Raw genomic sequence first — 115,343 nt, forward strand, 5'->3', positions numbered from 1 at the left:
GCCATGGTCATAAGAACTGGTGATCAATGCTTGCGGTAGCCGTGACAAATCCGGTTGTTGCATCGAACTTGTCACCCTGTCGCCGTACATCAAGCATGTAGATGCCTTGATCTTCGACGAGAATCGGAAGATCGTGAATTGCCTCCGCCCGGTCGCTGTCCTCTGAATAATATGGGACTGATATCCGGAGTGATTTCGTTTTGTCAATCAAATCGCGGAGTGTTTCGTAGTCATACTGTGCCTGTGCTTCCCGGATCTCTTCGAGTAATTTCCGTTCATCGTGCGTGCGAGCAATCACAATCTCTGCGGAACGCCGTTGATCGATCAGCGAGAGGTCACCAAGCTCTGCCGCCATTGCATCGTCTACAAAGTCTGCATATTCTTGTTTCCCGACGTCTTTGTCTTCTTGCAGTCGTTCAAAGTACTGGCGAACGGATCGTCGAGCAACATCCGTCTCCGAGAGGCCGTCAGTTTCGTCGCGGACACATTGGAGCGTTGCTGCTGCGACCGGAAGCAGTGTAGTTCCGCGGTTGTAGACTGCTTCTGCTGGCGTCCTTGTCTGGCCACCAGGAGCATCAAGCCACCACACTGTCACTGTGCCCCGATCAGACTCGAATGACCGATTGCATCGCCCTGCTGCCTGAACAATACTATCGATCGGAGCGAGATCACGGTAAACGCGGTCGAAGCTGATATCGACACCCGCTTCGACCAGCTGCGTTGAAACGACTAGAACCGGCACCCTCCGTTCAGTGAGTAGTTTTATTGTCTCAATCAGAGTCAGTCGGTCAACAGGCCGAAGCCGGGTCGACAGGTGAACGAGTGGTCTACCGTCAGCTGTCTCGATTCGATCCGCCAGATCGGAAGCTGAGATATCTTCGGCCTGGCCGCGGCGCTCGAGTTCATCTGCGTATAGAGCGCCCACATCCAGCATCGTTGGACTAAAAACCTGCTCAGTGAGCTCGCGAGCGCTTTCGATAGTATTACACACTGCAAGTGCTGAATCATCACCCTCGACCGTATCCTGCAGTTCATGACCAGCAGTTGCGTACGATTTTGGATTACTCTGTTCCGCAATGTACCGCTCTGTAGAGGCGTCGAGTTCGTAAGCAACTCGGCTGATGGCAGAGAAATATGTGTCTGGTTTATCAATAAGTTTATATTCGTCCTCAAAGAGATGTGGCTGTGTTGCAGTCATCGCGATTACAGTCGCATTGTACTGTTCGGTTAGCATCTTCACTAGTCTGGGAACAAGTTTCCACCAGTCAAGTGGCAGACTCTGCGGTTCATCGAGAACAATAACTGCGTTTCGCAATGCAGGGAGTTTCATTCCCTGCCGATTGGCGGGACCGGCGAGACTCTCGAAGAGTTGTACAAAGGTAGTGACAGTTACTCCAGCACGCCAGCTTTCTGCGAGCATTGTCCCCACGTCGTCTGAAAGATCTGCCGCATCATCATCTTCGAAGTCCTGCATTGTTGTTTCCGCTAGATGGTGGTGAGCAGTCAGGAGGTTTCCAGTAATGTCAGTCTGATATATGTTCTCGAGTTCATTTACAACTTGGTCAATCACGCTTGTGAACGGGAGAGCATATACGACTCGATCGCCATCGGTTTGATCACGTATTTCAAGCGCGGCTGAAAGCCCGGTGAGCGTTTTTCCCATTCCAGTTGGGAGTGTCAGTGTCGCAACCTGCTGGTCTGCCTCCACAAATTCTTGGACAGAGTCAAGGACGGCTGTTCTAGCCTGTGATCGGTAGTAATTAAACTGCTCAGATCGAGATCCATCCACATCCCGAGTGACTTTCGACTCGATCTTGCTCACATACTCGTCCAAGCGGTCACCCGATGGATAATCGGGGGCGTATGTTGCTTCATTGTGTGGGGCTCCAGCGGCACTCAGTTTATCGGCCAAAATAAGACTGCTCCAGCACTGTAGGGCACGTCCGTAGCAAGTTTCGGAAAGTGCGTCTTCTCGAGGTTCAGGTATGTTTCCGCTCGCAGCGACAGTCTCTTCAATCTCCTTCAGAAGATCGTTTCGCTCGTTGGCATCAATAAATCCTTCTCGAAATTCTTGCCAAGATCCATGACCCTCTGTAGCGCGCTGTACGATGTCCTGACCAACGGCTCGATTGTTCTCATCAATGTCCTTGATTTGGTATGCAACAGCTGTTTGTCTTCGTTCATTAGCGTTCTGGTCTCCCGCAGTGACTCCCTCGCGTCGGTGGGATCGGTTGAAGACATAGTCTGCAACATCCGGCAGAGATCCATGGTGCTTGGCTACTGCCACAAATCCCGCAAGACAGGTTTCGGTCTTGAAATCTCTTGCGCTGAGAGCATAGTAAGCAAGGAAAGACCCAAGTGGGGCGTGATGGCGAAGCAACTTGTTGTCAGGAGTTCGATCCGCGAGTAGGTACTCCTGGAAGTACGACGTTGCTTTCCCGATGTCGTGAACGTATGCCAGTGTCTCAACGATCGGTTTGAGCGACTCACCGTCAGGCGTTGTCATGTCAGGGTGGACGACATAGCTGACACGCTCGGCGACATCCACGAGATGATTGAGGAGGAGTGTCCCCTCACTGCCATTTTCCGGGGGATGGGCATACAGCGGAGGCACGTCAGACGAACACCACCGTTCGATTGCCCACAGTCGATGCCGTAGCGTCGGTTACTGTGAGCATGCCTCCATCTGGATTGAATGCGTAGGTTGTAAACGCTGTTGTTGACCGACCATTTTTATCACGTTCCATGAAAGAAGGGGATTGCTCAATTTGACACCGACGGTCTGTGTTCATAATAACGTTATCAAAGCCACCAGGGACTGTCGAATCAATGTCTAGAGTACCGTCATCAGAAGTGGTCACTGGTTCGACATCAAACTCGCCGTGGTAGTCGATTTCGGCGAGGTGCTCCGACAGGCCTAAACTTGGAACATAGTGGGACTTCCCAGCAGCGAGCATCTCCCGTAGTTTCTCGTAGCGTTCCTGGTCTGCCAAGGCAACATCGATCCGATACGCAGGGTTGACGAGTACTTCGTAATTATGTTGCTGCCGAGGATTTGTTGGATCAGGAAGTTTCATACTAATCTTTCCGCGGGCGTTAAGAGACGTGAGATCTTCGTCCGCTGTTGAAAGCGTATTCATTGGCATATTCACGGTTCGAAGGTCCTGAACGGGTTCAATTGCAATCCAAGAGTACTCAAATCCAAACAGTTCATAGTACTCATCTCGTCCAATACCGAGAACAGCAGCTAAGAGACCGGCAACAGTCGTGCGCGGGATAACTCTATATGTCTGCTTGACGACGTTGCCTTCGACACGTCGGAAATGTCCCCATGGTCCCCTAACAGTAAGTGAAAGACACTGCTTTGGCCGTGTAGGCACATCATCTGGCGATGCCGGGTCCGGTGTCGCGTTCATTGTTACGCGTCCGCGAGAGTTTCGGGGTATTCGTCGTACACGTTGATACGATCGATAGACGCATCTCCGAGTATGTCCTCAAGCGTCTCGTAGAGGAGTTCGGGGCCGCCGATATCACCCTGGTAGGAGAACTCCATAGAGTTGCTGGCGACAACACGGACACGCTTGATATGCTCGCTGGCAGCAGCAAGTCGATCGACGAACGCATCGATCTCAATAGCTAGATCTCGGATGTTTCGGAGCTCTTCGGCCGGTTTAGATACGTCGTCGTCGATTGTTAGATCCTTGTCGATCCCACCGATATGGAAACTCTCTTCAGCGTACTCAACCCGACAGTACAGTCGCGGTTCTTGTCCAACTTTGCTCCGACTAATCGTTTGGTTTTTGATCGCCCGCCAGCAGAGCGTATCGAGCCGTTCAACATCTCCATGTGTCAACTTTGTATCAGCAGCTCCATGTTCGTCAACAAGACCGTGGAACCTGATGAGCCCATACTGGATCCGGTGGTCATCAAGATCGAATCCACCCTGTTCTTTACCTTCTTGAGTTGCGATGACGCTTGTTAAACTGTTGTACTCCTCATTTTCATTAACTGGATGTATCGTTTTTCCAGGTGAAAACTGAACAGGACCAGTGAAGTTATCCGGCAGATAATCCTCATACTCATCAGCGTCAGTAGCCATCGTGGCCCCGAAGTAGCGGACATCAGCGCTATTCTCTAGGAACATCCCAAAGATGGCATCACGAAATTGTTCAGCTTCATCTTCGTCGTCAAGATTATAATCGTCAGGATCAATCTCCTTTATCCGATCTTCGAGCAGTTGTTCACGGGTGTACTGATTCCCTTCTTCTTGCACATTACGAATGTAGACGCCGTGTCCGTCATCATCAAGCTGATCACGCAAATACCGTTTCAGGCGGACATCGGTAACAATCGCCTGCTGAGTTTGTGGGTCGATACGTGGCCGATTGGCCCCACTTAGTGGGTTGCCGTTCGGGTTCGCGTCAACGGCGTCGTACAGAAAAACTATTTCAGAGCGGTTCTGGACGGTGTCAGTAGTTTCAGTCATTGTTAGATATTCTCCTTAGTATTGGTTTTGAGTTGATCCCAGTCAGGATGATCGTTCATGCCATACGTCACGCCAAGTGCGTAGTAGAACCGGAGATCGTCAGTTCCGATTTCCCAGCTATCGGGGTCTGGCTGCAAGATCGTCTCCCGAAGCTGATCGACAACGTGTTCGAACAGCGTGATCGTACGATCTTCATTCCGGGTGTAGGTGATAGTCGTTCCAATAGCTTCTTGCGTGATCTTCTTTATTCGAGCTCCAGTGATCGATTTTACTGGGTACTGATCGATTAGTGTTGTCGACCGATCTTCGCTGTAGTTCTGGTACGCGCCAACTTCTCCAATAAGAACGCCAAGTAAGAACGCACCACGGCGTTGGTCATTAATCGGTGCTTCCGGATCGTGAGCGAGTGCGGGGGTATCCTCGATAAAGGTTTCAAGCTTCTCGGCGGATGTATTGCCCCCGTCCGCAAGAATGTCTTCAGCTGTTTGCATACTGTATTCCTCATAGTCTGGTTCCTGTGTGATCGGTTCTTTACCGGTGTCAGCCGTCGAGAGTAAATCAAGTTCTTCATCAGCCAGCGCACACAGTTGTGCAAACTGGCTGGCAACGCGCCACGAAGGGAACTTGTCGATGTTTTCATCATTTTCATCGGCGTCAATTCGATCGACATACTCCTTAAGCAACGTCTCGACGGCAATCGATCCACCACTCAGTACAGAAACAAGTGCCTTGATCCGGGGGTCATCAGCACTGGCATCTGTATCGTCGCGGTCAACGAATGTCTGGCTGAAGTACCATCCCGTCGAGACAGATCTGAGCCTGTTATCATTTTTTGTCAATAAATCCCATGAGTCGTTTGTTGGCATCGGGGCACTCCAATCCGTTTGAGAGTTGTAAGCTGACGAATTTTCGATAATATTCTCGTGCCGCTTCGCAAGACTCAATGGGTATAGTAACCGGCCATTCAACGTCTCGCCGAACACATCATACCGAGACATCTGGTGTGGCATCACTGCTGACACATAAAACCGTAATTCATGTTCCCGATCGAATTTGAACTCCCTATAAGCCCGCTCGACTGGCGTCATATCCTCTTCGGTGGTTGCGGCCCTGTAGAGTAGGTCGTACAGTTGCCGTGCATGATCAGCTTGGGGTTCTCCCCGGAAATAGGGGAGGTAATAGACCTTAGCGCCGAAAGTCCGATAAGTACACGCTTCAACAAAAGGATCTGCGTTCATCACCGTCACAGCCGCGTCCTCAGAAATCGGATGCGTTCGCCAAGCTTCCTCGATATCCAAGCCTGGGAATTTCTCCCGTTGCTTACCCAAAAAGTAGTTTTGTGGATCTTCAGCTGTTCCTACAACTCTCGATATTTGTCCGGTGACAATATCTGTCGCTTCGCCGGAGGAATTGTTTGCTTTGTTTTTCGTGACGAGCTTCGAGAGTTTCCGCTGACGCATTGCCTCCATGAAACCATCAATTTCCCCGGGCCAGCGGTATCCCTCATCAACGGCTGTTTTCACCTGCACTGTGAGCAGTGCCGTCGTAGATTCACCCCCGAGGGCGGTTTTGACTCCTTCTTCGATTTGAACCAGTAGGTCTTCATCTTTGCCTACTGTGGCTAGTCCATTAATTACCCATCCTTCATCGTGTTCCTCGGCGACTGTCTGCACCACATCGTCAGTTGGCCACTTGGTTAACCGCTCTTTCGCATAGCGAGCGAGCTTCTCCGGGCCACTGTTTCGTCCGGCCTGGTGAGTGACGCTATGATCGATTCCACGAGCTGGTGGATACTTACAGTGTGCAGCTTTTTCAACTAGATTGTCACTGTATCGAGTCACCCAGACTGGGCCACGCTCGTCATCAGCAAGCGATGGCTCTTCACCGCTGAGATCCACTCGAACAACAATCAGGCTGTCCTCGGTATCGACAATATCGTCTGCCGCATCGGGGGTGAGATACGGCGCATACTTTCCACCTCCAAGTGTCCCAAGCGTGTACAACTTACCATAGAAGAATTGGATGCTTCGGAGCGTTGACACTGGAGAGTTAGGCAGCTCTGCCGACAGTTCTTCGTCGTCGTATTTCTCGCGAAACTCCTCAGGCGAAAGCATCTGTCCCCTCCAGATCTGATTCGCCCGGACTAGTCTTCTCGGTGATATTGCAGAATCCGAATCCTATCGAATTCCGTTCGCCGATTCCGACATCCAGAGCAAGGTTAAGATGTCTCCGATGTTCGTCATCACGAACGGTATAATCAAACCGCCACTTACTCGCCATCCATGTCTCTTTCATACCTGTTGTCGGTGTGACCGGCAGGGCAAATGTCTTGATCAACTCGTAGCCATCGAACAACTGCCCGCTAACGTCAGATGGTCCGGGCAAATAGTCCGGACAGTAGAGCTCATGCTTTTTATCCAGATTTGCGTGGATCTGATTTTTGAACGGTTCCATTGTGTGTTCGGGCCGCCAGAACTCTGCCTGATCATGATCGATGTCAAGATCGTACTCATCGAAGCGCCACGGAGGAATCCGGACGACAATTCCCGTTCCGGTTTCAATCGTCCCGGTCGTTCCTGGCTCACCAACGTCAGGCGACAACGGAGTTATTCTCTCAACTGTGAACGGCATCTCCCCAATATTCAACTCAGGATCGTCTTTCAGATCAGCTGCGATGTGGGCGAGTAATTCTTCCTCAGGGGAGGCGACGATCAGGTTTCGCTCGTCTCCTTCCTCCATGTTTCTTGGAGGGAAGGGGTTTGAATACGTAAACGGCATCGGCTGGTTCTCGTCATGAAGACCGCCGTACTCTGATTCGTCAAGCGCATTCCAGATTCGACCCTGTAACTTATGGTGATATGCATTATCGTATGCGGCATCGTGCCGCGCCTGTAAGCGCACAAGAATCCGCATGTTCTATCTTGCCTCGTATGACTGGCTTATTGCCATCATTTGATATATCAATGTAATAGGTTAAAAACTTCAATGTACCAAGGTGAAAGTATAATACAAGTATCCATTAGATTCATCTTCACCCGCCGTCGCTGGACCGATATTATAAGCTTTCCAAACGGTGAAAGTTTTGCCAGTTGCCGTCGCTATCTCAAAGCCAAACATCGTTCTAAACGCACAAATACTCCTCTGAAACTTGCACACGCCGCTGTAAACGAAGCCATGCCCAGATGCTTCATGCCCACAAATGTTCATCTGAAACACCCCATCCATTCGTCGGGGTCCGACCACAAAACGGGACTTCAACCCCACAAGGATCCGTCTGAAACAATCATGCCAATCCAGACCAACACGACGCGATCAGCACTTCAACCCCACAAGGGTCCATCTGAAACAAAAGCCTAACCATGAACGCTCGAACACATATCTCGACTTCAACCCCACAAGGGTCCATCTGAAACGCAGAGCAGTATATTGGTGTTCGTGGCACACTAGAACACTTCAACCCCACAAGGGTCCATCTGAAACTGATGATGACCGGGAGGAAATGACCTTCTCTGACGGAACTTCAACCCCACAAGGGTCCATCTGAAACACTGTATGGCTTCACTTTCGATGAAATGCGCTCTGGTACTTCAACCCCACAAGGGTCCATCTGAAACCATCTGTTGACTGGAGTTCGTCATCGACCATCAATCCACTTCAACCCCACAAGGGTCCATCTGAAACCGTCTGGACGTGGGCCAGCTCCTCCCCGTCGCCGTCACTTCAACCCCACAAGGGTCCATCTGAAACGGGATCTGACCCCGGTGGTTAATCCCGGTGATGAGACTTCAACCCCACAAGGGTCCATCTGAAACGACGGTTGTGCCGACTTGCTGACCTCGACATTCCCACTTCAACCCCACAAGGGTCCATCTGAAACCAATTAACACAGCAACAAGGTAACTATGAAATGACTTCAACCCCACAAGGGTCCATCTGAAACACAGACTGTATCATCTCATTGGTGGCTGTGGACGTACTTCAACCCCACAAGGGTCCATCTGAAACGCGACCACGCGCTTGAGCTATCGCAACGGCTCGCGCACTTCAACCCCACAAGGGTCCATCTGAAACTTGTCTCAGGGAATGAGGAAGAGATGCCAAACAAGTGACTTCAACCCCACAAGGGTCCATCTGAAACGGATTTAGAAAATAGCTACATGGAGAGTTATTCTAAACTTCAACCCCACAAGGGTCCATCTGAAACCGGGGCGTCGCTGAAGTTGATCCGGGCGTTCCGCGAGACTTCAACCCCACAAGGGTCCATCTGAAACTGGATGGTTGCTACTGTAGCCAGTCCTGTCGCAAGACTTCAACCCCACAAGGGTCCATCTGAAACGCAGTCACTCCGGTTTGCAGACTATAACCGAGACACACTTCAACCCCACAAGGGTCCATCTGAAACTTGGCAGTGAAACCATCTCGCAATTCCTTTTTCCCACTTCAACCCCACAAGGGTCCATCTGAAACGGTTCAAAGACCGGTTCGAAGATCAGCGCGACCACAAAACTTCAACCCCACAAGGGTCCATCTGAAACCCGCGCTGACGTTGAGATGTTGATGACGCAGCTTACTTCAACCCCACAAGGGTCCATCTGAAACCATGCCCAGATCACGGGCTATAGCTATTCTATTTCCCGGTTGGAATAAAGTCTTTTCGTCGACCTCTAATAGACCTCAAACCCCCGGGGGTCGATGAATCAGCCTACGTCTCGTCGCCTCAACTACCACCTTTGCTCTGCTTGGAACACTATTACAACAACAAAGTAAGAATTAGCTAGTTGAAAGAAATGGGCACCGAAATAATATACCATAGTTTTGGTGACAATGATGAATTACCTCCGTCTCAGCGAATAGTTGAGGAACTGTCCGCCAGTGAATCTCTGTCTATCGCATGTTATATTAATTTAGACATCCCCCAAAACCTCATAGAGAACGCCGAGGCTTGAGAGCTTACGGACTTTCATACAGATCACCAGCCAATGGTAACCTGAACAATTCGGGACAGATTGGTTAGATACTCCACAAGTTGACGATCGGCATTCTGTAGCCGGTGCTGCATCCCTATCGGTGTGAAATGCTACCGCCCGTTCTCAGTCTTAATACTAACCCGAGACGGCGAAGCGTTCGAAAATCAACTACCCTGTGAACGGTTCTATGATGCCTTGAGATAGATACTAAATGTAGTGTCCGGGAACCATGGGAAAGTCGGTCAAAATCAGCCCGATTTCAGTGCTGATCAAGGGCTGAACCCTGCCTAATCGACACGTTTTTGTCCGGTTGACCAGTTTCCGGTCACGATGAATTTACAGGAACACAAGAATAGTAGCGACATGATGGTCTGGTTGTCTACGGACGAGCTGAAGCAACTGGTCGACTGTCCCGATGACGTACAACGCCAACTGGCACTGAAGCTCGGAGGATACTGTGGGCTCCGAAGTGCTGAAGTAGTTAACGTCAAACCAGCACATGTTCGAGATACCCAAATCGGTAAAGTGCTTGAAGTGCCGGCAGGCAAGGGTGACAAGTATCGGGAAACACCAATCCCCGATGGATTAGCTGGACAGATCCGGACCATCGGCCAGTACGAAGGTGAAGAGACGATTGTGGTGGGGACCGAAAGCACGCGAACGCTCCGACGCTGGATCAACACTGCTGCCAATGAGTTGGCCGAACAAACGGAGAACAACCGCTGGGAATTTCTCTCATTTCACGATCTCCGTCGAACGTGGGCGACACTACTGGCATCAGCTGACGTTGATCCAATGGTTGCAATTGAGTGGGGTGGGTGGAATGATCTCCAGACGTTTCTTGATCACTACCAAGGTAAACACTCTCCCGAAGCGCAGCAGCGAGAGCGAAATAAAGTACGTTGGTTATAACTATCAGAGTCATTGTCGACTGCACTTGATTACCCTTTGTTCTTGTATTTACCTCCGTTTCATTTGTTTCATGTGGAGTCTGCGAAGCAGACTCCTGTATTTGTTTAGTTGTTTCCTTAGAAACACTCCCTAAGGGGGGCTTTCCCAGATCCTGAAAATACTGTCTGGAGACAGCCACAATATCTACTAAACAGATTGTAATGTTGGATTCAAAGCAATAGAATTAGGCAGAAATCTACCTATTTAGCGGTAATAATTTCAGGAAAATAGAGTGAATGATAGTGATGCCTCTGGCCAGTCACCCGCTACCAGATCTGGAAGCCACCAACTTTGATTGCGTCACCGTGCTTGGCACCTGCGACGATCTCCTGCTCCTTGCCGCGCCGATCGGTGAACTTGACGGCCGTCTTTCGCAGCTCCTGGAGAATACCGTTATCAGTTTCCAGCGCTGCCAGCCCTCCGGCTCGTAAAATCCGCGTAATCTCGTCTTTTGTTCCTTGGACGTTCAGAACCAACTCCGTCCATCCCTCAGCATGCTGCATCGAGCCGACACCAGGAGACTCCTGTGGCGTTAGATCACGCATCGACCCAACGTAGGTTTTAATCCACTTAGCGAATGGCGAGCCTTCTGGAGCGTGAATGGCATTATTAACAATATCTTCAGCAGTTTGACCGACCTTGTCAGACCAGTTTGCAATTGCTGTGTAAAAGTCCTGAATACGGTCTTTGATATACTCATCAGCAAGCCCGATCTTCCCGTCGACTTGCTCAATAATGGTATCAATTTTCTCAATAGCTCGGTAAACCGTCGACTTCGATACATCTGCCGCTTCTGCTAGCTTTTCATAATGCATCTGGCCGCCGTCTGATAACGTCTTTACAACACGTTCCTCACTGTCGCTGAGATCAGCCTGCGCCAGCTGCAGCGTCGCGATGTTCTCTTCATGTTCTTGGACTTGCTCCATTGGATCCGCCAAGAGGTCAAGATCTTCGTCGCGATCATTCTCCTGTGGATCAAAATAGGCATCTCCAACAAACGACTCGTTTGCTGGATCTAAGTTGACATCCGCCCACTGCAGACAATTGAGCAGTGTTTCCTCAAGTTGTTTCTTCAGCTGGTCGACGTCTTCCCAACTAACGTATTCATCAGTATACTCATTATCGGTCGTATACTGCAGTTCTAACTTTGGATGTGCAGTCGACTCTCGCGTTGCTTTTTCTGGATTCTTCATATGATAGGACTTCAAACGCATCCCAGCCATTCTTCCAGGAATGAGTTTGCTCCAAGAGCTCTGACAGAGCGTCACGGCATTGTAATGACCCATGATTTCTTCGTTATTCCATTTAAATTGGCCTCTCGATCCCTTGCGAGAACGACCAAATGCAGTCAGTCGGTCCAGAAGCTTTCCAGCACCGACAATTTTCTCTTCACTAATTTCACGGAGCAACCGGACGTAGACTGCAAACGAGTAGACCCGGCTCCACTCGTGAATCTTTCTAGGAGCGAAGTAATGCTGCTGCAATCCAAGCCGATCGGCGACTGCCCTGATCAGCGTCGTGATTTCATCGACACGAATATTTGAGGAATTCACTTGAACACGAATTCCGTACGGGAGATCTTCGGGCATGCTCTGGATCCGGGAGCCGTCTGGTTTTGTGGCATCAGGCACAGAAGGCCGGAACTGTAGTGTCGCCTTCCGTGTTTTTTCTTCGGCCATGTCATCATCGGCGTAGATGGCTATTTGATACTCGTCGTATGTATCGTATCCCTCGCCTTCTGCTGCAATGCCACCACTCCAATATGCTTTCTTTGAGTCGTTGATAATCCAGTCATCACCGCAGACATCCTTCATCCAGATTTCATCTTCCTCGTCGTACCAGTACTCGAAGTACTCATCATTAAACTGCCGACGAAGACCATGATAGGGACTTAACTCGTCTTCTGGATCTGCAAAGAGGAGATGAGCTCGAAATTCGTGAGTTTGTGTGCCAGTCAATTCGCGGTCTTCGAGGTGTTTTTCTATCGACTGCTCGCGAAGGCCATCATGATCGATATCGATCTCCTCGTCGTCAAGTTTTTCCTGTTGTTTCTCTTCGTATTCTTCGCGTTTGTCTTCGATAGCAGCGTCGTACTGCTCCCAGAACTCGTCGGTACTCATCGGTTCACCTCCGATGGTTCGATAAATTGAGACCAAGCAAACTGCTTAAACGGCGCTCGATCTTCGACAATCACCCACGCATCAATCATCTCATCAACGACTGCAGCAGGTACAAGCCGCATCGCCAATGGCTCGATCTCGTGCGGAGGCGCGACCGTGAATAGATACCAACCGCCTTTCTCGAGCAATGCCTCGTGTTGTTGTTCTCGAAGATAGAACCGGCCACAACGGTCGCCTGAAATAACAACGGCAGCAGACTTAATCTCGATTTCAGTATCGCAGTCAACGTCGAGGTCTTGGAACGTCTCAATATCGTGGACCGCTGCCGTCGTAATTGCGTCCCAGTGGTCTGCAGTAGTATGCGTGAGTTCTGGGACCTTTTGGATGATTGCGCCCTCGACAGCGCTACCTCGTTGCTTTGGACTGCGCGAACTCACGCAGTCTCACCTCCACAGGTTACCTCTTGGACGTTCCGCGTTAGATGATCGCAGTTAGGGCAATGGTAGCCGTGTTTACGGTCTTCGACAGTTGTGTTGCAGGTGCCACACAAATACTCGGAGTCGTTTTCTTCTTGATCGTCCCGATCGGGCACAGTCCGTCGAGGCTGGCTGGCCATTCGCTCGTCTCGTTCTCCATGCTCTTCCAGGAACTCACGGCGTTCCTCGATCCATGCAAGAACCGTAACCCGAGGCCCGCGGTCAAGTCTTCGCTCAACTTCCTCCCATGTGTCAAGGACATCGAAGTAGTCAATCCCGCGAATGCGGGCCCGCGCCTGTAGCAGCGGACTGTGTCGATCAGTGCTGGGAGGAACCAGTGGTTTGTCAAGAGCTTCCGCTGGGTCTTCCCCGAGCTCTTTGTGAATCTCCCGACGCCACGCAGGCTTCTCTTCGGTAAGCGACGTTGTCCGCTTATACATCGCCACCACCTCTTAATCCGCCATCAGTCGCTACCGGCTGTCCGCTATCAGAAGCGCCATCTGATGTAGAAAGCAGAACTGGGTGATCGAACGATCCAGCAGGTCGATCAATCAGTATTACTTTCGTTTGCTCCTGAACGAGGGTTTCGATGGTCTCTGAAATTCCACTCTCAGTTGGTTGGCAGGATGTCTGCCTTGGCTCCTGCTCGGGAATTGGCTCAGGTTCAAACGTAACACACCGACAGGTATCGTTTGGACAGGTGAAGTGGCCTTTTTCATCTGACCGTTTAGCTACCGCTTGACAATTGGGACAGGTAGCAACAACTCTGTGGGTGCCACCGTCAGTAACTGGGCCTTTACCATAGTCGATGTGGTCGTCATCGACTCGATATCCACGGTTGCGATTAGGGTGGTCTTTTGGATCAGGCAGGTTGATCTCTTTACCAGCTGCTGAACCCTTTTGGAGGCGATTTTTGCAATCACAGGCAGGACAGCGATGAACTGTATCATTCTGATCCCCGAAGACTCGTCCATAATGTTCGGAAACCTGTGCCCCGCAGTGTTGGCACTGCGAGGTCATCGGCGATCACCCGTTATTTTCAATAGCAATGAAGAAGAAATTTGACGGTATGGCCCGTCTACACCCCCCGTCAATGATCGATGAAAGACTGGGAGATGGGACCGCCGAGAATTGAACTCGGGTCCAACGCACCCCATGCGCTGAGGATACCACTACCCCACGGTCCCGCATGTGCAACCAGACACGGCCCTCAATTAAGCGCTTCGTTTGCTCCTTTATCGAGTCATTTGTTGTTGAATAGCCGTCGATGTTCGACACGGATACAGCGATCTTGTACTACCGTAATCCCATGTTCTCGAGCCCGGTCTGCCGCCTCGTCGTGCTCAATGCCCTGTTGTAGCCACAATACACATACATCGTCCCGATCAAGCACTGCATCTACAATCTGAGGGATTTCATTAGGAGGGCGAAAAACGTTAACGATGTCAATTGATTCCTCGACATTTGCAAGAGAGTCGTATGCTGGTTTTCCTAGAACTTCGTCGACTGTTGGATTGATTGGAATAATTTCAAAGCCGTTCGCCATCATGTACTTCGGTACAGTTCGTGCAGCCTTCCCCGGAGTGGTTGAGCAGCCAACCACAGCGATAGTATCGAGTGAGAGGATTTCTCGCAGTTGCGCGCTACTTTCGTGTGTCATACATGGACTCCACATAATGAGATAAAACACGATACTCTTGAATATTCCGTGACACTGCTTCTAAGATGGTAAATCAATACTATCAATGATGGCAATCATGGGTCTACAGAGAAAGCAAACAGAGTGCCTCGGGGTCGCTCGAAAATCGAAGAGTTCCATGATAACGAGATGTTTTGCGTCTCGAAATACTTGACCCTAAGGTACTCCACTCAAGAGGTATTTTTGAGTTATTGGCGTATCCGAAGACTATTTGAAGAAAATAATAGCTTCTCGCCATCAACGAACAGGACATGCAACAGGGAAAAGCAAGAGATGAACGTCACGAATTCACCGAGTTGGAAGTCCGGAACTACGGACGGTTTTCTTACCATCTTGCTCATCAACCTCAATCATACCATCGAAGAGCTGCTTGAGTGTATTCACTTCCTGCTCATCATGTGTTGTAGGATCAATGACATAAATTCCTAACGCGTCAGCACTCGAAATTCGGCCGGTGAATACGTGGAGAAATCGAAAAACCGTCTGTAGATCAGAGTACATAAGTAATGTTGAAATTGAGTGCAGCAAGACTCGATTGCGTTTAATTCCCTGATTTTCATAGAAATCTTCCAGTAATTCGGAGAGATTGATTCCAATTCCGGTCATATCAACAGGAGAAGATGCGTATTTGATATGCCGCGTATCTTCAGTATTACTCATCCCCTGCTGTCGACTTACGCAGTCGACTACTGCGACAGGAACATCATCAACAGATCGATTGATTCGATCCTCGTATTTTGAAAGCGTCTTCTTGGAATTATCTTTTGTTGTAACAATGATTGCCCCTTCATCATTGCGGGTTCCTTGGGCAAGAATGTCATATGCAAGAGATTGTTTGCCGGTCATAGGTGGGCCAGATATGAGAATATTCGACCCTGGCGCGATAACCGTATCCTCAAGCACATCTCCGATATCGTACATAAATACTATACCCCACATCCCTTCGCTGGGTTGGCTCTACGTAGAAGTACTTTTGATGGGCACATAGTATTTTTGATCCATTGGACGGCATGCTCGCACATTTTCTCCGACATAAGTACATTATATCTGCGCATAATGAGCGTATCGCTTTTGTCTGTTTTATGAAAGCACAACGGTGAGTCTGCCAACAATGAATGCTACTGCGGCAGCAAACATTGCGTACTTCATGTATATTTGTCCGATGGTTGGATCGTCATAACTCCGATAGCCAGCATATCCGAGCAAAGCGACAGCTGGAACCAGCACAACTAGATAGCCGATCTCCAATGCACCCTGTAGATACGGCATTGGACTCGCAAGAATAGCTATTGCAAGCAATCCGTTGCTAAGGTGTATTGCCTTTCGTTCACCGATTGCCATCGGGAGCGTGTAGAGATCCTCTTCACGATCCCCTTCGATATCTTCAACATCTTTTACGATCTCACGAGAAAGCGTCGCAAGTGCAGCGAGTAAGAACAATGCACCGACTGTCCAGTTGATCTGACCGATAGCCCCCGCCCCAAAGAGAAAAGTGCTTCCCCCAAGCCCGGCGACAATAACGTTTCCAGCACCTGGTAATCCTTTAAATACTGAGGTATATGTGAGTAGTGCAATAAGATTGATGCCCGCAATAATGAGTGCTGGTAGCGGCAGCGTTAGGGCTAACAGAACAGCAATAATCATTAGCGCAATGCTGAATACCAGCGCTTGTGTCGGTGATACTGCACCACGAGGAATTGGACGATCGGGTGCATTGATCTCATCAATCTCACGATCAAAGTAGTCGTTGACTCCATTTCCTGCACCGGTGGCCAGTACTGTTGCGCCAACCGCTGCTCCGACGGCAGCGATATCCGCTGGAACACCAGCGGCAACAAATGCGCCAATGAACGTCAGTACGCCAGCAACAAGCGCATTCACTGGACGTGTAATCTCGACCAGCCCGCGAATAGTCTCCATGTGTCTGGTAGGAATGCCCTCGGAGTAAAAAGCGACCGATTTGTTTTGCTGAATGTAAACACGTGATAAAGCATGGTGTACTGCTCCGGAGGTAATCCCCGAGACAGTTTGCCTGCTATCTCTGTAGGCGAGAATAGCTGATACTGAGACACTACGTTGATGCTATCAAAGAGGCCTGGGCTACGTTATGTATGAGTCTGCTAATCGAAACCAGACGTAGCGTTGAATCAGCACGTTTAAACCAATCCCCTGTTACTTTACATATGCGGGCGCTTAGCTCAGCTTGGACAGAGCGAGTGGCTTCGGACCACTAGGTCGCGGGTTCAAATCCTGCAGCGCCCATCCAGCGAACACTTCTTTCGGATTCACTGTACGGCGCTCCGATTGTACCCTGTATCTCGTCTGAACCCGTCAGATCCAGTGGTCCGTTTTGAGGACGAAGCCCCATTACGACGACGGGATACGTTGCTGCACGAACGCAAGGTGTTTGCTTTCGTCCGATAGCTGATGAGGCGAGTGGTATCCACGAGAATTCGCGTACAGCCAAACAGGTGGCCATTCAGAAAATTAATCGGCCATTGAGCTAGCGTGTGTCGAACAAGTCAATCACATCACTTGTCGAGTACGTCTCAACCAGATCCTGCTCCACGAAGTCGGAATCATCGCTCCAGATGGCCGCATCGCAGGCAATCGCGCAAGCCAGATAGAGCACATCGTCCGGATCGGTGTCCCCAATTGCTCTGTCCGCACTCTCGATGGCTGGATAAAACTCGCTGGCGGGGACAACATCGATATACTGGAATAAAAGATTGATGAACTGTGCCACTCGATCCGGTTCCATCCCGGATTTCTCGACGATCAGGTCCTGATAGTTCTCGATTTCGTCATGGACGAATGCGGGTGTCAACAGGTCTGGTTCGAGCGTGACGATGAGTTCTCGCGTTTTCGAATCAGCAATGAGTGCGGAGATGACGACATTGGCGTCGATGACTAGCTTCATTTGTTGTCTCTACGCTGATTTCTCGTCAACGCGCTTGCGTCCGCTCTCGTTGATTTTCTGAGCAATCTCCTCCACATCGCTCTCTGTGAGTTCGCTCTCATTAGTGAGTTCTTCCATCACTTCTAGGGTCTCAATCTTCTCTTGGATGGCCTGCCGCGTGACCTCACTCCAGTTGATTTCCGGATGCTTTTCCATGCGCTCTTTGAGGTCGTTATCCACGTTGACGGTAATGCTCGGCATACAGAAATCTATGAGCACACAGATTACTGTACTTTTCGGTGTATCTCAAATCCCTCCAATTCGAACGCCCCACGCCTCGGAGTTGATTCGTTCGACAGTCAATCCGGATCCTGCAGCGCCCACTTAGCCTCATGTTGCTCCGGATACGCAAGATGGCGTAGGAGTTTTTTTGAAATTTTGGGTGGAAAGGGGTAGAGTTTCAGGTTCGCAGTCTGGTCGGCATGACCAGACCGCTGGCGGGGTCGTCCGAAAATCAAAGATTTTCGTGATGACGAGACTCTTCGATTCTCGAACCACCAAGCCGCCGTCTCCGATCCCGGCATGTGATTCAGCGGTACCGGGCTGATCGGAATCCACAACCAGCGGCCCGAAGGGATGCAAGAGCGTAGCGAGCCGTTCCTCGACACAGATCGACTGACGGTCCAGCTGGTCAGCAACGAAGATATCTTCTTGTTCAAGACGATCGCAGGCCGCGACGACGACATCGAGGACATGAATATGCTCGTGCAAACCGGCCTCGATTACCTATCTCGATGTGGTATCTTCGAGCGAGATCCGGTCATCAGTAACATCGTCAAACGACTTATCGGATGAGATGATCGGATCACCGTTAGCGTAGGCGACGTGATAGGCATCAAAGGCGGTGAGACCATGCTGCTCCATGTAGTCTGCTGCCTGAAACAAAACTCTTTCATCTTCGGGCACAGACGCGATTTCGAGGGCATAGCTGAGCGCCTCCACCCTATCGAATTCGAATCGATCTGAGATCATCAGCAACTCCAGCAGTGTCCTTCGCGAGGTGTAAATCTCGCCGGCGTTTTCCCTTGCGATCGTCTCTGCTCGTTCTTGGAGCCAGTCGTCGTCCTTTACGAGTGCGATGAAAAAATCCGTGTCAGCGTAGATCATCAATGCTCCGGCTCAGCAACTTCCTCGATGGCATCCTTACGAGCAGCGTTGCGTGCTTCTTGTTTAATCTCCGCGATAGATTTTCCTTCGAAGGCATCGCCAACGGCGTCACGGAGTCCTTCTATTGGATCTTCTTTCAGGGGGATCAACTCAACCCGATCGTTGAGTTCGACGATGCGATAGCGATCTCCGTACTTTTCGCGGATCTCGTGTGGTATGACGATTCGTCCACGACCGTCAGCCTCGGCTGTTTTGCTCATGATGCTATTATCTAATTTGGGAGGATATAAAAACCTTCCCACGTATCAGTTTTAGTTCCCCAGAGTTCATGTCTGTCAACAACTCGATCCGGTTTCGTCCCGGATTTCTCGACGATCAGGTCCTGATGTTCTCGATTTCCGGATGGGAACGAGTAAGATGGACAAAGATACGGCGGACGAGTTCGGGACTAGCCTTCGGGACCGCGGCGCAACCGTCGAAGACCACAGCATCACCGCGCCGCTGAGTGCGTACACCAATCAGGTCAAGGAATCGACCGCCATCCCGACGATGTCAGTTCTTCCAGAGGCTGAGCAGGTCGTGATCGGTGAAGACGACGAGATGATTCTCGTTGCCACTGACGAACCCACACCAGAGGTTCTGGACCACTGTCTTGAAACGATCGAGGACTACATCGAGACTGTCAAGAACCACGGACATATCCAGTCGGAGACCGCAGTGATGGCGCAGATGTACGAGGCGTTCCTCTACAGGTTCTGGGGCCCCGTTCGCCAACCAGTACGCGGAGGCGATGTCGTCGCCATCGCGGACGCTTGAAAACGTCTTGCAGCACCTCTACATCGAAGGCAAAAGCGACGCCAGGAAGGACAAGCTCACCGAGTACATCCTTCGACTCATCTCTGACAACACCGTTATCTCAGGGATAGACGCAGACGAGGTCGGGGTTAAAGAGGTACGCGGTATCCGCGAGTGGGACACGTGCTTCCCGTACGCCATCATCGATGCAGAGAAGGAGAAGATTCAGCGGTGGAGCCCAATTCGGAACTACTGGGGCGACTGGACACCGACCAGCGTCGATCAGCCATGCTTGATCTTCACAACGAACGACGCGCTTCCGAAGTCGGAGTTCCGAAATCGGATGAAGATTCTGAGTATGGACGTTTCGTTCCCGTCTAACCCGGAGGATCCGGGGTTCCGCGAGGCACAAGAAGATCTCGCGGAGGTGCTGGAACGGCAAAACCCGATCTTCAGTTACATCGCTCGTCGGATGCTCACCGAACAGCCATGGACTGACGGCAATGGTACGGTAGAGGACGTTCGCCGTATCTTCCGAAAATTCTACGAGGAAGCCGACCGACTCCAGCCAGAATACTTCCCCGCTGAGGAACCGGCAGAGAAAACATACGACACGGGACGGATCAAGTGGCAGCGAGACATTCGGGGCGGTCGTGTCACGTTCAAGTCTGAACCAGATGCCATCACAGCTGAATTCGACCGCGAAGAGTACGAGGTGTACGACTACGAAAAACGTTTGCCCAAGCGGTTCATGTCTGAGAGGTCCTCCACAAGTGTCTACATCGGCGCACCAGAGGAATTCGCCGAGTGGATCGGATACTCCGTTGACGAGTTACTAAATGGTGCTACTGAGACGAACACTGATGTCTCCCAGCAGAATAGAGGATCGAGAGACGGCGAGGCTAAGGCTGAATCAACCGGCTTCCTCACACGATTGCTTGGCAGGTGACCGATCCTATAGTTACCGGTATAATTGCGGTTGTGACGCGAAGGTACCAATCGTGAGCTGACCACAGTTCCTCGATGGCTTCGTCGATACAGTAAACACAATGCATTCAGCGAGTGAATTCATGAATCATCGACCGACATTCTCTCTTGGTGAAGTACCTCGGGGGCAAGCCCCGAGGCTTCCGTGTTTGGGTCTGCACCGCACTGCACCGGCAACGGAATTCAATTCCTCCCGACCTTCCCTGACGGGTCGGCTGGAATTCACACCCGAACACTCGATATGTCCGTGGGAGTCGGCGGCTCCACCACCACCCGACAACTCCCGTCTCACGCCCAATGGACGGTGTTGAGAGGCGTCGCAGTTCCAATCCAACGACCAGCGAAGGAATTGAGGTCTTCCACTCCATACTTTGAGAGGTCGTTTTCTGGCCGTTGTCTGTGTATTACCACTCGAAATACGTAAATTTGTGTAAGATCGTGACGGCATTCATCCTCGGGGTCAAGTGGTTCGAGACGCAAAGCGTCTCGTCATCATGGAAATCTCCGATTTCCAAACAACCCCGAGGCACTCTGCCTAATTCTCTGGTAGATTTCTCGAATCTAGCAGTCGAGAGGCTACTTCCTGGATTATCCATTTGCCCCGTGCTATGCATTCTTTTCAGTGACTGTTTGGCAGAGTGTTAATCTGCTGTTAGCGTATTATATGCCTCATCAACTGCGGTCCGTCCGAACCCGATTTTTGTGTTGTTTTGACTTGGTTCTTCGACATCGGGGTCCTCAATTCCTGCTCCTGTCTCAAAGAGACTGCTTTTGACCTCTTCCCGGTCCAGATTTCTTGAGAGATTAAATGTGATGGAAAATGTGCTTGACCGCTGACCTGTGTTTGTAACAAGCACTGAAACGTCAAACTCTTGTTCGGTGGTGATGGTCGCGGTGGATCCTTGCCCGTCGATATCTAAGTTTGAAAGGAGAGCTGTCGCTTCCCCTGTGTCAACTTCAACATCGGCAACAATCTTAATTTCGCCCTCTACCAGCAGCTCATCTTGGTTAGCATTGACTGTTTCTGCGTTTGTGATAGAACTACCAGCGCCGGTATCAATGAGCAGGCCAACGTCAATACACTGGCCTAACTCAAGTTCGACAGGCTCAAACTGATCAACACCTGCAGCCTCGGTAATAGATGTGATGCCAGTGTCATCTGTGCTTGTTCCCGATCCAGCATAGAAAACAACTTCACTATCGCCAGTATCGAGATTAGTAGCATCAATGAATAAGGCAGTACCTTCTTTGCCTTGATTGCATACGTTGATCAGGCTATCAAAGAACGTTAACGAGTTTGAATTGACTCCCTCCCCACTGTTTGGATTCTCATCGATATCGATTTCAATATGTCCGTTGTCATCTTTCTCTACATAATTATCTCCATTTGGTGAGTCGCCCGGTGAGAGCCCAAGATACGCGTTCTCATCGTCTACGACCTGAACGTTTGCTACTCTGTGTGATTCAACTTGTGTGAATGCTCCAGAACCAACAATTGTAGCTCCACCAATAGTTGCACTGCCTGTACCTATCAAGAACTTGCGCCGTTTCATAATTATGGGTTTTTTATTCTGGAAACTCTCCCTCAGAGATCCATACCAGTATAAAATACTTAGTACCACTTCTGTAATTGCTGATTATAAGCGGATAACCAGTCCATACTGTGCGTTTCTCCTACTGACGGGGAGATCAATGTTGAGACAACCAGCGCTTAATTAAGTGGACAAAGTGTCTATCTGATCAACGATGAGCAAAGAAGGCGAACGTTCTTCGATTGGTGTCTCAGTCGAGCGAAAGCTTCCTGACCCCATAGAAACCCAAGTCACCGAGCGGATGCGTTTGCAAGTACATACGGAGCCAGATTCACAGGATGCTGCAATTGCAGCCATTCAGAATGCTGGGGGAAAAGTGCTGGCTAGTTACGACACGCTGGTAATAGCAGACGTACCTGTAGCCAACATCAGAGAGATGGCGGGGTCAGATGCGATCCGGCTGGTAAACGAGTTTGTTTCTCCGGAACCACACGGTAATCCAAAGCCTAATATTAGGCATACAGATGTCGATCTCAAAATACAGGAAAGCAGCATACCAGAAAGAAATAATCTTCCCCAAACCGAAGGACGAGAAATTATCGGTGCAGATGTGCTTCAGGAACAAGGGATAACTGGGGCAGGAACGACAGTAGCAGTGCTTGATGTTGCTCCATTTAATGTTGACAATGAACAGTATTCTGAACAAGTCATCGCAACGATCGGGGCTGAAGAGGGGGACTCTCTTTTTGATTTTGCTTATCGACAACCTGGCGGACATGGAGACGCCTGTGCGGATATTCTTTCGGTGATTGCTCCCGATGCAGAGCTTATTCTTGTAGACCACAGGCTCCTAGATGGTGGAGTGATAGAAGCCTTGGATATCCTCGAAACTGAGTTCCCCGAGGTGGATGTAGTGAGCTATTCAGTTGGTTTTCTTCCAGATTTTCGCATTGATGGACTGGATCCAATTAGTCTTCGAATAGCTGAGTTCACAGAGAACACAAATGCCGTTTTCGTCAATTCTGCTGGCAACTCCGCTGCAGTAGAAGAGGCATTCTTGTTCGATCCCGAGTTGGGTCCGATTTCACTACCACAGGAGAATGGTGACGCATATGACTCAAAAGGGGATGCTGTGTTCAATGAAAATAATCTTCTGGAATTTGATGCTAATTTTACGGAGAACTTGGATTTCCCTACACGACTACCAGTCGAGACGTTTGCTGACGTGACATCAACCGCAGCTAATGGGTCAACAAGTAATATCGGCTGGATAATTGTTCACTGGGACGCGGAACCGGAAATTGACGATCAGGTATATGAAGCACGGGTATATCAAACTCCAGAAGCAGATAACCCAGTTGAGACTTCCCGAACTGCCAATCCCTGGGAAACAATTGTTGTCAGATCCGAGTGGTTCGAAGGTGAAACAACAGTCACCATGGATGTTGAGGAAGATACATGGGTCGTCAAGGAGGTTGTCGGAGAGGCAGATATTGCGCCAACAAATGAGCCCAATCCCAGGTTGAGTTTTCCAGACGGGCAGCGGATTACAATCAGAAACGAGGCGTGGGATGAACATCCACTTGAATTTCAGGATAGAAACGGAGAAACACTACTGAGTCAAGAAACGGAAGGTAGGCTCGAAACTGTTGATCTCATTGACTGGCAGCAAGACAATGAAGAGGTAGCGTTCACCATTACCAGTGACCTCTCAGCTGAGCTTGCTAGTTATGTCTCCACCAAGGACGAAGGAAGAATAGCCGGATCTGCAGAGTCTGCACAAGCACTTCCCATATATGTCGAAGTTGAAGAAATCGATGCTGATGAGAATCACCATTTCGATGTCTGGGGGCAGTTCGATAATGTCAATATTCCGACCCCATTTGCGACTGATGAGCGAACTGTAGGAATTCCGGCCCTGAGCCAGGACTCAAGTCTGCTATCAGTTGGTGCTGTTCAGGCGGTTGACTTAGGTGATGCTGAAGGACAGGCAAACACGGCTTTTAACCTGACAAGCGGCGAGTTGAAAAGCTATTCTTCACAGGGCCCCACACAAGATGGCCGACGTGGTATCGATCTAGCTGGCCCTTCAAATGTATCAACAAACGCACGTGGTGCTGTAGACAAAATCCCGCTTGGGGCTTTAGCCTTTAACGGGACTTCGGCTGCTGCCCCACACATTGCTGGGGCTGCTTCATTGCTATATCAGGCTGCCTCTGAGACACTCTTCACCCAGGAGACGGAAAGTGAGCTACTTTCTCCCGGTGAAGCTGATGAGGTAACTGCCACAGTTGGTGCAGAGGTAATAACAAGTCCAGGTGAGTATGTGATCAATGTAATCACTAACGACGATGAGATCCAGGGCCATTTGACAGTTAACGAGTAATAGCCTACAATTAACTCTTGTCTCAAAACAAATACGACGAGAGAGTAGATAGCTACTCTCAATAGGTATTTTGCTGACTCAAATCTAGACGAATAAGAAAAACATGGCAGCAAGTAAGATTAGTGTCACTGCCGCAACCCCTGTTTTGTTGATGCTGAGTTTCTCAACGATGCCTTTCTCTGCAACTTCGTTCTCATATTGTTGACGAGTTTCTTCGGATCTGAAGTGCTTTTTTGCTCCAACAAAACGATCACCAACCGAGCACTCAACACAGACGGGGTCTCCAGTCACCTCATCGTGACGCATGTGTCGCTCAGCAACGATTGTTTTACACTCTGGACAGAAAGCATAGGTCGGACTACCAAGCGACTCTCGAATTGCAGTTGCAGCTGCTGGAATGGTGTCGATTCCACCTCTCCCTTCTTCGGCAAACCTGCATTTTTCGATTGTATTATCCATAATCCACGCATCATCGTCGGTGGCAAACCAGTCAATCGCATATGTTCGTCTGTTCATTTTGATGCTTGCGTCTACCCTGGAAACGTAGAATGGTTGCAACATCTCGACAGTAACATCATCAGCCGAGGGAACGCATTCTTTGCTATAGGTCTGATTGTTGTCTCCAGTGTATGTTACCGTTTCAGTCAACCGGTCTACTTCCTGTTGTTTGACCCACTCTCGAAACTCTTGATCCGTCCCCTCAAACCGACGCCGGTTAATATTATCCACAACATCTTCATATCGGTCTTCATTTATTTCGTGAATGTCCGAGTTTAGCTCATATTCAGAGACGATCTCATTGAGCTCATCAGGAAGTCCTTTGAGATTTGAGCTTGTCCCGTCGATAACAAACTGATTTGTATCATTAACCGTATGGATGACACCAGCGCCTGTCTCAAATACTCGGGTCGTATTTGTCACAACGGCATTCACCGGGTGAAGTGAAATCGTGGTAAATGGCTCAGGGACATCATCAGGGGATAGGTACTTGATCCGGTCAATTGCTTTGTAAAATTCATCTAATAGATCCTGAGAATGTGGCGGCTGTAACACATTGTCTGTAACAATTTCTACGCGGCCATTGTAGAGGTCCATCCCAACGTTGTCTGCGACTTCTCGGAGTCGCTGCCCATCGAAAATCTCAATTCCGACCTTCTCAGCATATTTGATTGCTGGATTTGTTAACCGACCAGTTGTAGCAATCATTCCTCGCTTCGGGCCATCATAGTCGTATGTGCGAACTGCTGAGTCGAGTTTCTGTATAACTGGTCGGCCCACAGTATCCGTGTGCTTGCACTCGACCACAACTGCCGTGTTTTGTCCGTTAGATGATGAATCGATCATCGTGATGTCCCGGCCCTTGTCAGCAGTTCGACGTGATCTCTCAACATCTTCGTATCCAAGGTTTCTGAAAACATTACACATCACCTCTTCAAATTCGAACCCGCCGACTTCATCGAGTATTGGCATGTATTATTCTATGATTCTGCGTCTGGTATAAAATGGTTGACTATTCAGTTGAACGAAATCCTCTTGGTAAATGTTCATCGGAAACCATGGTCTTTTCCGGAGTCAGTGTTCTTTATCCAGAATAGCTCATAAGACGCTTACTTTGTCAGTTTCGTTTGGAATCACGGCGGTTAGCCTCATGGCACTGCTGTTCTTCTTTGCAGCAATTGTCGAAGGGAGTTCTGGGTTTGGCTTTCCAGTTATCAGTACAGTTACTCTCGCATTGTTTATTGACCTGCAGCTTGCAGTTATCCTTGCGATTCCTGGGATCGTTGCTGCGAATATCAAACTCGCTCGCAGTCTTTCTCCCCGACAAAAGGAGGAAGCTGCGACACGCTTCTGGCCACTGATCGGATCAATATTAGTATTCTCCGTGCTTGGACTATTCGTGATTGATGATATTCCAGTCAATGCGATTGAGTTTGGGCTCGGGATAATTACGCTTGGATTTGCAATTTATAAACAGCCCTTCTTTGAGATTCCTATCAGCGATGAGCCATCTGACAATCCTCCATTTGGGGGAACTGGATCGATGATTGTACTGGGCGGAATATTCGGGCTCATCTTTGGGATGACAAACGTCGGAGTGCAAATTGTTGCGTACCTGAAAACGCGTCCACTAAGCCACTTGTTTTTTATTGGAGTTGTTGGAATCGTATTCTTCGGGGTGAACATTATTCGATTTATTGGGGCAGCTGTAGGAGGTCTATATCCAACGTTGACAGTTATCGGCATTGCCCTATTATTGATGATTCCTGCATACATTGGTGCGCTTATTGGAATCCGATACGGTCGTCAACTGTCACTATATCGAATCCGAGCACTCGTTGCAGTTGTGTTGACGATCGTTTCACTGCGTCTCATTGGTTTTCCAATACTTCAGTTTATCTGAGTAACTTCATCGATTACTGCCGCACTAAAAACAATAATTAAGCAACCAGCCGATGTGCAGTGACTAGCGTAGTTGCGCTGATTGTCATACGAGGAATCACTATTGGAGGGCAGCGTATGATAGGCTGTCTATCCTACGGGCTTTGGAAACTCATTGTTGTCATTGTCCCCCTTCTACAGGCGGAGCAGGCCGAGTGCCTCAGGGCTTGACAAAAGGTGGCTTACAATACTGACTAAAGATTACGTCTTGCTATCGCTAAGCTAACCAGATACCCGGGTACTATATAATCAGAAGATAAATAGCACCAGTCACGATCAGGAGTGCTAATCCATAAACTGCCACACTGACAATAAACGATGCGATTCTAAACGGCAGCAGAATAAGTTTTAGAGGGAGCGTTATGATCGTCCAAAGTACGCTGATAAGCTTTCCAATCATATTTACATGTTATTTGGCTAGCCTCATCAGCTTTGGTGCATTTCAACATAGTTGTTCAGGGATACAGCCAGTGTTATCATAACTATATGATGGTTATTATTCTCAAACAACCAAATTGCTGGTCTTCACTCTGGTGTTGGGGTTAGTCGTGTTGCTGTTGCCTTCCATGATAGTGTTACGTCACACCCTTTAGCTAAATTAAGTCGATTTGTGCTCTCCGCTGTGATCATGGCTTGAAATGTGATGCTCTCAACATCAATCTCTACTGTATGCACTGTCTCGCCTTCCTGAATCGCTGTAACAGTTCCAGATAGACGATTTCTTGCACTTGTTGTATTAGGGTTTGGATCTGCGACCGGATCAAAAACAGTTAGTGAATCTGCTCCCACCCGAACCTGAACGGCATCACCAATATTTACGCCATCGTGTAGCCCGCGTACGGTGCCGAGATCTGTTCTTACATCTGCCAATTCGCCAGAGATTGATGATACTGTCCCCTCAAGAACTGTTTCAGGAACTTGTGCGGTTGCAGTGAGGGCTGCCTGCAGTCGTTCATATTGATTTAGCAATTGTGTAGCTGTGTCAGTTAACTTGCTCCCGCCCCCGTCTTTTCCACCACGCTGTCGTTTGACGAGCTTGCCAAATACGTCTTCAAGCTCGTCAATTCGAGAGAGTTCACGTGCCCGTGACCGCCCGAGATTTGTCGATGCCTTAGCTATTGATCCGGTCTGGTCTATTTCCTTGAGTAATATAGCATCCCGCTTGTCGAATTCAATCCCCTTCCGCACAAGCGTGGCACTTCCCTGTCCGCTTATTTGTTCCATTGTTAGAACCTATTTGTTGGCTAAACTTAATATACAAGCTCTCCATCAATGAACTTGCGTGCTCGAGGGTCATTGGGGTTCGTAAAGACACGCTCAGTGGGACCAGTTTCGATAAGTTGCCCCTCAAGCATTACTGCGACCCGATCAGCAATGCGCTTTGCTTGATTCATGTCATGTGTAGCAATTGCAACACCCATTCCGCGCGTACGTGCGGTATTGATTGCATCTTCGATCACGGCAGTATTTCTTGGATCTAGATCTGAGGTAGGCTCATCAAGAAGTAGAAAGTCAGGATCATATGCAAGTGCACGAGCAAATGCCACCCGCTGAGCTTCCCCGCCTGAGAGTGATTCAGCTGATCGGGTCTCTGCGTTTGCAAGACCAACAATATTGAGTGCCTCAGTAACCTCGTGACTAGTCTTCTCGCCGGTCATTCGCGAAACCCATCGTCTAAGCCGATCACGCCAGCTCTGTCGAATATGCCGTCCATAGTTCACATTCCGACGAACAGTTGTATCAAAGAGATTTGGTTCTTGAAACACCATCCCAATACGCCGTCTAACCCTGAGCCGTTCACGTTTCGATAGCTCCCACACGTTGGTGTTATCTATTTTAACTGATCCTGTGTCTGGACGATGAAAACATGCCAAAAGTCGTAGGAGGGTTGTCTTTCCGGTTCCAGAAGGACCGATAACTGCTACTGTTTTCCCTGGCTCAATGGTGAGGGTTACGTCATTAAGGACATCAGAATCACCGAAACCACAACGAACATTTTCGACTCCAAGTCCATCAGCTATCGTTCGTTTGTTGTTTTGACGCTGCTGTTGTTGGATCATGTACGACCACCGCCCAGTCGGAGAACGATACCATTGATTATCAGCACAAGTATCACAAGCACCGCACCGAGGATCATTGCTAGCTCAAAGCGACCTTGTCTGGCCTCAAGCTGGATTGCAGTAGTTAACGTTCGTGTCACGGAGGTCCCATCAGCACGCACAATGTTGCCACCGACGATGAGAACTGATCCAACTTCGCTAATTGCCCTTCCCAGTCCAGCTAAAATCCCAGTCGCTATGCCATAACGGGCTTCTTTGATCGTTGCCAGTGCAACATCAAGACGTGTTCCCCCCATCGCATACGCAGCATCTCGAACACCATCGTCAACGCTGGTGACAGCAGCAAGACTAATGCCAGTGATAACCGGAGCAGCTAAAATAATCTGCGATAAGATCATTGCCTCTTTTGTAAACATCAGATCAAATGTCCCGAGCGGTCCTTGGTTTGAGACGGCAAACAATACAATGAGACCAACAACCACACTTGGGAATCCCATCCCTGTGTTAATGACAGCAACGACAAGCTGCTTACCATGGAAATCTGAAAAACCAACGAACATTGCAATTGGTAAGCTCACAAGGGTGCTAATCAGGACAGCGGTAAGGCTCACGTACAATGAAACGTAGATAATACTTTGAATGTAGTTCCAGTCAAATGGGAAATTGATAAACAACGGCGTAATGTGTCCTACGATAGGGACGACCTGTGGCACTGTTTCAATCATGTGTGATCATTCTTCGTCTGGCTTCCATTCTTTGGGAACATATTGCTGGAATTTCGGCTGCTCTGAAATTGATTCTGGAAAAAACAGTCGCTCGCCATCAACCGTATATTCCTCAATAATCTCTTGACCCTTCGGGGATGTGATAAATCCGATGTACGACATTGCGAGGTCGTACTTGACGTCCTTGTGGAGAGTGGGATTTACAGCGACGATACCATACGGGTTTGCAAGGATGTCTGGACCATTTTCAATTGGGCCTTCAACATGAATTGAAAGGGTGTCAAGCTCAGACCGCTGCGATAAGTAAGTTCCTCGATCAGACAGTGTATATCCAGAGTCAATATGCGCTTGATTTAGTGCTTCCCCCATTCCGCTTCCAATCTCACGGTACCATTCGCCGCCGCGTTTACCTTGACTTTTGTCCCAGATTTCACATTCCTTTGTATGTGTTCCAGAATTATCGCCACGTGAAATAAAGATAGCTTTATTCTCAGCGATCTCCTCAAATGCTTTCGTCACTTGATTCATATCATGTATGCCGGCCGGATCGTCTTCTGGGCCGACAACAATGAAGTCATTAAACATAAGATCACGACGATTAACCCCATCCCCGTCTTTGAGAAACTTATCCTCAAGCGAGCGGGCATGGACCATCACAACATCTACGTCACCTGACCGTGCGGTTTCAAGTGCTTGGCCAGTTCCTTGCGGAATAGCATCAACTGTGGTGCCGAATCGCTCCGCAAATGCAGCATTCAGCTCATGCAATAGCCCCGTGTTGTATGTGCTTGTTGTTGTAGAAAGAGTAAGTGTCTGGTCAAGAATTTCGGCGTCACTTTCTTCGCCACCCCCGATGCAGCCTGCCATTGTTGCTGTTATCCCGCCAGCAGTGGTGGCGAGAAACTGGCGCCGTTGAATCATTAATGATACAATGGTTTTACACAGCACTACTTACCATTTTCGGAGGATGAGTAACAACGTCTACTTAATATTCAGGGATGAATAACCAATATTGTAAACACCACGGCATACGGGCTGGGTAGGCAGTTTGCTCACTACTTCGAGGTCAAAGCCCTGTGATATTCGGCTCAATCGCGTATAAAAGCTGTAACTGTTACAGATTGACTTCTTCCACACGGCTAAAGCTGATGGGCCATTCGCCTTGGACTTCTGTAAGTTCCCATAGTGAAGTAGCGTCCGACGAGAGAGAAGGATGGAGTTAGTTTACTCTGGAATGGATTGCTCTCTTCTCCACCGCTTGTGCAGTTCTGCAACTACCACTACGGTGGGTGCAATCAGCAGAATTCGGGCCCACGTCTCAGCCCTGATTGGCTCGACTCCGAGTAGGAGTTGGGTCGGGGCAGCGTGAATAACAATTAAGTGCACTACTAACGCTGTGATTGTTCCTACAAGAAGAAGTGGATTTGAGAAGGGACTTTTCTTAAAAATTGAGCGTGTTTCGGATCGAGCCGTACCAAGAAACAATGCCATTGAAACAACCATCACTGTAAGAGTCGCTGTCTGGGCGTATCCGAGCGTAGCCCCTCCTGTAAACACATACCAAAAGACAGCAACAGCAAGAACTGCAAGCCATATCCCGACGATAACAGTTCTCTCAAGGATTTCTCTCGAAAGTACTCCGGCATCAGGCTGGAGAGGAGGCCGCTCATACTGCTCTTGCTCTCCAGGCTCGAATGCCATCGCAACATCTTGAATACCGTTATTGACAACATTTAGCCACAACGCCTGTGCCGGAAGCAAAAGCAATGGAAAAAGACCAACATCATCTCGAGGAAGTACGCCTACGATAGCGAGCAGAAATGCCGCAAGGATTGCTAGTACAAGTGCAACACCGGTTGCAAGAAGGAACATCGTTGCTTTACGAATATTAGAGAATACAGTGCGGCCCTCCTCAACAGCAGCGTAGATTGTAGCAAAATTATCATCGGTAAGGACCATCTCACTTGCTTCTTTTGCAACATCTGTTCCGGTAATTCCCATTGCTGCGCCAATGTGTGCTGCTTTTAGTGCCGGGGCATCATTCACGCCATCTCCGGTGACTGCTACGGTCTCCCCATCCGCCTGAAGTAACGTAACGATCCGGTGCTTTTGCGCGGGACTGATACGGGCAAAAACGGCTGTATCTCTGAGACGCGCAGTTAGTTCTTGATCAGAGAGTTGGGACACTTCCTCTCCTGTAAGGACTTTATCTGACTTAATTCCAACCCGTTCTGAAATTGCCTGTGCTGTTTTCGCATGGTCACCAGTAATCATCTTAACATCAATGCCAGCACGGTAACACGAGTCGATTGCCTCTGATACCCCTGATCGGGGTGGATCAATCATTCCTGCAAGTCCAAGAAATGTTAGTCCTTTGGGTTGTTCAGTGTTTGTTACATCCCCTTTAGCCCGAGCCATCCCGATAACACGCAGTCCGTCACCAGCAAGCTCTTCTGCCTTTGTAAGTACCTCCTTGGAATTAAGCGAGGATTCTCCGCTTGATGTCAGCATTGTATCACACATTCCGATAACCCGCTCAGGGGCACCCTTAACATATGTAACCACATCATCCTCCACTCGATGTGCAGACGCAGTGTATTGGCGGTCTGATTCAAATGGTATATAGCTGATTTGTGGATACCTCTGTGTCAATTCATGTTGCTTGAGACCTGCCTTTCGACCGGCAACAAGCAGTGCAGTTTCTGTAGGATCACCTACTGGATCGAATGACCCGTCGTCCTGTTCCTCAAGCGAGGCTTCATTTGCTAGCGTGGCAGCAAGTAGAGTTTCATACGCCGGTGTCCCCTGCTTTATTGTAATCTCTGTCTCATTACAGAAGAATTCACTTTCCCCTGAGCTGTCTCCATTAGTCACGTTGATAAGATTACCAGCAGTCCACAGCTGCTGAACCGTCATGCTATTTTCAGTAATCGTTCCGGTTTTATCCGAAACAATAACACTACAGGATCCGAGCGTTTCAACCGCTGGAAGTCGTCGGATAATAGCGTTACGCCCAGCCATTCGGCGGACACTGACCGCCAGTGCTACCGTCATTACGACTGGCAAGCCTTCTGGTATCGCTGAAACTGCTGTAGCGACGGCAAGTAAGAATACATCTGCAACCGGTATACCCTGCCAGAATCCAATCCCGAATAGGAGAACAGCAATGACAAGAATAGCAACGCTGATCCGATTAGCAAACCGATGCATTCGTGTTTGGAGAGGTGTTGCGACACGCTCGGTTTCACGAACTTTTCCCGCAATTGTTCCAATCTGGGTCTCTGCACCAGTTGCCACCACGACCCCAACACCGCGCCCTGAAGCAACTGAAGTCCCCATGTAAGCCATATTCTCTCGGTCAGCGACTGTGTATTCTGATTTGATAGGATCTATCGACCGAGAGACAGGAACTGACTCACCGGTTAACACCGCAGTATTGAGATGTAGTTCATTTGCTGCAATCAGGCGAAGGTCTGCTGGAACAATATCGCCCGATTCCAGTAACACAATGTCCCCAGGGACCAATTCCGTGCTATCTACTTCGGTTACGTCGCCGTCTCTACGGACCCGTGCTTTCGGTGAAATGAGCGATGCCAAGGCTGCCATCGCGTTTTCTGCTCGATATTCCTGAATGAACCCAATGACGGCGTTGATAACAAGCACGAGCCCGATGACAGCTGCATCAGCATAGTGATCGATTATGATTGTGATGATAAAGGCGATAATCAAAATGTAAATGAGGGGGCTAGTGAACTGATGGAGAAGAATTTTAATAAGGCTAATCTCTTCACCTTCACCAATGGTATTCGGTCCATATTGTTCAAGACGTTGTGTTGCCTTCTCACTGCTTAACCCGTCTTGAGTTGACTCGATTTCATCGAGTGTTTCATCAACAGTTGCAGCATGCCATTTGGTCTCACCCATTCCCATACATTAATTACAAAAAAGTAACTAAAAGTCTATGGTTCCTTTATCTCTTACAGGCTAAGTCCCTGCCATACTCGCCCCTGCCGTTCATTCATTGAGAACGGGAACGTAGCCTGGAGATGTTGAAAATAACAGCACACATAAATATGATAATTTTTAACATATATTAGATTAGCGTAGCAGTAATAACCTCATTCAGAGACAGACAAACACTAACTCAAGAATAAATATGCCTTTACAATCGCTTGGTCAGCTAGCAGCGGTTTTGCTGGGGTTGGTTCTTTGTTTGATTGTATCAAAGCAGAACCGTCGTACATACTTCGCGTTCTTGTTCATATTAGTTTACGTTATAGCTCATGTAGCAAACAGATTATCTCAATTTTTTAACGTATATTCGGTATTAGATCTTGGATTATCCTATAACTGGATAGGTCATCTGTTAATGATCTTGGTGGTACTACTCTTTCTGTGGTACGGTCCATTATCAGCAAAAGATATAGGTCTGACATTAGACCAACGCTCTGATACCGTCGTATCTGCTGTAATTGCAACGCTTGGCGTTATTATATTTAAGGGTAGTATAGCAGTTTCAGTTAACGGGGGACCTACCTATGATGGACCTCCATTTGACAGTGTAGCAGCAGAAGAGTTGCTTTTTCAGACGATCATGGCACCAGTAGCACAAGAGTTGCTATATACAGGAGTATTACTTTCGTTACTGATAGTTGCATTAGGGGAGCAAAAAGAAGACCAGACATTTAGTTGGAATCACGTAATTGTGTTAGCTATTGCGCTCACTGCATTTAGCCATGGTATAAGATTCGGACTTATCTATGATGGAGGATTTCAGTTCACTGTCGAATCATTTCTCTTTCCATTTATCGGGAAACTAGTGTACGCTTGGTTGCGACTCTCCACTGGTAGCTTGCTATTCCCGGTCATAGCATTTAGTCTAAGTAACTTAGCCACGTGGGCGCTCCCATATCTACTATCCTGAAAGTACACGTTTTTAGCTACGACAGATAGCAACAGCCATGCTTGTTGACAGCCTTGTGATTAAGTAGTTCGAGAAACCTCATCTCTCGCCATCAGGGAAGACACAGCTTCTATACGACTTGAAGCTCGTCGGGAGACTTCTACTCTATCCAGAGTGAACTATCCTGTCTACTCACGTACCGCTGAGGGAAGAGATTCTTGATTCCACGACGCACTTTGTGGACACAACCACAGTGTCCACAGAGAACGCAGTCTCCACAGGCGTCGATTCGGCCATGTCCTGCCCTACCTGCTGGTGACGGAAGCATGGAGTCCGACCATAGGTATGATTCCGTTCGAAGTCAGCTGCATGAGTAGAATCCGTCACAGTGTACAATTTGGCTTGGCACCATGTATGAATAGTTCACAGAGAAAGCAGGCAGATTGCCTCGGGGTCGTCGAAAAACCTTTGATTTTCGTGATCACGAGAATTTCCGATTCTCGAACGACTTGCCCCCGAGACACTTCACAGAAATTCAAGGCGGAAGCATCAGGGCTTGACCCCAAGGTACTTTATCCACGTGTTACTCCTTGAGAACAGGAACGTAGCCTGCAAAACTTAATTGTAGTAAAGTATATACTAGAATTATAATGCTTTCAGGAAAAACTGCAATCGTCACCGGGGGGTCGGCTGGCATTGGAAAAGCTATTGCGGCAGAGTTTATCGATCAAGGTGCTTCCGTTGTTATCGCGAGTCGAACGAAAGAAACAGGAAAAAAGACGGCTAACGAGCTCGGCTGTTCGTTTGTTCAGTGTGATGTCTCTTCGTACGAAGCAGTGGAATCATTAGTTGAACAGACAGTGGATGAACACGGTGGATTAGACATTTTAGTAAACAACGCCGGGATAGGAATAACGGGAACCGTCGAGAGCACAACGCTCGAAGACTGGCACAAACTGATGGAAATAAACCTGAATGGGGTCGTGTATGGAACGAGGGTTGCGATGCCACATCTTCTGGAGTCCTCGGGGAATGTGCTTAATGTTGCCTCGGTGTTTGGACTTGTTGGTGGGCCTCAAGCAGCAGCGTATGCTACTGCTAAAGGCGCAGTTGTCAATTTTACCAGAACTACTGCTGTTGACTATGCGGAAGAAGGTGTTCGTGTCAACAGTATCTGTCCAGGATTTGTGACAACAGAGATGACAAAGTCGGGATTAGAAGACGAGTCATTTTATGAGTTCGTTCTCAATCAGACACCGATTAACCGGATTGCTAAGCCAGAAGAAATCGCTGAACCGGCAGCCTTCCTTGTATCAGAAAAAGCCTCCTATATCACTGGAGTTAATCTGCCAATTGACGGAGGATGGACAACCCACTGACACAGGAGACTATAGATTGCTCAGACACAATCATACACAAACGCTTTACTGGAACTGATGATTATCTTCTATTATGTCTGCTGAAGACGACACAGATTTAATTGACTCATTTCGATCTCTCTATCAAGAATATTATGATGAACAAATAAGAACGCTTGCTGACAAGCACCCAGATCGACGATCGCTGTATGTCGACTGGCACGATATCGAAGAGTTTGACGCAGAAATTGCTGAGGGGTATGTTAATAATCCAGATCAATATCGGCAACGCGCTGAAAAGGCTCTTCAGTTATTTGGACATTCGGTTGAGGCAGATCTTGAACAGGCGAATGTTCGACTGCAAAACCCTCCAGAGCGGACAGAAATCAACATTCGTGAGATTCAATCGGATGACAAAAGTAAGCTAATTACAACACGCGGAATCGTGCGTGAGGCAACAGAGGTCCGGACCATATTACAGCACGCTGCGTTTGAATGCCAGCGCTGTGGGACGCTAACGTACGTTGACCAACATAATAACGCACCACAGAAGCCATATGAGTGTCGTGGCTGTGAACAACAAGGGCCATTCGTGCTAGTCGAAGATGAATCCGAGTTCGTTGACTCACGACGGTTTACAATCGCCGAGGATCCCAATACACTGCCTGAGGATGCGAAAATAGGGATAATTGATGTTTCCCTTGAAGATGACATTGTAGACGAAGCAAACGCTGGGGACGTGATTCAGCTCACTGGAGTGATTCATCTTGAGCAAACGGAGAAAGATGGAATGCCGGTGTTTGAGCCATATGTCGAAGCTCACTCAGTGGACAGACTAACCGATGCATCTGAACGAGAGATGCTTTCGATGCCGCCAAATAATATTCCAGACCCTGACATAGAAGTGTACGTCGGCACGGCAGTACAGGTCGAAGCAACGACATCCAAGGAACTACACCCCCCATTCGATGAAGCAGCAACAAAAGTGAAGTTGGTCACACCATTTGTAGAGGCTCTTGGATGGAATATAGTGGATAATAACTATGTTCAGCTCGGGTACACGACTGACCGGACAGACAAGAAAGCTGACTATGCGCTTTTTAGCGGCGGGAGAGAGCCACCAGATGTAATAATCGAAGTGGAGGAATTTGGAGAGCCCCTTGATTCTGGAAGTAGGCATTCAGATCGAGAATATTCAGAGCCAAAAAGACGACTCTTCGAAAAGCTCCAGGTATTTTCAGCTGAATGGGGAGTGCTTACTGATGGGTTTGAGTTTCGAGTATTCCGAAACAGGAGAGACAACATTGACGATATAGCATCATTCGGCATGAATGACCTACCAAATAGCGTTATTGAGCATTTGCAACCATCGAATCTCCTTGACACGACGCTTGATGGAGTTGACGAGGCGCTTACAAAAAAGCCTCCGGAGAACACAGAACCGCAGGCGACAAGTGGAAGAGTCATACAAACGGGGAAAGATGAAACCAGCAATAAAATACGAGATATTATTCGATCAAAACAAGATTCATTCCCAAATGGAGTTCCAGTCGAGAAAGCAGTTGATTATGGGAGTTGGAAAACTGAGGCAAGTCGAAAAGAAGTTCGAGAGTATATCGAGCGACTCAAAAAAAGGGGCAGCGTTTACGAGCCAGCAGATGGCCGTCTGAGGGTGCCATAGTTTGGTCTGAACATAGGTTCAAATTTTATAGCATTTGCTACATTTCTGGACTAGCGATTACTGTTAGCGTTCACGTACATATTCTTCCGGATCTCTGACGTCAGTGTTTCCAAAGTCATCATCACGGTCATCAAGAAGATTCTCAAGGCGTCGCTCAAACTCAATTTCATCAATCTCTCCTCTAGCATATCGTTGCTTGAGCGTGTCGACGGGATCATCTTCTGTATCGGAGCTGGTGGTTGCTTCCGGAGATCGGCCACGTGATCTATCAGCAGGCTCGACAGAATGATTTTCTTCGTTGTAATGACCACCGAGAAACCCACCAAGGGCACCGGCACCGCCAATGATTGCCACAAAAAACATGTACGGTAAGACAGCCATCGTCAGTGCTCCTCCCATTCCAGCGCCTACACTAAATCCAGCCAGAAGTGCAAGCGGGACAAGTGCAAGTGGAATAATAGCACCTGCGATTCCTCCGATCTTTGCTCCTTCATGTGCGTTGGCGCGGCTGATATATGCCGCAACTGCACCGCCGATTAGCGGGGCTAGAATGTTGACTACCGGGATGACGGCCGCAACCAACATCGCGGCAATAGCGATCCCAACAGTGGGCCAGAAGTCGTATTCCATGATATAGATTTAATACGGGAGCCAGCAATAAACCGGTTCTGCTGAAGAACCTGATAGAATCGCTTGTTAGACAACACTAATAGATTATATCAACAATTGCTCGCGACATAGCTAACTTCTCTGCGCCCATGCTATAATGTAGTTACGGTACCTGCTGTTGGTACACCTGAGAAAGAAATATCAAAATGACAACAAACCGAGACTCATCCAAGCAAGACTACATTGCTGTTATTGACCAAGATAAGGTAACAGAAGAAGTCAAAGATATTGCAGTGAAATATGATCCACTAAACCGATCAGGACATGAAGGATTTCATGTCACCGAAGATGGGAAATTACACATTGATGATGCACTGGTCATGGCGGAACACAGACTAATCGAGAAAAAGATCCCAAATGACGCGATAAAGATTATTCCATTACCGACCGCAACAGGAGAACTTGCACATCAGTATGGAGAAAATGGGTTTCGCTTGTACAATCTTCCTGCACCAGAAGACGGAAGCGTAATTGGGTTACTCGGCCGGAATGGGATTGGAAAAAGTACTGCATTACAAATCTTATCTGGCAACCAGATTCCGAACTTCGGGAACACAGAGCAGGCGTCCAGCTGGGAGGAAGCAATCAATACCTTTCGAGGAACCACACTGCAAAACCATCTTGAGTCACTGCAGAATGGAGAGATCACAACAGCATATAAGCCACAGCAGATCACGAACTTCCGAAGTGAAGAATCAAGAACCGTTGCAGATGTGATGTCTGAACCCACACTTGCTTCTGCTTCACTTCTTGAAATGCTTGACTTATCGGGGCTAGAAGACCGACAAATACGTAATCTGTCAGGAGGGGAATTACAGCGACTCGCTATCGCGGTGACACTACTCTCAGAGGCAGACTTATACATATTTGACGAGCCGTCATCATTCCTTGATATTGAGCAGCGGTTAATTGTTGGCCGAGCCATTCGGGAGTGGACTGCTTCGAACGATGCTGCAGCGATGGTCGTTGAGCACGACTTAGCGATGCTTGATTTACTGGCGGATAGTATTCATGTCGTTTATGGCGAACCTAGTGGATTTGGTGTAATCTCACAGCGACTGTCGACTCGAGAAGGAATTAACCAGTTTTTAGAAGGAAGATTACAGCAGGAGAACGTACAGATCCGACAGCGACGTATCGAGTTTCCAGCGCCGGGGGAAAGATCAGTTCCACAGGAGGCAAAACTACTGGGATATCCAACATTGACGCACCAATATGATTCGTTCTCATTATCAGTTAACCCCGGAGAGATCCACGCTGGGGAATCACTTGGGATCATCGGAGCAAACGCGTTAGGAAAAACAACATTTGCAAAGCTACTTGCTGGAGCTATCGATCCACAGCAGGCAGCAATTCCTGAGGACGTTACCGTATCATACAAACCGCAGTATCTATCTGCGGATAACAAAGAAACAGTACAGACACGACTTAGACAAGCCACAGACATTACATCTCAGCGATTTATTACTCAGATTCGTGACCCGTTTGAACTTGAAGAATTATATGATAGGCATCTTGATACACTATCAGGCGGAGAGCTACAACGGGTTGGCATTGCGTTGTGCTTCGCTCGAGATGCAGATGTATACGTTCTCGATGAGCCGTCAGCGTTTCTCGATGTTGACCGCCGAGCGGCATTTGCAAAGCAAATTCGACGGTTTGCACGGCGACGAAGCAAAGCTGTACTCGTTATTGACCATGATCTGCTGTTGATAAATCACATTGCTGATCGGCTTATCGTGTTTGAAGGAACATCTGGAGAAAATGGAGTCGCTAGCTCGCCACAATCTGTTCAATCAGGGATGAATCAATTCCTTTCATCGATTGGAATTACATTTCGGCGAGATGAGCGAACAGACAGACCTCGTGTTAACAAACCAGACAGTAAACTCGATAGAGAGCAGAAACGTAACAACGAGTACTATTCTACCTAAGATCCGGATGGATCACTGATGTTGATCAGAGAGAGTTGTCTTTGCACTGCCACAGTTTGGGCACTTTGTAAACTCATAGGTTCCATATGGATTTTCGACATCAACCTCAAAGAGATGATCGCACTCATGGCACTGATATTTGATCATGGACAAAACTTGTTCTGAGTTACAATATATGTTGTTACAACGCTACACAGGGAGAAATGCCGGGTCAACCTCCCGCAGTCGATTCGTATCGCGGAGATAGGAGAATAGTTCCGCGTAGTGATCCACTGATTCAGCCTGTTCCGACGCCTCTCGCAGCGTTGCCCAGTCCCCGATAAGAGCACATAGGCGCTGTGCTCGGGTCATTGCAACATTTAAACGACGTGGTCCGTCACTCGGTCTGGCAAGAAAGCCAATCTCCCCATCAGCATTGCTTCGGACAAATGAAATAAGAATAACTGTCCGTTCGCTTCCTTGGAAAGCATCAATCGTGTCTACCGTTATTGAATTGTGAGCGTCAATCTGATCGGCATCTGCCAATATGTCTTGAATATGTGTCGCTTGAGCTGCATATGGTGTGATGACGCCAATCTCTTTTGCTGGGATCCCATCATCACGAATTCTGCTGACAAGCGTAGCAACCAAGCTTGCCTCTTCAGAGTTGATAAACGAGGTTCCGGCGGGCTGCTCGGTACCACCAATGTTGTACCCAACTATTGGCTCTCGATCTGCGATAGACTGTATACTGACACCTGTCTGAAGCGATCGATCGTAAAATTCCCGATTCGGGAAGTATGAGATATCCCGGTGCATGCGGTATTGTGTTCGCAACTGAAGTCCAATATCCTCGAATACACCACCGTCAGTATAGATGTGTTCAAATAGCGATAGTCCGGTGCTTGTTGCTGGTGGAGATTCTGTCTTGCTGAATGGCGGGAGCTGTTGATGATCACCAGCCAAGATTATCCACATGGGCTAATGACTCATACTGACCGGCAAATCGGTAGACGGTTTCAAGCGAAAAATCAATTGGATCGGCGTCTATGAGATCCATTTTACTTGGCGCTGCCAGTGTAGCATCCGCTAAACTAAATTCATGAATCGCACTTTCCAAGATTAGTGTCACGTCTGCAATTAGTAGGTGGAAAAACCATCCTAATAAAACACTTGTATGTTATCCGGTATGGAGGGAGGAACGAGGTCCAACCGAAATAAATAGTGCGGTTGCAGCCAACAACACACTAAAGATGACATCCCCATTACATAGTGAAACATGAAAGAGGAGGTTGTCACGTGGCCGATGGTGGGCTTGTATCTTGCACTTGGTGTTGACTCTATGGTTTTATCCGGTATTCTTTCAATCACTGGGCTCGCTTCGTGGACAATCACTGCTATGCAAGTCATTGTTGTCCACGCAGTGTTTATTGGCTATGCCGGATATCGGTGGAGACAGCGACAGAAAAAACGACGACAGAGTTGGGGATGGATGTCAGATACTGTAGCAGAAGCCCAATGGCAATACGCAAACGGGAAAATTACTGAGTCAGAGCTCAGACAGATTCGTGAACAAGCGGGGGAACCTTCAAGAAATATATCTGAAGAGAAGTAAACTTACCCCGCTCTACTCCGCTCGGGTTGCGCCCTCGCTTTGTTGGGGGCGGGGCTTTCTGCCTTTCGGGCAGGGTTCTGGTTCCACGACGGCACTGTCCCGTGCTGGGACAGGCTCACAGCGGTGTTAGTCTCCACAGGCGTTGCTTTGGATTGTCCCAACCCTACTCGATGATGATGGGAGATAGAGTCTGACCGTGGGTATGATCCCACTCGAAGCCAGCCTCATGAGTAAAGTCCGTCACAATTTCACACCCCTGCAGGGACGATTTCTAATATCGGACTACGAATGATTATGGCCACAGCCCCCGCATGTCATGAGCTTTCGCCACACGTGATAGGGCTAATTTGTATGTTGCATCCCGCCACGTCATAGATTTATTCTCATCATAATGATCACAAACATCGGCCCATGCGTTTATCATCGCTTCATCTAGCTTTTCATGAACTTTTTCCAGTGACCAAGGTTTACGGTTGATATTTTGTAACCATTCAAAATAACTAACTGTCACGCCTCCAGCATTCGCAAGGATATCCGGGATCACCGCAATGTCGCGCTCCTCGAGAATACGATCAGCCCCCGTTGTTGTCGGTCCATTTGCTCCCTCAATCACTATATCGGCCTGAATATTGTCTGCATTCTGTTCTGTTATCACATTGCCCACTGCCGCTGGAATAAGCAGATCAACATCGAGACTGAACAGGCTACTGTTTGAGATGATATCACTCGCGTATGCGGTTACTGCATTTGGCTCTTCATTGTATGAAGGAATCGTTGCTGGATCAATCCCATCAGGATCATACGCTGCTCCGTTGATATCGCTGACAGCAACGATTGTTGCTCCCCATTCGTCAAGTAGACGGGCTGCATTGGCTCCCACACTGCCGTATCCTTGGATAGCAATTGTTGTTCTATCCAGTGGTTGATCGTAATATTCACAGACAGCTCGCGTAACGAGTGCCACACTCCTTCCTGGAGCAGCTGCTCGGCCCCGGCTACCGCCAAGCACTGTTGGTTTTCCGGTTACAATTCCTGGTGTTGTCTCTCCTTTGTCTTGGGAATATGCGTCCATGAACCATGCCATCGTCTGTGCGTCTGTTCCCATGTCTGGTCCGGGGACATCCTGCATTGGACCGATTACATCGTGAATTTCATTTGCAAACCGACGAGTAATGCGTTCTTTCTCTCGCCGGCTACATTTTGCTGGATCAACCTGTATACCACCTTTTGCACCACCGAAAGGCAGGTCCATAACGGCGCACTTCCAGGTCATCCACATGGCAAGCCCAGCAGATTCTTCACGATCGGTATCTGGATGATAACGTAATCCTCCTTTATACGGGCCTCGGACGTCGGTATGTTGTGCTCGAAAGCCAGTGTAGGTTTTCACACTTCCGTCGTCCATCTCTACAGGGACTTTTACCTCATGTATCTTCGATGGATGGTATAACTGCTCTAAGATATGCTCATCAACATCAAGGTGCTGTGCTGCACGCTTAAACTGATATCGTGCTGTCTGCAATGCTGATTCATGAGCACTGCCGCTACCTTGATCAGGCACTTTGTTTTGAGAATCTATTGACATAAATTGCTATTCGAGTGGGACAGTTTGATTTCGTGTTGGGCTATTGCACTTTGGACAGGTGCCTGGATGGGTTTCAGCAATCATAATGTGTCCACATCGAAAGCACTCGTATCTGACTGCATCGTTTTGCCGGTACTCAATATCAAACATGGCGTAGCAGTATGTATGACTGTATTCGAATTATAAATTGGACAACATTTTCGCATATTGAATATTTGAGATAAATTTATAACGATCATTTGTTATAATAATTGAATAGAGATTACAGCAACATTATTAGCAATCAAGATTGGTATGATGCTTTTTTGCAACGACTTTAGATATCAAACTTATGTGTGAATTCACATAGTAGGAGATATGTCTGATTTTGGGGCACTGTCGGTCCTGCCGCCGCTTATCGCGGTGATACTTGCAATTGTTACTCGCAAAGCAGTGCTGTCTCTGTTTTTGGGTGTATGGTCAGGTGCAATCATATATACTGGAAGTGTAGGAATCAGTCAAACATTTGACTGGATAATCGGCGCTATTGCCGATGATTTCCATGCACAGATTATTGTGTTCACGCTGTTGCTTGGTTCCGGGACAGCGCTGATCTGGAGAATGGGAGGATCATATGCCGTTCGGTCATGGGCACTAAAGCGACTGGACAACAAACGAAAGGTCGGACTTGCCACATGGATCCTTGGAATTGCGATGTTTTTCGATGATTACGCGAATACAGCAATTGTCGGAAGTACAATGAAAGATGTCTCAGATGAGTTGCGCATTTCCCGTGAAAAACTATCGTATATTGTTGATTCAACAGCAGCACCGATTGCAACGTTATTTATCTCGTCATGGGTTGCGTTCCAGCTCGGGATGATTGAAGACGGATATGAGGAGGCAGGTGTTAGCGATCCTCCGGGCGCTGTAGAGGTATTCATCCAGTCAATCCCGTTCAACATGTATGCAATCCTTGCATTGGTCATGGTTGGAATCATTGTCATTTCAGGCCGTGATTATGGAGAAATGTTAACAGCAGAAAAACGGGCGTCAACAACCGGAAAAGTAAATCGAGATGATGCTCGTCCAATGCAGGATGTTTCAGCAGAGTTAGGAGATCCATACGCGGACACGCCACGGCTTCTCGCATTTGTCGTTCCAATTGTTGTGCTTATTGTTGTGACAATTGGATCAGCACTATGGACAGGATACGAACCTGGTGCATCAGCTACGGATATGGTTATTGAAGCGGACTATGCAATCGCTCTCGTCTTCGGTTCGTTTGCGATGGTCGTATCCAGCTTTGTGATTGGGTTTGTGTATGATATATTATCGCTTGATGAGAGTGTGGATACAACCATTGCCGGCTTCGGAATTATGCTTACTGCGGTGTCAATTCTTGTGCTTGCTTGGTCGATTGGAAGTGTTGTAAGTGCTCTCGGAACGGGAGACTATATTGCTGGCTTTGCAGAAGGGACGGTACCAGCGGAATTACTGCCTGTAATTGTGTTTTTGCTTGCTGGTGCTATTGCATTTTCAACTGGAAGTGCTTGGAGCACGATGGGAATCGTAACGCCGATTGCGATCCCTGTTGCATGGAGCCTAACCGGAGACCATACAATGGTCGCTGCGATGATCGGTACAATCTTCTCTGGATCTGTGTTCGGGGACCACTCTTCACCTATCTCAGACACCTCAGTGATGTCTGCTACATTTACTGGGGCAGATCTGATTGATCACGTCCGAACACAGATTTACTATGCATTTACCGTTGGTTTTGTAGTCAGTTTCCTGTTGATCATGTGGGGGTATACAGAAGTTACACCGCTTCTTTTGCTACCAGTCGGTGTAGTGATGCTTGCTGTGCTTGTTTATGTTCTCTCAGGATACGATAGTTACCGACGGGGGATCAGCCCAGAACAAGAATACACTGAATTCTCTGAAGATTAGGAAACCAGTTGTATCGGATCAAAACGATATCGCAATCCTGTTGCGGTATTTCTACATATATATTCCTTTTGCAGGAGAGTTTATGCCGTTCTAACCCTTGTATAATCCATGGGTTTTCTAGCTGATCAAGCAGGAATTAGCGGTGACACACCCGAATACACGCAAATTGATATCGGCGTTCTTATTATTGGAGCCGGTGCAGCAGGCGCCAGAACAGCAATTGAATTATCACAACAAGGTGTTGAAGACCTCCTTGTAATTGGAAAGCGGAGTCATGGCGATGCGCATACAACGTGGGCCCGAGGAGGCGTCAACGGAGCACTCGGAACACACGATCCCGAGGATGACTGGACAATTCACGCAGCAGACACACTGAATGAAGGACATTTTATCAATGATTCAGATAAGGTCGAGGCAGTCGCAAAGCAAATGCCCGACCGACTCCGAGAGCTTGATGAGTGGGGGATGGAGTTTTCTCGGACAGAAGATGGAAATATAGATCAGCGATACTTTGGTGCTCAGTCATTTAGACGGACAGCGTTTGCAGGCGATCATACAGGCGAGTCAATGCTCAACACGCTAGTTGAGCGAGCACAGGATCTCAACGTGCCATATCGTGAGAACGTAATGATTACGAAGCTATTGACTGACGCAAATCAAATTTACGGGGCCGTCGGATTTGACATGGATACTGGTGATTTCCTTCTGTTCAACACAGGAGCTATCGTGCTTGCTGCTGGTGGATATTCAGCAATCTATAATCGACATAGCTCACGAGATGACGAGAATAACGGTGACGGACCTGCGTTAGCGTATGATGCAGGTGCCTCATTGATGGATATGGAATTTGTCCAGTTCCATCCGACTGGCATGGCAGTTGATGAAACTGATTCTGAATGGAGTCAATGGAGTGGACGACTTGTTACTGAAGCGGTACGTGGCGAAGGAGGAAGACTGTATAATGCCAATGGGGAGCGGTTTATGGAGCGATACTCACCAAAACAGATGGAACTCGATGCCCGAGATGTTGTTGCCCGAGCTATTGCTAAAGAAATTGAAGAGGGAAGAGGCACTGAAAATGGAGGTGTCTATCTCGATATCTCACACAAGGAAGAGGAATTTATTCAGGAGCGTCTTCCAAGAATGTACGAACGGTTCGCCTCATTGGGTGTTAATTTAGCTAAGGAGCCTGTCGAGGTTGCCCCAACATCCCATTATGGAATGGGGGGTGTAGTTGTCGATAATAGCGGTGAGACTGAAATCGATGGTCTCTACGCAATTGGTGAGACGATGGCAGGTGTACACGGAGCCAACCGACTTGGAGGAAATTCTCTTGCAGAAACACTTGCTTTTGGCACAATCACAGGAGCTCATCTCGCTGAAAATGAACCAACCCCCGGGATAGTACCCTCAGAGATTCGACAGTCCGAAGCGAAGTCACACTTCAATGAACTGAATACACTCGCTGATCAATCTGGACAGCATTCTGTGATGGATGTCTACGAAGAGATTCAAGAAGCGATGTGGGAACACGGCGGATTGCTCAGGGAAGGTGAATCAATTGAACGTGGACTCTCAAAGCTATCTGCAATCGAAGAGAAATTCGGACAGATGGATATTGGAAAAATAACGAGTCGAACATTTGAATTTGCTGTCGATGTCGCATTTATGCTGACAAGCGCAAAGGCGGTACTAATAAGCGCACAAGAACGAACAGAATCTCGAGGAGCACACCACCGACTCGACTACACAGATACTGCCCCTAAATGGCAGCAGAATATCTGTATCCAACAGGAAAATGGCGGAATGCAGGTAGACACATCCTCCGTGTCACCTCCAAGTAAGTCGGTACAAGAAGCGCTTGATGCTGGCTACGAACTAGACTACCATCAACTGGAGTAACAGAGAGATACAAACCTCAGATATAACTATTATGAGTCTCTGATCGCGTAACTACTGTGTTCTTCTTTTCCTGCAAGCACAATTAATGTTGTAATCGGCTCCCGGATATCAAAGAAATCGTGTTCAGTGCCTCGCTCCACAAAGACCATATCTCCTGCTTTGACGTCATGTACTGTGTCGCCAACTCGAATTTTCCCTTCCCCTTCTATGATGTAGTATATTTCGTCTTCTGTATGAGGATTGCGAAGTTCTGTAGTGTCTCCCGGGTACTTCCCGATCTCGACTGTCATTGAGTCCCGGTCAACGATCACCTCATGCTCACGTTCTCCATCCGCCATCTCCAATGCAAGTTCCAATACAGATTCGTGTACCATGGTAACATCTAGCTTTGGATTGTACTGCGTGAATAAATATTCAGTGCATATCTTACGGAAAAGTAACCATATGTGGTTTCGTCTGTCTCGCTCGTTAACAAATATATGAATTATAGAGTCAGCAGAGGAGGACTTACGATTTCAGACGTTATGAGGGAGTCAAACCTTGTGATGTCGCTTATTCGAATACTCCTTCCCTGAGTCACTCACGAATGCACGGGAAAAGCACATTACTCTTCACCTCATGAATACACCCATGCAAGAGAATAGCTCACAATTATTTTCGGCAACGATGTTTGGAGTTGCGCTTATCATCATTGGGCTAGGGACCTATATTGGTCTATCAGTCCTTGCCTTTGCAGGAGCATTTATTGGCATGTTCCTCGCCAGTCTTGTGTTTGGACTTGCTGTCAAAGGCCGGCCTATTGTAGAGGGAGCAACTGCTGCTGGTGTATCCAAGCTGGCGCTTCTTCTTTCTGGTGGAGTGATTGGAAATTCGATTGGAGGAGCAGCTGTGGCAATTAGCTCTGTATCGCCGACAACGTTACTTATATCGGTTCTACTGGGCGTTGCTGTTGGAGCGTTTGGTACACACTTTGGAGATGATCTGCGGGAAGGACTAACCACGCCAGTTGAGGAAGCTTCAGCAGGGACACCAGTTGACAGAGGACCGAACACCCATCCAGAAGTACGCTCAGCAAATCAAGAGACAACATCCGCTGAGTCTGGATCGAATAAAACGCCACGCAGCTCAGAAGCAACCAATGACAATGAGCAGGAGTTATCGGACGACGTTGAACTAAACACAAATTAACCTGCTAACGGCCGTTACAGTAGGCAGCTACAAGTTTATACTTCTCCACGACTATTGTGATCATATGCCAAGTAGGAAGTTCTCAAGGCGGGATTTGCTGAAAAGCGCTGGCGTTGGCGTTGTTGGATTAGGTGTCGGTGCGGCAATTTACGAGCGAATGAACCGATACATTATCGGTACAAAATCCAATGATGCAGTTTCGGCGATCTCGACGATGTCGGAGAGTAGTCCTCTAACAATTGATCTGACGGATCACACATCGTTGCAGTTGGTAAGTGGAACGTTCTCCGATGCCCGTCTTGAGACACTACTTTCTCGCCGTGATGTTGACTTTGCACAACCTGACCGATACTTAGACATGCCGCCTGTCGATGTTGAGGAAACACCAGAGGATCAAACTGTTCCATGGGGCATCGACCGAATTGGAGCTCCAGCCGTTCATGAGTCAGGAGAGTCCGGATCCGGAATTGAGGTAGGTGTAATCGATAGTGGGATTAACAATACTCATCCAGATCTTGAGGAAAACATAGCGGACCCATCAGATGAGGAGAACCACAATGCATGGTCGTCATGCGGGGGCGGAGACTGTGAATACCCGTGGACTGACGACAGCGGCCATGGAACGCATGTTTCAGGAACGATCGCTGCGGAAGAAAGTTCGGAGGGCGTCCTTGGAGTTGCTCCGGACGCGACACTCCACGCTCTGAAAGTATGCAATTCCTCTGGCCGATGCCGGACATCTGCGATTGCGGAAGCAATTCGGCATTCAGCTGATCAGGGTTGGGATGTAATTAACCTCAGTCTGGGGTCACCACGATCAGCTCCAGCTCTTGAGGCAGCGGGTGAATACGCGCTTGAGGCTGGTGTATTACCTATTGCTGCAGCTGGTAATCGTGGTCGAAGCGATTCAATTGGCTATCCTGCTGCATATGATGAGTTTGTCGCAGTTACTGCAACAACCGAGAACGACAGCCTGGCTGGGTTTTCCAGCAGGGGCCCAGAAGCGGATATCGCAGCACCGGGAGCAGAAGTCTATTCCGCTGATCTGGATGGATATAGTACACAGAGCGGAACATCAATGGCAGCACCGCACGTCACGGGGGCGGCCGCTCACGTAATCAATAACACTGAGTCTGTTGATGAAGCACGGCAACAGTTGTTGTCAAGCGCTGAGGACATTGGATTAGACGATAACGAGCAAGGTGCTGGACTCGTTGATGTTGCGGCCGCTTTGGAGGTACCACGGTAACATAAAGTGAAGTACCTCGGGGTCAGGCCCCGAGGCACTCTGTCTATATCTTTGTAGATCTCAATCTTCCGTATATTGATTTTCTCACAGGATAATCTGAGCACCAAGTGTCTATGTTGTCGCCAAGATTTTGCCTAATCAGCACAATGTACTCGTATGGCAGACTCACATTGGAAAACGTTTACAATTGACGCTAGCCAGAGTAGTCCTGAATGGTTCAATCACGGGGATACACATGCTCACGCGGAGCTTGCTGTATCTCAGGAGGATATCAAGGACCTAAGTGACGGTGAAGTAAGCAATGTCAATGGTGTCGATTTTTCGACTGACTGCTTGCTGTATATCGCTAGTGTTGGTCCTGATGCTGGATGTGATAATCTCGTGGTTGATGATGTTACAACGGAAGGAGAGCGGCTAACGGTAGATGCACACGTCGAGTGCGAAGCTGGTATGGTCGCGCAGGTGATTACCTATCCGGCAACATTCCTTCATGTTGAGGATGCAAATATCGACCAAGCAACTGTATCAGTGACCGACGGCTGGCAGGACACACACACTATCACGATAACACCAGATAACTAAATTGACTGGACTGCTTCTGCGACTGTTCGATTTCCTCCCACAAATAAATCCAAGAGATTTGACTCAGTATCAACGTAAGTATCCTGTAGGTGGTAATTTTTAGCTCTATATTTGCGATTTAGCTGAATGCAGGCGCTAAGCCCCGTGCTCAAGGAGCGACCAACGGCGGCGAGTAGCCAGGGATAGTTCACAAAGGTCAGGGGTTGACTATGAGAGGATCACGGTAAGCTTCATTACCATGGAATACTTTGTTGTATTGTAACACGGTGGTTGTTATGAATTGGCTGATCAAAGCAATACTCAAAGCGGCCGCGGGTAAAGTAGCAAAAGAAGTCGTTATGGAACTCATTAAGCGGTTGAAAAAGGCAGTTCGTGAACAGAATGCACAAATAACGCTATCGTCCAGTCAGCAGTCTGGGACGAGTAGCGCCTAAGCTGGCTGTACGACATGTCTCCTGCGCACTGTACTTTCCAAACCATGAGCCACGGCTGAACTGTATGTCTAACATTATTCCATAGGCCAGTCTGTGGCATTCGCTCCGCTATTATTATAACAATTCTAATTGGACAGCGAGAGTATTAAGCTCCACCAACGGTGGGACGAGGAACTCGCGCTACTTTTCATTCAGAACTCACTGTCTAACTTGTCATCAAGCATCCCTGCAATCTTATCGACGCGGTCAAAGCCGGAAGTTCCGGACAGAAGCGGGATTTGATAAATAGCTGGAGCAAACTCTGATTCAGCAATGCTAATCTGCTCTTGTTGGTCCTGATATCGGGGCCAACAGGTCGAACAATCAGGGGATGCGTCTTGTAAAACACGATTCATGATTACACAACCGACTGAAATTTCATCTTCATCTAGCTGTGATAATAATCGTCTTGTTTCTGCGATTGCCATTGACTCAGGGAGCGTTACAGCTCGAAATTCTGTCCGATCACCATTTCGTAATCTGTCACCAACATTTTCGGTGATGGATTCAAGCCGATCAACCCGATCACTATAGGTAATTGAGTTATCTTCTCTTCCGAAGAGTTTTCCAACGGTTCCTGCCACCGATGTTAGTCGGCCACGAAGCGAAAGAAGTCGTCCGAGTGTCGTGTTCATCACATCTGGTAGATTCAATAGTCGTAGTGTATGGCCGGTCGGTGCTGTATCAAAAATTACGACTTCATATTCAGGATGGTCATCGTACTCGACAAATAGATCAAGAACTGCAACTTCATCGGCACCTGGAATTAACCCGCGCTCGGTGATTGCGTCAATATCCCTATCTTGGACATCAACTCCTAGCGATTTGACATCGTTCAGTATTTGATTAAAGTCATCTCCATATCGTTCTCGAAACCGGTGCTTTGGGTCAATCTCAATCGCATCAAGTAATGGGTTTGACTTGATCTGTGTCGGTGTATCGTCAACATCCGTGTCCAGCGCATCAGAAAGGCTGTGGGCTGGATCCGTGCTAATAACTAGTGTCTTATAACCGTTGTTGGAAGCAAGCAATCCAGTCGCCCCTGCCATTGTACTCTTGCCTACTCCCCCTTTTCCTCCGTATAAAACAAATTGTGTCATGAGTAAATTGTATACCGAGTACAAATACAACGGTCTATAGCTTCATGACAACTGCGGTAGGAGCAACCTATGTCAGCGTATAACACAAAATCATATAGACGGCTGACCGCTAATAGAGAATCTGTTCATTTATTTCCATCCACGGCTAAAAATCGGCAGGAATCCCCCGGTACTGCACCGCTTGGTTGGAAGGATCAGAGTTGCAGTCGGTTCGACATAACCAGACCACTGGCGAAGTCAAGCCGCCATCTTCGACCTCGACATAGAATGCAAAGGTATCGTGTGTGTCGGAATCCACGGCCAGCGGCTCAACCGGGAATTTCTTCAGATGTAGTGTGGCCCAAATCCCAATATTGTCCGGGGTCTTGGGCAGTTGAGCCGCATGGAGACAGCTATGCCTACGTCTCAGTTACGAACAACACTCTAGATTGACGACCTCATGTTGGTCGGATCCTAATTGTCGACTTCATTCACACTCCTGAACAAATGAAATTTCGCCTCCTACCGCTGTAAATCGTGCGTATGCGCAGATCAGGTTTCAAATATTACGATATATGCCTTTGACGTCAAATGAGTACTAGGCTCGTAGTCGTTCCAAATCTTGTGCTGTAGGGAGACTCCAGCCATATGAGACTGCGATCAACCGAGTCATGACTGTTATCGTCGCGCATGCAGCCGCAGCCATTCCTTCAAGACCCCCAACCGGACCGACCAGCCAATATGAAATTCCTCCTAGGACAGCACAACTCGCATAAAAGTCTTCAAACAGAATGAACGGAGAGCGGTCAAGAAGGATGTCAGCAAATGCTCCGCCCCCAGCAGCATTAATCATTGCAACTGCGATAATTCCGAGCGCAGAGATCCCGGCTTCGGTCGCGACAATTGCACCAGTTGTTGCGAACGCAGCAAGCCCGATTGCATCGGAAATAACCGTAACTGGATGACGCTCTGGTGAAGACAAAGCGATGCTCAATAAGATTGCAAGAAGAATACCAAGTAGACCTAAGCCAATCTCAATCGGTGATTGGAGTGCTAACGGAACTCGCATGACAAGAAGATCACGAGTCACACCGCCTGCAAACGCCATTGCTAACCCAACAATAGCAATGCCAAACAGGTCAAACTCTTCATCAATACCCTTTGAAGCCCCTACGAATGCGAATGCGACCAGCCCGATGGTATTCATAACGGCGAATGGATCACCAAGTAACACCGTGGCAACATCTTGAGACACTGCCTCAGGCTATGGAAAACGTGCGTTTTAGCATTTCGTATTAGGAACAGAGCGCCGGTCGACATGTTCGACGAATAAAAGAGAATTCAGGAAAGCTGTTTAGCCTGCCGAAGTAAATCGGGGCTAGCAATCAGATACAAGGTATCTTGAGCTTGAATTAGCCGGGAAGTGTCTGGGAGAACCGTCGTTGTTCCATCTTCTGAGCGAATTGCAATCGTTGTCCCAGTTAACGCTGAAACTGGCTGACCGATTAGCGTACTTTCTTCGGTTATCGTCACCTTTTCCATTGTCTCTGGTGCAGATCGGAGGAGGGAGGCAAATTCGCGGTCTGCGGATGAACCATCAGGAAGTGTAGCCAGCCGATACTGATTGGTTGCTGACAGAGCATTGACTGCACTGGAATCAACAGCAAGTGTTACAACGTCTCCGTGTTTCCCACGGAATTCACCATCTGTAACAACCGTTGGACTGTCTGTCACATCCCAGACTTGTACAGTATCGCCAGTACTTGCGGCAGCAGGAGGGTCTGCACGAATTGCAACTGCCACGGTTCCCGGAGCAAGTGTCGGTCCAAGGCCAGATGTTCGTCCGCCGACAGCTAGATATTCAACAGATCCGTCGGTCGTTAGTTCAATATCGACGTGCCCGACAGAATAATCCGTTTTGATTCGCTCTATGATTCGGGTTTTGAGCTCAGTCGTGGTGATCGGACGTGGGAGCAATAGGACAGTGTCTGAGATTTCTGCTTTGACTTCCTCAGAAACCGTATCATATCCTGAGATGTCATCGATTTCTTTTGGAAGGCGAACGCGAAGAATTCGTCCCTTTGATCGAACAAGTTCACCAACATTTCCGTCAATATTCGGAAGATGAGCCATGTCTACGATGTTGACTCCAATCCGATCACCGAGTCGACGTCCAAGATCCGCGCCGATGCCTCCAGCAGCAAAGGACAGCAGGGTTAATACTGCCGGCTGGAGTCCAACAGCAATGTCTGTTCCGCCAATGGCTAATCCAAGTGTGGCTGTCGTATTGAGCCAGAGGGCCACGGCACTTAATCCAAGTAAAACAGCAATACCCTCTGGGAGAGGCATGCCAGAATACCACCTGAATAAACTGGCTGCAACTGCTCCGACAACGGTACTGAGTACTCCGAGTCCGAGGATTCGAACTGCACCATCAAGTACAAGTTCAACATTTTCAATCATTGAATAGTCCCCCCAGTGATTACGGTTTCAAAGTCCTGAAGCTGTGATTGAGACCCGACAGCAAAGAGTTCATCTCCAGCAGAGAGGATAATTTCACCATCGGTGGCAAATTCCCATCCTTTTCGTGCTGTTTGTCTGGATCCAGTCTGGCGGAATGCTACAATAGCAATACCATGTTCGTCGCGTATCTTTGGAAGAGATATTGACCGTCCATCAAACGTACTTTCTTTGCGAATCGTAAGTTTTTGGAACTGGTTCCCAGCTTCACGCAATACAGACAAGACCTCAAACTCACGTCGGACACCCTGTGAAGGAATTGCTACTCGAACATCATTCGCTTCAAGCAATGAGCTTACCCGATTCTCGTGAACAACAACAGTTAGACGGGATTGCCCCTGCTGATCAGTCAGGTTCAGACGTTCTCTTTCGGTATCCACATCAGGAGTACGAGCAGATTCGCCAACACTGATTACCTTTCCGCTGATCGTTTGTGAAGGAGTCTTCAAAATAGCTCGATCACCGCGTGAGACACCATCTGGAATAAGTCCAGTTATCGATACGGCCCGACGATTGTGAGGAACAAGCTGTGAAAGACTTCCTAGTGGAGGAGCAACTGTGAGATGTGCATTCCCTTGCTCATCGACTGAAGCGGAAATGTCAGTTAGTTCATGTTCAACTTTTAGTCGGTCTTCTAATCGTGCCTCCAATTCCGGAATTGGAAGATCAGCAGGCAGTGTAACTGCTTCTTCCTGTAGCTTCGTGCGAAGTTCATCGTTAACCGGCGGATATCCTTCCATGTCGGTCACAGACACTGGCCGAATTGTAACTTCGCCAAACCCACCTACAACACGGATTACATCTGCAGAAAGTGTTTGACGTCGAATTGATCGAAGCGAGAATCTACGAGGAAGTTCAGCGCCAAGCTTGTCTCCTTGGCTATGTGCATAAATAGCAAGCATCATTACAATCAAGATTGCCACGATGAACCGTGGAGCACGTGCGACACTCTCATCAAGAAGTCCCATAAGGCCACCGTTAACACCAGCAACAGCAGCGGCGAGAACAATTACTGCAAATGCCGGTATTGATACTCCTGTTGCATATCGAAATAGGAATCCAAGAAACCCAGCAATAAACGCAGGAATAATCCCAGCAAGGAGACCCAAATATACACCTAATAACACCTCCGTCGTGAGGCTCATAATAAAGAATTATTGCTATTATACATACGGTTGTTGGGTATTGACCTACTCCCCCCGTGAGCGGGGTGGGATTCCCACGGCATCACACCGCCTAGTTGGCAGTTTCAGGTTCGCAGTCTCGTTGACATGACCAGATTACTAGCAGGACAAAGCTGCTGTTTGTGATCCTGGCATGGTATTCAGCGGTACCGTGGTTTGTCGGAATCCACAGCCAGCGGTCCGAAGGTAGACAAACCCCCGATATCATCCGTTCAACAGGGCGGCGAAACCGCCTCGGTGTGGCCATGTCTACGATCCGATTGAATACAAGACTTCAGGACGGCTTAACCCCGTGGAGAGATTCTCAGTTGGTGGCTTCATCCACCCCACCCGTAAACGGGTGAGTGTTCGCCTCGATACCGCCGTAAAGCGGTTGATGAATCAGACCCCCGGCGTTTAAACTTGTGGTAATCAACGCAAAATTAATAACTAAACATTATAAATTAAAATTGATATTTGGTTCTACGTTAGTGACGATGGACCGACGAGGATGCCACTGGAACAACTGGAACCTCTTGATGTCAACGACAAGACGGAGCAAGCTATCGAAGACTAGCACTACTGGCTCAACCGCTGATCGTCCTTCGCCAGCGGGAATCCCTGCGTGGGTCGTATCGGAACACACAATCTGGCGGGTACCGGAGCCCCCAATATGCTCAACAGTCTCCCTAACCGACCAATCTCTAAGACGGAGGCTGACACGCTCCCTACTGGGGAAGAGGTAGAGGTAGTGTTTCCACCGACGTCCGAAAGTATCACCGAGGACACCGACGGAGAACTGCGAATTCACGATCTGCTAGTGTTCACTGGCAAGCGAGTTGTAGCGATTGCATACTTCGAAGCTGAGACTGAGTGAACAGTTATTGCCGATCTGGATAACCTGTAGCTGAAATAGGCTCCTCTCTTCTCTTTTTCTCACGTCAAGAAAGAAATCCTTCTTTCCATAATCGTGATTTCCAAAATCCAAAGTTCTAATGTAGCGCGGATTCGATGACCCATATGACACAGTTCGTTGATCGGGAGTACGAACTTGATCACCTGACGGGCTGTTATGAGTCCGATTCCGCCGAGTTCGTCGTCATCTACGGCCGCCGCCGCCTCGGGAAGAGTGAACTCGTCCGTCAGTCCATCTCTGACCGAGACGACGCCATCTACTACCAGGCAGTCGAATCGACCGCACAGAACCAGCTGGAACAGTTCGTCGACGCTGCCACTGCGCAGTTCCCATCGATACAGAACGTCCGACGTGACTGGGAAGTGGTCCTCGAATCTCTCGGCGAAGAAGACGCGATCGTCATCATCGACGAGTTCCCGTTTCTCATCGAGGAAGACGACTCACTCCCATCACGAATTCAGCGCGTCTGGGATCTGCACCTACAAAACACCGAGACGACGCTCGTCCTCGTCGGTTCCTCGATTAGCGTTATGGAGAACAAGGTTCTCTCCGGAAGCGCTCCGCTGTACGGACGCCGAACGGCGACGTTCGATCTCGAGCCACTCTCATTAACTGATTCTCGGCACTTCTTCCCGGGCTACGACCCCGAAACTACGGTCACAGCGTGGTCAATCTACGGTGGGACGCCGTACTACCTGCAGACAATCGATCCTGATCGGTCACTGGCAGCGAACGTCCAACAGTCGATTCTCTCGGAACGTGGGTTACTGTACTCAGAGCCGGAGTTTCTGCTCCGGACTGAACTCCGCCAGCCCAACACGTATTTCAGTATACTCCGGGCGCTTGCTCACGGCCGGCGAACACCGAACGAGATCGCGGGGATGGCCGGTGTCGAGTCACAGTCGCTCAGTACGTATCTGCAGAAACTCCGTCGACTCCGTCTCGTCGAACGACATATTCCGGTGACAGAGTCGCCAACAGCATCGAAACGAGGTCGGTATCGAATCGCTGCACCACTCTTTCGCTTCTGGTTCCGATTCGTCCATGGAAACCAAGATCAACTTCGCATCCTTGGAGATGACGCGTACGAAGAGCTCGTCGCCCCTGAACTCGCGGATTACGTGAGCCCGCTTTTCGAACGGCTGTGTCAGCGGGCGCTCCGAACACTCATCGACCGGCAGTTCCGTGATGTTGGTCAGTGGTGGTTCAAAGAACACGAACTAGACGTACTCGGGCTTACCGATGAGGGCCTCGTTGCTGGTGAGTGCAAGTTCACGTCATCGCCCGTGAGCGAGGGCGTGCTCTCCGATCTCGAAAGAACCACAGCAGAAGTTCAGTGGTCTGGGTCACCCGCGAACGCAGAACCGCTCTACGTATTCTTCAGTCGCTCTGGATACACAGACGATCTTACCGATGTCGCAGACTCTCGGGACGATGTTCGCCTCTTTGGCCTGAGCGACCTCGTTGACCAACACAAGTAAACAAACTTGAGGAGAAGAGCTTTATCGGCGTCGAATCGTGCCGTCTTCAATCTTGAGCAGATTCACACTTCGCGGTTCTTCTTCGCTGAGACTACAGCGTTCGGTCGATCCAGCTTACCAAACCGGAACGCTGTCGACGACATCCTCCTCCGGCTTGTGGTAGTCCCCGAGGGCAAGCGCATCCAAGTCAATCCCGACGCGATCGAGCACTTCTTCAGCTGAGTGGTCGGCCATGAAATCATCCGAGTCGGGAATCGGCGGCGCGAGCAACTGGTGCATACAGAGAAGCGTAAACGTGTCCGAGTCCTCGGTGTCACACGCTCTTCCCGTTTCCGAGGAACACGAGGTGAATACTAATGTCCACGACAGGGCCTTCGACGCCCGGCGGCTGTCCGTTCTGTGGTGCCGACTTGACCTTCTTCCACCCATAACGGGGTGGGACTCCCACGGCACCACACCGTTGGGTTGGGAGTTTTAGGTATGCAGTCTCGTCGACATGACCAGATTACTGCAGGGTCGTTCGAAACTCTTTGATTTTCGTGATGACAAGAATCTTCGATTCTCGAACCACCAAGCCGCCGTCTCTGATCCCGGCATGGGATTCAGCGTTACCGTATTTGTCGGTATCCACAGTCAGCGGTCCAAAGGGGAGGCCTTCAGACGTAGCGTGGGGCGAATCCCGATGTTATCCGGTTACGATGGCGGAAAAGCCGCCTTGGCACAGTCATATCTCCGCCTTATCTAATCCGGCTGAGCTGTGTAGGCTGGTTGTTGTTCTTCAGATATGCTGTTTGAATTATCTATCAAGTTTTGTACGTCTTGGGTGTCGTATTCCCAGATATAGCCTTCAAGTGCCTCAACTTCGTTATGTTCATCAAATACAGCCCTTCCCTGTTCACGGACTTTCTTCACGATGTCATCCGAGGTCTGAATTCGGTAAATAATATCATAGCTGTCACGCTCTTCCACTGCGGCATCAACAGCCTGCTGAACAGCTTCCTGATCATTCGGATGGATTATATCTTCTCCAAGTGAAATGCGGCCCTCAATCAACGCTTCAGGTGGATAGCCAGTGAGTGATTCAGTGTTTGCAGATGCGAACAATGTCGGCCAGCCTGGTTCGTTTTCAAGCCGGTATGCCATTCCTTCAAGACCATTGATAAACTCACTTGCGTGGGTTGCAATTTCAACCTGCCTGCCAGCTAACTCTTTACTTGTCGTCATACGCTGATCGACAGATTCAGACTGATCATACAGATCATCCGTGCGTTGTGCAAGACGGTCAATGCTTTCAGCTTGGGAATCGTTTGCCTCTGCGATTTCTGCTGCCCCTTCGGCAGCAGCGTCAATGCTTTCGGCAAGGTCCTCAAAGGCATCACGAGCGTCGGTAATACGCTTGCTATTTTTTCGCACCGAGTCACGGGTTGCTTCAGCTGCGTTTAAACCGGTCTCGGTGCTACTTTGTAACGCATTGATAGCAGATCGGATCTCATCAGCATGATTGCTTGTTTCTTCTGCCAATTCCTTAATCTCATCAGCAACAACGGTAAATCCTTCAGCACCAGAATCAACGCGAGCCGCTTCGATGTTTGCATTCAGCGCAAGCAGATTTGTTTGGTCAGCAATGTCCGCGATGAGATCTGTGACCTCATCAATACGATCCATCTGCTCTCCAATGCTTTCCATCGCTTCAACTAACTGTCCGACATCGTCTTCCATCACATCACTTGCATCGGTTGCCTCTTGAGCCGTAGACACCCCTCTGTCAGCAATCTCAGCTGCCTCCTCGGCAGCCTGAGCTGCCTGCGTTGCTCCAGCAGCGACCTCTTCCATTGTTGCTCCGACGTCTTCGATTTCTCCACTAATTTCCTCAGCAAGTTGCAATTGCTGATCAGCGGTTTCCGCAGTTTCACGAATATGCTCAGCGATTTCTTGTGAGTGAGTGATTAGTTGTCGTAGTTCGTCGGTTTGGCTCATGCTAGAGATATAGTTTATAAAACCAAGTTACTTTGGGTTCTACTTGAAGTGCTCTACCTCGCTCAATGGTAATCTGCACTTCCTACGCTGCTGATTTAGCTAATCACAGACAGATTCTCTTCATAGAGTCTCAAGCCAGATATCAGGGAACTTGCCTCCGTGGGAGGAACCCGACACTTGCTGACGCAAACACCGAGGTCAAGCCTTGAGATGGTTGCCTTGTACCGCCTCTATACTCGAAGTTACAGATTCTCAGCGGAACGGATCCGAGCAGTCATACACAACTCCGTGCACTGGACAAACGATTTTGCAGTGCTGTTTTCGAACCTGTCGATCGCACTGTGGACATCCTATGCTGTTCATTAGTTGGACAAGTGTCTGCACTATTGACCGAGCAATTATAAGCGGTTCTCCGAAACAAAACGTCTGCTGTACAGGCGGTCAAGGCGACTGTACCGAGGCTTGCCCCCGAGGCAGTTGACATCCTCAGTCCGGTTAACATACATGTTAATAAGCAAATGAATGGCAGAGTTTCCGTGCTATGCCCTTACAGTGTTCATTACAATTGCTACCGGACGGGACGAATAATGTAGTTTGAGGTACTAGCTGGTCATTGTGAAGAACAGGATCATTAAGACGCTTCGACAGCCAGAGTATACAGGCGAAAACCGTTGTGAGCCATGTACGATAGCTAACATCGGCATTGCAGCAGTTGTGTCAGGTGTCATTGCCCGACGGTCAAAGCCAGCTGCGTTGGTCGCGTTCGCTGGATCAGTGGTACTGATATACCTACGAGGATATCTGATTCCAAAAACACCGGAACTAACCAAGCAATATCTCCCAGCACCGATCCTTCGACTCTTTGGGAAAGACCCGTATCCAGATATGCAGTCTGGTATTCAAACTACTCCAACCCAACCACAAGAAGAGAATACGGAAGGGCAGTCAACTCCGAGCCGTGAAGGTGATGAAGGTGAACAAATCCTTGTCAAAGAGATGGACAAAGAGACATATTTCCGAGAAATCGGAGTCATAGAGGAGTGCGAAGATATCAATGACCTGTGTCTCACTGAAGAATTTAACACGGAATGGATAAATAAGATGGAGGCAACTGATGCAGACACGATAACCAGTGCTGATATTATCAACACAATGGGCATTGATGACGAACCGGTTGGTGAATTTGAGTTGATCTCCGATGGTGATGCCTATAGACTACAGCGAGAAGAGCGAATTATTGGACAGTGGCCTTCGGCCGCTGCAATGCTTGCAGACGTTACAGGTGCTCAAGTACTTGATGACTGGCATCCATCTTGGACACGCATAGACGCAGCACAAAAGGGAGAACTCCTTAATGGACTCCGATTATTCTTGGAGACATGCCCAACCACCGGTGGTAACATCGTTGCTGGTGAAGAAGTCGTTGAGTCGTGCTGCCACTCCTATGAAGTAATTGCCATCTCATGCGAAGAGACAGGGGAGCGAATATTTGAGCATCCCGTGAGTGGAATTGACAAGTAGTCTCCTTAGATATCCAAGTTTTATATTCATTATCGTATATGTTGCCAAAACAATAATATAGCTTGTAGTGTTAGATATTAACTGTCATGAATTACAATGAGTTCATCGGTCAAGTTCAGCATCGATTAGAACTTCCTGGCCCAGGGCAGGCAGTTAGAGCAACCCGGGCAGTGCTGACGACGCTTGGAGAGCGACTACACGAAGGGGAAGCAACGGATTTAGCTTCGCCACTACCGATGGAGATTGACCGGTTTTTGAACACCGCTGAGTCAGGACAACGATTCGACTACACTGAGTTTTTAGAACGGGTTAGTGAACGAGGGAACGTTGATAAGTCGACGGCCAATCGACAAGCACAAGAAGTTCTTGGCGTTGTGTCAGAGGTTGTGCCACCAGGGAACATTGAAAAGGCAAGAAATCAGCTCCCAGAAGACTATGAACGATTGTTCGAACTCACTGATATCGAAGCCGATGACATCGAAGAGGATGCCTAAGCGTCAATTGTTGAACTACTCCTACCTACTTGCCGCCGTTGGCGACTCCTTGGGGATGGGAACGTAGCCTGTAAAAGTTAACTGCTTATTGGATACGCAAATACTGTATGGATTGACTTTTGATAGCCGCGGTAATATAGTGTTGATGTGGAAGGAATATTACTTGTCATTGGATTTGTTGTTGCCATCTTTGTAGGCTATAATATCGGAGGGGCAACAACAGGCCCAGCATTTGGTCCAGCGGTCGGGGCCGGGGTTATCTCAAAGACCGTTGCCGCCGCACTGATGTCGATATTTTTCTTTGTGGGAGCATGGACAATCGGAACACGAGTTGTTGAGACGCTTGGATCTGATATTGTTGGTGGTGCGGATGTATTTACGCTGCAAACGGCAGCAATTGTACTGTTGTTTATTGGAATTGCACTGTCATTGGCAATTACTTTGGTGTACCAGCATCGACGTCAATGACTGCAGTAGGAGCAATCGCTGCACTCGGAGCGGCCTCTGGTGAACTTAATTGGGAGGTAATGGGTGAAATTCTTATCTGGTGGATTGTTGCCCCAATTATTGGGTTTTGGGTCTCTGGTGTGATTGGTCGGTACTTTTACTCGCATATCAACCAGTGGATTGCATTACAGCAAAGTGACGGTCCTCTCGTTGAGATTGACCGGTCTGGAAAAATACCCCGGATCAACCGCGGACCAGGAACGACTGACAAGGAATTGTATGGCGCAGGGATTGTCGTGCTGATTGGCTGTCTGATGGCTTTCTCTTCGGGAACATCAAATATCGCCAATGCAATCGCACCACTGTATGGAGCCGGAGCTGGCGGAGTGAGTATGGCGACACTCGTCATTATTGGGTCCCTTGCGGTGACTATTGGAGCATTTACAATTGCTCGTCGGACAATGGAGACGCTGGGGAACGATATTACGGATTTGCCGTTAACAGCAGCGATTGTGGTAGCAACCGTTGCATCGATTTTGACAACGGGGCTGTCTGCAATCGGTATTCCGGCTTCATTTGTGATTATTGCAACAATGTCGATTATCGGCCTTGGCTGGGGACGAGCAACCCGATCAGCAGAGTCGTTACAAGAGACTGTTAAGAGTGATACAGATGCTGGTGTCTCTGTCGGTGCACTAGCGGCCGATGAACCAGGTGAAGAAATGCCGGAAATCGGAGAAGAAGATCCTGAAGAACTTCCTGGGAGAGCAGACCTGTTCGACCCTGGAACAACTGCACGAGTTATTGTCATGCAAAATATTGTGCCGGTAATCTCAACCGTTGGTGCGTATCTAACATTTGTATTCGTTCCTGTCGGCGGAATTTGAGTTAATTATAATATACCGTGTCCACAATTTTAGTATGAGGATTAAATGCACAAACGTAAACCATGAAGGTGCGAAACGCCGACGTGGTTTTATATATTTTTGTTGTCGGACTACTGGCATCTGAGATTATTTTTGAGATGTCAGATCGGCTTCCCGGAGATTGGTTTTATTTTATACTGGGGATGTCACTGTTCATCAGCTCGATTGTGTTGTTCGTTAATCGGGCACATTGATCGGAGTAGTATTTAGAGAATTGCCTTTGTTGGATTTGCTCATTGCTCTATTATTGGAGAAGATCAGTAATTGCTGGACTAAGCAGTGTTTCGATCCATCCAGACAACACACCGATTGAGATTGCAAGCAATGCCGCAATTACTATACCAATAACCATCTTGCGGGAAACGGGTTTCATTGGGACGGTTGGGCCATCAAAGTCCACAAAGTATACTCGATTGATAAATGGAAGAACATATGCAAGGGTCGACAAGGTGCTCACAATAACAAGAAACGCAACTATACTCAGCCCTTCAGCGATAGCTCCGGTCGCAATGTACCACTTTCCGATGAAACCAACAGTTGGTGGGAGTCCGATCATAGCAATTCCTAAGATACCAAACGTCAACGCAGAAGCCGGCATTCTATCAGCGAGTCCAGCATACTCTGTCATTGTTCTGGCCCCATACTGTAATGCAAACATTCCAGCCACTAGACAGAGTGCACCCTTGATAATACCATGCCCGAAAATGTGCAAGATGGCTCCAAATACTGCTCGTTCGTTGGCAATTACCAGGCCAGTCATTACAAGTCCAACCTGTGAAATCGTTGAATAGGCCAATAGAAGCTTCATTTTCTCCTGTAGTAGGGCAAAAAGGTTTCCAGCCAACATCGTCACAATAGCGGTAATAAGCAGTACTGTTGTCAGCGTGGCATTCACCTCAAGGAATTCTGCGCCAAAAATGGTGTATGCAACACGGGTAAACGCATAAATCCCTACTGCTGGAACAACACCCGAAACTAATGCACTAACCGCATCTGGTGCATCAGCGTGGGCACGAGCAAGCCACGTATGGACCGGAAACAGGGCAATGTTAACACCCAATCCAACGAACATTAGGATAAATACTGTTACTGTGTACGGATCTTGGTATCCAACTGAGCTGATCGCCTCAGCTGCTGACCCGAAGCTGAATGATCCTGCAGTTCGAACCAAGAGTAAGACACCGAACAGATAGATTGTTGCTCCAATTGCACCCATGACAACGAGTTTAAAAGCAGCATATGTTGCCCCTCGCCGCTTTCCGGCGTCAACAAGAATGCCGGTGGCAATGCTTACACCAAGGATGAAGAGATAGATCATAAACAAATCGCCAATGACCGCAACGCCAATGACACAGGCGACAAGAAAAAGATAGGCCATATAAAAGAGAGAACCACGTGGACCAACCGTTCGTGTATACACCAAAATCCCGACAGCTAGTAAGACATCCAGAAAGATCACAACTGCAGAGAATGCATCAGCACTGATGATGACTGGAGGAGTAAGCATGCTCGGGTCAATGCTATACTCAATTGGTCCATGTACGACAATTACGGTAGTCAGTACTACAGATAATACAAAGGTCACCGTCGTCGTAATGGCTGCAATCGGCCATCCAATTCGAGAGAGGTGTTTTGTTGACGACAGTCTCGCAAGTAACCCAATAAGTAGTGAGCCAAACAATGGAATAACAAGGACGGCTAATGCGAGAGATTCTGGTCCGATCATTTCCACTTCAAGCTGAGATATTGTTGAATACATTGTTATGTGATCAATATTCCAAACACCAGCCCTGTGATGAGTACTGCCAACACAACAGCAATGCTCATGCCTAACCCAATCCGGAGTCCGGTCGTTCCTGGCACCTCATATTTGCGGCTATGATACTTCGTTGCTAACGGTTCTGGCAACGCCCGTTCGATTGTCTGTGTTGGATTCCGAACCAACAAAACACATCTCCATGAAAGCTCAGAGACAGTGGCATCTATATTCTGAAACGCGGTCTTAACCGTTCCTGTAATCCATTGCATACCGTAAAATGTCGCCGGATCACGCACTCGATTTATGTCAATACCGCCGCTGAAATTCTGAATGATTGACTTTCCAGCAACAAAGAGGAATAATCCAACACCAGCGAGTATGGCTGTTTCAGCAATTCCGTCGAACGTGTAAATAGCTACATCGATCGATTCGGCATGTGGCAAGATTGAAAATAGTAGCTCATACCAAATTCCAAAAAGAACACAAATTCCAGCGATGACAATCATGACACTGGACCGTATGGATGGGATCGATTCGGTTTGCTGTGGTTCGCCGGACAGAAATGCATAATATCCAAATTTGATAAAGGAGAGAAATGTACCAACAGCTCCGATTGTAAGAAGGAGCCATACACCGGTAAGATCAGCACTTGACGCCGCATCTAACACTAGTTTTTTGCTCACGTATCCGTTGAAGCCAGGAACAGCGGTAATTGATAACGCAGCTATGACGAATGTAGCCAGCAGTATGATCGATTGGGCGCCAAGCGCACCGAATTTATCCAGTTTCTCTTTACCTGTTTGAAGCACAATCGCACCAGCAACCATGAACAGCAATCCTTTGAACAATACATTGTTCAATAGATGTGCAAACCCACCGGCAATACCAAGACTAGTTCCAATACCAACGCCAGCAAGCATGTACCCAATTTGTGCTTGTATATGGTAAGCGAGGAGACGGCGCATGTCTTTCTGTGCCACAGCATAAGTAGCTCCAAATACAGCCATGATACCGCCAATATATGCAATTAGCACATTACCGTCCGGAAACGCACGATAGGTTGCATACACTGCTGCTTTTGTTGTATATGCGGATAGAAAAACTGAGGTAGCAACGTGTGGGCGCGAATATGCATCCGGTAGCCAAATATGAAATCCAATTATCGCGGCATTAATCAAAATCCCGACTGCGACGAGAATAGTGGCAAAACCTTCTGTAATTCCGTCACCAGTAAAATGGAATGTTTCTGGCGTGATTCCAACAGTAGCTCCGTGGGCAGCCAGTCCAATCAAAAGTAGCGATCCACCGACTGCATGCACGACAGCGTATCGAAACCCAGATCGTACAGCATCTCCTTTAGATAGCCAGATAAGAACGGTGCTGGCGATTGCCATCATTTCCCAGCCAATCGCTAGAGAAACCCAGTCGCCAGACAGAACCGTAAATAGACTGCCACTGACATAACACAGTGCAACGAGTAAGTGTGTTCTCCCAACATCAGTTGACATTGCATATCCAACCGCTGCGACGCCAAATCCAGCGAATGTTACGCCCATCAGTCGTGTGACATCGTTAATTTCGACGACAAGCTCAAACCCGACAAACGAAACGAGTTCATACATACCAGATGGAACAACCGCAATATACAGAAACACTCCAGTGAGTCCGGCCAAGCCAACAACATAGCTAAGCCGTCGAGGTAACCGCCACGCAAAAAATCCAAGCGCAACAATAACGAAGGCCGGGTGGATCAGCTCAATCATATTTGTCCCTCCACAGATTGCTCAATCGCCAACACAGCGATCTCATATATTGATGTTGTATCCGCAAGAAGACCAAACGCAATGACCACTGCTGCAGTGATGGCTGTCGGCCACAGTAAAGTTGCTCTTGTTTGTTCACCAGTCCATTGAACTGCGTCAGATTTGTTATTTGATGCGAGTGAGATCCCTCCAAATGGTCCATCAAGAAGTGGCTTTGTGTCGTGGTGTTCTGGAGTTTCAAAGAATGCTGTGTAAACAACCGGCCAGAGATATGCGACCGAAAGAACACCAGCTAAAAAGAATACAACGAGAGCAGGGATACTTTCAGTTCCGCTTCCAAGCATTAGATTCCATTTGCTGACAAAGCCAGCGAATAGGGGGATTCCAGCGAGACTGAAACTACCGATTGCAAATCCTGTCATTACAATCGGCATCTCCCGGGCTACACCTGCCATATTATCAATGTCCTCAAGTCCTCGCTCGGCGTACAATGCCCCAGCACAGAAAAATAGCGTCAGCTTAGCTGCTGCATGCGCAATGATATGTAAAAGTCCGCCCAGCACAGAGAGTGGAGTTAATATTGCAAATCCAAGCACAATGTAAGACAACTGTGCGATTGTCGAGTACGCGAGTCGACGCTTAAGATTGTTCTGTCGTAATGCGAGGAGTCCAGCTAAGAGAATCGTGATGCCAGCGATGACCGCAAGAGGAGTAAGCAATCCGGTTGCTACCGCGGCTGCCGGACCAAATACATCAAGAATAACTCTACCAATGCCAAATACACCAGATTTTACCACTGCAACAGCATGTAACAGCCCAGAAACCGGTGTTGGGGCGACCATCGCACTTGGAAGCCATGAGTGAAGTGGCATAATTGCTGCTTTAACACCAAATCCGAAAATTAAGGATGCAAATGCAACACTAGCAAGAAGAGATGACTGGGTTACCGCCGCCAGTTCTGGAATACCGCCAGCCACAAATTCAACCGTTCCAGCCAGATAAAAGACGAACACAGTTCCAAGGACAGCTGCTGTTCCCCCAATCAAAACATATGCAACATATTTGTATCCCACGCGACGGGCCTTCTGTGTCTGGTCATGTGCGACAAGTGGATACGTTCCAATCGTCATGAACTCATAAAAGAGCACAAGAATGAGCAAGTTACCAGCGAATGCAACGCCGACAGCAGCTGCCAGACTCAGTGCAAGTGCAGCAAGAAACCGTGGACGTCGTGTAGAGTGTGTTGCTTCAAGATATCCAACAGCATAGATAACCGTCACGACATAGAGTCCACTGGCAACCAGTGCATAAATCATTCCAAGCGGATCGGCACGGAGTACAAAGTCAATATCAGCAACAAGGACACCCAGTGCTGTCTCATATTCTACACCGGAGGCAGCTCCCGGAATCATACTCGCGACAATTAAAAATTGGCCAATTGCCGCAAGCAGAATACAACCAATGCGAAGTCGTCGTCGCTCAGAAAACACCATGACGAGGATCATTCCGACAAGAGAGATAGTGACAGCAGCCAGCGGTCGAAACGAGTCAATAACAGTTGGGTCACTCATCGTCTGCTAGATCACTCCGTATCGCTGCTTCCTCAGTGGTATCGAACGTCGTTGATAACTGTCGTAGTAGATAGACTGCTGTCCCGATGACCAAAGCAAATACAATGAGTGTAATCAAAAAATAAGATCCAATTAAGGATCCGGGCATTCCAATATCAGCCACCTGTGTATCTACGACCGTTGTCGACACAAGCCAGATGATTACTGCGATCTGAATTCCAATCACGCCTAAGATATTCCATTCATACGAGATATTTGCAATAACAATTGCTACTGCCAACAAAAACACCAGCACAGTAAACACATCAATCAGGCCAATGGACATGATCAAGTCGCCGTGCTTTGATTTATATTTTCCGTGAGATCCACATAAGTTATTCTGTGTGACACGGTATGATTCCTCAGAGTACTGTCTAATATCATCTTTTATTTATCGTTTTCTGGAGTATTAAGAAGACAAGGCTTGCTCGACAATTATCAATCACATGGAGAGGGAAAGAGAGTGACGTGTTGGTTAATTTCGCTCACAGAATAGAAGAATTATGTACGTGAATCCGATGTATGAACATATGTCACAGCCAGATATCCCCGGTGATGTTGATTTTGTTCGGATGTTTTATGTTGGCAACGATGGGGTAGTTCGTGGATACATTGTCCCTGCAGACCGGATCAAAAGTGTTGCAGAAAATGGAATGAACCTAGCGAATGCGATGCAGTCGTTTATGTCACTTGATGATTTATCCCCAACAAGTTACTATGGCCCGGACGGGGCAGTCCGGCTGATGCCGGATATGTCCACATTCAAGTCACTTCCATACGAGCCTCGGACGGGATCAGTGATGTGTAATATCGAGAACCATGAACAGGAACCATGGAGTGCAGATCCCCGGTCGACTGCACAGACATTTCTCGCAGAGCTAGACGTTAACGTTAATGCGGCGTTCGAGAGCGAATTTTATTTGCTTGAGCAGGGCGACGATCCAGATCCAATTGATGACTCTGTTTGCTTTGATCCGGCAGGGATGCAGCATGCCAGCAATGTCGTGTACGAAATTGTCGATGCGCTTGAAGCACAGGGAATGGATTTCGTAACTTATTATCCAGAATATGGCCCTGGACAACAAGAAGTAGTTGTTAGTCATGATGAGGGAATTACAGCTGCTGACAACCTTATTCGACTGAAGAATACTGTCAAAGGTGTCGCAATAAATAACGAGTTAGATACAACATTTCTCCCGATTCCATTCGAAGGTGCAGCTGGAAGCGGTTGTCATATTCATCTCTCACTTTGGGATGACGGGGAAAACCTGTTCCATGATCCACAGGAAGACGAACCATATCAGATTTCTAGAACAGCGCGGCATTTTATTGGCGGCATCCTAGAACATGCTCCTGCACTTGTTGCGCTCACTGCCCCGTCAGTAAGCTCATACCGTCGACTTCGACCGCACATGTGGGCTTCCTCACACACATGCTGGGGCTTTGACAACCGAGAGGCACTTGTTCGGGTTCCATTTGCTGAACATTCCGACCCGGAAGACACGACCAGAATTGAATTCAAAGCTGGTGACAACACTGCGAATCCATACTTAGCATTACTTGGCGTCGTCGCAGCTGGCATGGATGGCATTGATCGTGAGTTAGATCCCGGAAAGCCGGTTAAAACAGATCCAATGGAGCTCTCAGAATCGGAGCGAGAAAACCGAGATATCACACGATTGCCTAAAACGCTTGGTGAAGCCGTGAATGAACTTGAATCAAGCACGTTCTTTGCTGAAGTGTTCGGGGAAGATCTCTTTGAATCCTATGTTGATGTGAAACAGGCACAGTGGAACGAGTTTACGGGCGAAACGACCGAATGGGAGCTGACAAACTTGCGACGATCATTCTAATGACTGAAAGCATACCACCACAATTTCCGGCTGGAGAATTGTCTGTGACAATCGGACCAGGATTCCCGTCTATCCATGAGGAATATCGATCTCTCCGGGATCAACGGGACATGGTATGTGGAGCATATACGCTCACGTATTTGCTTCGGGCATATGGAATCACCCATTATGATAACAATCAGTTGACGGTTGATGATGTTGCAGCGTTAGCGGGTACCGGCTTAGAGGAACGAAACCAGCGTCGACAGAACGCAATTCGTGACCAGATTGAAGACGGGAAGATTCCAGCATCGCGAGCAAAGCAATGGTATCCAAGCGAGTATCTTGAACGACGGTTACAGACGGTTGAAACAGGCGGAACAAGTGTAAAAGGAGTCGTTAAAGCCTGTGAAAGAGCTTCGGATGGATTGGTGTCAGCTATTCCAGTGCCAAGTATCATCGACGGGGAAGTGCAATTAACTCGTGATCGATTCGAGACCATTGTGCGAGCGTTTCTTGCTGATAAGATTCCAGGACAGTTGATGGCGAACTATAATATGTCACACACATTTGCTCCAGCATCGTTACTGGGACATAAATACAATTTCACCAGCCTATTCACACAGTGGGACAATATTGACTATTTCAGGACGATGGACTGGGATATTGGTCACTTTACCTCAATTGCTGGGATCATCTCTCGAGAAGGATATGAACAGCAGTATCTTGTGATTCGTGACTCATATAAGACATTTGGCTGGAATGGATATCACTTACAACCGCTTTCGTTGATTTGTGATGGTGTTGTACGAGAGGAAGATCACCGGGATGGAGGACTTATTATCGTTGTGCCAAATAGTGCAACAGACACCGTCATGGAGTTTCTTGAGGAGATCAACATGAAAACTGGACTGTGGGATAACGGGAGTCCATACGCACCATTACAAGACAATGAATAAGACAAGCTTGACGCCAGCGGAACAACGATTCATCGAAGCAGGAAATAACTGGATTGACCAACACCGCGATGGGATCCTCGAGCTACTGACTGAACTAGTTAATAGGCAGAGTCTCTCTGGCTCTGAAGGAACGGCAGACGATCCAACGTCTGTCGTTGGGCATCTCTGGAATCGACTCCAAGCAGAAACAACATACACAGCGCTTGAAAGACAGCAAATTCCGCAGAATGTTGATTACGCTGAGCACCCCCGAGAGAATATTTATGCCACGATTGAAGGTTCGTCTGATGATACGGTTATTTTGACGACACATACAGATATTGTCGCTGAAGGGCGGGTCGACGCATGGCCGAATAATACGCCATTTGAGCCAACTGAAGGAATTGCAGAATACGTTGATGACAACGAAATCAGGTTGCAGACAGGATCTGTAACCAAGCACGGTTCAATTCGAGACCAGATGGACCGTGTCTGGAAGATGCGCGATCAGGACACCAAGCCTGTGCTAATTGGACGTGGTGTATATGACAACAAAGCCTCCATCGCATGCTTGTTTGGGATGCTATGCGGCATTGAAGCGGGACTATCCAGCCATGGCCTGCAACTGAATGGGAATGTGGTTCATGGCCACCTTGTCGATGAGGAGATTGGTCAACTTGGAATCAAAGCGATGGTTGGATGGGATACAATGGATGGCTGGCTTGACACAACGCCGTTTGCTGACACAGTTGGTGTTGTACTTGAGGGTTCGTATGGATTTGTTCCGGTAATTGCTCATCGAGGGTTAGCATGGATTACGCTACGAGCGGAAGGGGAATCCACTCACGCCGCAACTCCGCACCTTGGACATAATCCGGTTGTCGCAATGGGCAAAGCACTGGCAGAGTTGGAATCTAATTCATTCAAACAAGAGTTTAGTACACTATTTTACGATGATCCGATCCTTGGCACCCCGACAGTTGCTCCAGGAACAACGATTGCCAGTGAGGGGATTCACTCAGTACAAGGAGATACAATAGATCGATCTGATCTTAATACAGTTCCAAGTTGGTGCGAAGCAACGCTTGATGTAAGAGTACCACGCTGGAAAGGGTTTCCAGAAGAACGCGCAGACATCTTAACGCAGATGGCAAACAAAGTAGAAATAGCTGCCAACCGGATGTCAGATGATGTTGAGTTTACTGCAACAGCCGCAACTGAGGACTTTTTTCCACCAATTGCAATTGCAGAAACCAATGAAAAAGCACAATCTCACCCTCTGGTCGATGTCGCACGGGAGAGCACTAACCATACACTCGGCTACTCACCAGAAACTGAAATCGCTCCGGGCGTAACTGATGCGACCTTTTTGTATCACGGGACACGAGCACCGACACTCGTGGAGTATGGACCGGCAGGAGCGTGGTCTCACGAACCATGGGAATTTGTCGAGACAGAGCAAGTGATTGATGGTGCCAAAACACTCCTTGAGCTATCAGTTAGACGGCTAGGAGTGACAGCGACAGAATGAAGTGTCCCTGCCTACTCGCCGTCGTTGACGGATCATTAAGAAAGGGGAACCACTGCCTGCGTTCAGCTAAGGACAAATCAATTAACAGTTCTCAGTAATCCGATTATCTTTACTACAGTCTCAATTGGACGAACAATGGTCTCGCGCTGAATACATCCTCTGATCCTCTCTATTTTGTATCAACAATACTAACGCAATAGTGAAATTTACCCGCAAAAGCGGTAGAGAACTCAATAATTATCGAGAGGGTGCTATAATTTCCCACAGCGCCAACCAACGAATACAACCGCAAATTGTCCGACTTAACTTCATTAGACTAATTAAAAATCATCTTGGATTACCGAGGACTCTTAAATGATACTGTTCAGATCACAGACGAGTGTTATACCTTTGCACACTAACATATGTATATGAGTACGGTTGTAGCGATTCAGACTGATCATGGGGTGGTCATTGCTGGTGATAGCCACGTGACACAGGCTGGAACAATTACCAGCACATCTGCTAATCGAGTGATTGAGTATGACCAGATCGGCGCTGGCGTCGTTGGCCAAAGTGGAGCAGTCAATTCGTTTGAACGCAGGTTCGAGTCCGAGCTCAAAAAGTACGAGCTTGAGGCCAGCGGAGAACTTGCAATTGATGCTGCTAGCCAAATTGCTGTAGCGTGTGCAGAAAACACAGGCATCGAAGCTGTTGTTGGAGGTTACGACGAAAACAAAATTGCACAACTCCGACAAATCGACGACGATGAGTCCATTTTGCCAGAGCAACAGATAGCGCTTGGAAGTGGCGCACAGCTCGCGCTTGGACAGCTTGGAGCAGTTAACAATTCACAAAGTATAGCCTCAGCCGAAGAAACAGCTCGATCTATTCTCAAAACCGCTGCACAACGGGATCCAAGCACTGGCGGTGAAATCGATATTTGGTCACTTGCCAACAATACAGAAAATCGATAGCTGTGTGTTCAGAGATGCAGGGTAATACACTTCAAAATTTTAGTGTTTTCCCGAGACTAAACGAGGCAACAGTAGCGGGTTTATTATTTATCTCATGAGATATATACGTTCTGAATGACTATTCAGTCAACGAATGGCAGTTATACAAGTTGAGGGACTGCGGAGAGAGTTTGATGATGTTGTTGCTGTTGAGGACATCTCTTTTAGTGTTGGTGATGGTGAGATATTTGGGTTGCTTGGTCCAAACGGTGCTGGAAAGTCAACGCTGATCAATTTGCTGGTGACACTGCTGAAGCCAAGCTCTGGTACGGCAACCGTTGCAGGCCATGACATCGTCACTGACCGAAGTGCGGTTCGAGACAATATTGGCATTGTATTTCAGGAACCAGCACTGGATGAGGAACTAACTGGTGCTGAGAATCTGGCTTTTCATGCCCGTCTGTACGGAATGAAAAATCCACATCGAAAGCAGCGTGTTGATGATATTCTTGAGATTGTTGGGCTAGAAAATGAGCGGGATAACCGTGTCTCGACATATTCTGGTGGTATGGCTCGTCGTCTTGAAATCGGTCGAGGGCTTCTGCATGAGCCGAAAGTGTTGTTTTTAGATGAGCCTACGGTCGGCCTCGATCCGGGAACCCGACGGGACCTCTGGGAATATATCCAACGACTTAACGAAGAGGAAGGAATCTCAATTATCATAACAACGCACTATATTGAAGAGGCAGAGTTTCTCTGTGATCAGGTCGCAATTGTCGATGACGGAAACGTTGTGGCTGATGATACCCCAGATGCGCTGAAGAAGACCGTCGGGGGCGATGTCGTTCAACTCCGTGTCGATGGTGAGACCGGACACCTTATCGATCGACTCCGTACACAACCGTGGATCAGTGAAGTGACAATGGATGATTCGACAGTACAGATTGTTCTTGAAGAGAGTGAGGAGCGAATTGCTGATATTGTTCATCTTGCAGATGCAGAGGATGTTACAATCAGCGCGATTACACGACAAGAACGCAGTCTTGAGGCTGCATTCTTATCACTTACTGATAGCTCCATGTCAGCTGAAGATAATAATGTCGTCTCAGACCAAGTTGTTGCAGAACAAGGAGGGCATCAGTAATGTCTCGCATTAATCCACTTGCCATCTATGCACTCTGGGTCCGTGATGTTAAGCGATTCACTCGTACACCATCTCGCATTGTCGGGGCAATTGGATTGCCACTTCTATTTCTCTTGTTCTTAGGGACTGGATTCAGTGGAGCCGCAATTCCTGGTCTTCCAGAGGACGTGAATTATCTTGAGTTTCTCGTCCCGGGAATGATTGGATTCACAATGTTGTTTGGAGCCTCCTTTGCTGGGCTGACGATCCTCTCTGATCGCGACACTGGATTTCTGAAAGAGATCCTTGTCGCTCCAGTGAGCCGAACATCAATTGTTCTCGGACGGATCGCCGGGGGATCAACAACAGCAATCATTCAGGCAGTGTTGATTCTCGTACTTTCGGTGCCGCTTGGATTCGTTCCCCAGAGCTTGCTTGGTGTGATAGCAGCGGTTGGGTTTATGTTGCTCATTGCGATCACCTTTGTTGGATTTGGTCTTACATTGGCCTCGCAGTTTCGCGATAGCGAAGGATTCGGCCTTGTCATCAACTTTGTTATTTTCCCGATATTCTTCCTGTCTGGAGCGTTATTCCCACTATCTGGTCTACCGAGTATCATCGAACCACTGGCATATCTTAATCCATTGACATACGGTGTAGATGGCCTCCGTGCAGTGCTTGTTGGAGCAAGCGCACACTCGGTCAGTGTAAATGCAGTTGCACTGCTGATTTCATCCATTATCATGGTTAATATTGGGGCTGCCCTATTTAGCCGTGTGGAGACTGTCTGATCCGAATTGCAGATTTCTTAGATATACTAACCGTGGTGATACACAATCGGTAATAAGTGAACATGAATAGATGACAGGGGTGACTACTACAGTTGGTACGTTGATGTCATTCCGCCGTCGAAGAGAAGATCTCCGCCATTAAGATGCGACGCAAGATCAGAAAATCCAATGACAAATAGATTTCCAACATCAATTGGATCCATCATATCCGTGTTTCGTGACTGTCCAAGCATTACGTCTTCAACTACCTCTTGTTCGGTTATGTCCCGGCTTTTTGCCGTGTCTGGTATTTGATCTACAACTAATGGTGTTGAAACATATCCAGTACTGATAGAAAACGACCGAATATCACCATTTCCTTCTGCAGCAATCGACTGCGTTAATCCTCGGATTGCAAACTTTGAGGTGTTATATCCAACCTTATCAGATGTTACATAGTGACCGTGCACAGAGGACATGTTCCCAATACATCCCTTGCCAGTGTCGCTTTCTGCAATGTGTGGAATTACTAACTGGGATAGGTAGAATGGAGCTCTAACCATCACTTGGTACATGAGATCAAACTTTTCGGGAGGAAACTCATCTATTGGATCAATGTGCTGTAGACCTGCAATGTTAGCCAAGTACTTGATCTGTCCGCTCGAATTAGCTGTTTTAACGATTTCTCTCAGCTCATCATCGACAGTGAGATCAGCTTGTACAGTTTCGACAGAACCATCGAGATCTAGCTCAGTGGCTTTTTGTTTCATTTCACGAAGGCCGTTCGTATCAACATCCGTCCCGACTACTGTCAATCCGTTTGCTGCTAGTGCAATTGCCGTTGCTCTTCCAATACCGGACGCTGCACCAGTAACGATTGCGCAGTTTTCTTCAGTAAATGAATTGTCGTTCACCGTCTCAATGTCATCCATCTCAATTTTTGGAACGCGCACATCCGAGCTTTTCATCAATAGAAACTACCGACTAAGATCACCTAACATCAAGTGTTAATATATAAACTAAGCCATGTGCTGAAATCCTATGTAAATTACTCCATAGTTGAGTGAATGTGACGACTAGGAGAATGACTGCATACAACTCAGTTATTAGAAGGAGTCAGTAAAGTGTCAGATTCCACATTTGCAGGCTCTGGATAAGAGTCATCCTGCTGCATCTCAATTTGCTCTTCTAAATCATTCAGAATCGTGACCACCTGTGAGAGCACTTTCCGTTGCCCTCGGCGAAGGTTCTTTGAGGCGCCCGCTTTAGAGATCTCAAATTCTTCAGCAAGATCCTCAAGCGAGGTATCTCGGGGAGAGGAAAAATATCCGTCTTCAATTGCTGTTTCAAGAGTATCTCGTTCTTTGTCCGTAAGGTTCTGTAGTTCCCTCAGTAAGCCACTTATTGATTCAATATTCTGCAGGACATCTAGGAAGTCATCAACATGAATTGATGTGTCATCCTTAACCTGATATTCATTATTTCTCTCAAGCTCGGAAAGAGCATCATCAGAATCAGTCCCCCTGTCAAATCCAATGTTCCAGACCTCACTTCCTCCACGAATGACAAATGGGCCTGTCACATATCCGTTGTGGCCGCGGATGACGCTCATTGCATTCGTTTCATCAATCCGTGATCGAATGACAGCAGTGTTTTGTTGTTGTGCGAGCAGTTCAAATTCATGGAACATTTCATCATTATTCAAACTCTTAAGCCCCTGATGTAGTTCCTGCCGGTCTGCGCCAATTGCCACCATTCGTGTATCGAGTACATTACTAGCATGATTGAAGTCCCAATGGCGAGCATGAAATGCGATATCGTGTTGGCGCGTCGTCCGAATATATGGACAGTCGTACTGGATCATGTCCAGCTTTAGCGATTCCATGGTACTGATAATCATACACTCTATTTACTTATGCCTGTGGGAGGCCTCTAACAAGAGATTAAACAGGTCATAGACGAGGGTTAACATATCAACGTCCACTGTTTTAGAGTAAAGTTACTAAATTATGTTCTATGCTACTTCGTTTGAACAGCAATCTTACGCTAGACATTTCCGGCGGGCAAAGAATATTAAATAAAATCATTCCCAAGGTGAGTCGGGCTGTAGATTGTCTTTCGCAGGGGGGAGGAGAATAACATGAAGCGTGGGGTCATGGGCTTGACAGCGATTGCCGCAATATGTGCAATCATAACAGCAAGTTTGGGCTGGTTTAGAGTGTTTTCATTTGTGAGTGCCCTGTTGATATTACTCGTTATCGGTATTCCAGTAGCTGGCAATTCTCGTGGAAGCCTATTTGAACCGTATACAGGGTTAATTGTGATTTTAGGGCTATCATTTGCTGCTGGATTAGGTGGGATTTGGCTAACGTGGGATCCATCCGTTACGGAGTATAATTATGTGCTTGGGATTCCAGTACCAACGTTAATCTATTTTGCCTTTATTTGGTTGATTCCCACATTCTCTGCACTATACTATGCATTTGTATTCGATAAGGTAGCTAGCGAAGAGATGGTTGATGATATTATCGAAGCTGCACGAGAGCATCAGCGGGAGCAGAATTTCCCTCTGGCCGTTGATCAACCGGAGCAAGAGACAGTAGCAAAAGGACAATCTATTCCGGGGGGTGATGACGATGACTAATGTGCGGTTTATACCACTTCAGCAGGAAGGGATACCCGTAGCTGATGATCCAGTCATTTTAGCTCTTGGTACAATCTATCTCATCTTGGTTTTGCTGATCGGTGTCTGGGGCTGGATTCGCACGGATACGACCGCAGACTTTCTCATCACCGGAAAATCAATTGGGACGTGGGTGTTGGCACTTACTGCATTTTCCGTCATTCAATCTGGATTCGGATTTATTGGCGGCCCAGAGCTTGTGTATCTATTCGGATCGACAGCACTCTGGATCTTTTTCAGTGCTCCACTCGGATTTCTCATTACATGGATCGTATTGGCTAAACGAATGCGTATCTTAGCCGAGATCCGACATGTTCTGACGTTAGGCGACGCAACATTTGTTCGATATAACAGTAACCTTGTTAGAGGATTGACCGGCCTTGCTGTCGTTCTCGGGGTTATTGCATATCTTGCAGTGAACTTAGCAGCAATTCAATTTGTCATGCGGGCAATTTTTGGAATCCCAGTTATTTGGGGTTTGATCGCAGGCGCAGTTATTTTGCTACTGTATAGTGCCTTTGGTGGAATGATTGCCGGGGTATGGACGGACTTTATGCAGGCAATCACGATGGCTGTCGGAGCTGTCTTTGTATTTGTCTATGCAATTTCGTTTGGTGGAGGCATGGAAAATATTATGCGGAACCTGGCCGAAGCCGATCCAGCACTCGCTTCACCATTCGGAACATTAGGTGGGACTGAAACAGCAATTCTAGTCGGACTTGCTTGGTGGACGCTGTTTGCAATTGGGGCTGCTGGCCAACCCCACCTGATTACGAAGTTCTACATGAGTCGAGATATGAACGTACTCAAGTGGGGTGCTCCGATTGCTGCCCTGACATATGCTATTTCAAGCTTAATTGCATTTTCTGCTGGACTTGCCATGCGTGCAATGGTTGAAGCGGGACAAATTGATGAAACTTTTGCCGCTTCTGAGGTAGGGCCGGTCTTTGTGCTTGAACATACTGGAAGTGTAGTTGCAGGGTTAATTTTGGCAGCTTTATTGGCAGCAATCATGTCAACAAGTGATTCGTTCCTTAATATCGGAGCCGCAGCAATAACTCGCGATATTCCGCGAGCATTAGGTCGGCCAATCAAACGGAACAAAACTGAGTTGAGACTGACACAGGTTTCGCTGGCAGTGTTGACGGTCCTTGCAACACTGGTTGTCATGTTCTCCGATGCACTTGTTGGAATCCTTGGCGCAATCAGCTGGGGCTTCTTTGCAGCTTCATTTGTCCCGGTGGTCGTATTAGGGCTCAATTGGACTGGGGCAACAAGGGAGGGAGCGATTGCTGCTCTTGTTGTTGGTATGAGCTATAATATCATCTATAACGTAATCCCAGAAACAGCCGGAATTGTCGATCATAGCGCTGTAAGCTGGGTTAATGAAAATATTGTGATGACAACATATCCATTTCCAGAAGCGGTTCCCGCTGAAGCAATCTCACTGTTAATAACGATGGCAGTGTTTATTATTGTCTCAATAGCATCACAAGATGACACACCTGCAGACATCAAGGCACTTATTGAGCGATAATTATGGATAAAACAACACAGATTGGACAGTTTACACACTGGATCAACCAACGTCCGAATACAATCGAGTTCTGGGAAATCAGCGTCACGCCCAAGCATCTTATCTGGTGTTTTGCTGGTGAGTCCTATCGGTCAATGCTTCTGCGAGCGGATACAGCTAAGCAACGACGTAGTAGGATTAAAGAGGCAACACCAACTGAGTTAATTGATCTTCACGAGAAGAATTTTCAAATTCCTGTCACAGCTATCAAGAAGATCTCGTACGCAAAAGGCACCCGGCTGCGGCGTGGAACTCTGGACATTACTTGTCATCAAAATGAAAAACGCTCGGAGTTCTCTTTGGTGAGTACAAGTAAAAACGTCTCACATCACAGCACACTGGAAAAATTACGACACCATCCTCAATTCAAACACGTAGAGATTACCACCAACTCGAAAGGAATTCTTAATCGGTGAGCTCAGACCGGCGTATTTTTCCAGTGACAGTTTTTGGTAGTTCATCCCGGAACTCAATTTCTCTCGGATATTCATAGTCCGCGAGCTGGGTTCGAACCAGATTACGTATTTCATTTTTAAGCGTATTACTCGTGTCTGCGTCGTCTGTGAGCTCTACAAAAGCTTTGATAATCTCACCCCGAGTTTTGTCTGAGACCCCCGTAACACCAACCTGTGCAACATCATTATGTTGAAGAATTATTTCTTCTACTTCCCGCGGGGCAACTCGATAGCCGCTTGTGATTATCAAATCATCATTACGGGATACAAACCAAATATATCCGTCTTCATCACGTCGAGCAATATCTCCTGTTCGGTGCCACTGCTCACCGTTGATCTCAATGGTTGCATCAACTGTCTTCTCCGGAGCATTCCAGTATTCTTCAAAGATTACAGGATCATCATCTCGTCGTACAACAATTTCTCCTATTTCGTCAGTCTCAACTAAAGAGCGCGTATCTACGTCTGCAATCTTAACCTCATGACCCGGAACTGGCTTTCCCATACTTCCCGGCTTGGGTTGGAACCAATGGCTGCAGTTTGCGACTAGTAAGTTGGCCTCTGTTTGTCCGTATAATTCATTTACATTTACATTATTAAGTGCCGTATCTGCCCAGTTTAGAATGTCTTGGGTGAGAGGCTCGCCACCGGAGCAGATTGCCTGTAGAGCAAGATCATATTTGTTGGTTGGTTGATCTACCGACATGAGCATCCGGACCGCCGTGGGGGGAAGAAATGTGTGCGTTACCGCAAACTCTTCCATTAGTTCGAACGCCGTGTGCGGATTAAACCCTTCCATCGGGTGACCAACAACGGGTCGACCATAATGCCATGCAGGGAAGACTAAATCGCCAAGTGCGCCAATCCATGCCCAATCTGCGGGTGTCCAGAAAATTCCATCTTCAATGTTATGTTCAAAATACATCTGAAATGCCGGGCAGTGTCCAAGCCAGACATCATGTGTATGTAATACACCCTTGGGATCGCCGGTACTTCCACTGGTGTAAATAATAACAGCAGGAGTGTCTTGATCTGTATCTGCAATGTTTACAGAGTCTTGTTCCCACCGAATAGCGGTATCAAACCACTGGTATACTGTATTTTCATCTTCTGGGAGAGTAGCTTTCGATTGATCTCCGACGACGAGTATATATTTAAGATTGGGACAATCTGAAGCAATCTGCTGGACTGTATCTAGTTGCTTCACATCAATCACAGCGAGCTTTGCTCCACTATCTTGCAGTCGATATTTTACAGCCTCAGTACCAAACAAAATCGAGAGAGGCATTGAGATAGCTCCAATTTTCCAAGACGCTAAGTGAGCTAAGATATTCTCTGGTTTTTGCGGCAGCATCACTGCAACTCGGTCACCGAACTGAACGCCAACATTACGCCAAGAGTTCCCAACAGCACTTGATTTGCGGTCTATCTCACCAAACGTATAATTTGAGGTAGCTCCATTCTCATCCAAATAATATAGTGCCGAGTCTGACCTTGAGTTATGCTTTCCAACAAGGTCATACGCAGCATTGTACCCCTCTGGAATATCCCAGCTAAAGTCTTCGCGAGTTTCTGTGTATGAATCTGAGTTAACTCTGAGTGTGTATGTCACAGGCATACGTGATTAGCTTGTGAAGCATAAATCATTCTCTTATTTTGGCGTCTGCTACAATGACTGGTCTTTTTAAGGTTATACTTGAAATGAGCAAGACAGATTAGCTTACGTCTGATTTTTCAAACGCAACATATCCGAGCAGAAGCGGCACGCCAGCCCAGAGGATGAATAATGGTATTGCAAGCCACTCCTGTAGGTATAGTGGAACGTCAGAGATTCCAGAACCGTACAGCAGATCGACCGTCGTTTCTGCTGCTGTCTTTGGAGAAAGACTTTCATAGAATTGATACCAGTTAGCCTCGGTATCTGGCAACTCACGAAATAAAACCAGATACCCGGCAGTGGGGACTAATGACCAGACAGATTCTGCTGTAATGATGTAAACAAGAATAGCCATGATAACTGCCTGCGTGGAGTTTCGGACACTAGCCGATAAGCCTAGACCGATGGCAATATAGGGCAACGCAAGTGCGATACTCAGTGTTACTGCCTGTAATGTATCCGTCCCAGCGATATCTCCAAACCAGTACCAGGAAAGCGGAACACTGACAGCAAACGCGATAATGATCGGTAGCAATAATACAGCAATGCGGCCGATGAACTTTCCAGCAAGGACTTCCCATCGTAGAATTGGAAGCGACAAAAGCATCCGTAGGCTTCCGGTTTCACGTTCTGCAACAATGGATTTATAGCTAATTATGAGTCCCAGAATCGGGATAATAAGTAAGATTGGATCATTGAATGCAGAGATTGCCTGGCTTGCATCTGCCTCAGGGAGTGTAGTTGCGCCGTACAGGCCAAGAACTGCCAATCCAACCATGAAAAATGACAGAAACCACAGTGCCTTTGACCGAATTGCATCATTAATATCCTTTCGTAAAACAGGCATGACTCTCATGCCTCAACACCCCCGGTCGTGTATTCCGCAAATACGTCCTCAAGACTAGTCTCACGGAACGAGAAGTCGATTGGGTCAACACCTGATTCTACCAGATGATGGATAACGTCTGCCTTTCCAGTAGTGTTTGATAACGTTACAACAATTGCTTCCTCGTTCTCAGCAGTAGCCTCAATAACAGCGTCAATTGTCTCAAGTTGATCAATTGTTGTATCTGGCACCTCATCAACAATAACCTCCATGCGAATTGTTGCGGAAGCTGCTTTTCGAAGCGATCCAACATCATCCTCAGCAACGAGTTCACCCTGTCGTAGAATGCCAACGCGATCACAGACAGCTTCAACCTGCTCCATGATGTGACTTGAGAAGAATACGGTTGCGCCACGCTCGTTCTCTTCAAGGATGATGCGGCGAACTTCTCTGGCGGCATTTGGATCCAATCCGGCCGTTGGCTCATCTAAAATAATCAAATCAGGGTTATCAACAAGTGCCATTGCAAGTCTAAGCCGCTGGGCCATTCCGGTCGAAAACCCGCCAGCTGGTCGATCAGCAACTTCGGTCAGTCCAACTCGATCAAGTAACACATCCGGGTCGTCATCTGCTTCTTTTGTCTCAATGACAAATTCAAGATGATCTCTTGGAGAGAGTCGATCCCACAGACTTGTTTGATCGGGCAACACCCCGACGTTGTCATGGATTGATCGAATGTCGTCAGCAATATCATAACCAAGAACAGTGGCTGATCCAGCAGTTGGTTGAACCAGCGACAGAAGCATATTGATTGTTGTCGATTTGCCAGCTCCATTCGGGCCTAGGAATCCGTATATTTCGCCTTCTTGTACTGTAAGATTAAGATTATCCACGGCGCGTAAGCTACCAAATCGCTTAGTCAACCCATTTGTCTCAATCGCTGCCATGTCTTTTGTTACAGGCCCGGGTTTATTTGAACCTTTGATCAGTAAAATTTCATTTTAACCAGCCGTCATGCGAATGTACTCGGGGGGCAGGCACAATAACTACAATTTTGGCTGAACATACCTGTAGCTTTATCTGTCCGATTACTATACACTCAACGTATGCCGGCATGTCCCGAATGCAATGCAGACGTTAGCGATGAGCGGCGGTTTTGTCCTCGATGTGGTACTGAACTCTCGGTGTACGCTACTAATACATCGGATGAACAGGGTGATCGAGAGTACATGGATCTTAACGACCCACAATCTGAAAACAACGATGATTACGCTGGCTCTGATCCAGACCCAGAACCACAATTACAGCGGCAATCGGAGGGCGGATTAATTGCCTTCCCAATTGAGTATCCATCTAGAGCTGGGTGGTTTACGATCGTCGGCGGGGGGATCTTGTTTTTACTGTCATTCTTGATTATTCCGCTGTTTATGATACTGGGTTATCTCGTTCGTGTCGCCAATGCCGCTGCACAAGGGCGTCCAGAACCGCCAACGCTTGATGATTGGCTCGGACTGATTAAAGATGGAATTGTCGTCACAGCAGTTCTTATTCCACCGGGAATAGTTTACTCGCTCCTTGTTGTTATTGGGATGGAAATAAACATCATACTCTATGTAATATTAGCAGTCGTAGGAGCATACGCTCTGCCTGCAATCTTTGTAAGCTACGCAGCCGAGAAAGATTGGCGCGCTGCGTATGACATATCATCACTTGTTGAGTTGATGAGTACGCGAACGTATCTTTTTGGATATTTGATCTACCTGTTCATATTCCAGTTGATCGGCTCTGTTGTTGTTGGGATATTAGCAATCCTGTCCCTGCTGACAATTGTTGGATGGATCATCATTATTCCGATGCTGTACTTTTACTGGGTTGCCATTGATGCAGCACTCTGGGGACAAGTGTACAATAAGGTCAACACCTAAGGTCAGTATATACGGCTAATCTCTTCTTCATTTTGCTCACAGATATATCCGTAACAACCGTCAACTGACTCCGGGACTATGCCCCGTGGCATCCGCCCCGATTATTCTGTGAATCTGACTGTCTGACTCAAAGCTTAGTTTGAGTATTCAGAAGGATAAATAATATACAAAACAACAATTCAACCATGAGCACAAACCTTTCCGGACAAAATGGCCCATCTCGACGACAGGTTCTAGTTGGAGGATCTGCCGTGCTTGGTACTGCATCCCTGAGTGGATGTTCAGAGCTATTTGAACTAATTGAAGACTTCGTTCTGGATGACGTGCATATCTTTAATGAGACTGATGATCAGCGCTCTGGCGAGATCATGATTAAGGATGCCGATGGTGAAGAAATTATTGATGAACCACTGACATTTGACCTAGAGGAGCAGGATGATGACGATGATGATAATGGTGAGGCATTCGGTGAAGTCTACGAGGACATTTGGGAAGAAGATGGAGAGTACACAGTGACTGTTACGCTTGATGAGGAATCAGCAATCAATGGTACAACGGAAGTTGAGGAGGAGATTGAACTGACTGACATCGAAGAAGAGCATCTGATGATTTACTTGTTCGATCAAGAGACTGTTGATGAAGAAGACCAGCTTGACTCAGTTATTGAAATGCTCGTTGTCGAAGGATTTGCGGGTGTTGAAGATGAGCTGGGCGACGTTGCGCAACCGGAGGAAGACGAATGACCTCGGATCAACACAACGGTTGAACGGACTGTCCTTTAGAAGGGTGCCGATGACGAGATGAAATTGAGTAGGCTAGTACGTTGAGACTCACTATGCTGTATTTCGCAACCTGCTCGCAACAGAGCGTAATGAGTTGACTGTTTCAGCAGGATGCGGTAATCCGAGCCGGTATCGGATTTGATCCTGTTTTTTGAACGGCTCGAAAACACGAGGCTCTTCAAGACTCCAGATACTGGCTGTGGCATCGTGTCCATGTCGCTTAAGTATTGCATTGGCTGCTCGTCGTCCAGCCTCATTTGCTGATTCCATCGAAGCCAAATCCGAATTTGTGTGTACGTAGTCGCTGGCAAGAGTGAGATTTGCAATATCTGGGTTAGCTGGTGGCCGGTGTTTAAGTGACCCGACTGTGTTAATCAACAGTGGGGCATTGTTTTTGACACCTGTCTCTGTTTCATGAAGCTCGGGATCAAGGAACCAGTCAACAAGAATATCATCAGTAAGTTGTGGCTCAACGTCATCGAGGTGTGCCTTCAATTGTGCCCACACTTCTTCGACGATCTCCTCTCTAGTGCAGTCTCTGGCTGGCTTATCATGAATCATACCCGGCGTTTCCCAGTCTGATGCAATGACTGAAAGTACCCCGGTGGCTGCTTCGGGGACTGCCGCATCAATGTCGTATGATGACCAGAACTGTCGCTGAGAAATTGATGTCAGTGCCCACGGAGAATCGGCATACACCTGGTGGCCTTTGGTGATTGAAACATCCTCACTAAGATAGAACTGTATGCCGTTCATCCAGGCTGTATCTAACTGGTCGACACCGTCAAGTTCTGGAGCAGCTGCTGTCATCTCTGGAGTGAGTAATTGTGGTGTTCCTTCTACCGGAGTAGCCAGAACATATTCGTCGGCTGTGACTGTCTCGCCGTTGGCAAGTTCAATTCCAGTAATTGTCTCAGTTTGTGTATCAAATAGAATATCCGAAACGGTCGTGTTAAGCGACAGTGTCACACCTTGATCTTGCAGGTATTCTGTCCATGGATCGATCCATGTGATGTTTGTTGGGCCAGAAAGGATGCGTTCTGCTGGCTTGGTTGGGTTAAGCTGTCCAAAAAGTAATTGTAGGTATATCGTGCCAACAGTTCGGGCGCTACCGCGCTGTGGTTGTAGTGCAACGAGCGACTGAACGGCGAAGGCAAGGCGGTCCTGAAACTCCTGTGATCGATTATCTGCGTCAATAAAATCCCACCACGAGATGTTATCAAGCTGTTCCTCCCGGCGGCGATCACAGGAAGTGAGCAAGTACAGCAGCCGTTCGATCAAAAACCGAACATCCCGTCGCGGCAGGTCCTCCGCAAACGCAGGCTGCAATGTATCGACCCAGTCCTGTAATGTCTGAGGCTGGGTTGTTTCAACGACCCGTCCAGGCGTATCAATCTCGGCAATCAGCGTTGCCTCTGTTTCCACGAGATTGTCTGCCACCGTTCCATTGCTATCTGGAATTCGATTCATCGTGTCCAGCACGTGCTGATAATAGGCTGGAAAAAACCGAAATCCGTGTTCACCGTGGACGGCATCTGGATCATCCATAATTGGCATCGAGCGGGCTTTCCCACCAAATCGATCATTTCGTTCAAATACTGTAACATCAATACCCCGTTCTGTCAGTTCTTGAGCTGCCGTTAGCCCTCCAACACCACCGCCAATAACGACTGTGTTGACCATTACCACAATCAATAGGGCTTGGGGTGCTAAGACTTGTTGGCTCCGTACACTCTTGCAGGGACTATGAAGGTGTCAGAAGATGGATCGAACTAATCAATAGGAGCAAGTCTCAGGAAAGTTGTGTCAGATCAGCAGGTTGTTCTCGGGTTGACTAGCTGGGGTCAAGCCCTGTGGTCTCCGCCTCAATATTTCTGTGAAGCTTATTTGTATTTTCGGAAGCCAATATCTCGGGCTTTTTCACGAAATGATTGGCGACAAAGCCAGATGTCGTATTTTCCAATCAGACCTTGCTTTCGGCCAGTATCACGACAGACACGCTGGATTTGGGTGCGATCACTGTCGTTATCCTCGGCAGGTTTTTCAGTCATTATTATACGGACTGCTTGGCGCGCTTTCGTAGCAGAGGTTCAACTGATGAATCTGTGCTAATGTCATCAAGCTCATCTGTTGCATTACAGTCGACTAAACCTCGCAGGGCGTGGTGGCAAAATTCACCGCGGAGGTTCATTCTGACCAATACCGCTAAGTTTGTCGTATCTCGCGAGCGTATCAATTCGTCAATTGCTTCATGTCGTTTCTCTTCTGAAACGTTCTTTTTGAGTACTGTTTGCATATTTTGTGACATCGATTTGCCTCCGGTTGCACAATCATACTGAAATTGTTGGAGGCACGGGAAAGTCGCAGGGCAGCTGAGAGGGGAAGTCTCAGCAATACTAATTAATAGTCCAAAAGTATTAATTCTTATTACTTGATTTTGTTTTTTATTAATATTCTTCGGCTTTGGTTCGGTCATGCCGACAGCGATCCGTTACTTCAGCGATCCAGATCTCGGGAACAGTTGACGGTGGCCCACTTGATGGAAGAGAATCGGTCCTTGGCCTCAACGGCGGCCCGTACGCCCTTTATAGCTATCTGAATCCTACATCAAGCTACCCATTCCGATGGCTTCCTGAACAGTGTTGAACTCCTTCATTCCCTACTCGCTCGCCTATGGTTCACTCCCGAGGAAGACGACTCCACCTCGAAGATGTTGGACTAAGTTGATCCAATGTTCTGTCTGAGTACAGTTATCGACCCGAGAATCACACAACGAGCCTATACCTGCTACCACCATTGCAAATCCAATCAACTCAGGCGACGGAATGGACGCACTGTAGTCTAACTTATACAGAATCTATAACAGTAGTTGGCAATATGACTATAGTTTATATTCGAATTCGCACTAATCGGGACTGGAACAACAACTTGCATGTTCCAACTCGAATACAGTAAATCTCATTGCCAACAACTGGTAAAGAATGGCGTACAAGATACAGAGGATCTATGAAACCTCATAGAAACATAGTCCGGACGCGATGGATCCCGTCAAAGCTTTTGAGTCGATAAACGAGATTACGAACGGAGGCTGCCGGGCCGTCTACAAACAGTGTTTCGAGGCACCATTCTCCATGGTGGGCATGTGATGTGGAGATAATTGTGTCCGCATGCTCGTGCTGAACAGTGTGTAGTTCAGTAACGACATGCTCATACTCATAGTCAAATACAATCACGCCGGTAATGTCTCCAGTTACTGATTCTAACCGCTGGTGGCGCTCAATGTACTCTGCCATTGCTTCTCGAATGGCCCGAGATCGAGACTCGATTCCTTCCTTCTCTCTGACTGCATCAAACTCATCGAGCATTTCCTCAGATACCGCCAAACTTGTGCGCATATTGTAACCTATCTGCCTGATAGCTTTATCCGTGATTGTTAGATTATAGTTAAGTACTTATTCTGATATTAACTGCGAGTTAAAAATATTATTTATTCACTTCTATCCGGTCATAAACATTAATAATTCTATCATAGACTACTATTTTTGGGTATTATTACAAATTTTGATTTTTGTAGTAATAAACTGCTTATTATCGCAGGCCTCAGGTTTGAGCATGGATTTGTGGCTTATTGGTGGTGTGATCGCACTTGGTGTTGTGCATGGTGTGTTGCCAGATCATGGTTGGCCGATTGCAGCAACGTATGCACTTGAGCGGCCACGTAAGCTTATTTCGGGATCAATCGCAGCGCTGGTCATTGGGATTGGGCACTTGTTCAGTAGTATTGTACTGGTCATTGCCTACTATCTATCTTCATACAGCGAGAGAATCCCGCCCTTCCCGTGAGTGGCGAGTGTTCCGACACCAGTCGGAACCGAGGAACGAACAGGGCGGGAGTGACTCGATGGAAACGCTGCTACTCCCCGAGAGCGTGAAACAAGATGTGGGGCGCAAGAGACCGAACGCGATTCCGTGCCTCAGAGCACGTGGGAGTGACTGGTCCGTGTGCGAAAGAAGCCGAGTCATGGGCGTTACAGCCCGGATGCCGCGCGGCGCGGCATCCGGGAAAGCCCGAATAGGTGAATCTCTGCTTCACGCACTGGCGTCCCAGGTGAACAAACCATGTACCTCGGAATCGACGTCCACAAACGGTACGCACAGGTGGCAGTAATGGATGAGTCTGGAGAAATCGTCGAAGAGGTTCGCGTCGAGAACGCGAACCTCGATGACCTTGCACAGCGGTACGCTGGCGCACAAGCCGCGATAGAGGCGACCAGCAATTACTACCACATCCACGATACGCTGTCGGAGCATTTGGATGTGACTGTTGCTCACCCGAAGGAACTGAACCAGATCGCTGATACTGATAAGAAAACTGATCGTGTTGACGCCAAAGAACTCGCGCGGATGGTTCGGTTGAACTCCGTGCCTGAGAGTTATGTTCCGACCGACGAAATCAGGACGCCCGCGCACTCGTGCGCGGGCGACAGTCGTTAGTCGAACACAGGACAGAGTATGCCAACAAGGTTCACGGCCTCCTCTCTGATCACGGCATCAGCGAAGATGTGAAGCCGTTGACCCAAGAGGGACGAGAGTTCCTGCGGGAACTCTCGCTCCCGACGCCATGGAAATCGGTGTTGGAGTCATACCTCGAAGTGATTGAGACGCTCACTGATGAGATACAGAATCTCGAAGACAATCGAAGAACGCGCTGGGTCTCTGGAGGAGACCCAGCTGCTGATGACGATTCCTGGTGTGAGTTACTATACGGCGTTGACGATCTACGCTGAATTAGGCGAGATTGATCGGTTTGACGGTGACAAAGAAGTCATCAGCTACGTCGGGTTGAACCCGGTGATCCGCGAGTCCGGCGACTCGCGGATCGAAGGTGAACTCTCGAAACGTGGTTCAGGGAGAGTCCGGTGGCTGCTCGTTCAGGCCGCTCATACTGCTGTCCACACCTGTAACGACGAGTATCTGAGTCGGTTCTACGAGCGGTTAGCTAGTCGGAAGAACTCACAGAAAGCAATCGTGGCAACAGCTCGAAAGATGCTGGTGTCGATGTACCACATGCTTGACCGAGGCGAAGTGTACGACCCACCTGGTGTAAGCGCGTAGACGAGGGATCTGAGGGCCGCCGGTCGGGCGGCCCTCAGTGGCTGGTCGAGGCCCTTCGTGAGCGACTGCTATCGCCAGACAGCGACCGCACCGCATCACGATTGGGACCGCATATCGACTGGGAGAGCAGCAGCCTCCGAGACGGCGTAACTATTTTATCGAAAACGGTGGTTTGTGTAGGTAGCAGCGTTTCCATAGGTGAATCGCGTCCGTTCTGGGGGAACACCTGACAGCGATGCTGCAATCCCGAGATTTAATATTCTGTGACCCGTTACATGGATACACCGAGGCGGTTCGCCGCCGTCGTAAACGGATAATATCGGATTCGGGACTCTACGTCTGAAGGAATCCCCTTCAGGCCGCTGGATTCCCGCAACCACGGTAACTCCGAATCCCACACGGGATAGGAGTAACGGCGGCATGGCCCCGCCAGGGGACTCGTCATGCCGACGGGTCTGCAAACCAGTAAATCTCCCACCGCTGCGGTACGGGAAGCCGCGTCCTTCAGGACGCGGAGGAGGTCACTTAGCAGTTTTGCGGGGTTTGCTGAGGGACCGTGGATGGGTGTTGTAGCTGGAGGGTTGTTCATCCTTCTGGGAGTATACGAGTATTATCAATTCCATCAACACAAATCAACCAGCAGTAAGCCAGTCCATCAAGAGGAAACTGATCATGCCAATTACAGTCAACAATCACCGATTAACCCGGAAGCGACTGCCGCAGATGAAGTAACACCACACAGAGTGGAAGACGGAGCAGCCAAGATAAGTCAGCCTAGAGGAGATCGTCACGCTGGACATACACATGATCATAAGCACCATCACGACGGCAGCGGCCATGACCACGGTCATCAACACTTGACTGAAGAACACGCTCGACAGGGACTTCAGTCATTGGGCGTGACGGCACTAGTTCTGGGATTTGCACACGAGGAGCCAATCCAGATATTGGCGATCTGTGCGGGCACTAACGCCTGTTTTGAGCTCATGCTGTTATATTCGTTTGCTGTAATTATCGCAATCTTAATTCCTACTTTGTTGTTGATTGTCGGATACAAGCGGCATCGGGAACGTATCGAACAGTATACGCCATACCTACCGCTGGTTACAGCATTGGTACTTGTCACCGTCGGAGCAGGATTTATTCTTGGATCAGCCGGGATTTGAACTCAGTAGATATTCTAATGTGGTGGTGATGATTGTATTCTGCTGTGAAGTACCTCGGGGTTGAGCCCCGAGGCACTCTGCCTGCTATCTCTGTAGAAGCGGACGTTCCGAGGCAAACCACATGAGGAGTATTATCAAACACCTTATTCAGCATACACGATTCGTCACATAGTGACACTTAATTATAGATACAAGGTGTCATAGAGCGGTTACCATTCCCCCACCAATCGCTCAATACAGAGAACTCACATACTAGCGAGGGCGACGATCTGACCGAAATCTGCCAAGAACGGCGTGCAAGATACAGAGATTTATTCAGCATTGTAGACTTCTACCCAGAGATAAGCGATTCCGGATAGCAGGTGAAGTACCTCGGTGTCAAGCCCCGAGGCTTCACCGTCTTGGGGCCGCACCGCACCCGCAGGCAAATTTAATTCCTCCCGACCTTCTCCATGAGGAGTCAGCTGGAATTAACACCCGAACACTCGTTGTGTCCGTGGGAGTCGGCGGCTCCACCACCGCCCGACAACTCCCGTCTCACGCCCACTGGACGGTGTTGAGAGGAGTCGCATTTCCAAACTATCCAACGACCAGCAAAGGAAATGAGGTCTTCATTTCCATACTTTGAGAGGTCGTTTTCTGGTTGTTGTCAGTGTATTATAGCTTGAAAATCTTAAATTTGTATAATATTTCGACGGCATTCACCCTCGGGGGCAAGTGGTTCGAGACGCAAAGCGTCTCGTCATCATGGAAATCTCCGATTTCCAAACGACCCCGAGACACTCTGCCTGCTTCTCTGTAGATTGCGCCCAAAGAGGTAGGAATCCATTCAGTCTGCACGGCGTAGAGAGTGACCTGTATTAACCCGATCCCCACCATTATCACCCCAATAATAGTCTTTAGTCGTCCAGACATCGTAGTACGTACATTTCGAACGCCACCTAATTATCCTCTGCTTCCAGTGCGAGTGCAAAAACGCGGTTTGGCCGATATGCGCCTTCTGTCCTACATACCATTCGTATTTGTTACTTTTTCACCGCACAGTTCGTAGACTAACTGACTGGGTGATTCATTAGGGAGTTCTGAAACCAACCACTTTGTGGACTGTTCTATGACACCCTAATAGATAACGTTTATCGCAGGCAGACGTCTCGCGATTGATGGGCTACCAGTCGAATGCCCCCAGGTCAGGGACGGTGAATGCGACTGGTCAGGCCAGACCCCCCGTGTTCAATGGGGAAAACAGGGGTCCGCTGGCAAGCATCGAAGGGCCCCAAGCAGTTGACGCAGAACATCCACGTGTCAATGATAGCAGATCGTGTATAATTACCTTATATTGTAATTGTACATTTGCATACCTATGAAAGTCTGAATATATATCCACAAAAGCATTTTATACCATAAGTCAGACTAACTGATGTCGTCAATGAATGGACAAACGGTATCTGTTAATAGTTTAGTTTGTACAAATGGTCAAAAGTTTTCTGTAGTCGTAGCTTCTGCTGGGGGTGTCTCCTCTTATGTCTGATTTTACTCGACGTTCGTTCGTTGCAGGAGTTGGGGGCGCAAGTATTGCAGGCGCGAGTGGGTGTCTTGGTGTTCTCGGAGGCGATGACGGCCCAACGGTTGGAGTTCTTGAGGATCGAACTGGTGAATTCCAACTCAATGGAACGCCAAAATGGCAGGCAACGTTATTGGCAATTGAAGAGATTAACGAGAACGGTGGCATATTAGGTGAGGAAATCAATGTTGAAGACCCAGATCCACAGTCAGATAACAATCGATACCGAGATTTGACTGAACGGCTCATCTACCAAGATGAAGTTGATGCGCTGTGGGCAGGATACTCAAGTGCAAGTCGAGAGGCAATTCGGGATATCATCAACGATGAAGATCAACTGTATTTCTACACGACTCAATATGAAGGCGGAGTAGCGGACGATACCATCTTTCCTGTCGGAGCTACAGCTCGTCAACAACTTGGAGCCGTGACGCCGTATATGGCAGACGAGTTCGGTGATGATATTTACATCATCGCTGCTGACTACAACTTCGGTCAGCTTTCCGGAGATTGGGTAAACGTCTACGCCAAGGAAAATGGCTACAATATTGTCGGTGAGGAATACATCCCACTCGGTGAAACTGAGTTTTCATCTGTGATTAATAATATTCAGGATGCTGATCCAGACTTCATCATGTCGATGCTGGTGGGGAACAACCATGAATCATTCTACGAACAGCGAGACGAAGCAGGACTTGACATTCCAATTGGCAGCTCTACGACGCTCGCTCAGGGGCATGAGCACCTTCGATATGATCCAACTGCGCTGACAGATGTATACGTTGGAGTGAATTACATGGAAGAACTCCCATCAGATCGAAATGAAGACTTCGTCGATCGGTTCTACGATGAGTATCCAGATGCAGATTACTTGAACCAAGAGGCACAGAACAATTACTTCTCGGTGTACATGTGGAAAGAGGCAGTCGAAGAAGCCGGCACATTTGATCAAGACGATGTAATCGAAGTGCTTGAGGATGGTATGGAGGTTGAAGCGCCGGAAGGCGACATTGAACTTGATGGTGCAACCCACCACATGACCCATCGCATGCGGGTAGCACATTGCGATGAGAATCATGACATCTCATTTGACGCAGAACAGCTAATTGAGCCAACCTTCCTCCGCGAAGAGATTGGTGTTGACCTGCGTGAAGAGTCGCTAACAACCCAGTACGAACCAACTGATGTGTACGACATAGACGATGTGTAACAGTAATATTCGACATAATAGAGGTGAAAAACAATGTATGGGTCAACAATACTTGTAATCGACGGGGTTTCAGAACTCGTCGCTTTCGTATTCCAATATCTCAACCGATTTGCCTTTATTGCACTTGCAGCAGTTGGACTCGCCATTATTTTTGGTATGATGGGTGTGATTAATCTTGCACATGGCGAGTTCATTATAATTGGTATGTATGGAACGGCTCTTACCTATCACTCTGGAGTACCCTTACCGCTGGCAATGGTTGCTGGTGTGATTGTAACTGCTGTCTTTGGAGTTATTATTGAACGAACTGTAATTCGGCACCTATATGACCGACTGCTTGATTCCATGGTTGCGACATGGGGTCTTGGACTGGTGATCAGTCAGTTACTGTTGATTATCTTTGGATCAAGTCTATCGAGTATTTCAATGCCAATGGGTGGAATCTCATACGGTGGTTATTCCGCAACCACCTATGAGACTGTATTTCTGCCAGCGATGGTCATTGCGATTCTGATCGTGCTGTATGTCATATTCACGCGAACAGAGTTTGGCGTCAAGGCCAGAGCGACAATCGACGACCCTGAGACAGCCCGGGCGATGGGTGTCGATACTGATCGAATGTATGCTATTACATTCGGAATTGGAGCTGGGCTTGCCGGAGCGGCTGGGGCACTTGCTGCCCCAACACTGTCAATTACGCCAGATCAAGGGAGTGTGTTCCTGCTTGAGGCGTTCGTTGCTGTAGTTGTTGGAGGGCCGTCTGTGATCATTGGAACCCTGTCTGCCGCAGGTGTGCTCGGATTCTTCCATGCTCTGTTCACCAATATGTATGGGACCTTCATAGGACAGATGGCAATGCTCATTGTTGCGATTATCGCCCTGCGAGTACTTCCTGACGGAATCACTGGATACGTCGAAAAACTACGTGAGCGACGGAGTGAATCATCATGACCAAGACACAATCGATCACAGGCAAAATCAAACACGCACTGTCGTTGATTACCGGCCCCAATACCTACGGGAATACGAAGTTGTTCTGGGGAGCATTTGCCATTGCAGTAGCAATGTTGCTGCTGTACCCACAGTTTACAAACCCATGGGCAGTCAACAACATGGCCCGGTACTTTACGCTCGCATTTCTGGCATTGAGCCTTGCTGTTATCTGGGGATTCAGCGGAATTTTGAGTTTCGGACAGGTAGCGTTCTTTGGGATTGCGGGATACGCGTTTGGCGTTGTCACGTTCAATTATGGATCTGCGACGGGAATTACGGCTGCAATATTTGTTGCTGTCTTCGTCGGAACGCTGTTCTCGTTAATTCTTGGATATTTCATGTTCTACGGCGGTGTTCGCGATGTGTACGTAACGATTATCACACTCGTTGTTGCAATAGTGCTGTACACATTCATGTCACAGACGGCCGGCAGTGAGTGGGCTATCGGTGATGCCAGACTCGGAGGATACAATGGAATGCCAGGAATTACAGATATTACACTTGGCATCGGCGAAGCCGGCTTTGTACTTGAGGGTAACCGGTTCTACTATGCGACACTGTTGACGTTAATCGGAGTGTATCTCTTGCTCCGTATCCTTGTGAATAGTTCATACGGGATGACAATGGTTGCAATTCGAGAGGATGAGCAACGAACAGCAACATTTGGATACAATGTCACGTTCATCAAGCTCATGGTATTTACTCTCGGAGGTGCAATTGCATCACTTGGCGGTGTTTTCTATGTTAGCTGGGGGAACTACATCGATCCCAGTGTGTTCTCGATAACATTTGCTGCCTTACCTGTTGTATGGGTCACAGTTGGTGGACGAGATTCACTCATCGGAGCCATTGCAGCAACGATTATTATTGAGCGCATCTCAACCGAGTTGGCAGCAACAGGGACGGAGTGGGCACTAGTGCTTGTTGGTGGACTGATGATGTTCGTGATTCTGGTGATGCCAGCTGGTGCTGCACAATATGTCGATCGTGCTGTTGGGTATATCACACGTTCAATATCAGACGATTCCGGCTCAATTCGAAATATTCGAGAGGAGATCAATGATGACTAACAGCAATTCAGTACAACAAAATGTAGCACCGGGTTATCAACCGCATGCCATCTTAGGAGGTGTTATCCGATGAGTTCCGCTAGCGACATCTCTGTCAAGAAGAAACCAGCCGTTGCAGCGACTGGTGAATCTCGTGATACATTATTAGCAACCGATGGGCTGACAAAACATTTTGGAGGACTAACAGCCGTTGATGATGTTGATTTTACGATTGATGAAGGTGAGCTTCGGTGCTTGATCGGGCCGAACGGTGCTGGTAAAAGCACATTCATGAATCTGATTGTCGGAGAGCTCACACCGAGTGATGGACGAATATTCTTTGACGGCCGGGATTTAACCGACCAGTCAACCCACGAGCGCATTGACGCTGGCATTAGTGTCAAGTTTCAGTCTCCACACGTGTACTCTGACCTTACGGTAAAACAGAATTTACAGATCCCGCTGCAGCGACTTGATCGTGATACTTCAACAACGATAGAACAAACGCTTGATCAGATTGATCTCGCTGATGTAGCTGATACAGCTGCAGGAGATCTCTCACATGGACAACAACAGCGACTGGAGATTGGAATGGCCACAACGCTTGATCCAAAGCTGCTTTTACTTGACGAACCAGTTGCTGGAATGTCAATTGAAGAAACACAACAGGTTGGGGATTTACTACTGACACTGAACGAACAGGGAATTGCACTCCTCGTTATCGAGCATGACATGGAGTTTGTGAGTCAAGTATCAGATAAGGTCACGGTATTAAATGAGGGTGCAATCTTCCGACAAGGGCCGATCGAAGAAATTGAATCTGATCCCGATGTGCAACGCATTTATCTGGGTGATGACGCATGAGCCTTGCTGTCTCAAATCTTGCTGCAGGCTACGGAGAAACCCCGATTATTCGGGAGGTGAATTGTACAATTGAGTCGGGAGAAATCGTCGGTATTATCGGGAAAAACGGTGTCGGAAAAACCACGCTGCTGAAGACGATTATGGGACTTCTGTCACCAGACCAAGGATCTGTTTTGCTCCATGACGAGGAGATAACCAGTATGTCGGCAGATGATATTGCCAAACGAGGCGTAGGATATGTCCCACAAGGCAGAGATGTTTTTTCTGGGCTATCTGTTGAAGAAAACCTCCTGATTGGAACTTCGGTCGGGGCTGGTGATACGACGCTCTATGATCGGGTGTACGAATACTTCCCGATCCTCGAGGAACGCGCGGATCAAGACGCTGAAACGCTCAGTGGTGGACAACAACAGATGCTCGCGATTGGTCGAGCGCTCGTTGGCAATCCTGACATTATGATTGTTGATGAACCATCTGAAGGTGTCCAGCCGTCGATTGTTCAATCTATCAGTGATAACCTTCGGCAGATCAATACTGAGATCGACACGACCATCTTGTTTGTCGAACAAAACTTGTCTGTCATTCAGACACTCGCAGATCGATGTTACGCGATGGAGAAGGGAACAATTGTAGAAGAGATTCCACGAGCTGAGCTTGATAATACTGATCGGCTTAGGCAGCACCTTGTTGTCTAAGTTCGCTTAGTCTGTCAGGCTCTTTTTTATCTGATTGTTGACGGAGAGAATCAATTGAGCTCTGCGTAACACTGCTTATGCATCTCTCAATTTTGCTCGATCTTGACATATGTGTATCAATTACAACATACAATATATTTTGCTTGCATTCGAGCAGAACCCAATGAGAAAATACGACAAGTATCCGGTTTTATTCCCGCACCAAACAAAATTTTCGTGCAACTTTACCCTTATTTCTGGACCAGCGAATTAACTCAACATGTATCGAAATTCCATGACTGTAGTTTCTTGTGGTGATCTTCTGTGACTAATTTTATACCTGGTGAAGTGATCCTTGCAGATGATCCTATAGAGATCAATGCAGGGAGAAAAACAATTACACTGACTGTTGAGAATACCGGTGACCGCCCTATTCAGGTCGGGTCACACTTTCATTTCTTTGAGGTCAATCCTGCACTAGCGTTTGATCGTACGAAGGCACTGGGATATCGACTTAATATACCGGCAGGCACAGCAGTTCGGTTTGAGCCGGGACAACAGCAAGACGTGACACTGGTTTCTATTGGCGGAAATCGGATAATCAGAGGCATGGCAGGGCTGGTCGACGGACCGGTTGATGACCCAGATGTTCGAGAACAAGCAATTGAACGGGCACGTGAACAGGGCTATTTTGCACACCATCGTGATCAGGAGGCTGAGAAATGAGTCGTCGTCTCAATCGATCAGAATACACGGACTTGTATGGAGCAACAGTTGGCGACCAAATCCGTCTTGGTGACACAGCACTGCTCGCTGAGATTGAAGCAGACCACACTGTACCAGGTGAGGAAGCTGTCTTTGGCGGAGGGAAGACAATGCGCGACGGGATGGGTATGCAACCGACGACAACACAGAGTGATGGCGCGCTTGACTGGGTATTTACCAATGTTGTCGTGATTGATCCAGTGCTGGGCATCGAAAAGGGAGACCTAGGTGTTCGTGATGGACAGATTGTCGGATTTGGAAAGGCAGGCAATCCTGACACAATGGATGACGTCGACATGGTTATCGGGCCCAGCACAGACACCGTACCTGCTGATGGATTAATTGCAACAGCCGGTGCCCTCGACATCCATGTGCATTTTAATAGTCCACAATTGGTCGATCATGCACTATCCAGTGGTATTACAACGATGTTTGGTGGTGGCTTTGGTGGCGGAGCAACAACCTGTACGCCAGGGCCGCGGAATATCCGTCGGTTTTACCAGGCAACAGATGACTGGCCAGTCAACGTTGGATTCTATGGTAAGGGCAACTCCAGCGCAAAACCAGCGATCACTGAACAAATTGAGGCGGGCGTTGTCGGACTGAAATTGCATGAGGACTGGGGATCAACACCAGCCGCGATTGATACCTGTCTTGAGGTTGCCGACGAGATGGACGTGCAAGTAGCAATTCATACTGATACACTGAACGAGTCCGGGTTTGTTGAAGAAACATTTGACGCAATTGACGGCCGGACAATTCACACGTTCCATATCGAAGGGGCTGGTGGGGGACATGCTCCAGATGTAATGGAACTAATCAAGTATGACCACATGCTGCCATCCTCGACAAACCCATCGATGCCGTATACCACAAACACGTTTGATGAGCATCTTGACATGGTGATGGTCTGTCATCACCTTGATCCAAATATTCCTGAAGATGTTGCGTTTGCTGAATCACGAATTCGATCTGAGACGATTGCAGCAGAAGATGTTCTCCATGATATGGGCGCAATTTCGATGATGACTTCAGACTCCCAAGCAATGGGACGGCAGGGCGAAGTAATCAGTCGGACTTGGCAGACAGCAAGCAAAATGAAACAACAGCGTGGTGAACTCGATTCCGATGGAGCTGGTGATAATCACCGAATTAAGCGGTATGTTGCAAAGTACACGATTAATCCAGCTCGCGTTGCTGGAATTGACACATACGTTGGCTCGCTTGAACCCGGAAAGCTTGCAGACATCGTACTCTGGGATCCGGGATTTTTCGGTATTAAACCAGACACAGTGTTCAAAGGTGGATTCCCAGTCCATAGCGAGATGGGTGAAGCAAACGGATCACTAATGACATGCGAACCAATCATGCAACGAAAACGTGCTGGTGCATATGGGCGTGCACGCAATGCCCTCTCGATGGCGTTTGTCAGCCAGCGCGCGCACGACCGAGGAATTGGAGATGTATATCAATTAGAATCGATGGTGATGCCGGTCAACGGGACTCGAGACGTGTCCAAAGACGACATGGCGTACAATGACTTCCAGCCAGAAAACATCGATATTGATCCACAGACGTTTGAAGTTGCGGTAGATGGAGAACCAGTGACGTGTGAGCCAGCCGATGATATTCCGCTTGCACAACGATATTTCCTCTGAGGTGATTACTACATGAAACTTACTCCAAAAGATCAGGAACGACTCACGATATTTACTGCAGCAGAGATGGCACGACGACGAAAAGCACGAGGGGTTCCGTTAAACCATCCTGAGGCAGTCGCATACATCTCTGACTGGGTATGTGAAGGCGCACGAGAAGGAAAGTCAGTTGCCACACTCCGGGAAGAAGCAACGCAGTTGTTGTCGCGTGAAGATGTCATGGATGGTGTTCCAGAGATGATCAACACAGTGCAGGTTGAGCCAGTGTTTCCGGATGGAACAAAGCTTGTGACAGTACACGATCCAATTCGGGCTGAGAACCCCGACCAGCTTGATGATGTTCCGACATACGACGTAACAGAACGTGGAGGTATTCAGTCATGAGCCCCGACCACCGGGACGTTGCGACAATCGGTATTGGCGGTCCTGTCGGATCGGGTAAGACCGCGCTTGTACAGGAACTTGTGCCAATTCTTGATCAACGGGGATACGATGTAGGTGTAATTGCCAACGATATTATGACACAGGAGGATGCTGATCGGCTACAGGAGTCATTTTCTGATCTCCTTCCCGAGGAACTCATTTCTGGGGTCGAAACCGGTGCATGTCCACACACAGGAATTCGGGAGGATCCATCGATGAATATTGCTGCAGTGAATGACTTTGTCGATCACGCCCCTGATCTTGATGCTGTAATCATCGAGTCCGGTGGCGATAACTTAGCCGCAACGTTTGATCCGGAACTGGCTGATTACTTTATATTTGTAATCTCGGTTGCCGAAGGAGACGACATCCCAAGAAAACGTGGGCCAGGTGTTGTTGAAGGAGACTTGCTTGTAATCAACAAAGTGGATCTTGCGGAGTATGTCGATGCGGATGTCGACCAAATGCTTGCTGATGCTGAAACAGTTCGAGATGGACCAACAGTCCTAACAAATTGTCGTGCCAGCGACGGAATCACAGCTGTAGCCGATCACATTGAAGAGTCTGCACTCTTTGGCCTTACTGGAACACAGGAGACGATTTAGCGCAAAAGATGTCATCGCCACATCAGTCTGAGATTGATCCTGAACTCGAAGATGAGGATACAGACGCAAGCATTCCAGCAGCATTTGAGGCGTACGCTGAAGAATCGCTGCCGAACGCGACCCCTCGCGGGCACGGGAAAGATGGAACACTCTTTGCGCGGTTTGCACGAACCGGATCCAAGACAAGACTTGTTCGTGATCGGTTTTCAGTTCCATTACACCTGACAGGCACACTGAGCCACGATCCGCTCGGACCAACGGCCTGCATTCAGGAACCAACCGGTGGCGTCACACATGGAGACCGACACGAGATTACAATCGATGCGATCGACGGGGCAACTGCTGTGGTCACAACACAATCAGCAACAAAAATCCACAGCATGCACAGCGATTATGCACACCTTGATACGACGATCACGGTTGATGAATCGTCATATCTTGAGTATTTACCCGGTGCAGTAATAGTGAACGAGGATGCCCGCTTACTACAGACAACAGAAATCAATTTGGCATCGACAAGTGTGTTGCTGACAACGGACATTTTCGCTCCAGATGGACTGTCAGCACATACACCATTTAGCTTCGAGCATTACCGGTCACAGATTGATGTTTATCAGGAGAACGCGCTTACATACACAGACGTTACGAATATTGAGCCTGACACAGCATCTGAGAATAACTACCCGCCTGCCCAATTTACTGCGGATAACCGGATTGGTACACTCTATATCTTTGCTCCAGATCCACTATCGGCAGCTCCAGTTGTTTCGGATCGGTGTAATTGCACGCTTGCTGATCTTGTCGAGCAAATTAGATCCTGTATACAGGATGGTAGTGATGATAACCCGGGGCTGACTGCTGGTGTTACGCGACTGCCAGCTGATGCTGGCATATGTGTGCGAGCCATTGGGGAGACAACTGATATGCTTCAGGGACTGTTCAGCGAAGTTCGGGAGTCATTCCGGCAGATAGCATTTGACATTTCGACGCCTACAGATCGGTGGTACTAATGCAAATCATCGAATCAATTAAAGGCAATATCCACGACGACCCAGAGCTTGCATCGACGTATGAACAACACCAGGAGGCTGGAACGGTTGACTATGCTGTCATTGACCCAGACGACCGCGTCAAATCACGACTTCGCGTAACGACGGCTGCTGGGATCGATCTCGGGATTGTTCCCGGGTCAAGAGAACTTCAGGATGGAGATGTGCTCTTACACGAGGATAGCCGAATGATTATCCTTCAGTTTGCTGAAGAGGAAGCGTTCGTTATTGACCTCCCCGAGGCGATATCGACTGACACAGCGATCAAGCTTGGCCATCGTATCGGGAATCAACACTGGGACCTTGCGGTCGAGGGCAACGCAGTGTACTTCCCAATGGAGGCTGATCGTGCGATCATCGAAGACGTGCTTGCAGAGGTAATACCCACAGCTGCTGAGACAAGAACTACGACGGTTGATCCATCAACATTTATCGATACGACGACAGCCAATCACGAGCATACAGACGATACACATAATCACAGCCACGATACCAGTGATCACCACCACAAACATGATCACGACCACACGAAAGACCATGACCACTGATACACACAATTTTCCGTCGTTACTTGTTGCATTTCGCCTCGCCGATTCGTTTCTCCCGCTCGGATCACATACCGCCTCGTATGGTATCGAGCAGTACCTCAATGAAGATCGAGTGGAAACAACAACTGATCTAACGTCGTTGATTGCTGATTATCTGCAATCAATGATCGGACCAACTGAGACGGTCGCACTGGCCTGCGCTCATCGGACAGTGAAAGATGATGTGCCATCTGAATTGCTCACAATTGATCAGCGGCTTCATGCAACTATTCTCCCGGCAGAGTTTCGAAAAAGTTCAGTGACGATTGGTGATCGACTGCTTTCCGTCTTCGCAACAACTGATAGCCTACCACCGGTTCTTGCCGAATTTTACCGTCGTGTCGACGATGAAAAAACACATGGACACTTTCCCGTTGTACTCGGAGCACTAACTGCGGCCAGTGGCATTGATCGGCAGATAGCGTGTCAGCTACATGGCTATATGTTTGTCACAGATGTTCTTGGCGCGGCACAACGCATTGGGCGGTTTGGACATACAGCAATTCAGCAAACGCTGGTTGATCTATTTCCGGATATTGCCGGGCTCAAACAGTACGCTGGTGCTGAGTTGTCTGATCTACACTCGTTTGCACCAATGGCCGAGATCATGGGTATGCGGCATGAAAATGCTGAACGACGACTGTTTATGAGCTAACAGCTGATCCATGTTGAGCTTACTACAAATTGACCTCCTCTAACCCCTAAAGGGGTGAGTTTTCGCCTCACCCTATCTATAATACAGCAATGGATGATAATCACACGTTGCTGCGGTTTTAGCTTGCAAAATAGATACTGTGCCGGTATAAACCGAGTTGTACCCGACACCCAACGAGATGAAATCTAACTGTTCTGTATGGCTTTTATTCTTCATCTGGCGGATTACCATCTGAGCCGATTTTCATCTGCTTTGAGAAGTAGGTGTGTGCAACAGAAGAGACAGCGAACGCAATGACGATGAAGAGCATGACGCCCACTTCAGGAATCACCGCAATTGGCCATGCACCAATCCAGTGAGCAGTCACCAGTGCTGCCGAGACAGCTGTGAGTCCGAGATAGTACTCGCTCCATGGTATCTCTCGGCCACGAACAACATCCAAGTAGATCTCGACATCTTCCATGGCTGGTGTTGGCTCGATGGTGCCTCGATCCTTGTTAAAATCGACAACGCCCGCATCGTCCATCTTTGGCAGATGAGACTGCTGTAAGGATGTATAGACACGCTTTCGTTGATCATATGAGATGTCTTCTACGGTTGTGTCGTTCTCAATAGCAGCAATCTCTTCGGCAAGGTCACCAATTTCAATTTGATCAGTTTCCGTCTGTCGAAGCGTGTGGACAGCGTGGCGGCGGCGTTGGTTGGAAAGAACATCAAAGATGTCCTCATCTGTAAGTTCTGGACTTGTACCCCCTGGTTGTACTTCCCCTGCCGACATTACTATCAATTGTATAACTCATGTATAATAAAATTGCGGGATTAACATATCTCTCTAAGTATATGACATATATAAAACGTTAACAGAACTATAATATCGATTATTATTCTTTAGAGATATTACTCGGTAGTCAATAAACGGCGAGGGTATAAGCTCTGATTAACGATAGCAAAATCCAGAAATTGGGTTCAAGTAGTGATTTCCATCCAGTAATTGCCCGGTAATATCCTGATAGTGATATTATCGAGCGTGTTATCGTAATAACACGAAAACCACCACCGTGAGTTGATATATAGTTCTTTGTTAAATATTAACCAGTCGCTACTCAGTATTCAATGAGTGCATAACTATGATATCGTACCGTATAAGCAATGGATAGAGCCATGAGTAACCAACCCGTTGATGCTGAAATCCCCGACTGTGCAACTGGCAATTCCGATACTGATGAGATCACAATCGCGTATCAGTATCTTGGAAAGGCTGCACAGGCGACAGACGAAGAAACAATTAAATTTTACGTGCGACAGGCCGGTCAATATCTCGTTGAATATGCTGACGAGTAACTGATGAATATTATACTATATTTGTACGGTCAAGGCCGGCAGTATTTTCAATCCATTATTTCTATATACCTGAACATGTTCTATTGTCATGTAACACTCCTGATGGAAGGGGGGAATTGAAATGGGTTGGGGTCGCAAGATTGGCTTCGGCATTCAGTTGTTTGTCCTATTTTTACTGGTATTATTATTCATTGGTAGCTATGTTGGCCAACCCATCCTCGTTAGTTATGTTGAGACGGATAGTATGGCCAACCCCCAGACAAGTGAGTTTGAGCCATATGAGATGGATGTCGGTGATGGATTCGTTGCTGTCCCGTCAGAATTAACCGGTGAGCCTGAACCGGGTGACGTTGTGGTATTCGAAGCTGAAGAGATTCAAGGTGGGGGACTGACGACACACTTGATCGTTGATGAGACCGATGCAGGCTATGTAACCCGGGGGATTAGCAACCCGTTTACTGATCAAGACGGGGGAGAACCCCACGTCCGTGAGCCGCAAATTAAAGCCGAAGCATTGCAGGTTGGTGGATCTGTGACAACGATTCCGCATCTCGGCACAGCAGTGATGGGCATCCAGAGTGGCATTGACTCATTCCAGCAGTGGCTTGCAGTGACGTTTGATACGCGGATGTTCTATGAGACACAGGGCCTCGCAATGGTTATTTTTGCCCTGTCGATTATGCTATACATTGCTGACCTAATTTTGTCAAGCAGGTCCGGACCTGATAAAGACCGAGATCGCCAAAAGTCTCGTGAAAGTGGTATCCAGTATACGTGGATTATTCTCGCATGTGCAGCGATTATCATGATTGCTGCCACAGCTGCAATGATTGTTCCGGGCGGAACTGATGAAATGGAGATCCTGAGTGCCGAGTTTGATTCAGATGATCCAGAGATCATCCAACAGGGCGAGACAGGTGACGTTCCCCGGTTTGCAACCAATGATGGGTATATACTCACCGACAGAGAAGCTAATAGTTTCGAGTCCAAAAGATGTGCATGACCAAACACGGCAACAAGATCCCGGGGGTGACTGTCGAACAAGTACGCGAGCAACTTGCTGAAGAGACTGACCCGAAAGCAATCAAACGATTAACTGTCGCACGAGAGTACCTTGACGGTCTTTCTCCTGCAGAAATTGAAACAAAGTACGGCTGGCACGAACGGACTGTCTACGGCTGGTTGAACCGCTTCGAAGAGCGCGGCTTCGAGGCCGCGCTCTACGATGCCAATCGGCCCGGACAAGATCCAGAATTAGCTGAAGACCAGTTCGAAGAGTTTGCTAAAACACTCCACCAACCGCCTGAAAAAGCAGGATACGATGAACCAGCATGGACTTCGAAACTGGCCCGTCAGTACCTCATCGAAGAGTACGACGTAGCGTACTCACTCCGTCATGTACAACGACTCATGAAGAAGGCCGAGGTTTCTTGGAAGAAACCACGGCCGGAGCCGTCTTCTGCTGATGAGGAAGAACTCGAACAGTACGACGAAGACCTCAAAAAAAGTCGGGAGACGTGACGAAGATACAACGGTCATCACGATTGATCAGTTTCGGAAAGCAGTTGGCGCAGATCTCACGTACGCGTGGTTTCCAGTTGGCGAGAGGCCGACCGTGGACGTGTCGGCCTCTCAAGATGGACTCAATTTTCTGGGAGCACTCACAGAGAACGGCGAGACCATGTTTTTGGAGTGTACTGGCTCGTTCACCAAGGAAGTCACCGTGCGGTTTTTCGAAGCGCTCCAGGCCAAGTTTGGTGAGAAACTCTTGATTGTGTTGGACAAAGGATCGTACTTCACAGCGAACAAAGTCAAGGAATTCGCGGAAGAAACGAAGATAGAACTTCTCTATCTTCCAACTGGAATGGCGAAGCTCAACCCAACAGAGGAGTGCTGGCGACAACTGAGATCAGCACTCGGCAACAGATACTTCGGAACGGTTGATGAGCTTCGTACTGGAATTCGATCAGCACTGGACACAATCAATCCGCCGGGAATCTATCAATATCTCTGTCGGTGAGTATATTCCTGCAGTTTCGTATCTCGAAGCTGAGACAGATGGTATGAACGTCTCGACTGATCGGATGACACTGGGACCACAGTCATTCGAGGAGTATAATGTGTCAATTACCGCTCCAGAAGAGACTGGACATAGCCGATATTATCTAACTGAACACCGGTATTTACACGTTCTACCGTTGCCGCTGATTGAGGCATTGCATGATCTGCATCCGTGGTTACCGATTATTGCAATTAATCTGTTCCTTGGTGGTGGCATCTATGCGCTTGGTCGGTTGATTTTGCCTTCTGGCCGAGCGCGGTTCCGTACCCGTTCAAAAACCCGAGCACCTGAATAACAATGATTCAGACACACTCTATACCTTGTTTCCGGCTGCCGGTTGTATCGAACAATAATCAGACACAGACAATTGTTGTAAGACCATGAGTGAAGAGGCACCCCCGATGTGGAAGCTTCGGATGAAGTCGGTTATTGATCAGTGGTTTTTGCCAATTGTTGTTATTTGTTTATTGTTGGTCGCTGCTGGTGGTTTTCTGGTGTATACGGGCGTCGCTGATCCGGGTGAAAGTGAAGAGCAGGAAGTTGTTGCCAGTGCGCAGTATGATTCCTCATTCGATTATTCGGTAGTCGTGGATGAGGACGTAGAAATTGAAGGTGAGACAGTATTCAGAGCTGGCGAGCGACAACCGTCAGGGCAGAGTTTTTATCTCAGAGATGTTGGAACAACCGTTGAGGGATCACTTGATATTAACACCGATGCAAACGAATTCGAAAACTTCTCGCTTGCTCAGGATCCGGAGGTTGTAGTTTCGCTTGAAGGAACCAGCGATGGCCAGCAGATATGGGATGTCAAGTCTGAAATAGAGGACCACACGACAGAAGTTGGAGATGATGAAGCTTCAATAGAATTCGAATTTGATGTTACAGACATTGAAGACCGGATTAGCGATGCTGAGGGTGCAGTCGGTGGTGCTGTCGATGTAGAAGCCGAAGTGCTGGTATCGACAACAGTTGCTGGATCGCTTGATGGAGAAGAGCGGTTCGTTGAAGAGACAGGATCAATTGATGTTGATATTGGTACGACAACGTTTGAGCTTGACGCAGATCATGAAGTAAGCCCTGAACCGGGTGTGACAGCCAATCCGGGTCAAATACAGATTGTGGAGCTAACGACAACGACGGAGTCACCGTCATACATTCAGGGAATGCTCGGGGTATTACTCATTGTTGGTGGTCTTGGCGGAATTGGTATTGCTGGGATTTCATTCCGGACAATGGATCTGCCACCATCCAAGGAAGAACAGTCTTGGCTCGAGTATCAGAGTGATCGGGATGAGTTCGATGAGTGGATCACACAGATTGAGCTATCCGAAACTGATAGGGAACACCCAACTGCGGAGGCTGAGACACTTGCTGATCTTGTTGATTTTGCGATTGATACGAACAACAGTGTCATGTATGATCCAGCAGATGAGACGTATTCGGTTGTTCATGATGAAACACGGTACGTGTTCACGCCACCAGAGCCGCCAGAGGATCCTGCATTGTTTGGTCAGTTTGCTGTTTCAGCTCCGGGTTCGGAAAATGGAGATTCTGAAAGTGAAGAAGAGGTGGAATCAAAATCTTCGGAAGACCCGGGGTCATAGTGGGATTTGGTTTCCACATTAGTTGCTTATCTGGGAATAAATGGTCGATTCCTGTGAAGGTAGTTGGATAGCGGAAATGAGAATCGGCCGGTAGAGATGTCTCTCACGGTGATTCTACTTCTCTACCACCAAGCACCGACTGCAACTGCGATGGCGGATCAAGCCCACGTCTCTGCCACGTCGCTAACATCGTCGTGATTGTCTCGTGAATTCGGACGCCGTCAGCTGATCGGAGGCTTCGGAATATCTTCCGCAGGACAACCTGTTCGCGCAGAGCGCGCTCTGCGCGATTATTCGTTGAATCCACCTCTGGCTCTGTCACAAACGTCAGCCAGTGGCCGAGCCCGTTTCTGATTTTCTCGATCAGATCTGTAACCTCTTCGTTGGCGTATTCCTGCCGAGTAAGCCCCTCTAAGTGCAACATAGCCTCCGCCCGCTTCTCTTGGCGGGCGGAGGCAGATGGATCTCTCTCGGTAAACGTGGTCAGATCGTCGTGAAGCTCATGCAACTCTTCAGACAGCTGCTGTGCCTCATCGTACCGGTCAGCAACGAACTCAACCTCTCGCAACAGATGGGCCCAACATCGCTGTAACTTCGGATGATACGCTGGATACGCCGACCAGCCGTCACAACTGAGTGTCGAGTCCTCGGCGAATTCCTCGCCGAGGACGGCCTCTAACACCTGACTGCCTCGGCTCTGCTCCACCGTGTACAGCACCTCATCCTCGGTTACGAACGTCCAGACCCAATACTGCTCGCCATCCACGGAAAATCCTGTCTCGTCAACGTAAACCACTTCGCTCTCGGCCACACTCTCTTTGACTTCCTTGTATGCGGGTCGCAGCCGGTCTGCGACCCGCTCGGTCAGATTGTAGATCGTCCGGTGGGAGATTGGTTCGTCGAGCTTCCAGTCGAAGAGTTCAGCTTGTTTGCGATTTGGGAGCCGTTCGTGGAACCGGCCAAGAGCGGTTTGGGCCATGATATTTGGCCCAAAACGCCCGGTCTGTGGGCAATCCGGATGTTCAGCGACTACTTCGTTTCCGCAGGAGCACTCGTGTTTCCCAAGCTTGTACTCAACGACGGTTGTTGGGATAGGGAGCGGCGTGTCAATGACAATTTGAGACGTGTAGCTGTCTGGATCGGTGAGAACGTGCTCACAATCGGGACAAAAGCCGTTGTCAACGATGCGTGTTTCTTCTGGCTCTGGCGGTGTTCTGGTTGTTCCCTCGTGGCCTTCGTCACGTCCGGGCGAAGAGTCGCTGGCGGCATCATCGCCGCCAGCTGACTCTTCTTCATCGGCTGTCTCGTTATCACCGGAGCCATTGCGGCCACCACCTCTTCCAGCACCACCCTTCTTGCTGGATGGCGTGTGGGCATTTTCGTATTGCTTGAGCTTTGCTTCAAGTTCGTCGATACGACTGCTCATTTCAGCAATTTGGTGACGAAGGTGCTGATTTTCTGCGCGAAGTCTAATGACTTCCCGACGGAGGGCTGTCTTGCTATCGGTTCGGATCGCCGAATCTATCGAGTTCGGCGATCCGTCTGTCCCGAGAGACACTCTTGGCTCGGCAGATGTTCGCCAGCAACGAATCAGCTACGAATTCGACTGGGCTGCTATCCAACTACCTGTGAAGTATTTCGGAAACAAGTCTTAAGACACCCAGCTCAATTTTTCTGTAGAATTTTGCTATTAGGGTGGGCGATCTTCTCAATAGTCTCTCTCTGTCTGACTGTCCGAAAAGAATGACAGTGGAGTCTTTATTGCTGAGTTCTGCAGCGATCACTGGCAAGAATTCGAGGTTGTCACCCCCGCCGTGTGAATGGTCATAATCATACGCGAGGGTTCTTACTCGGTTCTTGTAGTTCGGGGCCTTCCGTCAGCCAAGAGTTGCCGGCCTGCTGGAGAACCGATGGTCATTCCAGAGTTTTGTGGCTGTCGCGAGGTGTCCAAATCAATCTACGTCAATGTTGCCGAGTCCAGTGATGTCACCCTGATCCACATCAGGGATATCGAGGAAGAATATTGTCACACCAGTGCCGAAAGCATGCACAAACGCGAAGGCGTCTTCAGTGGTGGTCCTTTCATTGACCACAGGTATCCGGAGTGAGGACATTGGTCAGAAAGCTATGTCGAAGGCACCGATAAGGATGCTATCAAGTATAAGAACTATGGGGACAGCGCCTTATTGTTCGGGTTTGAGTTTGTATCTGCTGCCGTCTTCGACGATAATTGGTAGGTTGACATGTTCGTCGACGAAAACTGCCCTGAGTGGCTAGCCCAGCAGGTTTAGAGGCAATGGCAATTCCCACGAACTCCCGCTGGCATCCCACCTCGCTGTACAAGCCCGATCAGATGTCCGTCGCCGTCGGCTACCAATGCCCCTTTGTGGGCAATGTCGCCACCACGCCCATCCGGACGTTTTTGGATTCGCATAACGCCGGTAATTTCGGGCAGTTGTTGATCGGTGCTGATAACGAGTACGGCCTCGATGACGAGTCGGAACTGGCCGACCGGACCGACAGCCATATGGACTCGAATGAAGTCAGGCCGGGAGCGACGTTGATCTGTCCGGCAGAGATTAAGAGAGTTAAACTGTACATCAGTGGTCTACACGCAAACCAGGGTGATGGTGAGCTACCTCTACATACGACCGATGTCAGTGGCAAAACCGAGCTAACTGTCGAGGTCGTTGACGCTCTCGAACTTGATGGACCAATCTTATTGCCAAACGGGCCCGATCTCCACGACATTGATCAGCCCTATACCTACGAGGAGTCCATCGCCGCAGAAGGACTTGTAAATGAATACGATGTTGATACGCTCCATGATATGGTACCTATGTAGTTTATCGGCTCTGTGGCAACAATCAACGATGCCACTGGGAATGCCTTTGATCGGGCGGGATCACTGCTTGGGATGACCGAAGGGGAGATCCGCGCCCGATCGACGTTTACTGGCGGTGTTGAGATTGCCCGCCAGCCCGGTGTGGTGCAGTTGTCAATGCTGGTGCCTGAAGCTGAGATTGGTCATGAGGAGCTGTTTGGCTTTGTAACAAAACATTATAAATGAATATACTATAGGTAATGAGTCCCTACGCGGTACGTTTTGCAAATTAATGGAGGATATTTCTGCACAATCAGGAAAAATATAAAAATTATATTGAAGGAAATTTCGCTAATCGTTCTCAACTATGTTAACATCGTCTGAAGGTTCTTCCGCTGTTGTGATAATCTTGGCGTCGATGTCATCAGTTTCGGATGTTTCTGTATCTAATATAAACTTCACATCTATTCCAGAAGTGTCGATCTTAATACCAATCGGCACCTCTCCTTCTCCAATTTCTATCTTCCCAACAGCTTCCTCCCCGTCCAACGGCTCATTACGGTTGTCTCCAAGAATAAAGTCAATACCGTCTATGTCGACATTATCGAAGTCTCCCTCAAGGTAGACTGTCTGAGTGCCTTGGTTCTCAACGAAAAAAACGTCCTCAAGAACGTATACGGAGTTTGATCCCGGTCCACGGGAGTCAGCTGGATCTCCTATGACATCGTTTATATCGAACTGGATTTTCCCATCGCTAATCGACGAATAAGCAGGCCCTTCGTCCTCATTGGGTACGAGACGCAAGAGCGCATCTCTGTCACCAGCAACTTCAACTGTGAGTTGACGCTCCGCCTCAACACTCGTGAATGCACCTGTGCCTGCGGCCACGCCACCAACAGCGGCGATACCGAGAGTTCCAAGTAGTCGTCGTCGCTTCATAATTAACTGGCCACCTCCTGATCTGCGTTAAGCGTGATAGTGTCGATAATTTCGTCGTCTGGTCCAACTCCGGAAGTATCAAACTCAATGTCGACATCCACTGATTCTCCTACGGTGAGATCAACAGCATTCTCTGACCCGTCGTTTAGTTCATTACCGTCTTGATCAGTGAATGTGACCACATCTGGCGAGCTGCCGCTTACTTCAAACCAGAGTCCTACTTCATCATCTCCTTCATTAGTAACCCGGAACACCTGGCTGATTCGGGTAGTTGCTTCTGAGTTGAGGGCGCCAAATGTGAGTATCAATCGCCCCGTATCGTTGTCAATCTGTGCATAAGGTTCGTCTTGTGCTCCTGGCACCCGAAGCTGGTCGTTGTCTGAGGGATCGTCTGGGACTTCCCCATTGTCATCAAGTGGCACCGGCGATAAGTATGCATCTGTGTCGTCGACGACTTCAACTGAAACTTCCCGATCTGCTTCTACGCTAGTGAATGCCCCAGACCCAATCGTTACTACCGCCCCTGCAGTGCTTGCGCCGAGCCCGAGAATGAAGTTGCGCCGGTTCATATCTTTACTCTCTTATTACCCGGAAGTTCAATCGCGCCAATCGACGTTTGTAAGATCATCAACGCTGAAATCGGGATCATCATCGGGACTGTCATACTGGTCGACATCATCATATTCTCCAAGATCTCTAAAGTAGACTTCATCTGGAGTGGCCGCTTGGATGGTAATTGATTCATCGACATCGCTTTCCCCATCCCCAAAGAATCCAACGTCGGTCAGCTTCTCTCCGGGCTTGAGGTACAGCAAGTCATCTCGCGGACCACCAAGTGGTGGGTTCCCTGACTGGTCACCGACACCGAGACCGGTATCTGGTCTATAAGTCTCGGAGTTATCTGCGAAAAAGCCCCAGTCGTCAGGCTGATCTTCAATCCACACAAGAACCGCTTGTGTACCCTGATTTGTGATGTTGAAGAGACTCCGAATAATTGTTGTGGCGTCTTCGTTAACACCGCTTGGGTCCTGATCAAGGTTACCATTGTTATCAGACACATCAATCCCGACCACATCGTCTTCGACAGTAACGTAGTCAGCATTTGGTGAATCGTCTGTCTCACTAAACGCCAGCAGAGCATCTGAATCATCAGCCACGTCTACAGTAATATCTCGGTCTGCTTCCACACTTGTGAACGCACCAGTACTTACAGCGGCTGCACTTCCAGCGGACAATGCGCCCAGTCCAATTAGGAATTTGCGTCGTTCCATTGTTGATCACTTTTGTTTGGTAACACCCTCATCCGACTGTTCTTCCCTGACCGTTCGCCCCTGCGAGGGTGCTTATCTGCACATATATACCCCCACTTATATTGTAATAAGCCGCCAGAAAGCACCGAAGGTAATTGGTGAATAGTAGAGAGTTGTCGAATCAGATACCTTCCAAGACAACAACAGTTGCTTGTGTCTGTTTGAATTCATTCATGATTTACAATCATTCCGGAAAGAATGGGCTGATATCCGTATCAATGTGCGCTTTCGGCTGTTCGCGAGACAAAAATAACTGTATACATTTTATAGAACAAGTATATCTTCCAAGAATACCCCAATAATAGACCACACCAGTTTGATCTCCGATCCGGGAGTAGAGTGATACTATTGCCGTACAGTCATACCATCAAAGCTCTCTTTCGACAATACTGGGAAAGTATCGCTGTATGTCTCGACAATAACAGACCAAGCAGTATGCTAAAGCACTCCAGCTGATCTCTTGCTGTACATAGAAGAACAATGTACACAGACGGATCACAAGCGAAGCCGGATAATAATGGGTTCGTATGAAGCGATATATAGAGAAGCTATAATCTGCATCAAACGGGAACTGCGAACTAATCTGCGAATTGTACTGTATAGAAATCGAGGAAAGGAGTTCACAATCCGGGTAATCCCCCGGTTCCACTACCCAATCTCTGTACTGACTTCAATTGATACCCCCTTCCCCTCTGCATGTATGATAACTTCATTTGCGTCAGTCGGCAGATCATACAGTGCAGTCTCTTGTGTTCCCGGCCCCACGACCCATTCAGTGTCATATTGAGACTCGGGTGGATCACCAGCCTCGACCTGGGTAATAGTTATTTCATTTGCGAATCGATTGACGATGGTTACGTTCACATCCCCAGCTTCTTGTTCGGCTGTAACACCTAAATAGGCATCTTCATCATCAACGACAGACACATCCACCGGTCGGTCAGCTTCCATAGCTGAAAACCCGCCAGCACCAAGGACCAACATTCCAACGGCAAGCACCAACAACGCAAAGCTGGCCTGGCGGAGTGACATTATTGATAGCCCCGGAGAAACGGTGTTGGTGTATTGACGGTGGAGTCAGACTGTATGATCGAACCAACAGGGCTAGCGTCACTGGCCCCCCGATGGTATGGTAACACAGCCCCCCGGCGATGCATGCTCCCGGTCCGCAATTGGGATCTACTGTCGCCAGTGGAACACACAAATTGCCCTCTTGATTCGATCATACGCATGTATATATTAGATACACCACAATTGTATCAAGTTGCCTGAGATACATCTTGGAGAGCTTTCTGTGGTGCTAATCGAGAATTATGCGGCATCAACAGGTCCTTTCAGTTGTTCAGATCAGCGCTCCGTCTGCGATTTTGATTTAGACAGGGATAATCTTCATAGCTTCCGGTTATCTTGATTGATTTGTCATCATAAGGTGTTATAGAATGGTTGTCACACTCCGCTTCT

107 protein-coding genes, 2 tRNA genes, 4 pseudogenes and 1 CRISPR repeat array (1 of these 114 running past the window's edge) are annotated in these 115,343 nt (G+C 48.2%); of the genes and pseudogenes, 55 read left to right on the plus strand and 58 right to left on the minus strand.

Translation table 11 applies throughout. From position 1 onward, the window contains the following. The 6 genes in view from K0C01_RS11505 to cas6 are tightly spaced (at most 2 nt apart) and all read right to left on the minus strand, a layout consistent with a single transcriptional unit that may run on beyond the window. Nucleotides 1–5, minus strand: the 5' portion of a protein-coding gene (locus K0C01_RS11505) for a CRISPR-associated protein Cas4 (protein WP_221171265.1). Its footprint begins 556 nt before the window's first position; 5 of the gene's 561 nt are visible here — the first part of the coding sequence; it begins with the start codon at nucleotides 3–5; the stop codon falls past the left edge of the window. A 2-nt stretch (nucleotides 6–7) separates the two neighbouring features. Continuing rightward, entirely contained in the window at nucleotides 8–2,614 is a 2,607-nt protein-coding gene (locus K0C01_RS11510; RefSeq protein WP_221169840.1) for a CRISPR-associated endonuclease Cas3'', read from the minus strand. Between the two features lies 1 nt (nucleotide 2,615). Further along, entirely contained in the window at nucleotides 2,616–3,416 is an 801-nt protein-coding gene (gene cas5b / locus K0C01_RS11515) for a type I-B CRISPR-associated protein Cas5b (protein ID WP_221169841.1), read from the minus strand. Nucleotides 3,417–3,418: 2 nt separating this feature from the next. Further along, on the minus strand, nucleotides 3,419–4,486 hold the full coding sequence (gene cas7b / locus K0C01_RS11520; RefSeq protein WP_221169842.1) for a type I-B CRISPR-associated protein Cas7/Csh2: 1,068 nt from the start codon (nucleotides 4,484–4,486) through the stop codon (nucleotides 3,419–3,421). Between the two features lie 2 nt (nucleotides 4,487–4,488). Continuing rightward, the gene (cas8b, locus tag K0C01_RS11525) at nucleotides 4,489–6,600 is read right to left on the minus strand and encodes a type I-B CRISPR-associated protein Cas8b/Csh1 (protein WP_221169843.1); all 2,112 of its coding nucleotides are present in this window, start codon (nucleotides 6,598–6,600) and stop codon (nucleotides 4,489–4,491) included. After that, a complete protein-coding gene (gene cas6 / locus K0C01_RS11530; protein ID WP_221169844.1) occupies nucleotides 6,587–7,399 on the minus strand; it encodes a CRISPR-associated endoribonuclease Cas6 in 813 nt (270 codons plus the stop codon). The genes cas8b and cas6 overlap by 14 nt, the downstream gene beginning before the upstream one ends. 205 nt (nucleotides 7,400–7,604) lie before the next feature. Then, a CRISPR array of direct repeats spans nucleotides 7,605–9,085; the repeat unit is 30 nt; unit sequence ACTTCAACCCCACAAGGGTCCATCTGAAAC. Nucleotides 9,086–9,783: 698 nt separating this feature from the next. Between cas6 and K0C01_RS11535 the strand changes: the two genes are divergently transcribed. Further along, nucleotides 9,784–10,365: a tyrosine-type recombinase/integrase gene (locus K0C01_RS11535; protein ID WP_221169845.1), complete on the plus strand. Its 582-nt coding sequence runs from the start codon at nucleotides 9,784–9,786 to the stop codon at nucleotides 10,363–10,365. A 305-nt stretch (nucleotides 10,366–10,670) separates the two neighbouring features. Here K0C01_RS11535 and K0C01_RS11540 read toward each other — a convergent pair whose 3' ends face one another. The 8 genes from K0C01_RS11540 to K0C01_RS11575 all read right to left on the minus strand — a co-directional run bounded on the left by K0C01_RS11540 (nucleotide 10,671) and on the right by K0C01_RS11575 (nucleotide 16,619). Beyond that, the gene (locus tag K0C01_RS11540) at nucleotides 10,671–12,524 is read right to left on the minus strand and encodes a helix-turn-helix transcriptional regulator (RefSeq protein WP_221169846.1); all 1,854 of its coding nucleotides are present in this window, start codon (nucleotides 12,522–12,524) and stop codon (nucleotides 10,671–10,673) included. Then, on the minus strand, nucleotides 12,521–12,961 hold the full coding sequence (locus K0C01_RS11545; RefSeq protein WP_221169847.1) for a PD-(D/E)XK family putative nuclease: 441 nt from the start codon (nucleotides 12,959–12,961) through the stop codon (nucleotides 12,521–12,523). Before K0C01_RS11545 ends, K0C01_RS11540 begins: the two co-directional genes overlap by 4 nt. Beyond that, the gene (locus K0C01_RS11550) at nucleotides 12,958–13,440 is read right to left on the minus strand and encodes a hypothetical protein (protein ID WP_221169848.1); all 483 of its coding nucleotides are present in this window, start codon (nucleotides 13,438–13,440) and stop codon (nucleotides 12,958–12,960) included. Before K0C01_RS11550 ends, K0C01_RS11545 begins: the two co-directional genes overlap by 4 nt. Further along, the gene (locus K0C01_RS12945; protein ID WP_259372372.1) at nucleotides 13,433–14,020 is read right to left on the minus strand and encodes a DUF7563 family protein; all 588 of its coding nucleotides are present in this window, start codon (nucleotides 14,018–14,020) and stop codon (nucleotides 13,433–13,435) included. The genes K0C01_RS11550 and K0C01_RS12945 overlap by 8 nt, the downstream gene beginning before the upstream one ends. Nucleotides 14,021–14,116: 96 nt before the next feature. Further along, a tRNA-Pro gene (locus K0C01_RS11560) sits at nucleotides 14,117–14,187 on the minus strand. 56 nt (nucleotides 14,188–14,243) lie between these two features. Beyond that, nucleotides 14,244–14,660 (minus strand): CoA-binding protein, encoded by a 417-nt coding sequence (locus tag K0C01_RS11565; RefSeq protein WP_221169849.1) that lies wholly within the window; start codon nucleotides 14,658–14,660, stop codon nucleotides 14,244–14,246. A 327-nt stretch (nucleotides 14,661–14,987) separates the two neighbouring features. Beyond that, a complete protein-coding gene (locus K0C01_RS11570) occupies nucleotides 14,988–15,620 on the minus strand; it encodes an RAD55 family ATPase (protein ID WP_221169850.1) in 633 nt (210 codons plus the stop codon). Nucleotides 15,621–15,779: 159 nt separating this feature from the next. Then, nucleotides 15,780–16,619 carry a geranylgeranylglycerol-phosphate geranylgeranyltransferase gene (locus K0C01_RS11575; protein ID WP_221169851.1) on the minus strand — a complete coding sequence of 280 codons (840 nt, stop codon included), beginning with the start codon at nucleotides 16,617–16,619 and terminating at the stop codon, nucleotides 15,780–15,782. Between the two features lie 267 nt (nucleotides 16,620–16,886). Here K0C01_RS11575 and K0C01_RS11580 point away from each other — a divergent pair. Continuing rightward, nucleotides 16,887–16,961: transfer RNA gene (locus K0C01_RS11580), tRNA-Arg, on the plus strand. 241 nt (nucleotides 16,962–17,202) lie between these two features. On the opposite strand, the gene K0C01_RS11585 is transcribed toward K0C01_RS11580, so the two are convergent. From K0C01_RS11585 to K0C01_RS11600, 4 genes are all read right to left on the minus strand, one after another. Beyond that, nucleotides 17,203–17,619, minus strand: a complete 417-nt coding sequence (locus tag K0C01_RS11585; protein WP_221169852.1) for a PIN domain-containing protein — start codon at nucleotides 17,617–17,619, stop codon at nucleotides 17,203–17,205. Nucleotides 17,620–17,628: 9 nt separating this feature from the next. Further along, nucleotides 17,629–17,859, minus strand: a complete 231-nt coding sequence (locus K0C01_RS11590; protein ID WP_221169853.1) for an AF_0619 family ribbon-helix-helix protein — start codon at nucleotides 17,857–17,859, stop codon at nucleotides 17,629–17,631. A gap of 525 nt (nucleotides 17,860–18,384) precedes the next feature. Further along, nucleotides 18,385–18,765: a type II toxin-antitoxin system VapC family toxin gene (locus tag K0C01_RS11595; protein ID WP_221169854.1), complete on the minus strand. Its 381-nt coding sequence runs from the start codon at nucleotides 18,763–18,765 to the stop codon at nucleotides 18,385–18,387. Next, nucleotides 18,765–19,025: an AbrB/MazE/SpoVT family DNA-binding domain-containing protein gene (locus tag K0C01_RS11600; protein ID WP_221169855.1), complete on the minus strand. Its 261-nt coding sequence runs from the start codon at nucleotides 19,023–19,025 to the stop codon at nucleotides 18,765–18,767. Before K0C01_RS11600 ends, K0C01_RS11595 begins: the two co-directional genes overlap by 1 nt. Nucleotides 19,026–19,164: 139 nt before the next feature. Here K0C01_RS11600 and K0C01_RS11605 point away from each other — a divergent pair. Next, nucleotides 19,165–20,509, plus strand: a pseudogene (locus K0C01_RS11605) (hypothetical protein); the annotation flags it as partial. A gap of 679 nt (nucleotides 20,510–21,188) precedes the next feature. Here the strand turns inward: K0C01_RS11605 and K0C01_RS11610 are convergent. Continuing rightward, on the minus strand, nucleotides 21,189–22,100 hold the full coding sequence (locus tag K0C01_RS11610; protein WP_221169856.1) for a DUF1102 domain-containing protein: 912 nt from the start codon (nucleotides 22,098–22,100) through the stop codon (nucleotides 21,189–21,191). 193 nt (nucleotides 22,101–22,293) lie between these two features. On the opposite strand from K0C01_RS11610, the gene K0C01_RS11615 reads away from it, so the two are divergent. Then, nucleotides 22,294–24,465 carry a S8 family serine peptidase gene (locus K0C01_RS11615; RefSeq protein ID WP_221169857.1) on the plus strand — a complete coding sequence of 724 codons (2,172 nt, stop codon included), beginning with the start codon at nucleotides 22,294–22,296 and terminating at the stop codon, nucleotides 24,463–24,465. A gap of 84 nt (nucleotides 24,466–24,549) precedes the next feature. Here the strand turns inward: K0C01_RS11615 and K0C01_RS11620 are convergent, their stop codons facing one another. Next, nucleotides 24,550–25,935, minus strand: coding sequence for a restriction endonuclease (locus tag K0C01_RS11620; RefSeq protein ID WP_221169858.1), 1,386 nt, complete (start codon nucleotides 25,933–25,935; stop codon nucleotides 24,550–24,552). A gap of 142 nt (nucleotides 25,936–26,077) precedes the next feature. On the opposite strand from K0C01_RS11620, the gene K0C01_RS11625 reads away from it, so the two are divergent. Beyond that, nucleotides 26,078–26,866, plus strand: a complete 789-nt coding sequence (locus K0C01_RS11625) for a sulfite exporter TauE/SafE family protein (RefSeq protein ID WP_221169859.1) — start codon at nucleotides 26,078–26,080, stop codon at nucleotides 26,864–26,866. A 563-nt stretch (nucleotides 26,867–27,429) separates the two neighbouring features. Here the strand turns inward: K0C01_RS11625 and K0C01_RS11630 are convergent. From K0C01_RS11630 to K0C01_RS11650, 5 genes are all read right to left on the minus strand, one after another. Further along, entirely contained in the window at nucleotides 27,430–28,128 is a 699-nt protein-coding gene (locus K0C01_RS11630) for a TOBE domain-containing protein (RefSeq protein ID WP_221169860.1), read from the minus strand. A 26-nt stretch (nucleotides 28,129–28,154) separates the two neighbouring features. After that, nucleotides 28,155–28,964, minus strand: coding sequence for an amino acid ABC transporter ATP-binding protein (locus tag K0C01_RS11635; protein ID WP_221169861.1), 810 nt, complete (start codon nucleotides 28,962–28,964; stop codon nucleotides 28,155–28,157). After that, nucleotides 28,961–29,689 (minus strand): ABC transporter permease, encoded by a 729-nt coding sequence (locus K0C01_RS11640; RefSeq protein ID WP_221169862.1) that lies wholly within the window; start codon nucleotides 29,687–29,689, stop codon nucleotides 28,961–28,963. The genes K0C01_RS11635 and K0C01_RS11640 overlap by 4 nt, the downstream gene beginning before the upstream one ends. A gap of 6 nt (nucleotides 29,690–29,695) precedes the next feature. Beyond that, nucleotides 29,696–30,610, minus strand: coding sequence for an ABC transporter substrate-binding protein (locus tag K0C01_RS11645; RefSeq protein ID WP_221169863.1), 915 nt, complete (start codon nucleotides 30,608–30,610; stop codon nucleotides 29,696–29,698). Nucleotides 30,611–30,913: 303 nt separating this feature from the next. Further along, on the minus strand, nucleotides 30,914–33,619 hold the full coding sequence (locus tag K0C01_RS11650; RefSeq protein WP_221169864.1) for a cation-translocating P-type ATPase: 2,706 nt from the start codon (nucleotides 33,617–33,619) through the stop codon (nucleotides 30,914–30,916). A gap of 439 nt (nucleotides 33,620–34,058) precedes the next feature. On the opposite strand from K0C01_RS11650, the gene K0C01_RS11655 reads away from it, so the two are divergent. The 3 genes from K0C01_RS11655 to K0C01_RS11665 all read left to right on the plus strand — a co-directional run bounded on the left by K0C01_RS11655 (nucleotide 34,059) and on the right by K0C01_RS11665 (nucleotide 37,631). Beyond that, nucleotides 34,059–34,613 carry a CPBP family glutamic-type intramembrane protease gene (locus tag K0C01_RS11655; protein ID WP_221169865.1) on the plus strand — a complete coding sequence of 185 codons (555 nt, stop codon included), beginning with the start codon at nucleotides 34,059–34,061 and terminating at the stop codon, nucleotides 34,611–34,613. Between the two features lie 629 nt (nucleotides 34,614–35,242). Beyond that, nucleotides 35,243–35,971: a meso-2,3-butanediol dehydrogenase gene (locus K0C01_RS11660; protein WP_221169866.1), complete on the plus strand. Its 729-nt coding sequence runs from the start codon at nucleotides 35,243–35,245 to the stop codon at nucleotides 35,969–35,971. 73 nt (nucleotides 35,972–36,044) lie between these two features. Further along, the gene (locus K0C01_RS11665; RefSeq protein WP_221169867.1) at nucleotides 36,045–37,631 is read left to right on the plus strand and encodes a hypothetical protein; all 1,587 of its coding nucleotides are present in this window, start codon (nucleotides 36,045–36,047) and stop codon (nucleotides 37,629–37,631) included. 63 nt (nucleotides 37,632–37,694) lie between these two features. On the opposite strand, the gene K0C01_RS12870 is transcribed toward K0C01_RS11665, so the two are convergent. Continuing rightward, nucleotides 37,695–38,261, minus strand: a complete 567-nt coding sequence (locus K0C01_RS12870) for an SHOCT domain-containing protein (RefSeq protein WP_255568301.1) — start codon at nucleotides 38,259–38,261, stop codon at nucleotides 37,695–37,697. Nucleotides 38,262–38,446: 185 nt separating this feature from the next. On the opposite strand from K0C01_RS12870, the gene K0C01_RS11675 reads away from it, so the two are divergent. Next, on the plus strand, nucleotides 38,447–40,234 hold the full coding sequence (locus tag K0C01_RS11675) for a ribosome biogenesis/translation initiation ATPase RLI (protein ID WP_221169868.1): 1,788 nt from the start codon (nucleotides 38,447–38,449) through the stop codon (nucleotides 40,232–40,234). A gap of 12 nt (nucleotides 40,235–40,246) precedes the next feature. Here the strand turns inward: K0C01_RS11675 and K0C01_RS11680 are convergent, their stop codons facing one another. Genes K0C01_RS11680 through K0C01_RS11690 form a run of 3 tightly spaced genes read right to left on the minus strand, consistent with a single transcriptional unit; the run spans nucleotide 40,247 to nucleotide 41,345 of the window. Continuing rightward, nucleotides 40,247–40,381 (minus strand): FmdB family zinc ribbon protein, encoded by a 135-nt coding sequence (locus tag K0C01_RS11680; RefSeq protein ID WP_221169869.1) that lies wholly within the window; start codon nucleotides 40,379–40,381, stop codon nucleotides 40,247–40,249. A gap of 42 nt (nucleotides 40,382–40,423) precedes the next feature. Further along, nucleotides 40,424–41,191, minus strand: coding sequence for a DEAD/DEAH box helicase family protein (locus K0C01_RS11685; protein ID WP_221169870.1), 768 nt, complete (start codon nucleotides 41,189–41,191; stop codon nucleotides 40,424–40,426). Further along, complete coding sequence (locus K0C01_RS11690) at nucleotides 41,169–41,345, minus strand: hypothetical protein (RefSeq protein ID WP_221169871.1); 177 nt, start codon at nucleotides 41,343–41,345, stop codon at nucleotides 41,169–41,171. The genes K0C01_RS11685 and K0C01_RS11690 overlap by 23 nt, the downstream gene beginning before the upstream one ends. A 147-nt stretch (nucleotides 41,346–41,492) precedes the next feature. On the opposite strand from K0C01_RS11690, the gene K0C01_RS11695 reads away from it, so the two are divergent. After that, nucleotides 41,493–41,828, plus strand: coding sequence for a hypothetical protein (locus tag K0C01_RS11695; RefSeq protein ID WP_221169872.1), 336 nt, complete (start codon nucleotides 41,493–41,495; stop codon nucleotides 41,826–41,828). A 292-nt stretch (nucleotides 41,829–42,120) separates the two neighbouring features. On the opposite strand, the gene gdhB is transcribed toward K0C01_RS11695, so the two are convergent. Together gdhB and K0C01_RS11705 are read right to left on the minus strand one after the other, a co-directional pair. Continuing rightward, nucleotides 42,121–43,413 (minus strand): glutamate dehydrogenase GdhB, encoded by a 1,293-nt coding sequence (gene gdhB, locus K0C01_RS11700; protein ID WP_221169873.1) that lies wholly within the window; start codon nucleotides 43,411–43,413, stop codon nucleotides 42,121–42,123. 6 nt (nucleotides 43,414–43,419) lie between these two features. After that, nucleotides 43,420–43,563, minus strand: a complete 144-nt coding sequence (locus K0C01_RS11705; RefSeq protein WP_221169874.1) for a rubrerythrin-like domain-containing protein — start codon at nucleotides 43,561–43,563, stop codon at nucleotides 43,420–43,422. Between the two features lie 207 nt (nucleotides 43,564–43,770). Between K0C01_RS11705 and K0C01_RS11710 the strand changes: the two genes are divergently transcribed. Beyond that, entirely contained in the window at nucleotides 43,771–45,345 is a 1,575-nt protein-coding gene (locus K0C01_RS11710; RefSeq protein ID WP_221169875.1) for a Na+/H+ antiporter NhaC family protein, read from the plus strand. 108 nt (nucleotides 45,346–45,453) lie between these two features. Beyond that, the gene (locus K0C01_RS11715) at nucleotides 45,454–47,247 is read left to right on the plus strand and encodes an L-aspartate oxidase (protein WP_221169876.1); all 1,794 of its coding nucleotides are present in this window, start codon (nucleotides 45,454–45,456) and stop codon (nucleotides 47,245–47,247) included. A 29-nt stretch (nucleotides 47,248–47,276) separates the two neighbouring features. On the opposite strand, the gene K0C01_RS11720 is transcribed toward K0C01_RS11715, so the two are convergent. Next, on the minus strand, nucleotides 47,277–47,621 hold the full coding sequence (locus tag K0C01_RS11720; protein ID WP_221169877.1) for a cupin domain-containing protein: 345 nt from the start codon (nucleotides 47,619–47,621) through the stop codon (nucleotides 47,277–47,279). A gap of 256 nt (nucleotides 47,622–47,877) precedes the next feature. Between K0C01_RS11720 and K0C01_RS11725 the strand changes: the two genes are divergently transcribed. The 4 genes from K0C01_RS11725 to K0C01_RS11740 all read left to right on the plus strand — a co-directional run bounded on the left by K0C01_RS11725 (nucleotide 47,878) and on the right by K0C01_RS11740 (nucleotide 50,700). Next, nucleotides 47,878–48,435 carry a DUF8526 domain-containing protein gene (locus K0C01_RS11725; protein ID WP_221169878.1) on the plus strand — a complete coding sequence of 186 codons (558 nt, stop codon included), beginning with the start codon at nucleotides 47,878–47,880 and terminating at the stop codon, nucleotides 48,433–48,435. A 64-nt stretch (nucleotides 48,436–48,499) separates the two neighbouring features. Further along, nucleotides 48,500–49,684, plus strand: a complete 1,185-nt coding sequence (locus K0C01_RS11730) for a S8 family peptidase (protein ID WP_221169879.1) — start codon at nucleotides 48,500–48,502, stop codon at nucleotides 49,682–49,684. Between the two features lie 156 nt (nucleotides 49,685–49,840). Continuing rightward, entirely contained in the window at nucleotides 49,841–50,266 is a 426-nt protein-coding gene (locus tag K0C01_RS11735) for a hypothetical protein (RefSeq protein WP_221169880.1), read from the plus strand. A gap of 275 nt (nucleotides 50,267–50,541) precedes the next feature. Beyond that, nucleotides 50,542–50,700 (plus strand): hypothetical protein, encoded by a 159-nt coding sequence (locus K0C01_RS11740; RefSeq protein ID WP_221169881.1) that lies wholly within the window; start codon nucleotides 50,542–50,544, stop codon nucleotides 50,698–50,700. Nucleotides 50,701–50,891: 191 nt separating this feature from the next. Here the strand turns inward: K0C01_RS11740 and K0C01_RS11745 are convergent, their stop codons facing one another. From K0C01_RS11745 to K0C01_RS11760, 4 genes are all read right to left on the minus strand, one after another. Continuing rightward, nucleotides 50,892–51,839, minus strand: coding sequence for an ArsA family ATPase (locus K0C01_RS11745; protein WP_221169882.1), 948 nt, complete (start codon nucleotides 51,837–51,839; stop codon nucleotides 50,892–50,894). A gap of 577 nt (nucleotides 51,840–52,416) precedes the next feature. Beyond that, on the minus strand, nucleotides 52,417–53,073 hold the full coding sequence (locus K0C01_RS11750; protein WP_221169883.1) for a trimeric intracellular cation channel family protein: 657 nt from the start codon (nucleotides 53,071–53,073) through the stop codon (nucleotides 52,417–52,419). Between the two features lie 86 nt (nucleotides 53,074–53,159). Further along, entirely contained in the window at nucleotides 53,160–54,281 is a 1,122-nt protein-coding gene (locus K0C01_RS11755; protein ID WP_221169884.1) for a DUF8167 domain-containing protein, read from the minus strand. After that, a complete protein-coding gene (locus tag K0C01_RS11760) occupies nucleotides 54,278–55,483 on the minus strand; it encodes a TrkA C-terminal domain-containing protein (protein ID WP_221169885.1) in 1,206 nt (401 codons plus the stop codon). Before K0C01_RS11760 ends, K0C01_RS11755 begins: the two co-directional genes overlap by 4 nt. Before the next feature lie 691 nt (nucleotides 55,484–56,174). Between K0C01_RS11760 and K0C01_RS11765 the strand changes: the two genes are divergently transcribed. The 3 genes from K0C01_RS11765 to K0C01_RS11775 all read left to right on the plus strand — a co-directional run bounded on the left by K0C01_RS11765 (nucleotide 56,175) and on the right by K0C01_RS11775 (nucleotide 58,643). Beyond that, the gene (locus K0C01_RS11765) at nucleotides 56,175–56,378 is read left to right on the plus strand and encodes a DUF7964 domain-containing protein (protein WP_221169886.1); all 204 of its coding nucleotides are present in this window, start codon (nucleotides 56,175–56,177) and stop codon (nucleotides 56,376–56,378) included. Between the two features lie 143 nt (nucleotides 56,379–56,521). Further along, nucleotides 56,522–57,898: an ATP-binding protein gene (locus K0C01_RS11770; RefSeq protein ID WP_221169887.1), complete on the plus strand. Its 1,377-nt coding sequence runs from the start codon at nucleotides 56,522–56,524 to the stop codon at nucleotides 57,896–57,898. Nucleotides 57,899–58,394: 496 nt separating this feature from the next. Beyond that, on the plus strand, nucleotides 58,395–58,643 hold the full coding sequence (locus tag K0C01_RS11775; protein WP_221169888.1) for a hypothetical protein: 249 nt from the start codon (nucleotides 58,395–58,397) through the stop codon (nucleotides 58,641–58,643). Here the strand turns inward: K0C01_RS11775 and K0C01_RS11780 are convergent. Further along, nucleotides 58,640–59,875 (minus strand): methyl-accepting chemotaxis protein, encoded by a 1,236-nt coding sequence (locus tag K0C01_RS11780; protein ID WP_221169889.1) that lies wholly within the window; start codon nucleotides 59,873–59,875, stop codon nucleotides 58,640–58,642. The genes K0C01_RS11775 and K0C01_RS11780 overlap by 4 nt on opposite strands. Before the next feature lie 615 nt (nucleotides 59,876–60,490). Here K0C01_RS11780 and K0C01_RS11785 point away from each other — a divergent pair. The 3 genes and pseudogenes from K0C01_RS11785 to K0C01_RS11795 all read left to right on the plus strand — a co-directional run bounded on the left by K0C01_RS11785 (nucleotide 60,491) and on the right by K0C01_RS11795 (nucleotide 63,224). Next, on the plus strand, nucleotides 60,491–61,396 hold the full coding sequence (locus K0C01_RS11785; RefSeq protein ID WP_221169890.1) for a DUF8054 domain-containing protein: 906 nt from the start codon (nucleotides 60,491–60,493) through the stop codon (nucleotides 61,394–61,396). Nucleotides 61,397–61,482: 86 nt separating this feature from the next. Further along, nucleotides 61,483–61,890, plus strand: a complete 408-nt coding sequence (locus K0C01_RS11790) for a DUF2267 domain-containing protein (protein ID WP_221169891.1) — start codon at nucleotides 61,483–61,485, stop codon at nucleotides 61,888–61,890. 147 nt (nucleotides 61,891–62,037) lie between these two features. After that, a pseudogene (locus K0C01_RS11795) lies at nucleotides 62,038–63,224 on the plus strand (anion permease). 283 nt (nucleotides 63,225–63,507) lie between these two features. Here K0C01_RS11795 and K0C01_RS11800 read toward each other — a convergent pair. From K0C01_RS11800 to K0C01_RS11815, 4 genes are read right to left on the minus strand one after another with little or no spacing between them, the layout of a single operon-like run. After that, nucleotides 63,508–65,022 (minus strand): proton-conducting transporter transmembrane domain-containing protein, encoded by a 1,515-nt coding sequence (locus K0C01_RS11800; protein WP_221169892.1) that lies wholly within the window; start codon nucleotides 65,020–65,022, stop codon nucleotides 63,508–63,510. 2 nt (nucleotides 65,023–65,024) lie between these two features. Further along, nucleotides 65,025–66,785, minus strand: coding sequence for a proton-conducting transporter transmembrane domain-containing protein (locus K0C01_RS11805; protein WP_221169893.1), 1,761 nt, complete (start codon nucleotides 66,783–66,785; stop codon nucleotides 65,025–65,027). Beyond that, a complete protein-coding gene (locus tag K0C01_RS11810; protein WP_221169894.1) occupies nucleotides 66,782–68,356 on the minus strand; it encodes a proton-conducting transporter transmembrane domain-containing protein in 1,575 nt (524 codons plus the stop codon). Before K0C01_RS11810 ends, K0C01_RS11805 begins: the two co-directional genes overlap by 4 nt. Then, entirely contained in the window at nucleotides 68,349–68,681 is a 333-nt protein-coding gene (locus K0C01_RS11815; protein WP_221169895.1) for a hypothetical protein, read from the minus strand. The genes K0C01_RS11810 and K0C01_RS11815 overlap by 8 nt, the downstream gene beginning before the upstream one ends. 244 nt (nucleotides 68,682–68,925) lie before the next feature. Here K0C01_RS11815 and K0C01_RS11820 point away from each other — a divergent pair, with 244 nt between their 5' ends. From K0C01_RS11820 to K0C01_RS11845, 6 genes are all read left to right on the plus strand, one after another. Then, complete coding sequence (locus K0C01_RS11820; RefSeq protein WP_221169896.1) at nucleotides 68,926–70,248, plus strand: glutamine synthetase family protein; 1,323 nt, start codon at nucleotides 68,926–68,928, stop codon at nucleotides 70,246–70,248. After that, complete coding sequence (locus K0C01_RS11825; RefSeq protein ID WP_221169897.1) at nucleotides 70,248–71,186, plus strand: DUF6885 family protein; 939 nt, start codon at nucleotides 70,248–70,250, stop codon at nucleotides 71,184–71,186. Before K0C01_RS11820 ends, K0C01_RS11825 begins: the two co-directional genes overlap by 1 nt. Continuing rightward, nucleotides 71,179–72,696, plus strand: coding sequence for a M20 family metallopeptidase (locus tag K0C01_RS11830; RefSeq protein ID WP_221169898.1), 1,518 nt, complete (start codon nucleotides 71,179–71,181; stop codon nucleotides 72,694–72,696). The genes K0C01_RS11825 and K0C01_RS11830 overlap by 8 nt, the downstream gene beginning before the upstream one ends. A gap of 410 nt (nucleotides 72,697–73,106) precedes the next feature. Next, nucleotides 73,107–73,652, plus strand: coding sequence for an Ntn hydrolase family protein (locus tag K0C01_RS11835; RefSeq protein ID WP_221169899.1), 546 nt, complete (start codon nucleotides 73,107–73,109; stop codon nucleotides 73,650–73,652). 133 nt (nucleotides 73,653–73,785) lie between these two features. Further along, nucleotides 73,786–74,775, plus strand: a complete 990-nt coding sequence (locus K0C01_RS11840; protein WP_221169900.1) for an ABC transporter ATP-binding protein — start codon at nucleotides 73,786–73,788, stop codon at nucleotides 74,773–74,775. Further along, a complete protein-coding gene (locus K0C01_RS11845) occupies nucleotides 74,775–75,545 on the plus strand; it encodes an ABC transporter permease (protein ID WP_221169901.1) in 771 nt (256 codons plus the stop codon). The genes K0C01_RS11840 and K0C01_RS11845 overlap by 1 nt, the downstream gene beginning before the upstream one ends. An 86-nt stretch (nucleotides 75,546–75,631) precedes the next feature. Here the strand turns inward: K0C01_RS11845 and K0C01_RS11850 are convergent, their stop codons facing one another. Continuing rightward, nucleotides 75,632–76,492, minus strand: a complete 861-nt coding sequence (locus K0C01_RS11850) for an SDR family NAD(P)-dependent oxidoreductase (RefSeq protein WP_221169902.1) — start codon at nucleotides 76,490–76,492, stop codon at nucleotides 75,632–75,634. A 131-nt stretch (nucleotides 76,493–76,623) separates the two neighbouring features. Continuing rightward, a complete protein-coding gene (locus tag K0C01_RS11855; RefSeq protein ID WP_255568302.1) occupies nucleotides 76,624–77,409 on the minus strand; it encodes a helix-turn-helix domain-containing protein in 786 nt (261 codons plus the stop codon). 255 nt (nucleotides 77,410–77,664) lie between these two features. Here K0C01_RS11855 and K0C01_RS11860 point away from each other — a divergent pair, with 255 nt between their 5' ends. From K0C01_RS11860 to K0C01_RS11870, 3 genes are read left to right on the plus strand one after another with little or no spacing between them, the layout of a single operon-like run. After that, the gene (locus tag K0C01_RS11860) at nucleotides 77,665–78,168 is read left to right on the plus strand and encodes a hypothetical protein (protein ID WP_221169903.1); all 504 of its coding nucleotides are present in this window, start codon (nucleotides 77,665–77,667) and stop codon (nucleotides 78,166–78,168) included. Beyond that, complete coding sequence (locus tag K0C01_RS11865) at nucleotides 78,161–79,744, plus strand: sodium/proline symporter (RefSeq protein WP_255568303.1); 1,584 nt, start codon at nucleotides 78,161–78,163, stop codon at nucleotides 79,742–79,744. The genes K0C01_RS11860 and K0C01_RS11865 overlap by 8 nt, the downstream gene beginning before the upstream one ends. 2 nt (nucleotides 79,745–79,746) lie before the next feature. Then, nucleotides 79,747–80,199 (plus strand): hypothetical protein, encoded by a 453-nt coding sequence (locus K0C01_RS11870; RefSeq protein WP_221169905.1) that lies wholly within the window; start codon nucleotides 79,747–79,749, stop codon nucleotides 80,197–80,199. On the opposite strand, the gene K0C01_RS11875 is transcribed toward K0C01_RS11870, so the two are convergent. The 3 genes from K0C01_RS11875 to K0C01_RS11885 all read right to left on the minus strand — a co-directional run bounded on the left by K0C01_RS11875 (nucleotide 80,189) and on the right by K0C01_RS11885 (nucleotide 83,668). Continuing rightward, nucleotides 80,189–81,850, minus strand: coding sequence for an AMP-binding protein (locus tag K0C01_RS11875; protein ID WP_221171268.1), 1,662 nt, complete (start codon nucleotides 81,848–81,850; stop codon nucleotides 80,189–80,191). The genes K0C01_RS11870 and K0C01_RS11875 overlap by 11 nt on opposite strands. A 103-nt stretch (nucleotides 81,851–81,953) precedes the next feature. Beyond that, nucleotides 81,954–82,751, minus strand: a complete 798-nt coding sequence (locus K0C01_RS11880; RefSeq protein WP_221169906.1) for an ABC transporter permease subunit — start codon at nucleotides 82,749–82,751, stop codon at nucleotides 81,954–81,956. After that, entirely contained in the window at nucleotides 82,748–83,668 is a 921-nt protein-coding gene (locus K0C01_RS11885) for an ABC transporter ATP-binding protein (RefSeq protein WP_221169907.1), read from the minus strand. The genes K0C01_RS11880 and K0C01_RS11885 overlap by 4 nt, the downstream gene beginning before the upstream one ends. Nucleotides 83,669–83,827: 159 nt before the next feature. On the opposite strand from K0C01_RS11885, the gene K0C01_RS11890 reads away from it, so the two are divergent. Together K0C01_RS11890 and K0C01_RS11895 are read left to right on the plus strand one after the other, a co-directional pair. Continuing rightward, nucleotides 83,828–84,646: a DUF4013 domain-containing protein gene (locus K0C01_RS11890; protein ID WP_221169908.1), complete on the plus strand. Its 819-nt coding sequence runs from the start codon at nucleotides 83,828–83,830 to the stop codon at nucleotides 84,644–84,646. A gap of 185 nt (nucleotides 84,647–84,831) precedes the next feature. After that, a complete protein-coding gene (locus tag K0C01_RS11895) occupies nucleotides 84,832–85,389 on the plus strand; it encodes a hypothetical protein (protein ID WP_221169909.1) in 558 nt (185 codons plus the stop codon). A 90-nt stretch (nucleotides 85,390–85,479) separates the two neighbouring features. Here the strand turns inward: K0C01_RS11895 and K0C01_RS11900 are convergent, their stop codons facing one another. The 4 genes from K0C01_RS11900 to K0C01_RS11915 all read right to left on the minus strand — a co-directional run bounded on the left by K0C01_RS11900 (nucleotide 85,480) and on the right by K0C01_RS11915 (nucleotide 88,823). Continuing rightward, nucleotides 85,480–87,111 (minus strand): hydroxysqualene dehydroxylase, encoded by a 1,632-nt coding sequence (locus tag K0C01_RS11900; protein WP_221169910.1) that lies wholly within the window; start codon nucleotides 87,109–87,111, stop codon nucleotides 85,480–85,482. A gap of 200 nt (nucleotides 87,112–87,311) precedes the next feature. After that, nucleotides 87,312–87,479 carry a 30S ribosomal protein S14 gene (locus K0C01_RS11905; RefSeq protein ID WP_221169911.1) on the minus strand — a complete coding sequence of 56 codons (168 nt, stop codon included), beginning with the start codon at nucleotides 87,477–87,479 and terminating at the stop codon, nucleotides 87,312–87,314. 2 nt (nucleotides 87,480–87,481) lie between these two features. After that, nucleotides 87,482–87,736, minus strand: a complete 255-nt coding sequence (locus K0C01_RS11910; protein WP_221169912.1) for a hypothetical protein — start codon at nucleotides 87,734–87,736, stop codon at nucleotides 87,482–87,484. 706 nt (nucleotides 87,737–88,442) lie between these two features. After that, the gene (locus tag K0C01_RS11915; protein WP_221169913.1) at nucleotides 88,443–88,823 is read right to left on the minus strand and encodes a CopG family ribbon-helix-helix protein; all 381 of its coding nucleotides are present in this window, start codon (nucleotides 88,821–88,823) and stop codon (nucleotides 88,443–88,445) included. A gap of 217 nt (nucleotides 88,824–89,040) precedes the next feature. On the opposite strand from K0C01_RS11915, the pseudogene K0C01_RS11920 reads away from it, so the two are divergent. From K0C01_RS11920 to K0C01_RS11990, 15 genes and pseudogenes are all read left to right on the plus strand, one after another. Then, nucleotides 89,041–89,232 (plus strand): annotated as a pseudogene (locus tag K0C01_RS11920) (ABC transporter permease); the annotation flags it as partial. Nucleotides 89,233–89,547: 315 nt separating this feature from the next. Then, a pseudogene (locus K0C01_RS11925) lies at nucleotides 89,548–90,543 on the plus strand (IS110 family transposase). Between the two features lie 443 nt (nucleotides 90,544–90,986). Continuing rightward, nucleotides 90,987–91,709: an ABC transporter permease gene (locus K0C01_RS11930; RefSeq protein ID WP_221169915.1), complete on the plus strand. Its 723-nt coding sequence runs from the start codon at nucleotides 90,987–90,989 to the stop codon at nucleotides 91,707–91,709. Nucleotides 91,710–93,229: 1,520 nt separating this feature from the next. Then, nucleotides 93,230–94,480: an urea ABC transporter substrate-binding protein gene (locus K0C01_RS11935; RefSeq protein ID WP_221169916.1), complete on the plus strand. Its 1,251-nt coding sequence runs from the start codon at nucleotides 93,230–93,232 to the stop codon at nucleotides 94,478–94,480. Nucleotides 94,481–94,513: 33 nt separating this feature from the next. Then, nucleotides 94,514–95,431, plus strand: a complete 918-nt coding sequence (gene urtB / locus K0C01_RS11940; RefSeq protein ID WP_221169917.1) for an urea ABC transporter, permease protein UrtB — start codon at nucleotides 94,514–94,516, stop codon at nucleotides 95,429–95,431. Beyond that, on the plus strand, nucleotides 95,428–96,543 hold the full coding sequence (locus tag K0C01_RS11945) for an ABC transporter permease subunit (RefSeq protein WP_221169918.1): 1,116 nt from the start codon (nucleotides 95,428–95,430) through the stop codon (nucleotides 96,541–96,543). The genes urtB and K0C01_RS11945 overlap by 4 nt, the downstream gene beginning before the upstream one ends. Nucleotides 96,544–96,612: 69 nt before the next feature. Continuing rightward, nucleotides 96,613–97,386, plus strand: coding sequence for an ABC transporter ATP-binding protein (locus K0C01_RS11950; RefSeq protein WP_221169919.1), 774 nt, complete (start codon nucleotides 96,613–96,615; stop codon nucleotides 97,384–97,386). Continuing rightward, on the plus strand, nucleotides 97,383–98,081 hold the full coding sequence (locus K0C01_RS11955; protein WP_221169920.1) for an ABC transporter ATP-binding protein: 699 nt from the start codon (nucleotides 97,383–97,385) through the stop codon (nucleotides 98,079–98,081). Before K0C01_RS11950 ends, K0C01_RS11955 begins: the two co-directional genes overlap by 4 nt. A 303-nt stretch (nucleotides 98,082–98,384) precedes the next feature. Then, a complete protein-coding gene (locus K0C01_RS11960) occupies nucleotides 98,385–98,786 on the plus strand; it encodes an urease subunit beta (RefSeq protein WP_221169921.1) in 402 nt (133 codons plus the stop codon). After that, nucleotides 98,783–100,483, plus strand: coding sequence for an urease subunit alpha (gene ureC, locus K0C01_RS11965; protein ID WP_221169922.1), 1,701 nt, complete (start codon nucleotides 98,783–98,785; stop codon nucleotides 100,481–100,483). Before K0C01_RS11960 ends, ureC begins: the two co-directional genes overlap by 4 nt. 12 nt (nucleotides 100,484–100,495) lie before the next feature. After that, nucleotides 100,496–100,867, plus strand: coding sequence for an urease subunit gamma (locus tag K0C01_RS11970; RefSeq protein ID WP_221169923.1), 372 nt, complete (start codon nucleotides 100,496–100,498; stop codon nucleotides 100,865–100,867). Beyond that, nucleotides 100,864–101,511, plus strand: a complete 648-nt coding sequence (gene ureG / locus K0C01_RS11975; RefSeq protein ID WP_221169924.1) for an urease accessory protein UreG — start codon at nucleotides 100,864–100,866, stop codon at nucleotides 101,509–101,511. Before K0C01_RS11970 ends, ureG begins: the two co-directional genes overlap by 4 nt. An 8-nt stretch (nucleotides 101,512–101,519) precedes the next feature. Beyond that, on the plus strand, nucleotides 101,520–102,521 hold the full coding sequence (locus K0C01_RS11980; protein WP_221169925.1) for an urease accessory protein UreD: 1,002 nt from the start codon (nucleotides 101,520–101,522) through the stop codon (nucleotides 102,519–102,521). Next, on the plus strand, nucleotides 102,521–103,108 hold the full coding sequence (locus tag K0C01_RS11985) for an urease accessory protein UreE (RefSeq protein ID WP_221169926.1): 588 nt from the start codon (nucleotides 102,521–102,523) through the stop codon (nucleotides 103,106–103,108). The genes K0C01_RS11980 and K0C01_RS11985 overlap by 1 nt, the downstream gene beginning before the upstream one ends. Beyond that, nucleotides 103,074–103,802: an urease accessory protein UreF gene (locus K0C01_RS11990; RefSeq protein WP_255568304.1), complete on the plus strand. Its 729-nt coding sequence runs from the start codon at nucleotides 103,074–103,076 to the stop codon at nucleotides 103,800–103,802. Before K0C01_RS11985 ends, K0C01_RS11990 begins: the two co-directional genes overlap by 35 nt. A 205-nt stretch (nucleotides 103,803–104,007) precedes the next feature. On the opposite strand, the gene K0C01_RS11995 is transcribed toward K0C01_RS11990, so the two are convergent. Next, nucleotides 104,008–104,580 (minus strand): DUF7344 domain-containing protein, encoded by a 573-nt coding sequence (locus tag K0C01_RS11995; protein WP_221169927.1) that lies wholly within the window; start codon nucleotides 104,578–104,580, stop codon nucleotides 104,008–104,010. Between the two features lie 383 nt (nucleotides 104,581–104,963). Here K0C01_RS11995 and K0C01_RS12000 point away from each other — a divergent pair, with 383 nt between their 5' ends. The 5 genes from K0C01_RS12000 (at nucleotide 104,964) to K0C01_RS12020 (ending at nucleotide 108,809) form a co-directional block, all read left to right on the plus strand. Next, nucleotides 104,964–105,143 carry a hypothetical protein gene (locus tag K0C01_RS12000; protein WP_221169928.1) on the plus strand — a complete coding sequence of 60 codons (180 nt, stop codon included), beginning with the start codon at nucleotides 104,964–104,966 and terminating at the stop codon, nucleotides 105,141–105,143. A gap of 121 nt (nucleotides 105,144–105,264) precedes the next feature. Next, the gene (locus tag K0C01_RS12005) at nucleotides 105,265–106,146 is read left to right on the plus strand and encodes a S24/S26 family peptidase (protein WP_221169929.1); all 882 of its coding nucleotides are present in this window, start codon (nucleotides 105,265–105,267) and stop codon (nucleotides 106,144–106,146) included. After that, nucleotides 106,143–107,163 (plus strand): IS630 family transposase gene (locus K0C01_RS12010; protein ID WP_221169930.1). Its coding sequence is split into 2 segments (ribosomal slippage): nucleotides 106,143–106,643 and nucleotides 106,645–107,163, totalling 1,020 coding nucleotides; the frame shifts between segments, so codons are not numbered across the junction. The genes K0C01_RS12005 and K0C01_RS12010 overlap by 4 nt, the downstream gene beginning before the upstream one ends. A gap of 43 nt (nucleotides 107,164–107,206) precedes the next feature. Continuing rightward, on the plus strand, nucleotides 107,207–107,500 hold the full coding sequence (locus K0C01_RS12015) for a hypothetical protein (RefSeq protein WP_221169931.1): 294 nt from the start codon (nucleotides 107,207–107,209) through the stop codon (nucleotides 107,498–107,500). 85 nt (nucleotides 107,501–107,585) lie between these two features. Further along, nucleotides 107,586–108,809 carry a DUF5305 family protein gene (locus K0C01_RS12020; protein ID WP_221169932.1) on the plus strand — a complete coding sequence of 408 codons (1,224 nt, stop codon included), beginning with the start codon at nucleotides 107,586–107,588 and terminating at the stop codon, nucleotides 108,807–108,809. 103 nt (nucleotides 108,810–108,912) lie between these two features. Here the strand turns inward: K0C01_RS12020 and tnpC are convergent, their stop codons facing one another. From tnpC to K0C01_RS12035, 3 genes are all read right to left on the minus strand, one after another. After that, nucleotides 108,913–110,367: an IS66 family transposase gene (gene tnpC, locus K0C01_RS12025; RefSeq protein ID WP_221169933.1), complete on the minus strand. Its 1,455-nt coding sequence runs from the start codon at nucleotides 110,365–110,367 to the stop codon at nucleotides 108,913–108,915. Nucleotides 110,368–110,761: 394 nt separating this feature from the next. Continuing rightward, on the minus strand, nucleotides 110,762–110,902 hold the full coding sequence (locus K0C01_RS12030) for a hypothetical protein (RefSeq protein WP_221169934.1): 141 nt from the start codon (nucleotides 110,900–110,902) through the stop codon (nucleotides 110,762–110,764). 194 nt (nucleotides 110,903–111,096) lie between these two features. Next, entirely contained in the window at nucleotides 111,097–111,336 is a 240-nt protein-coding gene (locus K0C01_RS12035) for a hypothetical protein (protein WP_221169935.1), read from the minus strand. On the opposite strand from K0C01_RS12035, the gene K0C01_RS12040 reads away from it, so the two are divergent. Both K0C01_RS12040 and K0C01_RS12045 read left to right on the plus strand, forming a co-directional pair. Beyond that, nucleotides 111,337–111,654, plus strand: coding sequence for an acetamidase/formamidase family protein (locus tag K0C01_RS12040; protein WP_221169936.1), 318 nt, complete (start codon nucleotides 111,337–111,339; stop codon nucleotides 111,652–111,654). 12 nt (nucleotides 111,655–111,666) lie between these two features. Further along, complete coding sequence (locus K0C01_RS12045; RefSeq protein WP_221169937.1) at nucleotides 111,667–111,879, plus strand: hypothetical protein; 213 nt, start codon at nucleotides 111,667–111,669, stop codon at nucleotides 111,877–111,879. Nucleotides 111,880–111,984: 105 nt separating this feature from the next. Here the strand turns inward: K0C01_RS12045 and K0C01_RS12050 are convergent, their stop codons facing one another. The 4 genes from K0C01_RS12050 to K0C01_RS12065 form a co-directional block, all read right to left on the minus strand. Continuing rightward, nucleotides 111,985–112,572, minus strand: coding sequence for a hypothetical protein (locus K0C01_RS12050; RefSeq protein WP_221169938.1), 588 nt, complete (start codon nucleotides 112,570–112,572; stop codon nucleotides 111,985–111,987). A 2-nt stretch (nucleotides 112,573–112,574) separates the two neighbouring features. Continuing rightward, a complete protein-coding gene (locus K0C01_RS12055) occupies nucleotides 112,575–113,141 on the minus strand; it encodes a hypothetical protein (RefSeq protein WP_221169939.1) in 567 nt (188 codons plus the stop codon). Between the two features lie 27 nt (nucleotides 113,142–113,168). After that, complete coding sequence (locus K0C01_RS12060; protein ID WP_221169940.1) at nucleotides 113,169–113,843, minus strand: hypothetical protein; 675 nt, start codon at nucleotides 113,841–113,843, stop codon at nucleotides 113,169–113,171. Between the two features lie 687 nt (nucleotides 113,844–114,530). Next, nucleotides 114,531–114,914 carry a hypothetical protein gene (locus K0C01_RS12065; RefSeq protein ID WP_221169941.1) on the minus strand — a complete coding sequence of 128 codons (384 nt, stop codon included), beginning with the start codon at nucleotides 114,912–114,914 and terminating at the stop codon, nucleotides 114,531–114,533. Nucleotides 114,915–115,343 lie beyond the last annotated feature (429 nt).

The sequence above is a fragment of the Salinarchaeum sp. IM2453 genome, assembly GCF_019693215.1.
Lineage (GTDB): Archaea > Halobacteriota > Halobacteria > Halobacteriales > Salinarchaeaceae > IM2453.

Coding starts and splice junctions, on each gene's coding strand:
- K0C01_RS11635 (WP_221169861.1), bottom strand. CDS start 28,964: ATGATCCAACAACAGCAGCGTCAAAACAACAAACGAACGATAGCTGAT.
- K0C01_RS11910 (WP_221169912.1), bottom strand. CDS start 87,736: ATGTCACAAAATATGCAAACAGTACTCAAAAAGAACGTTTCAGAAGAG.
- cas5b (WP_221169841.1), bottom strand. CDS start 3,416: ATGAACGCGACACCGGACCCGGCATCGCCAGATGATGTGCCTACACGG.
- K0C01_RS11985 (WP_221169926.1), top strand. CDS start 102,521: ATGCAAATCATCGAATCAATTAAAGGCAATATCCACGACGACCCAGAG.
- K0C01_RS11845 (WP_221169901.1), top strand. CDS start 74,775: ATGTCTCGCATTAATCCACTTGCCATCTATGCACTCTGGGTCCGTGAT.
- K0C01_RS11590 (WP_221169853.1), bottom strand. CDS start 17,859: ATGCCGAGCATTACCGTCAACGTGGATAACGACCTCAAAGAGCGCATG.
- K0C01_RS11740 (WP_221169881.1), top strand. CDS start 50,542: ATGAATTGGCTGATCAAAGCAATACTCAAAGCGGCCGCGGGTAAAGTA.
- K0C01_RS11665 (WP_221169867.1), top strand. CDS start 36,045: ATGTCTGCTGAAGACGACACAGATTTAATTGACTCATTTCGATCTCTC.
- K0C01_RS11660 (WP_221169866.1), top strand. CDS start 35,243: ATGCTTTCAGGAAAAACTGCAATCGTCACCGGGGGGTCGGCTGGCATT.
- K0C01_RS11715 (WP_221169876.1), top strand. CDS start 45,454: ATGGGTTTTCTAGCTGATCAAGCAGGAATTAGCGGTGACACACCCGAA.
- cas8b (WP_221169843.1), bottom strand. CDS start 6,600: ATGCTTTCGCCTGAGGAGTTTCGCGAGAAATACGACGACGAAGAACTG.
- K0C01_RS11710 (WP_221169875.1), top strand. CDS start 43,771: ATGTCTGATTTTGGGGCACTGTCGGTCCTGCCGCCGCTTATCGCGGTG.
- K0C01_RS11800 (WP_221169892.1), bottom strand. CDS start 65,022: ATGTATTCAACAATATCTCAGCTTGAAGTGGAAATGATCGGACCAGAA.
- K0C01_RS11935 (WP_221169916.1), top strand. CDS start 93,230: ATGTCTGATTTTACTCGACGTTCGTTCGTTGCAGGAGTTGGGGGCGCA.
- cas7b (WP_221169842.1), bottom strand. CDS start 4,486: ATGACTGAAACTACTGACACCGTCCAGAACCGCTCTGAAATAGTTTTT.
- K0C01_RS11830 (WP_221169898.1), top strand. CDS start 71,179: ATGAATAAGACAAGCTTGACGCCAGCGGAACAACGATTCATCGAAGCA.
- K0C01_RS11955 (WP_221169920.1), top strand. CDS start 97,383: ATGAGCCTTGCTGTCTCAAATCTTGCTGCAGGCTACGGAGAAACCCCG.
- K0C01_RS11755 (WP_221169884.1), bottom strand. CDS start 54,281: ATGATTGAAAATGTTGAACTTGTACTTGATGGTGCAGTTCGAATCCTC.
- K0C01_RS11835 (WP_221169899.1), top strand. CDS start 73,107: ATGAGTACGGTTGTAGCGATTCAGACTGATCATGGGGTGGTCATTGCT.
- K0C01_RS11905 (WP_221169911.1), bottom strand. CDS start 87,479: ATGACTGAAAAACCTGCCGAGGATAACGACAGTGATCGCACCCAAATC.
- K0C01_RS12040 (WP_221169936.1), top strand. CDS start 111,337: ATGGACTCGAATGAAGTCAGGCCGGGAGCGACGTTGATCTGTCCGGCA.
- K0C01_RS12945 (WP_259372372.1), bottom strand. CDS start 14,020: ATGACCTCGCAGTGCCAACACTGCGGGGCACAGGTTTCCGAACATTAT.
- K0C01_RS11850 (WP_221169902.1), bottom strand. CDS start 76,492: ATGAAAAGCTCGGATGTGCGCGTTCCAAAAATTGAGATGGATGACATT.
- K0C01_RS11790 (WP_221169891.1), top strand. CDS start 61,483: ATGAATTACAATGAGTTCATCGGTCAAGTTCAGCATCGATTAGAACTT.
- ureC (WP_221169922.1), top strand. CDS start 98,783: ATGAGTCGTCGTCTCAATCGATCAGAATACACGGACTTGTATGGAGCA.
- K0C01_RS11585 (WP_221169852.1), bottom strand. CDS start 17,619: ATGAAGCTAGTCATCGACGCCAATGTCGTCATCTCCGCACTCATTGCT.
- K0C01_RS11775 (WP_221169888.1), top strand. CDS start 58,395: ATGACCAGATTACTGCAGGGTCGTTCGAAACTCTTTGATTTTCGTGAT.
- K0C01_RS11600 (WP_221169855.1), bottom strand. CDS start 19,025: ATGAGCAAAACAGCCGAGGCTGACGGTCGTGGACGAATCGTCATACCA.
- K0C01_RS12050 (WP_221169938.1), bottom strand. CDS start 112,572: ATGAAGCGACGACGACTACTTGGAACTCTCGGTATCGCCGCTGTTGGT.
- K0C01_RS11840 (WP_221169900.1), top strand. CDS start 73,786: ATGGCAGTTATACAAGTTGAGGGACTGCGGAGAGAGTTTGATGATGTT.
- K0C01_RS11655 (WP_221169865.1), top strand. CDS start 34,059: ATGATCTTGGTGGTACTACTCTTTCTGTGGTACGGTCCATTATCAGCA.
- K0C01_RS11930 (WP_221169915.1), top strand. CDS start 90,987: ATGCCGACGGGTCTGCAAACCAGTAAATCTCCCACCGCTGCGGTACGG.
- K0C01_RS11980 (WP_221169925.1), top strand. CDS start 101,520: ATGTCATCGCCACATCAGTCTGAGATTGATCCTGAACTCGAAGATGAG.
- ureG (WP_221169924.1), top strand. CDS start 100,864: ATGAGCCCCGACCACCGGGACGTTGCGACAATCGGTATTGGCGGTCCT.
- K0C01_RS11970 (WP_221169923.1), top strand. CDS start 100,496: ATGAAACTTACTCCAAAAGATCAGGAACGACTCACGATATTTACTGCA.
- K0C01_RS11575 (WP_221169851.1), bottom strand. CDS start 16,619: ATGGAGACTATTCGCGGGCTGGTCGAGATTACACGTCCAGTGAATGCG.
- K0C01_RS11885 (WP_221169907.1), bottom strand. CDS start 83,668: ATGGCAGCGATTGAGACAAATGGGTTGACTAAGCGATTTGGTAGCTTA.
- K0C01_RS11695 (WP_221169872.1), top strand. CDS start 41,493: ATGAAAGAGGAGGTTGTCACGTGGCCGATGGTGGGCTTGTATCTTGCA.
- K0C01_RS11770 (WP_221169887.1), top strand. CDS start 56,522: ATGACACAGTTCGTTGATCGGGAGTACGAACTTGATCACCTGACGGGC.
- K0C01_RS11595 (WP_221169854.1), bottom strand. CDS start 18,765: ATGATCTACGCTGACACGGATTTTTTCATCGCACTCGTAAAGGACGAC.
- urtB (WP_221169917.1), top strand. CDS start 94,514: ATGTATGGGTCAACAATACTTGTAATCGACGGGGTTTCAGAACTCGTC.
- K0C01_RS11815 (WP_221169895.1), bottom strand. CDS start 68,681: ATGTCCATTGGCCTGATTGATGTGTTTACTGTGCTGGTGTTTTTGTTG.
- K0C01_RS11890 (WP_221169908.1), top strand. CDS start 83,828: ATGCCGGCATGTCCCGAATGCAATGCAGACGTTAGCGATGAGCGGCGG.
- K0C01_RS11820 (WP_221169896.1), top strand. CDS start 68,926: ATGTCACAGCCAGATATCCCCGGTGATGTTGATTTTGTTCGGATGTTT.
- K0C01_RS11760 (WP_221169885.1), bottom strand. CDS start 55,483: ATGAGCCTCACGACGGAGGTGTTATTAGGTGTATATTTGGGTCTCCTT.
- K0C01_RS11810 (WP_221169894.1), bottom strand. CDS start 68,356: ATGAGTGACCCAACTGTTATTGACTCGTTTCGACCGCTGGCTGCTGTC.
- K0C01_RS11705 (WP_221169874.1), bottom strand. CDS start 43,563: ATGTTTGATATTGAGTACCGGCAAAACGATGCAGTCAGATACGAGTGC.
- K0C01_RS11630 (WP_221169860.1), bottom strand. CDS start 28,128: ATGGAACAAATAAGCGGACAGGGAAGTGCCACGCTTGTGCGGAAGGGG.
- K0C01_RS11805 (WP_221169893.1), bottom strand. CDS start 66,785: ATGATTGAGCTGATCCACCCGGCCTTCGTTATTGTTGCGCTTGGATTT.
- K0C01_RS11720 (WP_221169877.1), bottom strand. CDS start 47,621: ATGGTACACGAATCTGTATTGGAACTTGCATTGGAGATGGCGGATGGA.
- K0C01_RS11685 (WP_221169870.1), bottom strand. CDS start 41,191: ATGTGGATAATCTTGGCTGGTGATCATCAACAGCTCCCGCCATTCAGC.
- K0C01_RS11565 (WP_221169849.1), bottom strand. CDS start 14,660: ATGACACACGAAAGTAGCGCGCAACTGCGAGAAATCCTCTCACTCGAT.
- K0C01_RS11880 (WP_221169906.1), bottom strand. CDS start 82,751: ATGAGAGTCATGCCTGTTTTACGAAAGGATATTAATGATGCAATTCGG.
- K0C01_RS11675 (WP_221169868.1), top strand. CDS start 38,447: ATGACAACAAACCGAGACTCATCCAAGCAAGACTACATTGCTGTTATT.
- K0C01_RS11745 (WP_221169882.1), bottom strand. CDS start 51,839: ATGACACAATTTGTTTTATACGGAGGAAAAGGGGGAGTAGGCAAGAGT.
- K0C01_RS11680 (WP_221169869.1), bottom strand. CDS start 40,381: ATGATCAAATATCAGTGCCATGAGTGCGATCATCTCTTTGAGGTTGAT.
- K0C01_RS12060 (WP_221169940.1), bottom strand. CDS start 113,843: ATGGAACGACGCAAATTCCTAATTGGACTGGGCGCATTGTCCGCTGGA.
- K0C01_RS12005 (WP_221169929.1), top strand. CDS start 105,265: ATGGGTTGGGGTCGCAAGATTGGCTTCGGCATTCAGTTGTTTGTCCTA.
- K0C01_RS11765 (WP_221169886.1), top strand. CDS start 56,175: ATGCTCAACAGTCTCCCTAACCGACCAATCTCTAAGACGGAGGCTGAC.
- K0C01_RS11610 (WP_221169856.1), bottom strand. CDS start 22,100: ATGAAACGGCGCAAGTTCTTGATAGGTACAGGCAGTGCAACTATTGGT.
- gdhB (WP_221169873.1), bottom strand. CDS start 43,413: ATGTCAATAGATTCTCAAAACAAAGTGCCTGATCAAGGTAGCGGCAGT.
- K0C01_RS11855 (WP_255568302.1), bottom strand. CDS start 77,409: ATGGAATCGCTAAAGCTGGACATGATCCAGTACGACTGTCCATATATT.
- K0C01_RS11540 (WP_221169846.1), bottom strand. CDS start 12,524: ATGAGTACCGACGAGTTCTGGGAGCAGTACGACGCTGCTATCGAAGAC.
- K0C01_RS11825 (WP_221169897.1), top strand. CDS start 70,248: ATGACTGAAAGCATACCACCACAATTTCCGGCTGGAGAATTGTCTGTG.
- K0C01_RS11945 (WP_221169918.1), top strand. CDS start 95,428: ATGACCAAGACACAATCGATCACAGGCAAAATCAAACACGCACTGTCG.
- K0C01_RS11640 (WP_221169862.1), bottom strand. CDS start 29,689: ATGATTGAAACAGTGCCACAGGTCGTCCCTATCGTAGGACACATTACG.
- K0C01_RS11620 (WP_221169858.1), bottom strand. CDS start 25,935: ATGCCAATACTCGATGAAGTCGGCGGGTTCGAATTTGAAGAGGTGATG.
- K0C01_RS12000 (WP_221169928.1), top strand. CDS start 104,964: ATGAGTAACCAACCCGTTGATGCTGAAATCCCCGACTGTGCAACTGGC.
- K0C01_RS11990 (WP_255568304.1), top strand. CDS start 103,074: ATGATCACGACCACACGAAAGACCATGACCACTGATACACACAATTTT.
- K0C01_RS11870 (WP_221169905.1), top strand. CDS start 79,747: ATGGATAAAACAACACAGATTGGACAGTTTACACACTGGATCAACCAA.
- K0C01_RS11725 (WP_221169878.1), top strand. CDS start 47,878: ATGCAAGAGAATAGCTCACAATTATTTTCGGCAACGATGTTTGGAGTT.
- K0C01_RS11730 (WP_221169879.1), top strand. CDS start 48,500: ATGCCAAGTAGGAAGTTCTCAAGGCGGGATTTGCTGAAAAGCGCTGGC.
- K0C01_RS11780 (WP_221169889.1), bottom strand. CDS start 59,875: ATGAGCCAAACCGACGAACTACGACAACTAATCACTCACTCACAAGAA.
- K0C01_RS11895 (WP_221169909.1), top strand. CDS start 84,832: ATGAGCACAAACCTTTCCGGACAAAATGGCCCATCTCGACGACAGGTT.
- K0C01_RS11645 (WP_221169863.1), bottom strand. CDS start 30,610: ATGATTCAACGGCGCCAGTTTCTCGCCACCACTGCTGGCGGGATAACA.
- cas6 (WP_221169844.1), bottom strand. CDS start 7,399: ATGCGGATTCTTGTGCGCTTACAGGCGCGGCACGATGCCGCATACGAT.
- K0C01_RS12020 (WP_221169932.1), top strand. CDS start 107,586: ATGAGTGAAGAGGCACCCCCGATGTGGAAGCTTCGGATGAAGTCGGTT.
- K0C01_RS11865 (WP_255568303.1), top strand. CDS start 78,161: ATGACTAATGTGCGGTTTATACCACTTCAGCAGGAAGGGATACCCGTA.
- K0C01_RS12015 (WP_221169931.1), top strand. CDS start 107,207: ATGAACGTCTCGACTGATCGGATGACACTGGGACCACAGTCATTCGAG.
- K0C01_RS11570 (WP_221169850.1), bottom strand. CDS start 15,620: ATGTACGATATCGGAGATGTGCTTGAGGATACGGTTATCGCGCCAGGG.
- K0C01_RS11900 (WP_221169910.1), bottom strand. CDS start 87,111: ATGGTCAACACAGTCGTTATTGGCGGTGGTGTTGGAGGGCTAACGGCA.
- K0C01_RS11995 (WP_221169927.1), bottom strand. CDS start 104,580: ATGTCGGCAGGGGAAGTACAACCAGGGGGTACAAGTCCAGAACTTACA.
- K0C01_RS11535 (WP_221169845.1), top strand. CDS start 9,784: ATGAATTTACAGGAACACAAGAATAGTAGCGACATGATGGTCTGGTTG.
- K0C01_RS12065 (WP_221169941.1), bottom strand. CDS start 114,914: ATGTCACTCCGCCAGGCCAGCTTTGCGTTGTTGGTGCTTGCCGTTGGA.
- K0C01_RS12055 (WP_221169939.1), bottom strand. CDS start 113,141: ATGAACCGGCGCAACTTCATTCTCGGGCTCGGCGCAAGCACTGCAGGG.
- K0C01_RS12870 (WP_255568301.1), bottom strand. CDS start 38,261: ATGGAATACGACTTCTGGCCCACTGTTGGGATCGCTATTGCCGCGATG.
- K0C01_RS11735 (WP_221169880.1), top strand. CDS start 49,841: ATGGCAGACTCACATTGGAAAACGTTTACAATTGACGCTAGCCAGAGT.
- K0C01_RS11860 (WP_221169903.1), top strand. CDS start 77,665: ATGAAGCGTGGGGTCATGGGCTTGACAGCGATTGCCGCAATATGTGCA.
- K0C01_RS11915 (WP_221169913.1), bottom strand. CDS start 88,823: ATGCGCACAAGTTTGGCGGTATCTGAGGAAATGCTCGATGAGTTTGAT.
- K0C01_RS11950 (WP_221169919.1), top strand. CDS start 96,613: ATGAGTTCCGCTAGCGACATCTCTGTCAAGAAGAAACCAGCCGTTGCA.
- K0C01_RS11650 (WP_221169864.1), bottom strand. CDS start 33,619: ATGGGAATGGGTGAGACCAAATGGCATGCTGCAACTGTTGATGAAACA.
- K0C01_RS11615 (WP_221169857.1), top strand. CDS start 22,294: ATGAGCAAAGAAGGCGAACGTTCTTCGATTGGTGTCTCAGTCGAGCGA.
- K0C01_RS11550 (WP_221169848.1), bottom strand. CDS start 13,440: ATGTATAAGCGGACAACGTCGCTTACCGAAGAGAAGCCTGCGTGGCGT.
- K0C01_RS12035 (WP_221169935.1), bottom strand. CDS start 111,336: ATGGCTGTCGGTCCGGTCGGCCAGTTCCGACTCGTCATCGAGGCCGTA.